The 111,342-nt window shown below is 68.8% G+C and carries 103 protein-coding genes, 12 pseudogenes and 1 riboswitch (1 of these 116 running past the window's edge); of the genes and pseudogenes, 56 read left to right on the forward strand and 59 right to left on the reverse strand.

Annotated elements, in window-relative coordinates:
• Positions 1–316: 316 nt before the first annotated feature.
• Entirely contained in the window at positions 317–544 is a 228-nt protein-coding gene (locus GTY58_RS02655) for a hypothetical protein (RefSeq protein ID WP_010981924.1), read from the forward strand.
• Between the two features lie 907 nt (positions 545–1,451).
• Here the strand turns inward: GTY58_RS02655 and GTY58_RS02660 are convergent.
• A complete protein-coding gene (locus GTY58_RS02660) occupies positions 1,452–2,135 on the reverse strand; it encodes a TetR/AcrR family transcriptional regulator C-terminal domain-containing protein (protein WP_010981926.1) in 684 nt (227 codons plus the stop codon).
• 119 nt (positions 2,136–2,254) lie between these two features.
• Here GTY58_RS02660 and GTY58_RS02665 point away from each other — a divergent pair, with 119 nt between their 5' ends.
• Together GTY58_RS02665 and GTY58_RS40250 are read left to right on the forward strand one after the other, a co-directional pair.
• Positions 2,255–2,974: a DUF4386 domain-containing protein gene (locus GTY58_RS02665; protein ID WP_010981927.1), complete on the forward strand. Its 720-nt coding sequence runs from the start codon at positions 2,255–2,257 to the stop codon at positions 2,972–2,974.
• A 304-nt stretch (positions 2,975–3,278) separates the two neighbouring features.
• Positions 3,279–3,863: pseudogene (locus tag GTY58_RS40250) on the forward strand (transposase); the annotation flags it as partial.
• Positions 3,864–4,004: 141 nt separating this feature from the next.
• Here GTY58_RS40250 and GTY58_RS02675 read toward each other — a convergent pair.
• Entirely contained in the window at positions 4,005–4,391 is a 387-nt protein-coding gene (locus tag GTY58_RS02675) for a helix-turn-helix domain-containing protein (protein ID WP_010981929.1), read from the reverse strand.
• Between the two features lie 27 nt (positions 4,392–4,418).
• On the opposite strand from GTY58_RS02675, the gene GTY58_RS02680 reads away from it, so the two are divergent.
• Positions 4,419–5,330: an enoyl-CoA hydratase/isomerase family protein gene (locus GTY58_RS02680; protein ID WP_237528706.1), complete on the forward strand. Its 912-nt coding sequence runs from the start codon at positions 4,419–4,421 to the stop codon at positions 5,328–5,330.
• A gap of 274 nt (positions 5,331–5,604) precedes the next feature.
• Positions 5,605–5,751, forward strand: a pseudogene (locus GTY58_RS41515) (DUF6221 family protein); the annotation flags it as partial.
• Between the two features lie 375 nt (positions 5,752–6,126).
• Here the strand turns inward: GTY58_RS41515 and GTY58_RS02690 are convergent.
• Both GTY58_RS02690 and GTY58_RS02695 read right to left on the reverse strand, forming a co-directional pair.
• Positions 6,127–6,462 carry a hypothetical protein gene (locus tag GTY58_RS02690; RefSeq protein WP_010981931.1) on the reverse strand — a complete coding sequence of 112 codons (336 nt, stop codon included), beginning with the start codon at positions 6,460–6,462 and terminating at the stop codon, positions 6,127–6,129.
• Between the two features lie 617 nt (positions 6,463–7,079).
• The gene (locus GTY58_RS02695; RefSeq protein ID WP_010981932.1) at positions 7,080–7,895 is read right to left on the reverse strand and encodes a hypothetical protein; all 816 of its coding nucleotides are present in this window, start codon (positions 7,893–7,895) and stop codon (positions 7,080–7,082) included.
• Positions 7,896–8,416: 521 nt separating this feature from the next.
• On the opposite strand from GTY58_RS02695, the gene GTY58_RS02700 reads away from it, so the two are divergent.
• The 3 genes from GTY58_RS02700 (at position 8,417) to GTY58_RS02710 (ending at position 10,166) form a co-directional block, all read left to right on the forward strand.
• A complete protein-coding gene (locus GTY58_RS02700) occupies positions 8,417–8,896 on the forward strand; it encodes a diadenosine tetraphosphate hydrolase (protein ID WP_010981934.1) in 480 nt (159 codons plus the stop codon).
• 566 nt (positions 8,897–9,462) lie between these two features.
• Complete coding sequence (locus tag GTY58_RS41245) at positions 9,463–9,687, forward strand: tyrosine-type recombinase/integrase (RefSeq protein WP_010981935.1); 225 nt, start codon at positions 9,463–9,465, stop codon at positions 9,685–9,687.
• A complete protein-coding gene (locus GTY58_RS02710) occupies positions 9,684–10,166 on the forward strand; it encodes an integrase (protein WP_010981936.1) in 483 nt (160 codons plus the stop codon). The genes GTY58_RS41245 and GTY58_RS02710 overlap by 4 nt, the downstream gene beginning before the upstream one ends.
• Here GTY58_RS02710 and GTY58_RS02715 read toward each other — a convergent pair.
• Positions 10,154–10,801, reverse strand: a complete 648-nt coding sequence (locus tag GTY58_RS02715) for a hypothetical protein (RefSeq protein WP_010981937.1) — start codon at positions 10,799–10,801, stop codon at positions 10,154–10,156. The two genes, GTY58_RS02710 and GTY58_RS02715, sit on opposite strands and share 13 nt — an antisense overlap.
• Positions 10,802–10,812: 11 nt before the next feature.
• On the opposite strand from GTY58_RS02715, the gene GTY58_RS39375 reads away from it, so the two are divergent.
• Positions 10,813–11,076 carry a hypothetical protein gene (locus tag GTY58_RS39375; protein ID WP_010981938.1) on the forward strand — a complete coding sequence of 88 codons (264 nt, stop codon included), beginning with the start codon at positions 10,813–10,815 and terminating at the stop codon, positions 11,074–11,076.
• A gap of 151 nt (positions 11,077–11,227) precedes the next feature.
• Here the strand turns inward: GTY58_RS39375 and GTY58_RS02720 are convergent, their stop codons facing one another.
• Together GTY58_RS02720 and GTY58_RS02725 are read right to left on the reverse strand one after the other, a co-directional pair.
• On the reverse strand, positions 11,228–12,085 hold the full coding sequence (locus GTY58_RS02720; RefSeq protein ID WP_010981939.1) for a hypothetical protein: 858 nt from the start codon (positions 12,083–12,085) through the stop codon (positions 11,228–11,230).
• Positions 12,086–12,295: 210 nt separating this feature from the next.
• Positions 12,296–12,628, reverse strand: coding sequence for a hypothetical protein (locus GTY58_RS02725; RefSeq protein ID WP_037651843.1), 333 nt, complete (start codon positions 12,626–12,628; stop codon positions 12,296–12,298).
• 202 nt (positions 12,629–12,830) lie between these two features.
• On the opposite strand from GTY58_RS02725, the gene GTY58_RS02730 reads away from it, so the two are divergent.
• From GTY58_RS02730 to GTY58_RS40260, 3 genes and pseudogenes are all read left to right on the forward strand, one after another.
• A complete protein-coding gene (locus GTY58_RS02730; RefSeq protein ID WP_037651841.1) occupies positions 12,831–13,208 on the forward strand; it encodes a DUF4440 domain-containing protein in 378 nt (125 codons plus the stop codon).
• Positions 13,209–13,299: 91 nt separating this feature from the next.
• Positions 13,300–13,575, forward strand: coding sequence for a hypothetical protein (locus tag GTY58_RS02735; protein WP_037651839.1), 276 nt, complete (start codon positions 13,300–13,302; stop codon positions 13,573–13,575).
• A gap of 145 nt (positions 13,576–13,720) precedes the next feature.
• A pseudogene (locus tag GTY58_RS40260) lies at positions 13,721–13,874 on the forward strand (IS5/IS1182 family transposase); the annotation flags it as partial.
• A 105-nt stretch (positions 13,875–13,979) separates the two neighbouring features.
• Here GTY58_RS40260 and infA read toward each other — a convergent pair.
• From infA to GTY58_RS02755, 3 genes and pseudogenes are all read right to left on the reverse strand, one after another.
• Positions 13,980–14,204: a translation initiation factor IF-1 gene (gene infA, locus GTY58_RS02740; protein WP_010981942.1), complete on the reverse strand. Its 225-nt coding sequence runs from the start codon at positions 14,202–14,204 to the stop codon at positions 13,980–13,982.
• Positions 14,201–14,993, reverse strand: a pseudogene (locus GTY58_RS02745) (GNAT family N-acetyltransferase). The gene infA and the pseudogene GTY58_RS02745 overlap by 4 nt, the downstream one beginning before the upstream one ends.
• Before the next feature lie 744 nt (positions 14,994–15,737).
• Positions 15,738–16,367, reverse strand: coding sequence for an antibiotic biosynthesis monooxygenase (locus tag GTY58_RS02755; RefSeq protein WP_037651834.1), 630 nt, complete (start codon positions 16,365–16,367; stop codon positions 15,738–15,740).
• 358 nt (positions 16,368–16,725) lie between these two features.
• Between GTY58_RS02755 and GTY58_RS02760 the strand changes: the two are divergent.
• The 3 genes and pseudogenes from GTY58_RS02760 to GTY58_RS02770 all read left to right on the forward strand — a co-directional run.
• Positions 16,726–17,009: pseudogene (locus tag GTY58_RS02760) on the forward strand (transposase); the annotation flags it as partial.
• Positions 17,010–17,148: 139 nt separating this feature from the next.
• Entirely contained in the window at positions 17,149–17,961 is an 813-nt protein-coding gene (locus GTY58_RS02765) for an MFS transporter (protein ID WP_052082435.1), read from the forward strand.
• Positions 17,928–18,569, forward strand: coding sequence for a DUF5017 domain-containing protein (locus GTY58_RS02770; protein ID WP_242432286.1), 642 nt, complete (start codon positions 17,928–17,930; stop codon positions 18,567–18,569). The genes GTY58_RS02765 and GTY58_RS02770 overlap by 34 nt, the downstream gene beginning before the upstream one ends.
• A gap of 404 nt (positions 18,570–18,973) precedes the next feature.
• Here GTY58_RS02770 and GTY58_RS02775 read toward each other — a convergent pair whose 3' ends face one another.
• Both GTY58_RS02775 and GTY58_RS02780 read right to left on the reverse strand, forming a co-directional pair.
• Positions 18,974–19,294 carry a pentapeptide repeat-containing protein gene (locus GTY58_RS02775; RefSeq protein ID WP_052082434.1) on the reverse strand — a complete coding sequence of 107 codons (321 nt, stop codon included), beginning with the start codon at positions 19,292–19,294 and terminating at the stop codon, positions 18,974–18,976.
• 79 nt (positions 19,295–19,373) lie between these two features.
• A complete protein-coding gene (locus GTY58_RS02780) occupies positions 19,374–20,429 on the reverse strand; it encodes an aldehyde reductase (RefSeq protein WP_010981946.1) in 1,056 nt (351 codons plus the stop codon).
• A gap of 392 nt (positions 20,430–20,821) precedes the next feature.
• On the opposite strand from GTY58_RS02780, the gene GTY58_RS02785 reads away from it, so the two are divergent.
• A complete protein-coding gene (locus GTY58_RS02785; protein WP_107083216.1) occupies positions 20,822–21,400 on the forward strand; it encodes a TetR/AcrR family transcriptional regulator in 579 nt (192 codons plus the stop codon).
• A 134-nt stretch (positions 21,401–21,534) separates the two neighbouring features.
• Here GTY58_RS02785 and GTY58_RS02790 read toward each other — a convergent pair.
• The 4 genes and pseudogenes from GTY58_RS02790 to GTY58_RS02805 form a co-directional block, all read right to left on the reverse strand.
• Positions 21,535–21,946: pseudogene (locus GTY58_RS02790) on the reverse strand (transposase); the annotation flags it as partial.
• The gene (locus GTY58_RS02795; protein ID WP_242432287.1) at positions 21,918–22,427 is read right to left on the reverse strand and encodes an MBL fold metallo-hydrolase; all 510 of its coding nucleotides are present in this window, start codon (positions 22,425–22,427) and stop codon (positions 21,918–21,920) included. The pseudogene GTY58_RS02790 and the gene GTY58_RS02795, both read right to left, overlap by 29 nt.
• Positions 22,428–22,632: 205 nt before the next feature.
• Positions 22,633–23,682 (reverse strand): nuclear transport factor 2 family protein, encoded by a 1,050-nt coding sequence (locus GTY58_RS02800; protein ID WP_010981950.1) that lies wholly within the window; start codon positions 23,680–23,682, stop codon positions 22,633–22,635.
• A 153-nt stretch (positions 23,683–23,835) separates the two neighbouring features.
• Complete coding sequence (locus tag GTY58_RS02805) at positions 23,836–24,636, reverse strand: alpha/beta hydrolase (RefSeq protein WP_010981951.1); 801 nt, start codon at positions 24,634–24,636, stop codon at positions 23,836–23,838.
• Between the two features lie 289 nt (positions 24,637–24,925).
• Between GTY58_RS02805 and GTY58_RS02810 the strand changes: the two genes are divergently transcribed.
• On the forward strand, positions 24,926–25,873 hold the full coding sequence (locus GTY58_RS02810; protein ID WP_037651832.1) for a helix-turn-helix domain-containing protein: 948 nt from the start codon (positions 24,926–24,928) through the stop codon (positions 25,871–25,873).
• A 232-nt stretch (positions 25,874–26,105) separates the two neighbouring features.
• Positions 26,106–26,288: a hypothetical protein gene (locus GTY58_RS39380; RefSeq protein WP_052082433.1), complete on the forward strand. Its 183-nt coding sequence runs from the start codon at positions 26,106–26,108 to the stop codon at positions 26,286–26,288.
• Between the two features lie 339 nt (positions 26,289–26,627).
• Here the strand turns inward: GTY58_RS39380 and GTY58_RS02820 are convergent, their stop codons facing one another.
• From GTY58_RS02820 to GTY58_RS02840, 6 genes are all read right to left on the reverse strand, one after another.
• Positions 26,628–27,098, reverse strand: a complete 471-nt coding sequence (locus GTY58_RS02820) for a (2Fe-2S)-binding protein (protein WP_037651831.1) — start codon at positions 27,096–27,098, stop codon at positions 26,628–26,630.
• A gap of 25 nt (positions 27,099–27,123) precedes the next feature.
• Positions 27,124–29,229 carry a molybdopterin cofactor-binding domain-containing protein gene (locus GTY58_RS02825; protein WP_237528708.1) on the reverse strand — a complete coding sequence of 702 codons (2,106 nt, stop codon included), beginning with the start codon at positions 29,227–29,229 and terminating at the stop codon, positions 27,124–27,126.
• 360 nt (positions 29,230–29,589) lie between these two features.
• On the reverse strand, positions 29,590–30,147 hold the full coding sequence (locus GTY58_RS02830) for a resolvase (protein WP_237528709.1): 558 nt from the start codon (positions 30,145–30,147) through the stop codon (positions 29,590–29,592).
• A 5-nt stretch (positions 30,148–30,152) separates the two neighbouring features.
• Positions 30,153–30,446, reverse strand: coding sequence for a recombinase family protein (locus GTY58_RS41520; protein WP_338059016.1), 294 nt, complete (start codon positions 30,444–30,446; stop codon positions 30,153–30,155).
• Complete coding sequence (locus GTY58_RS02835; protein ID WP_078936734.1) at positions 30,370–31,299, reverse strand: alpha/beta hydrolase; 930 nt, start codon at positions 31,297–31,299, stop codon at positions 30,370–30,372. The genes GTY58_RS41520 and GTY58_RS02835 overlap by 77 nt, the downstream gene beginning before the upstream one ends.
• The gene (locus GTY58_RS02840; protein ID WP_010981959.1) at positions 31,300–31,947 is read right to left on the reverse strand and encodes a winged helix-turn-helix transcriptional regulator; all 648 of its coding nucleotides are present in this window, start codon (positions 31,945–31,947) and stop codon (positions 31,300–31,302) included. It lies immediately after the preceding gene.
• Between the two features lie 126 nt (positions 31,948–32,073).
• Between GTY58_RS02840 and GTY58_RS02845 the strand changes: the two genes are divergently transcribed.
• Positions 32,074–32,805: a DUF998 domain-containing protein gene (locus tag GTY58_RS02845; protein WP_010981960.1), complete on the forward strand. Its 732-nt coding sequence runs from the start codon at positions 32,074–32,076 to the stop codon at positions 32,803–32,805.
• Entirely contained in the window at positions 32,802–33,011 is a 210-nt protein-coding gene (locus GTY58_RS02850; protein WP_010981961.1) for a DUF4287 domain-containing protein, read from the forward strand. Before GTY58_RS02845 ends, GTY58_RS02850 begins: the two co-directional genes overlap by 4 nt.
• 99 nt (positions 33,012–33,110) lie before the next feature.
• Here GTY58_RS02850 and GTY58_RS39385 read toward each other — a convergent pair whose 3' ends face one another.
• Both GTY58_RS39385 and GTY58_RS02855 read right to left on the reverse strand, forming a co-directional pair.
• Positions 33,111–33,317, reverse strand: coding sequence for a hypothetical protein (locus tag GTY58_RS39385; protein WP_197586443.1), 207 nt, complete (start codon positions 33,315–33,317; stop codon positions 33,111–33,113).
• A complete protein-coding gene (locus GTY58_RS02855; protein WP_010981962.1) occupies positions 33,268–34,353 on the reverse strand; it encodes a Tn3 family transposase in 1,086 nt (361 codons plus the stop codon). Before GTY58_RS02855 ends, GTY58_RS39385 begins: the two co-directional genes overlap by 50 nt.
• An 862-nt stretch (positions 34,354–35,215) precedes the next feature.
• Here GTY58_RS02855 and GTY58_RS02860 point away from each other — a divergent pair.
• From GTY58_RS02860 to GTY58_RS40275, 3 genes are all read left to right on the forward strand, one after another.
• Positions 35,216–35,953 carry a CDP-diacylglycerol diphosphatase gene (locus tag GTY58_RS02860; protein ID WP_010981963.1) on the forward strand — a complete coding sequence of 246 codons (738 nt, stop codon included), beginning with the start codon at positions 35,216–35,218 and terminating at the stop codon, positions 35,951–35,953.
• Between the two features lie 135 nt (positions 35,954–36,088).
• Positions 36,089–36,169: a hypothetical protein gene (locus tag GTY58_RS40270; protein WP_237529069.1), complete on the forward strand. Its 81-nt coding sequence runs from the start codon at positions 36,089–36,091 to the stop codon at positions 36,167–36,169.
• Between the two features lie 144 nt (positions 36,170–36,313).
• Complete coding sequence (locus GTY58_RS40275) at positions 36,314–36,784, forward strand: winged helix-turn-helix domain-containing protein (protein WP_255253767.1); 471 nt, start codon at positions 36,314–36,316, stop codon at positions 36,782–36,784.
• A 106-nt stretch (positions 36,785–36,890) separates the two neighbouring features.
• On the opposite strand, the pseudogene GTY58_RS39390 reads toward GTY58_RS40275, so the two are convergent.
• The 3 genes and pseudogenes from GTY58_RS39390 to GTY58_RS02875 form a co-directional block, all read right to left on the reverse strand.
• Positions 36,891–37,015, reverse strand: a pseudogene (locus GTY58_RS39390) (IS5/IS1182 family transposase); the annotation flags it as partial.
• Positions 37,016–37,761: 746 nt separating this feature from the next.
• Complete coding sequence (locus tag GTY58_RS02870; RefSeq protein WP_010981965.1) at positions 37,762–38,187, reverse strand: DUF3592 domain-containing protein; 426 nt, start codon at positions 38,185–38,187, stop codon at positions 37,762–37,764.
• A 116-nt stretch (positions 38,188–38,303) separates the two neighbouring features.
• Positions 38,304–39,012 (reverse strand): annotated as a pseudogene (locus tag GTY58_RS02875) (PIG-L family deacetylase).
• 74 nt (positions 39,013–39,086) lie between these two features.
• Between GTY58_RS02875 and GTY58_RS02880 the strand changes: the two are divergent.
• From GTY58_RS02880 to GTY58_RS02910, 7 genes are all read left to right on the forward strand, one after another.
• Positions 39,087–39,647 (forward strand): RNA polymerase sigma factor, encoded by a 561-nt coding sequence (locus tag GTY58_RS02880; protein ID WP_037651829.1) that lies wholly within the window; start codon positions 39,087–39,089, stop codon positions 39,645–39,647.
• Complete coding sequence (locus GTY58_RS02885) at positions 39,644–40,462, forward strand: hypothetical protein (RefSeq protein WP_010981967.1); 819 nt, start codon at positions 39,644–39,646, stop codon at positions 40,460–40,462. The genes GTY58_RS02880 and GTY58_RS02885 overlap by 4 nt, the downstream gene beginning before the upstream one ends.
• Positions 40,459–41,292 carry an ABC transporter ATP-binding protein gene (locus GTY58_RS02890; protein WP_010981968.1) on the forward strand — a complete coding sequence of 278 codons (834 nt, stop codon included), beginning with the start codon at positions 40,459–40,461 and terminating at the stop codon, positions 41,290–41,292. Before GTY58_RS02885 ends, GTY58_RS02890 begins: the two co-directional genes overlap by 4 nt.
• On the forward strand, positions 41,289–42,683 hold the full coding sequence (locus GTY58_RS02895) for a hypothetical protein (protein ID WP_010981969.1): 1,395 nt from the start codon (positions 41,289–41,291) through the stop codon (positions 42,681–42,683). The genes GTY58_RS02890 and GTY58_RS02895 overlap by 4 nt, the downstream gene beginning before the upstream one ends.
• On the forward strand, positions 42,680–43,255 hold the full coding sequence (locus GTY58_RS02900) for a hypothetical protein (RefSeq protein WP_010981970.1): 576 nt from the start codon (positions 42,680–42,682) through the stop codon (positions 43,253–43,255). Before GTY58_RS02895 ends, GTY58_RS02900 begins: the two co-directional genes overlap by 4 nt.
• A 137-nt stretch (positions 43,256–43,392) precedes the next feature.
• Positions 43,393–43,767, forward strand: coding sequence for a hypothetical protein (locus GTY58_RS02905; protein WP_010981971.1), 375 nt, complete (start codon positions 43,393–43,395; stop codon positions 43,765–43,767).
• Positions 43,768–44,314: 547 nt separating this feature from the next.
• Positions 44,315–45,100, forward strand: coding sequence for a GNAT family N-acetyltransferase (locus GTY58_RS02910; RefSeq protein ID WP_010981973.1), 786 nt, complete (start codon positions 44,315–44,317; stop codon positions 45,098–45,100).
• A 139-nt stretch (positions 45,101–45,239) separates the two neighbouring features.
• Here GTY58_RS02910 and GTY58_RS39395 read toward each other — a convergent pair whose 3' ends face one another.
• The gene (locus GTY58_RS39395; RefSeq protein WP_154696713.1) at positions 45,240–45,413 is read right to left on the reverse strand and encodes a hypothetical protein; all 174 of its coding nucleotides are present in this window, start codon (positions 45,411–45,413) and stop codon (positions 45,240–45,242) included.
• A 116-nt stretch (positions 45,414–45,529) separates the two neighbouring features.
• The gene (locus GTY58_RS39400) at positions 45,530–45,820 is read right to left on the reverse strand and encodes a hypothetical protein (RefSeq protein WP_010981975.1); all 291 of its coding nucleotides are present in this window, start codon (positions 45,818–45,820) and stop codon (positions 45,530–45,532) included.
• A 308-nt stretch (positions 45,821–46,128) separates the two neighbouring features.
• Here GTY58_RS39400 and GTY58_RS02920 point away from each other — a divergent pair, with 308 nt between their 5' ends.
• Positions 46,129–47,040 carry an NAD-dependent protein deacetylase gene (locus GTY58_RS02920; RefSeq protein WP_010981976.1) on the forward strand — a complete coding sequence of 304 codons (912 nt, stop codon included), beginning with the start codon at positions 46,129–46,131 and terminating at the stop codon, positions 47,038–47,040.
• A 384-nt stretch (positions 47,041–47,424) separates the two neighbouring features.
• Positions 47,425–47,856: a hypothetical protein gene (locus tag GTY58_RS02925; RefSeq protein WP_010981977.1), complete on the forward strand. Its 432-nt coding sequence runs from the start codon at positions 47,425–47,427 to the stop codon at positions 47,854–47,856.
• Positions 47,857–48,444: 588 nt separating this feature from the next.
• Here GTY58_RS02925 and GTY58_RS02930 read toward each other — a convergent pair.
• Together GTY58_RS02930 and GTY58_RS02935 are read right to left on the reverse strand one after the other, a co-directional pair.
• A complete protein-coding gene (locus GTY58_RS02930) occupies positions 48,445–49,761 on the reverse strand; it encodes a DMT family transporter (protein ID WP_010981978.1) in 1,317 nt (438 codons plus the stop codon).
• Between the two features lie 1,024 nt (positions 49,762–50,785).
• Positions 50,786–51,193, reverse strand: coding sequence for a MerR family transcriptional regulator (locus tag GTY58_RS02935; RefSeq protein ID WP_042492681.1), 408 nt, complete (start codon positions 51,191–51,193; stop codon positions 50,786–50,788).
• A gap of 64 nt (positions 51,194–51,257) precedes the next feature.
• On the opposite strand from GTY58_RS02935, the gene GTY58_RS02940 reads away from it, so the two are divergent.
• Positions 51,258–52,067 carry an alpha/beta fold hydrolase gene (locus GTY58_RS02940; protein ID WP_042492684.1) on the forward strand — a complete coding sequence of 270 codons (810 nt, stop codon included), beginning with the start codon at positions 51,258–51,260 and terminating at the stop codon, positions 52,065–52,067.
• 223 nt (positions 52,068–52,290) lie between these two features.
• Here the strand turns inward: GTY58_RS02940 and GTY58_RS02945 are convergent.
• Positions 52,291–52,754: pseudogene (locus GTY58_RS02945) on the reverse strand (IS5/IS1182 family transposase); the annotation flags it as partial.
• Between the two features lie 244 nt (positions 52,755–52,998).
• Between GTY58_RS02945 and GTY58_RS02950 the strand changes: the two are divergent.
• Complete coding sequence (locus GTY58_RS02950; RefSeq protein WP_037651824.1) at positions 52,999–53,868, forward strand: hypothetical protein; 870 nt, start codon at positions 52,999–53,001, stop codon at positions 53,866–53,868.
• Between the two features lie 481 nt (positions 53,869–54,349).
• Here GTY58_RS02950 and GTY58_RS02955 read toward each other — a convergent pair whose 3' ends face one another.
• Positions 54,350–55,213 (reverse strand): bifunctional 5,10-methylenetetrahydrofolate dehydrogenase/5,10-methenyltetrahydrofolate cyclohydrolase, encoded by an 864-nt coding sequence (locus GTY58_RS02955; protein WP_010981982.1) that lies wholly within the window; start codon positions 55,211–55,213, stop codon positions 54,350–54,352.
• Positions 55,214–55,235: 22 nt separating this feature from the next.
• Positions 55,236–55,321, reverse strand: a riboswitch (ZMP/ZTP riboswitch).
• A gap of 321 nt (positions 55,322–55,642) precedes the next feature.
• The gene (locus GTY58_RS02960) at positions 55,643–56,767 is read right to left on the reverse strand and encodes a S8 family peptidase (RefSeq protein ID WP_242432288.1); all 1,125 of its coding nucleotides are present in this window, start codon (positions 56,765–56,767) and stop codon (positions 55,643–55,645) included.
• A 248-nt stretch (positions 56,768–57,015) separates the two neighbouring features.
• Between GTY58_RS02960 and GTY58_RS39405 the strand changes: the two genes are divergently transcribed.
• Positions 57,016–57,192, forward strand: coding sequence for a hypothetical protein (locus tag GTY58_RS39405; protein WP_154696714.1), 177 nt, complete (start codon positions 57,016–57,018; stop codon positions 57,190–57,192).
• Between the two features lie 18 nt (positions 57,193–57,210).
• Here GTY58_RS39405 and ribA read toward each other — a convergent pair whose 3' ends face one another.
• The 10 genes and pseudogenes from ribA to GTY58_RS03010 all read right to left on the reverse strand — a co-directional run bounded on the left by ribA (position 57,211) and on the right by GTY58_RS03010 (position 67,775).
• Positions 57,211–57,888, reverse strand: a complete 678-nt coding sequence (ribA, locus tag GTY58_RS02965; protein WP_010981984.1) for a GTP cyclohydrolase II — start codon at positions 57,886–57,888, stop codon at positions 57,211–57,213.
• A gap of 94 nt (positions 57,889–57,982) precedes the next feature.
• Positions 57,983–59,029: a zinc-binding dehydrogenase gene (locus tag GTY58_RS02970; RefSeq protein ID WP_010981985.1), complete on the reverse strand. Its 1,047-nt coding sequence runs from the start codon at positions 59,027–59,029 to the stop codon at positions 57,983–57,985.
• 224 nt (positions 59,030–59,253) lie between these two features.
• Positions 59,254–60,342, reverse strand: coding sequence for a hypothetical protein (locus tag GTY58_RS02975; RefSeq protein ID WP_010981986.1), 1,089 nt, complete (start codon positions 60,340–60,342; stop codon positions 59,254–59,256).
• Positions 60,339–61,508, reverse strand: coding sequence for a DUF4331 family protein (locus tag GTY58_RS02980; protein WP_010981987.1), 1,170 nt, complete (start codon positions 61,506–61,508; stop codon positions 60,339–60,341). The genes GTY58_RS02975 and GTY58_RS02980 overlap by 4 nt, the downstream gene beginning before the upstream one ends.
• 36 nt (positions 61,509–61,544) lie before the next feature.
• Positions 61,545–62,873, reverse strand: coding sequence for a peroxidase (locus tag GTY58_RS02985; protein ID WP_010981988.1), 1,329 nt, complete (start codon positions 62,871–62,873; stop codon positions 61,545–61,547).
• A gap of 116 nt (positions 62,874–62,989) precedes the next feature.
• The gene (locus tag GTY58_RS02990) at positions 62,990–63,619 is read right to left on the reverse strand and encodes a hypothetical protein (RefSeq protein ID WP_010981989.1); all 630 of its coding nucleotides are present in this window, start codon (positions 63,617–63,619) and stop codon (positions 62,990–62,992) included.
• A gap of 374 nt (positions 63,620–63,993) precedes the next feature.
• Positions 63,994–64,581, reverse strand: a complete 588-nt coding sequence (locus tag GTY58_RS02995) for a TetR/AcrR family transcriptional regulator (protein ID WP_010981990.1) — start codon at positions 64,579–64,581, stop codon at positions 63,994–63,996.
• Between the two features lie 194 nt (positions 64,582–64,775).
• Positions 64,776–66,287 carry an MFS transporter gene (locus tag GTY58_RS03000; RefSeq protein WP_010981991.1) on the reverse strand — a complete coding sequence of 504 codons (1,512 nt, stop codon included), beginning with the start codon at positions 66,285–66,287 and terminating at the stop codon, positions 64,776–64,778.
• 108 nt (positions 66,288–66,395) lie between these two features.
• Positions 66,396–66,714, reverse strand: a pseudogene (locus GTY58_RS03005) (NAD(P)/FAD-dependent oxidoreductase); the annotation flags it as partial.
• A 431-nt stretch (positions 66,715–67,145) separates the two neighbouring features.
• A complete protein-coding gene (locus tag GTY58_RS03010) occupies positions 67,146–67,775 on the reverse strand; it encodes a hypothetical protein (protein WP_010981989.1) in 630 nt (209 codons plus the stop codon).
• Between the two features lie 536 nt (positions 67,776–68,311).
• On the opposite strand from GTY58_RS03010, the gene GTY58_RS03015 reads away from it, so the two are divergent.
• The 6 genes from GTY58_RS03015 to GTY58_RS03040 all read left to right on the forward strand — a co-directional run bounded on the left by GTY58_RS03015 (position 68,312) and on the right by GTY58_RS03040 (position 77,404).
• Positions 68,312–69,334, forward strand: coding sequence for a LacI family DNA-binding transcriptional regulator (locus GTY58_RS03015; protein WP_010981992.1), 1,023 nt, complete (start codon positions 68,312–68,314; stop codon positions 69,332–69,334).
• Positions 69,335–69,576: 242 nt separating this feature from the next.
• Positions 69,577–70,704 (forward strand): cellulose binding domain-containing protein, encoded by a 1,128-nt coding sequence (locus GTY58_RS03020; protein ID WP_010981993.1) that lies wholly within the window; start codon positions 69,577–69,579, stop codon positions 70,702–70,704.
• 243 nt (positions 70,705–70,947) lie between these two features.
• On the forward strand, positions 70,948–71,427 hold the full coding sequence (locus GTY58_RS03025; protein WP_255253751.1) for a cellulose binding domain-containing protein: 480 nt from the start codon (positions 70,948–70,950) through the stop codon (positions 71,425–71,427).
• Positions 71,428–71,519: 92 nt separating this feature from the next.
• A complete protein-coding gene (locus GTY58_RS03030; protein ID WP_010981995.1) occupies positions 71,520–73,745 on the forward strand; it encodes a glycoside hydrolase family 6 protein in 2,226 nt (741 codons plus the stop codon).
• 1,663 nt (positions 73,746–75,408) lie between these two features.
• Complete coding sequence (locus GTY58_RS03035; RefSeq protein WP_010981997.1) at positions 75,409–75,870, forward strand: hypothetical protein; 462 nt, start codon at positions 75,409–75,411, stop codon at positions 75,868–75,870.
• A gap of 451 nt (positions 75,871–76,321) precedes the next feature.
• Positions 76,322–77,404 carry a HoxN/HupN/NixA family nickel/cobalt transporter gene (locus tag GTY58_RS03040; protein WP_037651263.1) on the forward strand — a complete coding sequence of 361 codons (1,083 nt, stop codon included), beginning with the start codon at positions 76,322–76,324 and terminating at the stop codon, positions 77,402–77,404.
• A 187-nt stretch (positions 77,405–77,591) separates the two neighbouring features.
• Here GTY58_RS03040 and GTY58_RS03045 read toward each other — a convergent pair whose 3' ends face one another.
• The 5 genes from GTY58_RS03045 to GTY58_RS03065 all read right to left on the reverse strand — a co-directional run bounded on the left by GTY58_RS03045 (position 77,592) and on the right by GTY58_RS03065 (position 84,076).
• Positions 77,592–78,209 (reverse strand): malonic semialdehyde reductase, encoded by a 618-nt coding sequence (locus GTY58_RS03045; RefSeq protein ID WP_010981999.1) that lies wholly within the window; start codon positions 78,207–78,209, stop codon positions 77,592–77,594.
• Between the two features lie 147 nt (positions 78,210–78,356).
• On the reverse strand, positions 78,357–80,375 hold the full coding sequence (locus GTY58_RS03050) for an acetoacetate--CoA ligase (RefSeq protein WP_010982000.1): 2,019 nt from the start codon (positions 80,373–80,375) through the stop codon (positions 78,357–78,359).
• Positions 80,376–80,388: 13 nt separating this feature from the next.
• The gene (locus tag GTY58_RS03055) at positions 80,389–81,999 is read right to left on the reverse strand and encodes a bifunctional 3-(3-hydroxy-phenyl)propionate/3-hydroxycinnamic acid hydroxylase (protein ID WP_010982001.1); all 1,611 of its coding nucleotides are present in this window, start codon (positions 81,997–81,999) and stop codon (positions 80,389–80,391) included.
• Positions 81,996–82,934 carry a fumarylacetoacetate hydrolase family protein gene (locus tag GTY58_RS03060; protein ID WP_010982002.1) on the reverse strand — a complete coding sequence of 313 codons (939 nt, stop codon included), beginning with the start codon at positions 82,932–82,934 and terminating at the stop codon, positions 81,996–81,998. The genes GTY58_RS03055 and GTY58_RS03060 overlap by 4 nt, the downstream gene beginning before the upstream one ends.
• Positions 82,931–84,076: a VOC family protein gene (locus tag GTY58_RS03065; protein WP_037651202.1), complete on the reverse strand. Its 1,146-nt coding sequence runs from the start codon at positions 84,074–84,076 to the stop codon at positions 82,931–82,933. The genes GTY58_RS03060 and GTY58_RS03065 overlap by 4 nt, the downstream gene beginning before the upstream one ends.
• Before the next feature lie 137 nt (positions 84,077–84,213).
• Between GTY58_RS03065 and GTY58_RS03070 the strand changes: the two genes are divergently transcribed.
• From GTY58_RS03070 to GTY58_RS03100, 7 genes and pseudogenes are all read left to right on the forward strand, one after another.
• Positions 84,214–84,849, forward strand: coding sequence for a TetR/AcrR family transcriptional regulator (locus GTY58_RS03070; protein ID WP_010982004.1), 636 nt, complete (start codon positions 84,214–84,216; stop codon positions 84,847–84,849).
• A 192-nt stretch (positions 84,850–85,041) separates the two neighbouring features.
• A pseudogene (locus GTY58_RS03075) lies at positions 85,042–87,221 on the forward strand (SpoIIE family protein phosphatase).
• 9 nt (positions 87,222–87,230) lie between these two features.
• Positions 87,231–87,469: pseudogene (locus tag GTY58_RS03080) on the forward strand (acetoacetate--CoA ligase); the annotation flags it as partial.
• 246 nt (positions 87,470–87,715) lie between these two features.
• Positions 87,716–88,438 carry an alpha/beta hydrolase gene (locus GTY58_RS03085; protein ID WP_078936717.1) on the forward strand — a complete coding sequence of 241 codons (723 nt, stop codon included), beginning with the start codon at positions 87,716–87,718 and terminating at the stop codon, positions 88,436–88,438.
• A 304-nt stretch (positions 88,439–88,742) separates the two neighbouring features.
• Positions 88,743–89,165, forward strand: coding sequence for an SsgA family sporulation/cell division regulator (locus tag GTY58_RS03090; RefSeq protein WP_037651198.1), 423 nt, complete (start codon positions 88,743–88,745; stop codon positions 89,163–89,165).
• Positions 89,166–89,269: 104 nt separating this feature from the next.
• On the forward strand, positions 89,270–89,962 hold the full coding sequence (locus tag GTY58_RS03095) for a hypothetical protein (RefSeq protein ID WP_137951508.1): 693 nt from the start codon (positions 89,270–89,272) through the stop codon (positions 89,960–89,962).
• A gap of 239 nt (positions 89,963–90,201) precedes the next feature.
• Positions 90,202–90,735, forward strand: coding sequence for a CbrC family protein (locus GTY58_RS03100; protein WP_037651193.1), 534 nt, complete (start codon positions 90,202–90,204; stop codon positions 90,733–90,735).
• On the opposite strand, the gene GTY58_RS39410 is transcribed toward GTY58_RS03100, so the two are convergent.
• Both GTY58_RS39410 and GTY58_RS39415 read right to left on the reverse strand, forming a co-directional pair.
• Entirely contained in the window at positions 90,717–91,571 is an 855-nt protein-coding gene (locus GTY58_RS39410; RefSeq protein WP_010982010.1) for an acyclic terpene utilization AtuA family protein, read from the reverse strand. The genes GTY58_RS03100 and GTY58_RS39410 overlap by 19 nt on opposite strands.
• Positions 91,568–91,789, reverse strand: a complete 222-nt coding sequence (locus tag GTY58_RS39415; protein ID WP_197586426.1) for a hypothetical protein — start codon at positions 91,787–91,789, stop codon at positions 91,568–91,570. Before GTY58_RS39415 ends, GTY58_RS39410 begins: the two co-directional genes overlap by 4 nt.
• A gap of 58 nt (positions 91,790–91,847) precedes the next feature.
• Here GTY58_RS39415 and GTY58_RS39420 point away from each other — a divergent pair, with 58 nt between their 5' ends.
• Both GTY58_RS39420 and GTY58_RS03115 read left to right on the forward strand, forming a co-directional pair.
• Entirely contained in the window at positions 91,848–92,078 is a 231-nt protein-coding gene (locus GTY58_RS39420; protein ID WP_197586428.1) for a hypothetical protein, read from the forward strand.
• Positions 92,079–92,303: 225 nt separating this feature from the next.
• Complete coding sequence (locus GTY58_RS03115; RefSeq protein WP_037651189.1) at positions 92,304–92,576, forward strand: hypothetical protein; 273 nt, start codon at positions 92,304–92,306, stop codon at positions 92,574–92,576.
• Positions 92,577–92,671: 95 nt separating this feature from the next.
• On the opposite strand, the gene GTY58_RS03120 is transcribed toward GTY58_RS03115, so the two are convergent.
• Both GTY58_RS03120 and GTY58_RS03125 read right to left on the reverse strand, forming a co-directional pair.
• Positions 92,672–93,718, reverse strand: a complete 1,047-nt coding sequence (locus GTY58_RS03120; protein WP_010982012.1) for a zinc-binding dehydrogenase — start codon at positions 93,716–93,718, stop codon at positions 92,672–92,674.
• Positions 93,719–93,849: 131 nt separating this feature from the next.
• On the reverse strand, positions 93,850–97,071 hold the full coding sequence (locus GTY58_RS03125; RefSeq protein ID WP_010982013.1) for a cytochrome P450: 3,222 nt from the start codon (positions 97,069–97,071) through the stop codon (positions 93,850–93,852).
• An 899-nt stretch (positions 97,072–97,970) separates the two neighbouring features.
• Here GTY58_RS03125 and GTY58_RS03130 point away from each other — a divergent pair.
• Positions 97,971–98,627, forward strand: a complete 657-nt coding sequence (locus GTY58_RS03130; RefSeq protein WP_010982014.1) for a TetR/AcrR family transcriptional regulator — start codon at positions 97,971–97,973, stop codon at positions 98,625–98,627.
• 471 nt (positions 98,628–99,098) lie between these two features.
• On the opposite strand, the gene GTY58_RS03135 is transcribed toward GTY58_RS03130, so the two are convergent.
• From GTY58_RS03135 to GTY58_RS03155, 5 genes are all read right to left on the reverse strand, one after another.
• Positions 99,099–99,896, reverse strand: coding sequence for a TetR/AcrR family transcriptional regulator (locus GTY58_RS03135; protein WP_010982015.1), 798 nt, complete (start codon positions 99,894–99,896; stop codon positions 99,099–99,101).
• Between the two features lie 384 nt (positions 99,897–100,280).
• The gene (locus GTY58_RS03140; protein ID WP_010982016.1) at positions 100,281–100,463 is read right to left on the reverse strand and encodes a hypothetical protein; all 183 of its coding nucleotides are present in this window, start codon (positions 100,461–100,463) and stop codon (positions 100,281–100,283) included.
• Between the two features lie 715 nt (positions 100,464–101,178).
• Positions 101,179–101,508, reverse strand: a complete 330-nt coding sequence (locus GTY58_RS03145) for an NIPSNAP family protein (protein WP_010982017.1) — start codon at positions 101,506–101,508, stop codon at positions 101,179–101,181.
• 68 nt (positions 101,509–101,576) lie between these two features.
• Complete coding sequence (locus GTY58_RS03150) at positions 101,577–101,996, reverse strand: SsgA family sporulation/cell division regulator (RefSeq protein WP_010982018.1); 420 nt, start codon at positions 101,994–101,996, stop codon at positions 101,577–101,579.
• Positions 101,997–102,023: 27 nt separating this feature from the next.
• Positions 102,024–102,278 carry a hypothetical protein gene (locus GTY58_RS03155; RefSeq protein ID WP_037651186.1) on the reverse strand — a complete coding sequence of 85 codons (255 nt, stop codon included), beginning with the start codon at positions 102,276–102,278 and terminating at the stop codon, positions 102,024–102,026.
• A 511-nt stretch (positions 102,279–102,789) separates the two neighbouring features.
• Between GTY58_RS03155 and GTY58_RS03160 the strand changes: the two genes are divergently transcribed.
• Genes GTY58_RS03160 through GTY58_RS03170 form a run of 3 tightly spaced genes read left to right on the forward strand, consistent with a single transcriptional unit; the run spans position 102,790 to position 105,585 of the window.
• A complete protein-coding gene (locus GTY58_RS03160) occupies positions 102,790–102,999 on the forward strand; it encodes a ferredoxin (protein ID WP_010982020.1) in 210 nt (69 codons plus the stop codon).
• The gene (locus tag GTY58_RS03165; RefSeq protein WP_010982021.1) at positions 102,989–104,353 is read left to right on the forward strand and encodes an FAD-dependent oxidoreductase; all 1,365 of its coding nucleotides are present in this window, start codon (positions 102,989–102,991) and stop codon (positions 104,351–104,353) included. The genes GTY58_RS03160 and GTY58_RS03165 overlap by 11 nt, the downstream gene beginning before the upstream one ends.
• A 32-nt stretch (positions 104,354–104,385) precedes the next feature.
• Positions 104,386–105,585, forward strand: coding sequence for a cytochrome P450 (locus GTY58_RS03170; RefSeq protein WP_010982022.1), 1,200 nt, complete (start codon positions 104,386–104,388; stop codon positions 105,583–105,585).
• Between the two features lie 89 nt (positions 105,586–105,674).
• Here the strand turns inward: GTY58_RS03170 and GTY58_RS03175 are convergent, their stop codons facing one another.
• A complete protein-coding gene (locus GTY58_RS03175) occupies positions 105,675–106,310 on the reverse strand; it encodes a TetR/AcrR family transcriptional regulator (protein ID WP_010982023.1) in 636 nt (211 codons plus the stop codon).
• 265 nt (positions 106,311–106,575) lie between these two features.
• Between GTY58_RS03175 and GTY58_RS03180 the strand changes: the two genes are divergently transcribed.
• Positions 106,576–109,038: a SpoIIE family protein phosphatase gene (locus GTY58_RS03180; RefSeq protein ID WP_010982024.1), complete on the forward strand. Its 2,463-nt coding sequence runs from the start codon at positions 106,576–106,578 to the stop codon at positions 109,036–109,038.
• 87 nt (positions 109,039–109,125) lie between these two features.
• Positions 109,126–111,342 carry the 5' portion of a SpoIIE family protein phosphatase gene (locus GTY58_RS03185; protein WP_010982025.1) on the forward strand. 213 nt of this gene lie beyond the right edge of the window, so the window shows 2,217 of its 2,430 coding nt (coding positions 1–2,217); it begins with the start codon at positions 109,126–109,128; the stop codon falls past the right edge of the window.

Genomic DNA, 111,342 nt, shown 5'->3' on the forward strand with positions numbered 1-111,342 from the left:
TTCGGGCCGGGGCACGCCCCCATGCCTGCGGGGCGGCCGTCGACAGAGAATCCGGCCGTCCCGCAGCCCCCGCCGACACCATCACTCCCTCGAAGGGAGCCCCTTCATGACGGACAGACCACCCAACTCACGTGCCTGCGAACCAGGGTGCTGGCCACCGCGTACAGCAGCAGCGACTGCTGGACCCAGCGCACGGCTTCCTCACCGACCAGGCCGTGGCAGCGCTCGCCAGCCGTGACCCTGCCGCAGCCGAGCCCTCGCCGCGTCCCTGCTGGTCCCGGAGACGCTCCACAACATCCAGATCCTGGGCGCGGCCGTGGAAGCCGGAATTGACACCAGAACCTGGGAGGAACGCCACGAGGAGATCCGGACCTACGCCCGCGACGCCTATGAACTGCCCCCGCAGTTCGACCCGGCAACCGAGGTCAATCGGATCCGGGCGTACCTCTACGACAACTACCCCCAGATCGCCGCCGCCCTGGCCGTCTTCCTTCATGAGATGCCGCCCACCTGGCGCGAGGACCTGTTTCACCATCTGCCCTGACTCTCCACCGCCCGCCGGACGGCCTCTGAGCTCCCCGGACCGGAGACAGCGCCATACGACCCGCTGGACTGAAAGAACTGCCCGGCCCGGGCCGAAGCACAGGGACCAATGCCGCTACCACCGCGGCGCCTTCGCCAGCACGGAGTACCAGCGCGCCCCGATCCAGACGGCCTTGACCGACCACATGGCCAAAGACCAGCTCCAGCAGCGCCACGCCGAACTCGAGGCGAGCGCTGCCCGGACACCGACTGCTGACGCGAGCGCCTCCTCACCCCGTGTCGCCCGGGGCAGCCGTCGCCCCTGGGTCCGGCCGCCCCTTCGTCCCAACCCAGCCTCAGGAACAGGACACCCCCGCTGCGGCCGCTTTCGCCCATGTCCCTTGGCTGGAGAGTGAAGGAGAAGGGACGGGGCGGGATGGGCGACGCCAGACCATCCGCCGCATGGGCAGCTGCCATAGCCAGGCTGCTCAGCCGGTCACTCGGTGCGGCTCCCCTATCAGGCCGCTGATTACTGACCACGCGAACACGCCGGTCCACGTCCGCACCGTGGTCGCCGGGTGGTTGGGTTCCCACCTCTCCTCGTAGTGAAGCTCGTCGCTGCTGAGAGCCCTCCCCGCCCTGCAGCTCCCGCTCGACCTGGTTGATGCAGGCCGTGACGTCCGCGTGGGCGGCGGGGCCGTGAAGGCCACGCCACCGAGCGCGAGGGGCCGGCCGGCGAGGACACTTGCGATCCGGATGGACGTACGCATGGGACGCACCTGCTCTCCGGGATCGTCGCGCGGGCCGGGAGCTGAGTGTTGCCGGAGCATGGGAACGGCGCCGGGCGCACGCGGGCCCGCGCGCAACCACTGGCCCCGGGTCGGCTGGGTTTCCCTCCCCCTTCGACGCTAGATCAGCCCCCGCACCCGCTACGTCTTCCGCGCGGACGTCCAGCCCTGGCGGCGGAGGCTTTCGAAGCCGTCCAGGAGGAGGTCCAGGGCGAATTCGAACTCGAACTGGTCGTCGCAGCCGCCACCGACCGTGGAGCCCCCGTCGTGTGCGGCCGTCGCGGCCAGTTCCGCGATGTGCGGGTAGCGCGCCGCCAGCCCGGGGTCCGGCGGGCCGGAGGGGCCTGAGGTGTCGAACAGTTCCTGGCTGAAGCCGAGCAGGCGGCTGCCCATCGCGTGCATGACGTGGTGCGTGAGGTCGGCGGAGAGGCCGCCGTCCCGGAAGCTCCCGGCCATCGAGTCCAGGTACGCCAGCACGGCCGGGGTGGGGCCGGTCCGCGACTCGATGACCCGGGCCGCCCAGGGGTGGCGCAGCAAGACCCGCCGGGCCGAGAGGATCCGCCCGCGGACCACGCGCTGCCAGTCGGGGCCCGCGGCTGGCGGGTCGATCTCGCCGACGACGGCGTCGGCCATGCCGTCGAGCAGCTCCTCCTTGTTGGCCACGTGCTTGTAGAGGGCCATCGGTACGACGTCCAGCTCCTGCGCGAGCCTGCGCATGCTGAGCGCGTCGATGCCGGTGGCGTCGGCGAGCGCGACGGCGGCGCGCAGGACGCGGTCCCTGTTCAGGGGGATCCGTTGCGTGTGCGTGGCTTCCTGCCGGGTCATTCCGGTTCGGCCCCTTCCCTCCTCGACAGCGCCCTCTCCTTGACGAGTGTACGCCGTACACCTATGGTCGCTGCCAGGTGTACGGCGTACACCACCACCGAGCGAGGGGTACCGAAAAGATGAGTCCGGACCGGAGAACCGCGGTGGCCGCCGGGTCGCTGTTCCTGCTGACCGAGGCCGCCGCGATAGCCGGGGCGGTTCTGTACCGCCCGCTGCTGGGCGCGGCGGACGGCCGGCTCGCGCAGGGCGCCGACACGCGGGCGCTGCTCGGGGTGCTCTGCGAGGTGGTGCTGGTGGCGGCGGTGGCCGGTACCGGGGCGGCGCTGTTCCCCGTCCTACGACGCCACGGCGAGGGGCTCGCGCTCGGGTACGCCTTCGGGCGGCTGCTGGAGGCGGCCGTCATCGCCCTCGGGATCGTCGCCGTCCTGGCGCTCGTCACCCTGCGGCGGGACGCGGGGGCGGCGGCCGGCGCCGACGTCGCGCTGGCGGCCGTGCACGACTGGACGTTCCTGCTCGGGCCCAACATCGCCCTCGGCCTGAACACCGTCCTGCTTGCGTACCTGGCGTACCGCGCACGGCTCGTGCCGCGCTTCATCGCTGTGCTCGGGCTGGTCGGCGGGCCGCTGATCTGCGCCTCGGCCGTCGCCGTGATGTTCGGGGCTTACGCGCAGCTCTCCGTGGCGGGGTCGGCCGCCGCACTCCCGGTGTTCGCCTGGGAGCTGGGGCTGGCCGGGTGGCTGATCGTCAGGGGGTTCGGGCCCGGCTCAGGCGCCACGTCCCAGGCAGACGGAGAGGTGGCTGATCCGGTATGTGTGTCGGTGAGGCCGACCCGAGCTTGACGGCGGTGCTGTCCGGGGCGACGCGCCAGCGCTGCCCTGCCGGGACCGTGTAGGCGGGGTGTGGCGGCGACGGCGTTGCGGAGCTTCATGCGGGGATGCATCCCTTCCGAAGATGATCAAGAGGTCACTGCGGGGCCGACCCCAGGAGGGCCGCGAGCGGCGAATCGATCCGCCGCGGGCCGTCGGCACAGCGCGTCCTCTCATCACCACTCGTTCGGGTCAGATCCGCCGGAAGCGCCGCCGGGCGGGATCGAGGCCACGATTCCGGTCCCCGCGGACCGTGTCCGCAACCGGCTGGGGCCCGACCGTGCAGGTCTCCGACAGCCACGGCACCGCCCGCGCGATGGCCTGATACCGCATTCATCCTCGCCTGACCACCCGCTCCACATGGACCGACCACACCGGCGAACTCCCCCTCATCAAGGGCACGTTGAAATGCCTGGAGGCCGACTTCCTGCCCGGCGGGCACGATCCGCTCCCAGTCTGACTGTGGTCGTCGGCCACGGGGTCGGGACAGGGCATCGATCTGCGCTGGCAGGCGTTCCTCCGCAGATTCGACCTGGAGCAACCGTTCCGGATAATCAAGCAGATGCTGGGCTGGACCCGCCGGAAGCTCCGCACTCCCGAGGCGACGGACCGGTGGACCTGGCTGGTCAACGTCATCGTGGCTCACGCCCAACTGCGCCTCGCCCGGCCGCTGGTCGCGGACCTTCGCCGCCTCTGGGAGAAGCCGGCCGAGCCTGGCCGACTCACTCCCGCCCGGGTCCGCCGGGGGTTCAGGAACCTCCGCCCCGGCTTGCCCTGTCCGGCCCGTGCACCGAAACCCAACCGGCCCGGCCCCGGCCGACCACCCAGCTCGAAGAACCGCCACCCCGCCACCCGCAAGGAGTGGCTGCGGGCGACTCGTAAGGGCGGCTCTTTCTGGTCGGTGCCGCAAACACGCACACCCGTCGCAGGCCAGCTGGGCCCTCTTCGTCCACGTCTCCGCGCTCCACCTACGCATCGACACCATCGAACAGGCGGTCAGGCGTCAGCCCCTGCTGTCGTACGCCCGCTGGCAGTTCTGGATCTCTTTGCTGTGCTCGACGGTCCAGTCGTAGAGATGCCCGAATGGCTCGCGCAGGGACTCGCCCAGCGGTGTGAGGGAGTACTCCACGCCGACGGGTGAGGTCGGCAGCACTTTGCGCCGAATCATGCCGTTCCGCTCGAGGCGGCGCAGTGTCTGGGTAAGGACGCGCTGTGTCACACCCTCCAGGCCGCGCTTCAGCTCATTGAACCGGGTGGGCCGTTCCAGCAGCGCCATGACCATCATCGACCACTTGTCCGCGATCTGGTCAAGGATCGGACGGCTCGGGCAGTCCGCCCGGAAAACGGTTGGTGTTTCGGCGCCAACTGCGTGCAGGTCGGTGTCCTTCATGTGCCTTGGTGCTCCCAAAGTGCGTTCTTGACGATCCGAGCGGCGCCGCCGACGGTAGGTATGCATCGCAAACTTACATGCCTTTTGACAACCTACGGAGCCTTCATGAGAAACGATGCCTACTCGACCCTGCGCGTGAGCAGCGAACACGGCGTCGCACGGATCATCCTCGACAATCCCCCGGTGAACGTGATCGGCGCGACGATGATGCGCGAGCTCCGCACCGTGCTGACCACGCTCGCGGACGATTCATCGGTCCGAGTGATCGTCTTCTCCAGCGCCGACCCGGAATTCTTCCTCGCTCACGTGGACATGCGGATCGGGGAGAAGATGGACGCCCTCCAGGAACTCGCCGCGTCGGCGCCGGCGGACGTCAATGTGTTCCAGGCTGTCGGCGAGCTCATCCGCCACCAGCCCCAGGTAACCATCGTCAAGCTCGCCGGGAAGGCCCGCGGGGGCGGGGCGGAATTCGTAGCCGCAGCGGACATGGCATTCGCCGCCGCCGAGACCGCCGGGCTCGGTCAGATCGAAGCGCTCATGGGCATCATCCCCGGCGGAGGCGGCACGCAGTACCTCCGGGGACGCGTGGGTCGCAACCGCGCGCTGGAGGTGGTCCTCACCGCCGACCTGTTCGATGCCGAGACCGCAGCGTCCTACGGCTGGATCAACCGGGCCCTGCCCGCCGACGAGCTCGACGAGTACGTCGACCGTGTCGCTCGCAATATCGCCGCGCTGCCCGACGGTGTCATCGAAGCAGCCAAGCGCTCGCTGCCCGCCGATGACCTCAAGGAAGGACTCCTGGGTGAGAACGACGCCTGGGCTGCTACGTTCAGCCTGCCGGCCGCTCAGCAGCTGATCAGCGGGGGCCTGAAGGACGGGGCACAGACACCGGCCGGCGAACGCGACCTCGAGGGACTGATGCGCAGCGTCGCGCGCTGATTGTCGGACGTCCACCTGCACACCGATGGCCCCGGCACGGAAACGCGCCGGGGCATCTGGCAGTTCAGGCGTCACCTTGGCACATCACCGCACCGGTCCCACATCCGTCCTGTTTGCCTGTCACTTCAGAGAGTGAGTGACGTGGATGATCTCGTGCGGTGGCTTCGCGACCAGCTCGAGGACGACACGCGGGTGGCCGAGGCTGCCACGCCTGGCCCCTGGAGCGACTGCGGCGGGTACGTGACCGACGGCCCCGGCGCGCTGCGTTGTGCAGGTGACTGCCTATGGCACTCAGAACGAGGAGGACGCCAGGCTTCGAGGGCAGGCCGACTCTTCTCACATCGCTCGTCATGATCCGGCGCGGGTCCTGCGCGAGATCGAGGCGAAGCGCAAGCTGGTCGACGATTACGCCGAGGTAACCGCGAATGACGTCGACGAGCCCGGCTGGGCGAACGCGTTCGGCCACACGGTACGTCTAGGCTTTTCTGAACATTTGCGAATATGTGGAACACCCTGCCGGCGGCCACTTCGCCGCCTGGGAACAGCCCGAGGCTTACGTCGACGACGTACACCGTGCGGTCAAGCTGGGCGGCTGAAACGGAGCTTGCGGATGCTCCACAACCGCAACGCCGTGCGCCCGGAACGGCCCATGGCGTGGCAGCCGACACCATGAACGTTCGTGGTCACAGCCGGCTCGGCCGGGATCCCCCGGTCACCGGCAGGTCGTACGCGGTGAGTTCTCCGCCGACCGGGACGTAGTTGCCCGCCAGCTGGGGCCGGGCCTGTTGCACGGAGATCATCGGGCACCGGCCTTGGCCTGGACGCGGGAGACATAGCGGACAGTGAAGATCATAGGGACGGCGAAGCCGACGACCTGGATGAGCATGGCGAGGGTCGAGTGGGCGTTCCCGGCGTGCGCCATGAAGGCGAGCACGACAGCGGTCAGGGTGAAGGCCGCGGTCCAGACGGCGGTGATGATGACGTTGGTCTGGATGAACGGCTTGAGTCCCCAGGCCTCGCGCGGGGTGGTGCGCTTGACAATGCCCAACGTGAACGGCTTGCCGATGGCCAGCGAGACCCTGGCGATGACCGCCAGTGTGCCCGCCGACAGCGCCGCCGAGTAGTCGTGCACACCGAGTCCGGGTTGGCCAAGGCGATGACGGCCGGCACGGCGAAGAAGACCGCGGAGCCGAGCTCGATGATCAGCGCGTCGAATCCGGCACCTGCCCGTATCTGCTGGACGATCACGGCCACTGCAACCACCAGGGCCGGGCGTTCGCGAGGGCGGCGGCCAGGTCCGCCGACATTCCTACTCGCAACGCAATCCCTCGGACCGGACAGCAGAGAGCGCCGAGACCGCACAAAGTGACCGTCACACCCGCACACCCTCCGGGGATCCATCCCTCCGTGCCCACAGCATGTCCATTCAGAGCGGATGACCACGGTCAACAGCGGTGCGAGCCGCCTCGCAGGGCTTTCCCGGGAGACGGTATCTATGCAGGTCAGATGCCGCGTCGCCGTACGAGCGCCGTCGCTTCCCAAGCCGAGAGCGCAGTTTTGGGGCCTCTCGTGCCCTGCCAGATTCGGTCAGGCCGACCGTGCCTCAAAACATGCTTGAGCGTCTTGCCGTCCTTCTGGACCATGCCCTTGGGGTGGATCGGCGGGAGCCAGCCGGACATACAGGCGTCCTGCGGATTGGAGCGGGAGTACGGAGCCCCCGGTGGCGGTCGCTGCCCTGGCCGGGTGTCCTCAGCCGTCGTACCTGCGGGCGACGTAGACAGTGTTGGCCGCGGTCCCGCCCTGAAGCGGATTGTCGAAATTGACCACGTGCGCAGCGGTCTCCGTGAAGGCCTCCGCGAGCACCGAGCCGAACTCCTCATCCGGCGGGTCGTTCGACCACAGCGCGAACACGCCCCCGGGATGGAGTAGTTCGGCCACAGCGGTCAGACCGGCCAGGCGGTAGAGCGCGGCATGGCCGGGGTGCAGCACATGGCGCGGTGAGTGGTCGACGTCCAGCAGGATCGCGTGGAAACGGCGGCCGGGAGTCTCGGGGTCCAGACCGCGCGGAGCCGCACTGGCGCCGCGGGCCGTGCCCCCAGCAGGCACCGGACCGCCCACCTTCGCGCCGTCCGCGGGCACCGGTCTGGCCGCCGCCGCGCTCCCCGCAGCCATCGCGAAGAAGTCCCCGCGCACCAGCCGGCACCGGGGGTCCGACGCCAGTCCCGCGCCCAGCGGTACGAGCCCGCGCCGGTGCCAGTCGATCACCTCGGCCAGGGCGTCGACGACGATCAGCGAGCGCACCCGCGGATCGTCCAGCGCCGTTCGGGCCGTGTAACCGAGGCCGAGTCCGCCCACGGCGACATCGAGCGGGCCGTCGGGCAGCTCCGCCAGGCCGAGCCGGGCCAGCTCCACCTCCCCCGCGGTGAAGAGGCTGGACATCAGGTACTCGTCGCCGAGCTTCACCTCGTACACGTCCTCCCCCGACACGGGGTCCCGCCGACGCCGCAGGCTGATCTCACCCATGAAGGTCGCCCGCCAGTCGATCTCCTCGAAACGCGCGCTCATCCGGTGTCCTTCTCCGCGTCCTTGTCCGCTGCCACGGACGGGTTGGGGTGCGCCGCAGGAAGGTACCGTACGGGCCGGGGCGGGGCCCGATGCCCTGCAGGGTCCCACACGGAGCACTTCTGGCGGGGCGATCACACAACCGCACACCGCCGCATCCAGCAGCGCATCTTGACTTCTAAGGCGGTGCTCACTCTGACGAGTTCAGGGCGAAGAAGAGAAGCCGCCCCGCCTTACTGGGAGCCAGGTGTTTGACATCGCCGCCCCGCTGGGAGCCGCCTCCCGACCGTCCGAGCTGACCACCGTCCGGGATCCCGTTGCACGAGATGGCGCGGGGCGGATCGATCACCGCCGAGTACGGGCTCGAAGTGCTCAACACCGTGATCTATCTGCCGCGCGGCGAGATCTTCCCGATCACCTCGAGCGCTACCTTGTGCAACGGCTTCAGCAGACACCGGGACGGGAGCTTGCAACCACCCTCCCACGTCGGAGCTGGCGCGGTCTGGCGTAGCTAAGTTGGGGCCATGACTGGTGACTGGAGGATGGATCGGATCGGGGCTGCTCTGCGAGGTGAGAACCCGACCGTGCTGCGGCGGCTTGAGTCGGGGTTCGCGGTGATCGGCGACGTTCAGTTCTTGCCGGGTTACTCGGTTCTGCTCGTGGACGAACCAGGTGTTCAGCGGCTGTCTGATCTGCCGAAGGCGAGGCGGCTGTCGTTTCTGTCCGACATGGACCGGCTCGGAGAAGCTGTTGAGCACGTCTGCCAACGCTTGGACCCCGACTTCCGCCGGGTCAACCTGGAGATTCTGGGGAACACCGACCCGTTCTTGCATGCCCACGTCTGGCCGCGGTTCGAGTGGGAGCCGACCGAGCTGGTGGGCAAGCCTGTGTGGCTGTATCCGGGTGACCGGTGGAGTGACGAGGGGTTCAGACTGGGGCCGCAGCATGACGTGCTGCGGGACGGGATCGAGAGCGAACTGGATCGGTTGCGTTCGATGGGCTGATGGCGTGAGCCCGCCGACCGTCAGGTCGGCGGGCTCGGTGATCAGTGACAGTCAGTGGACGACGGTCACTGAGTCCTTCGCAGCGGAACGATGTCGGGGCTGGCGGCGGGGAGGGAAGTGCGGGCGGCTTCGGGGATCGCGAGAAGCCCGACGATGGTGACCGGCTGGTGGCAGTGGGCACAGTTGCGGGTCGCGGTCGGTTCCAGCGGGTCACGTTCCGCGGCCGCTTGCTGACGCGAGAGGGGCCGGCAGAGAGTTTGGGACGGTGCAGGCAGCTCAGGCCACGACGGCAGAGAAGTGGTCTCACCGAGACGACGCATACGGTCTTCGTCTCTTGCCTGGTCGCGGCGGCGTTCGGCGTCTTTGCGGCAGGCCGGGGAACAGTAGATCTGGCGGGTGGTTTTCAGGGCCTCGAACGGGCCGTCGCAGACAAGGCAGACGCGCGCTCCCATTGCCGGTCGACGTCGGCGAAGCTCTGGTCGCCGCCCGGCCTCAACTGTCATCCCCTCACCTGTTCCTGACCTGTCGGGCCCCGCGCGGCCCGATCCGCGCGGACCTGGTGGGCGATGTCGTCGAACGGGCCTGCCTGCGTGCCGGCCTGCCCCCGCGTTGGTCCGCACCGGCTGCGGCACGCGCTGGCCGGCGAGATGCTCCGGCAAGGCGCCGGACTGGCCGCGATCGGCCAAGTGCTTCGACATCAGGACTTGGCCACGACCACGCTCTACGCGAAGGTCGACTTCACCGCCCTGCGTGCGGTCGCACAGCCCTGGCCCAGGACGGAGGCGGCATGACCGTCCTGCGGGAGGCACTGGCCGACTACCTGCGGCTTCGTCGCTCGCTTGGGCACCAGATGGCCGAGACCGCCTGGTTGCTGCCGGACTTCGTTGCCTTCATGGAAGACCGCGGGCAGACCACCGTGACCATCGCGGCCGCGCTGGCATGGGCGAAGAGCCGTGAGGGCGAGGTGGTGACGACGGTGAGCCCGCGCCGGGTCACGGCAGTCCGCGGCTTCGCCCGCCAACTGATCGGCACCGACCCAGACACCGAGGTCCCGCCGCTGGGCCTGCTGCCCTACCGGCAGCGCTGGCGTCCGCCGTTTCTCTACTCCGACGCCGACATCGCCGCAGTGATGGCCGCCACCGATACATTCGACCCGCCACTGAGGGCGGCGACCTACCGAACGCTAATCGGACTACTGGCCGCCACCGGGCTGCGAGTCAGCGAGGCGATCAACCTGGACCGCCCCCAGCCGAAAACTCAGCTCGGGTAGCTGCGAGGAGATTCGTTGCGCAACCTCCAGATCTCCTTCCACTTCCGGGCATGGTCGGCCGCCAACCGCGGGTCAGGCGCTTTGGCCCGCTGTACCGCGAGACTGACCCCGCATTCCCTGCACAGCTGATGGATCCGGTAGGCGCCGTCGTACCAGACGCTGGTGTTGTCCCGGTTTCCGCATACACGGCACGTCAGCGCAGGAGCTTCATCCGGCGGCACTGACGAACGGAGCACCCGCTCGACCACCGCTGGCAGCGGCTCGTCGGGATGAATTGTCGGCTCGGGACAGTAGGCAATGTTCCCCCACTCACGCTGCCAGCCTCGCCAGGACTCGTCTCGTTTCACCTGCCGAAAGCCACGCGCTTTGTCAGCTCGGCGCCTGTTGGCATAGGCACGCTCGTCAGCGAGCCAGAGCTGTCGGGCGTGGTGCAACTCCTCGACGGCACGTATGAGCGAGCTCGGATCCTTCTCCAGATCCTTGGGGATCCCCGCGCTGAGGCAGAGATGGTGATACGTGGCCCGGAAGCCGTAGGGCGCGAAGTGGACGAGGCACGACCGCAAATTCGTATGCCGGGCGCGCGTCGGCAGGTCCTCGTCGTAGACCCGTCTCTGGTGCGTGTTGAAGCTGCTCATCCCAAGACGCTATGCCTTACCACACACGGATCGCACTTCACTTCGACTCAAGGTTTCGGCTCGGCCGTGTTCTTAACGAAAGTGCTGCCAGAACCAAATCCGAATATCGCCATCACCTCCACCTGGCTGCCCCGTACGCCGGCTACTGGTGCCAGTACGTCACCGACTGGGTCGCCGACAAGACCCGCTACCGCCTCACCATCGACCCCACCGCACTCGCCCAACGCCTCGCCGAATGCCCCGACCTGCCCATCACCATCACCCTCGCGCGCTGACCACGAACCTGGCCCGTCGCCACGGGGGAAGGCGACGGGCCAGGCCCACACCACCGTGCCATCCCCGCGTATGGTCCGGGCGGCGTTGGCGCGGCCGGTGAGGGTCCATGGGACAGGCGGCTCGGCGCCGTCACCGGCTCGAGCACTGGGCTCAGGAGCTGATCGGTAGGTCCTTGCGCGCCTGCTCCAGGTCGGTTGCCCAGATCCACAGCCGGTGCTGGGGCGGCACTTGGTGGTAGCCGTACAGGCCGACCTCGGTCAGCGTCCGCAGGTCCACGCACACCCGCTGGTAGGCCTGGGCGATCGCCGCGGCCGGATCGGTCAGCTCCTTGGTGCCGAGCTTGATACATGCCCGGTACTCATATCCCAGCAGCAGGTCCTGCCCGAACTGCGCCCAGGCGCCAAGTTGCTGTGTCCAGGCCGCCTCGGCCTCCTCCAGCAGCAGGTTCAAGTCCTTGGTGGGCGGGATGGAGGGGTAGATGACGAACGTGGCCGCCCAGCCGAGCGCCACCATGTCCAGGTTGAACGTGCGCCGACGGGGGTCGTCGCGGGGCGGCAGCGGATCGGAGGCGCTGCCGGTGAACCAGGGCGCGGTGTAGGCCAGCAGGCGTCCGTTGCCCTCGACGAGCTCGCCGGTGGCGATCACCGCCATCTTGCGCTGGGACCCGTCGGGGTGCGCCAAGCGGCTGGCCACCATGGCCGTGTGCGCCTCGGCCGCCGCCTGGCCCGCCGACTGATGCCGCTGCGCGGCATCAGGGGTGATCCGGGAGACGAGATAGTCACGAAGATCCTGCGGCAGCGCGTCGTAGGTGCCATCCAGCAGTCGCGTCTTGGCACGCTCCAGAGCGGCCTGGGCGGTGGCCGGGGCCCCGCCGTAGTGGCTCTCCGGGGTGTCGATGGACACCATGCGGATCGCCATGGCGATGTTGGGGGTGTCGCCGTCAGTGACGCTCAAGAACCGGTAGTCGTTGGCGGGCCGGCTGGGGCCCACGAAGCCGAGATCGACCACAGCTGCTCTCCCGAAGGTTGGCCCGAGGGACGAGATGATTGGGCACCCGGCACAAACATCACGGCTGATCAGGGACTTTGGTGCGGGCCGACTGCCGGTTCCCTAGCAATTCCTGGCTCCGGCCTCCGCCAAACCTGCGAGCTCGTGTCGTCGAGGTTGTGCTCGTTCGTGACGTCGGCCGGTGATCGATGCAGACGCCGCCGACAGAAATTACCAGCGGAGCAGTTCGCCGTCAGTTGCCCTGTGTTCGGTGGCCGCATCCGTGCCCGTCACGACGTACTGGCCCTTATCAGGGATCTTCGTCTTGTGGTCGTCGCCGTTGACGCTCCAGTGCACAATCACACTCCACTTGCATCGGTGCGCGGTGGTGTAGACCTCGAGGGTGACGCGCTCTGGGTCGGTCTGCGTCACCTTGTACACGGGAGGGTTGATCGGATCGCCACGGTCGTCCGTGAATACGATCTTCAGGGGTTTGGCATCAGCGTGCAGATCTGCCGACCTCTCGGGAACCAGGCTCGTATGCACCCACTCCAGGACGTGCACTCCTACGCTGCTGGGGCCGCACTCCACTTTGGGTTCTAAGTGAGTGTTTGAACTGCGGCTGGCTCTGTTCGCGGGTCTGGGCGGCAGCCAGTGATCACTCGGATGCAGGGGGCTCACGACTCCTGACAGCACCTTGCGCCGTGGATCGCGCCAGGTGATCTATTCGCTGTGCACCGGCGAGAAGCGTCCGTAGGGTTCCGCCATGACCGTCGAGAGCGAGCGTGCAGTGCAAGCAGCCATGGATGCCGAAATGCGGCTCCTTGATCCTGAGGTGCGTGCCTCTCCAGCCCGTGTGTTGGAGCTTCTGGATCCGGAGTTCACTGAGTTCGGCGCGTCGGGACGCCGGTGGGACGTGAACTCCATCCTCACGGTCACGAGCGGCGGAACGGTGTCATCGGAGTCTTTGGTGCAGGTCAGCGAGATGTCCGGGATCGTTCTTGCTCCCGGCGTCGTTCATCTGACGTACTTCGCCGACAACCAGGGGCGTCGGGCCTGGCGAAGCTCCTTGTGGCGTCTGACGGACACGGGCTGGCGCATGTACTTCCACCAGGCGACTCCTGTTGCGTCCGAGGCTGAGTAGGCATGCAGGTCACCGGCGGCGACGGTGTGCGGATCGCCTTCGAGACCGACTGGAGCGTCAGGGCCCCCTTCCAGCATGGATGCGTGCAGCGATGCTGACAGCCGACCCGCATGCGCTGGCAGCGCTGACCGTCGCCCTCGCCGGCCGCGACGGCGTCCTGGGCAAGCTCGCTCAGACAGCAGGGCCAGTACTGCTGCTCGCGGGTGACCGTGACCCCCAGCTCAAGGCGATTCAGGACACCGCTGATCAGATCTCGGGCGCCACCTGCGTCGAACTGCCTGACTGCGGGCACTTCGAGACGTTCCTGCGAATCGATCTCACCTTGCCGGTCATCCGTCCATTTCTCGCGAGGTGCGCGGCTGGTTGAGAGTGGTCGGTCCGGGCTTCCTCATCGGGCCGGTCTTCTTCCAGCCGTCGGGGTGGCCCTTGCGTGTCAGCCTCCTGCTCATGAGGGTGATGAGCGACCAGTTCAGGTGAGCTTCGCTGGCCGGTGGGCGCTGATCGCGCCGCTGCTGCCGCCCTGGCCCGAGAAGCTCCCGGCCCGCGGCCGGTGCCGGACCGGCTGTGCCGGCGGGCATCCTTTACGCGCTGCACAACGACATCGCCTGGCAACTGCTGCCACTGGAGCTGGGGTTCGGCTCGGGCCCGACCTGCTGGCGGCGGCTGGAGCGGTGGCCGCCGCGGCCGTGGGAGCCATCATCGGGGCCCCGGGCACGGAAGCGCCGTGACCGGGGCCCCAGGATCAGCTACCGCGGAAGGTGCCGACCGCCGCTAGTTCCTGTACCGGAACACGATCCGGCCGCGCGTCAGGTCGTACGGCGGGAGCTCCACCAGCACCCGGTCTTCCAGCATGATCTTGATGTAGTTCTTGCGGATCTTCCCGCTGATGTGCGCGAGCACCTGGTGGCCGTTCTCGAGCTCCACGGTGAACATGGCGCTGCGCAGGCACTCGACGACCTTGCCCTCGACTTCGATGACGTTCTTGTTCTTCGTCATCGCACCAGCTCCAGGTTGCTGCTCATCGGCCGGGCGCCGATGTCCTCGAACAGTGCAGAGGCTGCTTGGTTGGACTCGTGGACTTCGGTCCAGGCCGCGGCGAACCCGGAGCGGTGCAGCGTCCCCAGTGCCGTGGGCCAGCAGCGCCCGTGCGATGCCTCGGCGCTGCTCGCCGGCCCGGACCGCGACCAGCCCGATGCGCGGCCGGCTCACCGTCACCACCCGGATCAGACCCAGGTAGCGGTCCGGCGCCGCGGCCACCGCGTACTTCGACGGGTCGACGATGGTGTCGCCTTCGGGGCGGGGAATGACCTCCGCGGGCATCGACTGCCACCCGACGGTCGCCTCGACTTCGTCACGGATCGCGCGGTCCACCGCCCGCAGCAGACTCTCGTCCGCCTGACCGGCGGGCACGATCGTCACGCCCGACGGCAGCAGGACTGCTTCGAGCCCTGTGACCCGCGGGTCGGTCGGCACGACGTACTCCCACTCACGGCGCCGGATCGTGAACCCGGCCCGCCGCCAGCCGGCCGTCAGCTCGACGTCGGATTCGTCGACCACCGTGTACAGCGGCGCCGGCAGTTCCGCCAGCATCGCCTCGGCAAGCCGGTCGAAGGCGGCGTCGTGCCAGGCATCGATACTGACGAACAAGCGTCCGTCGGCCCGGTGCTCCGCATGCCCGCGGCCGACCACCAGGTCGTCATCCAGTGCATGCCATTGCCTGTCCGCGACGCGCGTGATCACCACCGCGTTCTCGCTCAGGCCAGATGTGAAAGGCTTCGTGTTCATCGGAGTCTCCCTTCCAGGAGTGCCTAGATCTCAGGCGCTCCTGGCGACACCGAACGTCAGCCGCCGGACCGTGACGGGTTGAGGGAGCACCCATGGGTAACTGTGTTCACGGGGCTCACCTCCATACGACGACTTCACGGTCCACCACGAAAGTAGCAGCAGGGCGCCGCCTCGCTCAATTCCTTTCCTATGCTCGTAACGCGATCATGATCCGGACTTCTTGAGGCGTCTCCAGCAGATGAGGCGGCAAGCCAACGAGAGGAAGAGGTCGTGGAGTTCGAGATGTCGTTGACGTTGGCAGCGGTCGTGATGACGTGCAGCGGGGTGTCTTTGCCGTCGCAGATCCGGTGGTACTTGCTGCCCGTCCGGGCGCCGCCAGCAGGTCTGCCCGACCCGAACCCAGCTCCAGCTCCAGCTCCAGCTCCAGCTCCAGCGGGAGGAGTTGCCAGGCGATGTCCTGGTGCAGGGCGTACAGGAAGCCCTGCAGACAGAGCCGATCATCCACTGGCCTCGGCCCCGACGACCGCTTCGGCCAGGGCGGCAGCAGCGGTTCGATCAGCGCCCACAAGTCATCGTCCACGATCCACGGCGGAGTCGTCACACCCGCCGAACGATCAGATCGTCACAGCGGCCACGCCCGGCCGGGTACCTCAGCAAGATCCTGTTACGAGCTCGTAGTTGCCCCTTGCCTACATGGCGGATCCGACCACCGGGGTGAACGGCTCGGGAGCGTACGACCCGCGATCAGAACTCGACGACAAGCCGGAAGAGCGCGGGGTCGGCGATGGCGAAGTCAGGGGAGGTGGACAGGCTCTGTTGGAAGCGGGGGTCGTTGTCTGCTGTGCGCCATGCGTCGGGGCTGTCCCAGTGCGCGATGCTGACCAGCTGGAAGCGAGTGTCCGGGACCACCGCACGGTGCAGCCGGTTGTCCCGGAAGCCGGGCGCCTTGGTCATGAGCTCTGCGCGGCCGAGCCAATGCGGCAGGAATTCATCGATCCGCTCGGCGGGCACCTCGAAAGCATTGACGATGGTGATTCCCGGCCCTTCGCCCGAACCGTTTCCCACTGCGAGGAATTCGGCTGCCACCTCATACCAGCCGCCGTTCACGGTGGCGTAGCTGGCCGCAGTGGCTGCCGACGCGGTGAATCCGGGATCCGCCAGCGCCTCGTCCCGGGCTTCGATGCTGTCCCAGTGCGCCACATTGACCAGGCCGAGCCGGGACTCCGGGAACAGTCTGCGGTGCAGCCGCGCATCCCGGAAACCGGGGGCGGCATGGATGAGCCCGACGCGCTCCCGCCAGCGTGCGATGGACTCGTCGATGCGGTCCTCGGGCAGTTCCCACGCGTCGATCAGGGTGATTCCGTTATCGGTCACCGCACCATCGTGAAACCTCAACCAGACTTCAGGTCAAGATGATCTGCACATCGGCGCCGTAGTCGGAGGCCTGGCGGTGCGGGTCTGCCCCAGACCCAGGGGCTGGCACGGGAGTTCAGCTTGCTGGTCGCCTGGGTGGTGGCTTGTTCGATGTCGTCGCGGTTGGCAAATGACCGCCCGGCGAGGGCAGCTTTCGCGGAAGATACGCCACCAGCCTTCCTACAGGTTGAGCCAGCACGCGCCGACAGGGATGGAGGCGTGGTGGAAGCGGGACGGTCCTCGCGTCAGGACCGGGGTGGACAGTGCCTTCCGCCTCGTTCGAACCTTCGGGCGCCACAGCCCATCGGCGGTTCACCACGGCAGGCGACGTCGTAGGCCGGGCAAAGCCCCATGCCGACAAGGGGTACGGCTATGACCACCTGCGGCGATGGATACGCAGCCGGGGCATCACACCTCGAATCGCTCGCAAGGGGACAGGCTCCAGCCAACGGCTCGGTCGGCACCGCTGGACCATCGAACACACCATGGCCTGGCTCGCCGGATGCCGAGGCCTCCACCGACGCTACGAACGCAAAGCCAGCCACTTCCTGGCCTTCACCAGTATCGCCTGCACCCTCCTGCTACCGCAGACTCGCCGAATGAGATGACGTGGTAAGGGAGTTGCACGGTTCGTGGCTCTTCCGATGGGTCACCAGTGACAGATTCCAGCGACGCACCGGCTCGCTGAACAGGCATGGAAACGGCGAGCCTACGAGCGGCTCCGCCCCCTAGGTTTCACCCCATGGCCTCATCCGCCGGTCCGGAAGACCGCGATACCGAGGCGCGGTCGCGTCCGGCGACCCGCCCGCTGCTGTTGCGCATTGTTACGGTCGTCGGCTCCTCGGCGAGCTTCTATCTGCTGCTGTCGGTCGTCCCTGCGTACGCGCAGAGCGCACCCGGCGGGGGCAGCGACAAGGCGGGCCTGGTCACCGGTGCGCTGATGCTGGCCACGGTGGCCGGCGAGCTGACAGCCCCATGGCTGGCCGCACGCTGTGGCTTTCGCGTGATGCTGGGGGCGGGGTTGTTGTTGCTGGGTGCTCCGGCACTGGCCCTGACCGTGTCGCAGAGTATGCCGTGCATCGTGGCGGTGTGCCTTGTCCGGGGGCTCGGCTTCGCGTTCACCCTGGTGGCGGGTGGGGCGCTGACGGCGTCGCTGATCCCGCCCGAACTCCGCGGGGAGGGGCTGGCCCTGATCGGCGTGATGGCCGGTGTGCCGTCGCTGGTGGGCCTGCCGCTCGGGGCCTGGCTGGCATTGCACACGGAATACGGGCCCGTCTGCTCGGTGGCGGCACTGATCGCCCTGGTCTCCATCGCCGCCGTCCCGGGCCTGCCCGGCCGGGAAGCGACGTCGGCTGGCAGCAGGTACCTCGTCGCAGGACGAGTGAACTCACTGGCTGGTGTTGATTTTGCTGGCCATACGGAGCAGTCCAACGGGTTGAGGGCTGTGATCTTGGCCAAGGTAAGAGCATGGTCGACAGCAGTGACGCGACGACGACGTCCCGGAGGAGTCGTTTCGACGCCGTGCACAAATGGGCTGCTACAGCCGCCGGTGTAGTCGCCCTAGCCCTTTCACTGTACAACTTCGCTGAACTTCAAAAGACACCCAAAATCGATCTGACACTTCCTCATCTCATGCGCATTGGGCTGGCAGGCAAGGACACCCATTTCTATCTTCAGCCGACAGTGTCCACCAAAGTCAAGACCCAGGATGTCGAGCTCATCCGTGACGCACGTTTCCAACTGACCCCCGTCGGCTCGATTTCCTCTTCGAAAAGGCCGGTTTTCTACTGGAAAGAGGTCGGCACATGGAATTTTAACCTCGCTACCGAATGGCTCTCGTACAAATGGTCTGGTGATCCCGCCCCATTCCTTGTCAGTCAGGACAAACCTCAGCAGCCGATTTTCTTGTTCCAGGCCGACGGCTGGAGCTTCCAGCCCGGCCGGTACGAGGCATCGCTTCAGTTGAGCCGATCAGGGAATCACAGCCCACTGATCAAGAATTTCTGCCTGCTTATTTCGAAGAAAGCCGTTGATGAAATCCGCGGCGGAGCAAGTCGGGAGGACATCTTTTTTTGGCGCAATGACATGCCCAAGGCCATGGCCTCCAACGAATATTCAGGCTGCTACGTAAGGGAAGCGGAGTGGCGGGGCCAGGCCGGCTGATTGGGGATCGCGTCAGTGGGAGACGGAGCCGTCTGACAGACAGAGGCGGCGGGCGGCTGGTAGCTGAAACCGCTGTCGGCGCCGGCCAGCTGGTTCGGTTCCCGGGGCGGCGCTCAAAAGCATGGTCGGCGGCGGGGCCGCCGACGAGCAGCGTGCACGCATCGTCTGTTGGCTCACACGCCACTCACACGCGATCAGCGCGCAACAATGAGAAAGTGCGGGACCCAGTGAGACTGGATCCCACTCTTCGCGTTAGGCATCTATGCTGGTCCACCGCGTGATCATGCTGGTTGAGGCGACGTACCCCCGACGGGATTCGAATCCGCGCACACGACTCCGGAGTGATCGTGCCGATTGAGGCACCCACTACGCCTGACCTGCAGGGGAGTTCGCAGATGCCCTCGTCAGCCGAGCCCTGAATGCCTGTGCGTTTCAGCCTCACCCTGCTTTTCCAGGGCTGTCCTCACCCGTGGATCCTTCGCCCACTCGGCAGGCAGCTTGGTGGTGCGATCCAGCCGCGCACGCAAGAGCATTGGCACGTCAACTCGGGTTGCATGGCCGGGCAAGTTACGGAGGTCCGCGCCGCGGAGGTCTGCGCCGGTCAGGTCCGCCTGGTACAAGGTCGAGCCGCGCAGAATGGCGTCGCGCAACTGCGCCCCACGCAAGGTGGTTTCGATCAGCGACACGCCGTTCAGGTTTGCGTGGTTCAGGTTCGCGCCTTCCATATTGCCCCGACCACAGCGGCCTGTTCGCTCCTTCACGGTTGACGACCGGACTGGTCGTCGGTCACGACGTGAGGCTGCCCTACTCCGGCAGGGTGACCGCGCCCAGCTCGATCAGGGCCTCCGCGGTTGCCACGATGGTGTCCCTGACGTCCAGGGGCTCCCAGCCAAGGATGGAACTGGCCTTCTCGTGGCTGATTTCGGGGATCCTGCCCCCCAGGACGGCGGCGTCCTTCAGCGCGGGCTCGGTCTTCGCGGCCTCGCGTACCTGATCGATGGTCAGTTCCGTCGCGGGCAGCCGGTCGGCCGCGGCGGGGAATTGCTCGCGAAGGATGTTCGCGATCTTGAACAGGCTCGACGATCCGCTGTTGGCGAGGAATCGCTCGCCCGCCGCCGCCGGGTGCAGCATCGCGCGCAGATGCAGGTCCACGACGTCACGCACGTCGACGACGCCAAAGTTCCAGACCGGCACGACGGGCATCTCGCCGGCCATGAGGGCCTTGATCAGTCCGATGGATCCTGAGGGCCGGTCCACGAGTTGGGGGCCGAAGATGCCGGTGGGGTTGACGACCGCCAGCTCGATGCCCCCGTTGGTCTTGACGTAGTCCCACGCCGCCGCCTCGGCCAGCACCTTCGACTTGTGGTAGGCGGGCAGTCCGGGGGTGTTCGGATCGGTCCAGTTCTCCTCCGTGTAGTGGTCGTCGGGCGTCAGGGTGTATCCGACCGCGGCGAAGGAGGACGTCATCACGACCCGGGGGATCCCGGCGCTGCGGGCGGCGGCGATCACCCGCAGCGCGCCGTCGCGGGCGGGGAGGATGACCTCGTCCTCCGTCTCGGGAGGAGTGGGCGGGAAGGGCGACGCGTGGTGCAGGACGTGCGCGATCCCGTCCATGGCCTGCGCCCAGCCGTCGTCGGCGCTGAGGTCCGCGACCGCGAACTCCAGCAGGTCCGCCCGATCGACCCCGGCCTGCCGGAGTGCCGCCAGCACCTGCGCCTCCTGTGCGGGACCCCGGACTGCCACTCGGATGCGATGCCCCTCGCGCAGCAGGCGGACGACCGTGTGGGCGCCGACGAATCCGCTGCCGCCGGTGACCAGGACCTTCTCGTCTTCGGGGAATGAGAGGTCTTCTGTGCTCATTGCGTTCAGTCCTTCACAGTGGAGTGGTGCCCGCGCCGGAGGGCTGTTGGTTCAGCCTGGCCTGTCGGGCGTCAGAGGGTTGTTCTAGGGGTCCGGCTCCGCTTCGGTGGACAGCCGGCGCACCACGGCGAACAGCCATGGGGGCGCCTGCGGGCTATCGACGCGGGGGCGAATCGCTATCCGGAATCCGTTCCGGTAAGAGCAATCTAACCGGAATGCGTTCCGGATGCAAGTAGGGCACCGACGGGCCGCGACGCAAAGCCCGGGTAGGTACGAAACGACCCCGCACCCCTGGGGCCGACCCCCGGCCGTTCGCCCCCGGGCCTGGGCTCAAGGTCCCCACCCCGGGCGTACCATGCAAGTGGAATGGATTCCGCTTTCTAGGGGTGACTGTGACCAGAACCGAGACGACGCAGCGCAGACCGCGCGCGGACGGGCAGCGCAATCGCGCCCGCATCCTCGAGGCGGCACTGCGCCTGTTCGTCGAGCGAGGTCCCGACGCCCCCTTCACCGAGATCGCCAAGCAGGCCGGCGTCGGTGTCGGCACCGTCTACCGCCACTTCCCGGCACGCGAAGACCTCATCGAGGCGGCTTACCGCTCGGAACTGGACGCCGTGTGCGCCGCGGCCGCGGAACTGCTGGAGCAGGCACCGCCCCAGGACGCCCTGCGGATCTGGATGGACCGCTTCGTCGACTACTGGGCCACCAAGATCGGACTGACGGAGGCGATCGGAGCCGTCGTGGCCGCGGGCAGGGACCCGTTCGCGCAGAGCCGCGGGCGGGTCGATGAAGCCGTCGGCACGCTGCTGGCCGCAACCTCGGCGGCGGGGGTCACACGTCCCGAGGTCGAACCTGACGATGTGGTGGTGTCCCTCAGCGGTATCGCCATGGTCGCGCCTGTGCTCCAGGACCGCGATCAGGTGAGCCGGGTGCTCGACCTCCTCTATGAGGGAATCCGCGCCCGGCCCTGAGCGGCATGGATGAAGATCGGTGAGGTTCACGGATCCTCGCTGCCGTCGTCGTCCTCGTCCAGGTCGGGCGTGTCCGGGTCGCATAGGGGCCACAGGGCGCCGGCACCCGGGGTCGAGGCGGCGAAGCAGTACCCCCTTCTCCCCGCGTCGATGCCCTGCCCTGCGGCCGGCACGTTCGCGGAGGTCTTGACACTCTGGGCGTCGAGCACGCAGGCGCTCGGTTCGCCGTTCCGGCCTTCGGCCGGGCGTACCAACTGACGCAGGATGCAGATGAGTTGGTCGAAGATGCCGTTCTTCTGCCACGCGGCGAAGTACCCGTAGACGGTCTCCCACAGCGCGAAGTCGTGCGGCAGGTAGCGCCACGGGATCCCGGTCCGGTCGACATACAGCATGGCGCCCATGATCCGGCGCAGGTCATGCTGGGGCGGGCGCCCGATATCCAGGCCGTTACCCCCTGCGTTCGGCCCGCCAGGCGGTCAGGGCGAGCTCTGTCAACTCCCAGCGGGCATCGGACAGATCACTGGGATACGGACGCTGTCGTGCCATGTTTCGGTACTACCGTCGAGAACCTCGTATCGGCAGGGCGCAAAACGAAGCCCGGCGGTGCGGCCCGGAGTGGGCAAGATGCGGGCCTCGACACCGAAGTCCGACAGGTGGGTCTCGCCACGGATGAGCCCGTCCGGTTCGAGCGGCTCGGCGGTTTCGCGCACCCTCGAGGTGCGAGCGAAGTGCCGCCCGAACAGGCCGATGGGCAGGTACGGCTCACTGCCCCGGCCCGCCTGGTAGATGCCGAGGTCGGCGATATGGCAGGCGATCGGTGCGTCGGTGAGTCGGCCGAGTTCCGCAGCGGAGCCGAGGCGGGGAGGTGTCCATGGGTGACGACGATCAGGCGAACGTCCTTGGGGCCCACGCCGTGGGCGGCGACCTGGTCGTGAATGAGCCGGCCGCTGCTGGGTGTTCCGGCGTCGACGACGATCGGTTGCCTGCCCAGCAGCAGATAGGCATGGACGGCGTGCCGACCGAACACGGGAAACGGCAATGACCTCGGTCGCAGACATTGAGGAACTCCTCAACAGGCATGGGGGCTGGGCCGCCGGGCGATGAGGCGGGGACGCGGTCGGCCCGCAACAGACAGGGCATCCCGCACAGCATCCTGACCATTGATCAGATGCCCGCTGAGCCCTGGGAGGGGCGGGCGGCCTGTGCTTCGGTGCCCAGGCCGCCCGACGCGATCAGCTGAAGAACGGGTCGTCCACGGCGTGAACCCAGCCGCCGTCCGGCTGGCGTCGGAGGATCTCGGTGGTGGTGGAGACCACCGGCTCCGGTCCGATCCCGGTGAGGATGGCGTTGTTCGACACCAGGGCGATGTCGTCGACCTGTCGGATCTCGCGCTGTTCGAGCTTGAGGCGGGCACCGCTGTCGACCATCTGCCGCATGGCCTCGCGGATGGCGTCCGTGCCCACCAGGTGGGTTCCGGGAGTGGGGACGAAGTGGGCGTTCGGCTCGTAGAGCGACACCAAGCCCTCGACGTCACCGGCCTCCAGGTACTCCATGAACAAGGTCCCCACCTGCTGGGGTGTCTCGGCACGGCGCCGGGCGGTGACGCCGACCGGCTTGTCGCCCCAGCCGGCCGCGTCGATCAGGTCGTACCAGTTGGGATAGGCGCCGTAGGGCAGGTGGCGGCGCAGCAGGTCGCCGATGAAGTTCGTCGGGGACGCCTTGTGGGGCTTGGCCACGGCCTGGGTGATGATGAGGTCGCTGAACCCGTGGGCCAGGTCCTGACGCGGCAGCAGGGCGTGCACTTCGTCGGCGAGGCCGGCCGGAAGGCTCTCACGCTGGATTCCGAGGATGTCGGTGGCGATACCCAAGTGGGCCAGCGCCACCTCCGTGCCCTTCCGCGAGGCGATGCCTTCCGAGGTGTGCAGAGCGATGGCGTCCCAGGCGACGGCGATACGCTCTTCCTCGACTCCGCGCTCGCGGAGGAATGCCGCTGCGATGTCGGCGCCGTCGACCTCGAAACGCTGGTCGCCGTTGCTGCCCTCCTCGCTCAGTCCCAAGTCGTGCAGGACACAGCTGACGAACAGCAGTTCGTCGTCGTAGTCGGTACCGGCGCGCAGACCCTGGTTCTGGGCATGGGCGCGGGCGAAGACGTAGCTGCGGACGCAGTGATCGTGAATGAAGGCAGGCGTGGCCTGTGCCGCAAAGGCGAATGTGTCCCGGGTGAGGCTCGTGTCGGGGAGGTCGAGCTGCTCGAAGACGGACAGGTCTGCGGCGGTGGTCATGATGTGTCTCCTTCTCTGGGCCCCGGTCCGGGGCAGATCGGCACGGTGGCCGGGCGGAACGCTCACGCGTGCCGGGTATGGGGGGTGCGGCTGCACGGGACATGGAGTGACAGCCGATCGCCACACGGGGGATGTGCGGCTGGAGTGCTGCGCTTACAGCTGGGCGACGAACGCGCCGATGTGCGCGGCCACCTGGTCAGGCACCTCAAGGGGCGAGAGGTGGCCGGTGTCCTTCAGGACGGTCAGCGTGGCGGTCGGGATCAGCGGCAGCAGGTGGTCGGCGAGCACGGTCGGCGGGTCGACCTTGTCGTGGCTGCCCGCGAGAACCAGCACCGGCACCTCGATGGCTGAGACTCCGGCCGACACGTCCTGGACCAGGCCACGGCGCGGCCACTCGAGACGGGCCTCGTCGCCGCCGCGCAGACTGTCCTCGACCACCTGCCGGCGCAGCTCGGGAGTCAGCCCGCCGCGGGTCAGCATCAGGTCGATGCTCTGAAGAACCGCCTCCTCGTTGTCGTAGGCGTGGGAAACCGTCTCCTGCACCTGCTCGGTCACCCCGATCGGCGCGGGCGGCGCGGGCGCCACGAGGACGACTCCCCTCAGACCGGCGGGCTTGCGTGCGGCCAGGATCTGGGCCACCTTGCCGCCCATGGAGTGTCCGACCAGCACATAGCGGGAGTATCCGAGCGCGTCGACGACGCGCTGCGCGTCGTCCGCGAGCTGCTCCAGGTCATACGGTCCCGGCACGCTCGTGGAGCCACCCCATCCACGCTGGTCGTAGGCCACGAAGCCCTGCCCGGGATCCAGACGCTGCAGCACCGGGATCCAGGTGCGCCGTGAGCCTCCCCAGTAGTGCAGGAAGATCAGCGCCGGGCCGTCACCCTCGCGGACGTGGGCGTACACCTGGCCGCCCTGCACGTCGAAGAAGCGGCCCACCACATGCTGCGAAGTCATTGCCGGCTCCTCGTCCACGGCCGGGGCTCTCGGACCGCTCCACCGGGGTGTGGAGTCGGCTGCCCCGCGCTCGCTCTTCGATCCTGCTCCGGAACCTGCCTTCCGGGCCACGGCTCATCTGCCAGCATGCGCATCTTTTGGGCCAGAACTGGTGCGGGTGAGCCATTGCTTTCCGGTCACACGATCAGCGGCTTGATCAGGAGATTTACCTCGGGAACAGCCCCTGTGGCGGGGCATGGCGGCTCCCTGGACTCCCTGCGACATTGGTGCCGGACGTAATATTGCGGCCATGAACAAGCACCGGGTCATGGTCCTGGCGGTCGACGGCGTGCTGCCCATGGATCTGGGCATCCCCACGCAGATCTTCAACGCCCGTCCGAACACCCCCTACGAGCTCACCGTGTGCGGCGACACCGAGGAGACCGTGACCACGAGCGCCGGTTTCACCCTCGGACTGACCGCTGGTCTGGAGGCGCTCGCCGAAGCGGACACGATCATCGTCCCGGGCTTCGAGGACTTCCGGCGCCCTCCGCGCCCACGGGTGAGGGCCGCTCTCAAGCTCGCCGGCCGCGCCGGGATACGCATCGCTTCCATCTGCACCGGCGCCTTCGCCGTCGCCTCGGCCGGACTGCTCGACGGCCGCACCGTCACCACCCATTGGGCCAGCGCGGATGACCTCGAAGAGCTCTACCCCCGGCTGCGCGTCGACCGCAACGTCCTCTACATCGACAACGACACCATCCTGACCTCCGCGGGATTTACGGCCGGCATCGACCTGTGTCTGCACCTGGTCCGCAAAGATCTCGGCGCAGCCGTCGCGAACGACATCGCCAGGGACATCGTCGCCGCCCCACACCGTGACGGCGGGCAAGCTCAATACATCAACAGGAGCCTCCCCACCCCCCAGGCCACCACGCTCGCCAACACCCGTGAATGGGCCCTGCTCCACCTCGAAGAAGACCTCACCATCCCCCACCTCGCCGGCCATGCCGGCGTCTCCCCACGCACCCTGACCCGCCTATGGCGCCAGGAAACCGGCGTCAGCCCCCGCCAATGGCTCCTGACCGCCCGCAGCAACCGCGCGCGAGAACTCCTGGAGACCACCGACCTCCAGGTGGAACAGATCGCAGTCCGGTGCGGCCTCGGCAGCGGCGCCAACATGCGCGCCCGATTCCGTGACGCCCTCGGCGTCACACCCACGGCCTATCGCCGCACCTTCCAGCACCAGGCTGCCTGACGGCGAAGGCCAAACCGGGCGGCACGGCACCTGGGCCTACGGCTCCGACGCCCACACTCCCGTCGACGCCGCCCGCCTCCTGGCCTGGCCTCGCCTCGCCTCGCAGGATGCCGAACGTCCCGGGGACTGGGCCCGCATCGAGCGCACGTGCCGCGATGGGCACACCGCCACTTGGCGGGCCGCCGAGGCACGGCTGGGCCGGTGGGGCCCGGACGGGAACGTCCGCCTGGCGGTGGCCACCGCCCACCCGGCCACCCTGCCGGCGAAGGCAACCTGGTATCCGGCCACCGACCTGCCCCGCCCGGGCTCCCCACGCGTCACCGAATCGCCCTGCCCGCCCACCACCCTCGCCGAGATCGAGCGGATCTACGGGCTGCGACACTGGGTCGAGCAGAGCTACAAACAGGTCGTCTAGCAGAGCTGCAAACAGGTCATGGACGAACTCGGCCGACCCGACTTCCAGGTCCGTTCCGACATGGCGATCGGGCGCCACCAGACCCTCGTCAACTGCGGGTTCAGGACCGCGCGGACCTGAACACCGCCAAGCAGCTCTACGAGCAGGCCCGCGCCCTATACCGGTAGACCAGCCACTGTCCCGGCGAGTAGCAGGCCCTGCGCTTCATCAACCAGCTCGACGGTCTCGCCCCGCCTGCGGGCCCATGACGGTGCCGGTCTGTCGAACAGGCCTGGGTGCAGGTCTTCTGCGAAGCGCTGGGAAGCGCTGGGAAGCGTCGGACTTCTACTACGGATTCGGTCATGGGCCTGACCGGGGGAACTTCACCGAAGCCTTCTTGATCGCCTCGCGGATGCGGAAGTACGTGCCGCAGCGGCAGACGTTCTCGATGGCGTCGATGTCGGCGTCGGAGGGCCGTGGCGTCCGTTTCAGGAGGGCCACCGCGGCCATGATCTGGCCCGGCTGGCAGAAGCCGCACTGGGCGACGTCGCAGTCGAGCCAGGCCTGCTGCACGGGGTGCAACCGGTTGCCGTCGGCGAGGCCCTCGATGGTGGTGACCTCGCGGTCCGCGCAGTCGGCGACCGGCACGACACAGGGCTGTATCTCGCCGCCGTCGAGGTGGCTGGTGCAGGCCCGGCAGACGCCCACCCCGCAGCCGTACTTGGGCCCGGTGACGTTCAGCAGGTCGCGCAGCACCCACAGCAACGGCATGTCGGCCGGCGCCTCGACGGTGACCCGCTCGCCGTTGAGGACGAAGGAATAGGACGGCATCGGCACCTTCTCAGAAATCGAGGGTTCAGAAGTCGAGGGGGAAACGGCGCGGCCTGGACCCGGTCGCCCGGGCGTAGGCGTTGGCGACGGCGCCGGCCGCGGCCGGGACGCCGAGCTCGCCCGCCCCGCCCGGCGCCCGCCGCGAGGGCATGATGTGGGCCTCGAAGTGGAGCGGGGCGTGCCGCTGGCGGGCGTAGCGGAAGTCGGCGTAGCTGCTCTCGCGGACGGCGCCCCGGTCGATGTGCAGTCCGGCCCGCAGAACGGTGGAGATGCCGTCGACCGCGGTGCCCATGAGCTGTGCCTCGAGCCCGCTGGGGTTCACGGCCGTGCCGACGTCGGCCGCCATCACCACCTTGGTCACCCGGGGGTTCTTCGGGTCGGTGGCGTCGATCTCGGCGAGACAGGCCACGCAGGAGCCGTACTCCTCGTGGACGGCGACGCCCTGGGCCTGCCCGGCGGGCAGGGCCCGGCCCCACTCCCCGGCGGCGGCGACCTTGTCGAGCACGGCGCGAACGGCCTTGCCGCGCAGTGTCGTTCGACGGAAGGCGACCGGGTCCTTTCCGAGCGCCCGGGCCACCTCGTCGACGACGATCTCCTCGGCGGTGCGCGACGTCCCGGAGCTCACGGAGCGCCAGGGCCCGATCGGTACCGCCAGGTCGACCGAGCCCCAGTCCCCGGAGATCGAGCCGAAGTTGTAGAGGCCGGAGTGGCTGGGCAGCGGCCCCGCCGCTCGTGCGAAGGCCGCCGGACGCACACCGGCGCTCAGGCCGTCGTTCGTCTCGCTGACCGTGGCCACGGAGTGGGCGAAGGCGACCACCCGGCCGCCGGCGTGGCTGGCCCGAATCCGGTGGTGGTCTGCCGGGCGCATCCGCCCGTGCCGGATGTCGTCGGCACGGCTCCACATCAGCTTGACCGGCCGGCCCGCCGCCTTCGAGACGAGGGCGGCTTCGAGTGCGGCGTCATGGTTCAGCCGGCGGCCGAACGAGCCGCCGGCCCGGAGGACATGGACCCGTACCTTCGACGCGGGCAGGCCGATGGCGGAGGCGATTGAGTCGCGGGCGTCCATCGGGGACTGGGAGGCGAACCAGAGCTCGGCGCTGTGCGCGCGTACGTCCGCGACGGCAGTCAGCACCTCCATCGGGGCGTGGCTGACGAAGGCGAACTCGAACTTGGCCTCCGTCTGCGCCGAGCCGCGCGGCGGGGTGCCGAACCTGGGAACGGCAGCCTGCAGCCGGGCGCGGATCTCGGCGTCGGAGAGCGCGGCGAGCGGGCCGGGCACCCAGGTGATCTTCAGGGCGTCCCGGGCCTTGAAGGCGTGGTGAAAGGTGTCCGCGACGACGGCCACCCCGCCGGCGACCTTGACGACCGCGCGTACGCCGGGCATCGCGCGGGCCGCCCGGTCGTCGAGCGTCCGGACCCTGCCGCCGAGCGTCGGGGGCCGTGCCACGACGGTCGGTTTCGCCCCGGCCACGGCGAGGTCCCCGGCGTACTGGGCCCGCCCGGTGACGATGTCCCGGGCGTCGATCCGGGGAGTCGGGCGGCCGATCACCCGGTGTTTCGACACCGGTTTCGGCTTGCTGGACACGGCGGGGCGCCCGACCCGGGCGGCGCTCGCGGTCAGCGAACCGAAGGTGGCCGACCGTCCGTCGGGGGCGATCACGCGGGTGCCCTCGGTACGGAGGAACCGTGCGGGAATGTGCCACCGCCGGGCGGCCGCGGTCACCAGCTTGGCCCGCGCCAGGGCGGCCAGTTCCCGGGCCGGACCGTAGAGCGAACTGACCGAACTCGACCCGCCCGTGTACTGGTTGCCCTTCCTGCGTGCCTCGGCGAGCGGGATAGACACGTCGACGAGCCGAGCGTCCAGCTCCTCGGCGATCATCATGGCGACCGCCGTGGTCACGCCCTGTCCGACCTCGAGCCGCGGTAGCCGTACGACGACCTTGTTGGCCTCGGTGACCTCCAGCACCAGCATCTCGTCGTCCGCGCCGGTGACCAGGACGTCCGACCGCGCCCGGACGCTCTCGGCGCCCTCCGCGGCCGGGGTGTCACAGCCGAGCGGGGCCGCGACGGTCAGCGTGGACGCCGCGAGTGTGTAGATCACGAACCTGCGACGGGACAACTCAGGTGCCAACGGACGCTCCTCGACAGGCGTTTCGGCCCTTGCGACATGTTTCGCCGTGTTGCCGTGTCTTGACAGGCTTTACGCGATGTCTCGGCGGAGCGTTTCGCCATGTCTTCCGGGCCGGTTCGACGTGTAAGAAGGCTGGGGGCCGGTGTTGGTTGCCTGGCCGGCGCCAAATGCCGCTGGGGGGGCGGCGTGGGGCCGCGCTTCCAAGCCTCGGCAGTCCCCGTCCCCGCCGCGCCTGGGCCGTCCCGGTACCGGCGCGGTGCTCAGGCATCGGGCCGGGCGCCCAGGCAAGGCTGGACGTGGGCCGGGGTGGCCCCGGTGTCCCAGCTCAGACACCAGGGGATGAGTAACCCGCCAGTAGCTTCAACTTCGCTCGCCGACCGCGATGAGGGCGTTGACGCGATTCTCGTACTCGCGGCGGGCTTTGCGCTGGGCGGGGACGGCCTGGGCGCCGTCGAGGGGTTGGGAGCGAGCGAGGAGCTCGCGGTGTATGGACGGGGCGGCGTTCACACGGAGGGTGTAGCCCTGGCCGCGTCGTACGGTCACCCCGCCGGCGAGGGCCGAGCGCTGGTCGTCGGGCAGGTCGGCTTCGCGGAGGAAGTCGGCGACCTTGCCGGGCATGTCGAGGAGGACGGGCAGCTCCGGTGCCGGGACGTCCTCGGGGCCGGTGGTGTGCTCGGGCATGAGGTCGGCGACGGCGGTGCGGATGGCGCCGCGGCTGACCCCGTGCTCCCGGGCCAGGGCGGCGATGGACTGGCCGTCCAGGTACGCCGTCCGTACGGCGTCCGCCTTCTCGGCGGTGACGGCCGGCGGCGGCCGCCCTTGCTGCCTTTGGCCTCGGCGGCCCTCAGCCCGTCGTAGGTGAGCTCGCGCTGGAGGTCGCACTGCAGCTCGCCTGGCGGCGGCGAGGGTCTGCACCATGAACTTCACGGTGGACAGCAGCTCCCGGTGCGCGGGGGGCGGGCGGTGAGGTCCATGGCGGAGAACGCGCCGTCGTGGATACGTAGCGCGAGGCGGTCGCGGTGGAGGACGTCGAGCGTGTCGAGGATGTGGCCGGTGCCGCGTACGGGGCGGAACATCTCGGAGATGTGCACCGTGTCGCCCGGCCGCGCGTACGTGAGCAGGTCGCCGAATTTCGGGCGCTCAAGCGGGTGGAGGCGGCTGAAGGTGCCGGCCTCCTCCTCGAAGACGACCGGGTCCTCGATCCCGGCCTCGGCCAGGACGCCTCGCGGGCCCGCGAGGCGCGGCGTTCTCTTCGAGGAATTCCTGGATCAGGTGGCGCAGGACGGCGGGGCGCTCCAGGTGCACGTCGTGGCCTGCGCCAGGAACGCTCGCGGCCGTTGCCACCGGTAGCCGTCGGAGCATGGTCTCGGACTCCTGCGGAGAGATGATGCCGGACTGGCCCAGGACGGTCAGGACCGGGCACGTGATCCTTGCCCACTCGTCCCAGAAGGAGCGTTGGGCGATCTCGGCCAGCGAGGCGACCATGATCTCCCGGTCGAAGCAGGGCCACCAGCCGTCGCGCTCCTCCAGCCCGGCAGCCCAGCCCTCGCCGACCAGGCCACCGCCGAGGAACTCGACAGCGGACTCCCGTGACGGGAACGGTGTCGGCCAGGCATCGAGCCATCCGCCGATCTCGGCCTGCACGCGCGGGTTCGGTCCGCCGGGGCCTGCTTCGACGAGGACGAGCGCGTGCGCGAGGTGGGGGTGTGCGGCAGCGGTGAGCATGGCGGTGTGGCCGCCCAGGGACTGTCCCACCAGAACGGGCCGGTGCAGGGCGAGCTGGTCGAGGACGGCGACGACATCGGCGACATACGCGGCACGGCTCACTTCGCGCGGGAAGCGCTCGCTGGCGCCGTGGCCGCGCTGATCGACGGCGATAACCCGGTAGCGGGGGCTGAGGGCCCCGGCGAGGGTGTCCCATTCGCCTGCGTGGCCGGCCAGGCCGTGCAGGAGGACGACGGGCCGCCCGCAGCCGCCCCAGTCCCGGCAAGACAGGCGGACGCCGCCCCTCGTCACGATGCGCTCGAACCAGGTCGCACGAGTCTCCTCGCAGCGTCGTCGGATGGGCATTCAGAAGCGGAACATCGCGGCGAACCGGGCGAGCAGAGCAGGATCGCCGTCCACCCGCAGGCTGCCGTCGGCAAGCGCTTCGTCGGGGGTTTTGGTGCCGCTCATCAGCTCGCGGACCGGGTGGCCGGACAGGCGCTCGATGACGAGGTCGGGTGCAGGATGCTCGCCGATGCCGACGGCGAGCACACCGTCGGTGATCTGCAGGCGGATGGTGAACTCGCCCATGCGGACCTCGAAGCCGACAGTGACGTGCTGGGCCGCTGCGGGCCGGAAGGCGGTACGGAAGGACATGGCCACCGCTTCGGCGGTGATGGCTTCGCCGGGGCGGGGCTCGGTCATTGTCCGGGCGCCCCAGCGGCCCAGCGCAATGAGCGCCGGTTCGAGGTCCCGCCCGAAGTCGGTGAGCTCATAGACGACCGCGCGCTCGGGGTGCGGCAGCGCACGCCGGGTGGCCAGACCCGCCTCTTCGAGTTGCTTCAGACGCGTCGACAGGATGTTCGTGGGGATGGCCGGCAGCCCCTTGCGCAGATCCGTGTAGCGCCGGGGCCCGCTGAGCAGGTCGCGGACGATCAGCATCGACCACCGTTCTCCGACCAGCTCCATCGCGCGGGCCAGGCCACAGAACTGCTTGTACTCCCGAGTCGCCATGATGCAGATCCTAACTCAGGATTCCATTGACAAAGTCAGCTTGCAAAAGACAAGCTCACTTCTCATTCAGGGGGGTGGGCCCATCCGGCCGCCGCCCTTGCCCATGACAGGAAGGATTGGTTCCACATGTCCAAGACGCTCCCTCCAGCCGCTCGCGGCATGACCCCGGCCCGCGCGGCGCCCGGGCTCCTGGCGGCTGCCGGCATCACGGCAGGCCCACTCTTCCTTGCAGCGGGCCTGGCCCAGGGCCTGACGCGCGACGGGTTCGACTTCACCCGCAACGCCCTCAGCCAGCTCAGCCTCGGCGCCTTCGGCTGGATCCAGATCACCGTCTTCTTCCTCACCGGCCTGCTGGTCATCGGCGGCGCGATCGCGATACGCCAGGAGCTACGTGATGGTCCCGGCGGCACCTGGGCGCCCCGCCTGCTCGGCGCGTTCGGTGCCTCCTTCCTGCTCGCCGGGGTCTTCCGCGCCGACCCGGGGGCCGGGTTTCCCGCCGGCGCCCCTGTGGGCCGAGTCACCTCGCTGAGCGCACACGGCACCGTCCATATGCTGGCCGGCGCGGGTGGCTATCTCGCGCTGTGCGCCGCGTTGCTCGTACTCGCCCGGCACTTCACCGCGCGCCGGCAGCCAGGCTGGGCCATGCTCGCCCGCCTCGTGCCGGTCGGGGTCCTCGCCGGATTCGCCGCCTCCGCCACCACCGTCGCGGCCTTCACCGCCGGAGCAGGTCTCGGCCTGCTCGGCTTCAGCGCCGTCACCGCCCGCCTGACTCTCCCCGCAGAGCGGGAGCAGCCCTGCTCAGCCGCCCGGAGCAACCGCACCACGCCCATCACCGCACGACAGGAGACCTCCGCATGACCACACCGGCAAAGGGCCCGGTCAGCTACTTCCCCGCGATCGAAAAGAAGTACGGCCGCCCCATAGCGGAGTGGAAGGACATCATCCGCACCTCGCCGCTGACCAAGCACATGGAACTCGTCGCCTGGCTCAAGGCCGAGCACGGCCTGGGCCACGGGCATGCCAACGCACTGGTCGCACACACATTGGCCGAAGGCAGCAGGTGAGCCTTCGATGTGTCGCGTTGGGGGCGCGTGCGGCGTAGCCGCGCATCAGGTCGAGGGCCCACCAGGCGGCCTCCGGGGCCGGTGAGTCGGCGAAGTCCCTCATCGTGTCTCCGCGCCCGATCGGTCGCCGGCGCCCGCCTGGGTTCGGGGCCGGGGCAACGTGAGCCCCAGGTCGATTCGTTTGTCCATGTCCAGGCGGAAGGTTCCGTACGGGTTGACGTTCGACCAGAACAGTGCAGTCAGGCCGCGCCGGTCCTCATCGGTGAGCTTCTTCGCCCAGGCCGGCTCGGCCAGGACCTGCTGCACCAGCAGGGTGTGACGTGCACGAGTGCGGACCGCACAGCAGGTGCAGGGCGAGCATCGAGGTCTCGGCGTGCTCCTTGTCCGGCCCGGTCAGCGCGCCGTCCTTGCCGTAGTGGAGCACCGTGTTGGCGCTGTTCCAGTTCTCCACGACCTGCAGCCCGCCGTGGATCTCGCGGCGCAGGTCGGGGCTAGCGAGGTAGTCGCAGGCGAAGATCGTGCGCACGGCGCGGCCGAGCTCTTCCAGAGCGGCGTAGGTGGGGTGCTTGGGTCCGCCGCGGGTGAAGCGCCGCAGCACCTGCTCCGCCTCCGCCGTGCCCAGCCGGAGCGCGGTGGCGTACTTGACCATCTGGTCGTACTGCTGGGCGATCGGGTCCCACTTGATGGGGCGGGTGAGAGAGGCGCCGAGGGCCGGCCAGCCGGGCGGGCTGTCGTCCGGGCGGTACAGGCGGATGCTGCCCATGTTCTTCAAACGGGGCAGCAGCCGGAAGTTCAGCAGCTCGGTGAGAGCGAAGCCGACCACGCTGGCGCCGTGGGTGTCGACGTAGTTGGCTTCGATCTCGGCGTCGGTGCAGTGCCGCAGCAGGCCCTCGATCATCGCCGCGACCTCGGACGACGAACAGCTCTTGAGCTTGGAGTAGATGCAGACGTTCTTCTTCTCGACGTGCCAGTAGATCATCACGCCGTTGCCGCCATAGCGGGCGTGGTACTCAGTCATGAAGTTCGAAGACCAGGACCCGAACTTCTTCGAGTCCGACGCGCACGCCGTCCCCTGCCCCCACCAGGCGGCATCACGGGCGGCGAAGGTGGCGTTCACCAACTTCCTCACCGCGGCGCGCAGGTTGTCGACGGTGATGAAGTACCGGCGCACGTGCCGCAGCGCAGCCTTCAGCATCAGACAGAAGCCCAGCCGGGTCGGCCCGGACTTGTTCGCCACCAAGTCCCGGTCGCCTTCCACCAACGTCCAGCACGCCACCACGTCTTCCAGCGACCACTCCTGTCGCACGCCCGCCCCTTCGCCGTCGACCTTCCAGGCGCTCACCCAGACCGCTCAACGAGCTGCCCGGCGCCCGGCAACGGCGAATCCGGGCCTCAGACACCTACCGGCGGGTTACTTGTCCCCTGGTGTCTGAGCTAGGACACCGGGGCCCTGACCCTCGCCTTCCCGGACATCGCCGCGGCGGCGGCTTCCGCTCTGGGCAAGGCCCTCGTCCTGGACGGCGAGCTCGTCGTGCACGGCGGCCGACTGGACTTCCCCCAACTCCAGAACCGCGCGCCGCCGGGGGCCCAGTGCCGCCCAGGCCGCCGCACGCAGTCCGGCCTACCTGATCGTCTTCGACCTCCTTGAGGCCGACGGCAGCTGGCCAGGGCCTTCCACCGTCTTGCCTTCCTGCCTCGTCCGGTCGATTGAGCACGAGCGTGCCCTACCACCACGACCGAAAGACCTCGGAGACCACGACCACCGCGCCGGCCCTTGTCGTGCCCCACACCCAACGGAGCCCAGGCCACCCAGCGGCTGACGATCTACTACATCCCGTAGGCGGCAACTGAAACACCGAGGCTGATTTCCGGCACCCACTGTCGCGGTCTTGTCAAGCCGAAGAGGGCATGCGGTACTCCAAATGGGCGAAGGCGAGATGCCCACATGGATAGCAGATGATTTGCCCGTTGGATGGTGGCAAGGTGGTTGTGAGCCTTCCATGACCCGATTCGCAGCAAAATTGGATCTCGCTCAGGAATGGCCGGGACCGACTGCCGCTCGGGCAGATTCGAGGGGCCTGAGGGTGAAGGGTCATCACGACACCACCCCGCCCTCCCGGCAGACGACCTGACACAGATCGCGATAATCCGGAAGTCCCGAAGGGCGGCTACGGCCGTATGCCCAGACCTTACGGAGGCGACACATGTCCGAGAACCACTGGGAAAACCAGCCCGGCACCCCGCCGGATGTCACCCCCGAATGCGGCCAGGAAAGTGACGGTGAAAGGCTCTACCTCTGGAGGCAGATCGTTCATTGGCGATCGGGGACTGGCGGCAGCCAATGCAATCCCCTTATAGAGTTGGACAAGCAAAATCACTGGTCCGTGATGAACGGCGGGGCGACTGGCGCGAGCGGTTGGCTACTGGTCCCCACAGACCGCAAAAAGGGAATAGAGTGCCGCGACATCTGGACGCACCGTGATCCGAACTACTGGAATGCTGCATGGGGATACGTAAGAAGTCCCTACGGGAGCCCCACCACCACCGGCTTGGGGATCAACTCGAAAGACAAACGCACACAGGATCAGCTGCACATCCACATCGCCACCTTCCAGTCGGACGCAAAGACGTACCTCGATGCAAGATCGCCGAGCGAAATCGCCACCACGCCAGGCGATTGGGCGAAAAAACTCCTGACGGTGCCCAGCGACTCGAAGCCGGGACAAGTCTATCGCGTCCTCCATGTCAAGGACCTCGCCACTGACAACCTCTTCAACCTCCTGCAGAGCAATGTGGTCTCGTCCGATCAAATGGGAAACCAAACAATGATCGTGATTCCGGCGAAGTCGGGTGGATTCTACGTGCTCAATAGTGACATCAGTCTCTCCCAAGGCGCAGCCTTCGGCACAGGCACCTGCAACCACCTCCTCAAATGCAGCTGACTGGCTCTGTTCTATTGATCCGAAGCGCTTTGTTTTCACGCTCGTTGACGGTGTGCGAGTGATCTGGTGGAGGATGCGCGGACCTGGTCACCGGACGCGCAGGAGGCTGTGCGTTTGCTGGCGGTATCCGCACTGATGGAGGGCCGGGGCCGGTCGGAGGTTGCCGCCCTGTACAGAGTGTCGGTCAGGACCGTGGACAAGTGGTGGGCGAGGTGACAGGCGGGTGGCCGGGACGCACTGCTGTCCCGTCCGCGGGGCCGGCGTGCGGGTGATCATCAGGTCCTGTCCGAGGCCGAGCAGGCCGGTGTTCGACAGGCCGTCCTCGACCACGCTCCTTCCGACCTGGGTCTTTCCGGTCAGCTGTGGACGCGGAGGCTGGTGGGCGAGCCGATCTTCAAGCTGTACAGGGTCCGCTTCACCGAGCCGGGGGTGGGCAAGTACCTCATGCGGTGGGGGCTGACGTTCCCGCGGCCGGACAAGCGGGCGATCCAGCAGGATCCGGAGGCGGTCCGGATCTGGCGCGAGGAGACGTGGCGGGCGATCCCGGCCCGGGCGAAGGCTGAGAACGGGGTAGTGCTGTTCGCCGACCAGGTCGGCATCCGGTCGGACCAGGTCGAACTGCACTTCCTGCCCTCGTACTCACCCGACCTGAACCCAGACGAGCTCGTCGACGCCGACCTCAAGCGCAGCCTGCCCCACACTCACCGGGCCAGGAACCAGACCGAACTCGCCTCCGAAACCCGCCGGTTCTTTCACCGCCGACAGCACCAACCTCACATCGTGCGCGGATACTTCTGCGGTCGGCACGTCGGCTACGTCATCGACGAGTGAACCCCAGCAGTTTCTGAGCAACTACGCTCACACCAGCCGCACAACCCGTGTCCAGGATTCGGGGTCAAGGTAGGCGGCGAGTCCTGCGAGGTGCCGGCGACCGTGTGTTCGCCCTATAGTCCCTCGGCTCCGGGATCGTGTGCGTGATACGGCGTCTTCGCGCAGACAGCGCCCGTTGTACGCCTTGTCACCGCTGACGTGACCGGGTCGGGTGCGGGGCTGCTCGGCCTGCGGGCGGACACTGCAGCTCTCGAATACCGACACTCCACCAGTGCACCCAGATCACGTCCGAAGCGGTGATCGGCGGTGTCACCGGGTCCCTGAAGAATCCGCTCACCCTCCTGCTGAGCCGCTATGACGATGCCGGTGTCCTGCGTCTGGTCGCCCCGCACCACTCCGCTGAACACCGCGGTCCGGCGCGACCTGGGCCGGCGGCTGGCGCCCGCCGGACCGGAACGCCCTTGGCATGGGAGGCACTTCAGCGCCGGGTGGGGAACCCGCGGCGAACTGGAGTACGCCCCGTCCGGCCAGACCCGGTCGTCGATTTCGTCGCCGACACCGCCATCGACGCAGGACTCCGCCGTGGCACCCGGGCCGCTTCCTACGTCTGCGCGACGACCTCACGCCGCAGGAGACGCCGCCCTTCACCACCTGACCACCGCTCCCAGGGAACTCGCCGTACGGTGGAACGGCGGCGCTCGATCAGGACGCGTCCCATGAACCCGCAGAGTGCGAGGGCCACTCGCAGAATCTGCGAGTGATCGCAGGAATCTCACGCTCACGTGGGACGCCCCGAACACGGGTCTCCTGCCTGCTGACTTCGCCCGACCACGCCGCTGCTGCACGCCCAGGAACCCGTGCGTACTCCAGTTGGGGGCGTTACGTCCTGCCAGGCCGAGCAGTAGCAGTCACCGAAGGGACCTGGGCGGTGGCGGTCCGGGTCCCTCGTTGCGGACATGCGGCCGCTGCTGCGGCTGTCAGAGAGTAAGGAGCCGGACCAGCAACACCGTCAACGTGGCCGCTGTGAGCAGCGCTCCCAAGATGGTGAACGTCCGGTCGACTATCGCTGAGTCCCAGCCTTGGATTTCGAATCGGCGGGGATTCTCCGGATCGTAGCGGACCACGACGAGGGCGCCCACGCCGAAGCGGCCGCCGATGGAGCCGCGGCCGAACCTGGACGAGTGCTCGCACTCGAGGCCGTCGGGGGTCGTCCAGGCGGCGACCGGATGGTGGTACCTGGCACCGTCATCATCTCGTCTGACGTCGTGGCGGACGATCCGTCCCGGTGCGGTGACACCGGTGCGCCGCAGGGCCTTGGCGCGGCGGAGTCCGTAAACGCCGAAGCTGAGGAAGACCACGCCGATCGTCAGCGGGATGAGCGAGAAAAGCCATTCGCGTTGCATGTGTTGTCCGACGCGTGCGCGGGAGTGTTGGTTGCCCTGGGGCAGTTGTGACCAGCGCTGTTCCCCAGTCCCAGTCGGCCCTGGGCAGGGACCGGTCGATGGACCGGACCGCACAGTCAGGCAGTCAGCTCCGTCTGGACCCCCGCCGCAGCAAAAGGGTCGTGGCGGATGAACCACTCGGTAGCGAACAACCGCTCCCGCACATCCGCCGGAAGACCGGCGACCAGCCCCGGCAGGGCTCCCCGCTCCACCTCGGTGCGATGCGCCAGTACGGCAGCGATCTTCTGCTCCATCCAAGGGCCGACATCAACAGTCGCGGTGACCTGTCCATCCGGAACGCTGTACACCGCCTTACGCGCACCGATCACGTCTCTCAGCGCCGGCACGGCCGAGTGCGGGTGCGTTGCCAGGTAGAGGGCATGCGGCTGCCAGGGGGCACCGTCATCCGGGTACAGCCGCTCAAGTCCGGCTGCTTGGGCGGCGAGTACGGTCACCCGATGGGTGTGCACGTGATCGGGGTGACCGGGCAGCCCGCCGTAGGCGTCATGGGTGACCACGTCGTCCGGGGGGGAATTCCCGGATGTGCGCGACCAACCGACGCACCGCCTCGTCGAGCGGCGCATCGCACAACCGCACCCAGCCCGGTGCCGAGTGCCGTACACGCGCATCGGCGTAGCCGAGCATCCGCGGCTTGCCGGCTCCGAGGATCCGCAGCGCCTCGGCCAACTCCGCTGCCCGCTGGGTGTCCGCGGCCCAGGTCGCCGTGACAACTGCGGTGCGCGCGCCCGCAGCTGCGTGACGGGCGAGCACTCCGCCGGCCGACAACGACTCGTCGTCCGGGTGTGACGGGGATCACGTTGGCGGGAAAACCTGCGGCCCGGCTCGGGCGTCTAGCCGGTGTGAGATCAGTCAGGAAGGCACCGCGCGAGCTGGACGAGGAGCGTCTCGTCCGGTTGGTGGCCAGGGGTGACCGCGCGGCGTTCGAGGAGTTGTACCGGCGTACCGCGCCGTGGATGGCGTTGCGGCTGCGCCGTCGCTGCGCCGACGAGCAGATCGTCGCCGAGGTCATGCAGGAGACGTATCTGGCGGTGTGGCGCGCGGCGGGCGCGTTCGCGGGGTCCTCGGCGGGCGGGACGGCCGCCGGATGGCTGTGGACGATCGCGGCACGCCGCCTCGTGGACGCCTTCCGGCGCAGGGCCCACCACGCCGAGCCGCCGGTCGCCGCCGCTCTCCCCGACGCGGCGCCCGCCGCCGAGGAGGAGGCACTCGCAACGGCCGTCGGCGGTGACGTCGGCGACGCGCTGCGGCGCCTCGCGCCGGAACTCAGACAGGTACTGCAGGCCATGGTGCTCGACGGGCTGTCCGTCCGGGAGACCGCGGTCCTGCTCGGGCTGCCCGAGGGCACGGTCAAGACCCGTGCCCGCCGGGCCCGGATCGCGATGCGGGAGGCGCTGGCATGAGCGTGGAACACGCGTCGATGCGGATCATCGACGGTTACGCACGCGGCGACACGGACATCGCCGCCGACGAGGTGTGGGCCCTGGAGGCCCATCTGGAGGCGTGCGGGGTGTGCCGTGACCGGCTGTCGGCCGCCGTCACAGCCGAGGCGCCCGCCGTGGCGGCGCTGGTCGGCACCGTGTGGTCCGGCCTCGAACCCCAGTTGGCAGCCACCGCCACGATGCCGCGCCAACGGCGCTGGTCGGCGCGGCTGTCGAGGTGGATGACGCCCACGATGATGCCGTGGCTGGCCATGGTCGTGAGCGTGACACTGCTCGCGCTCCTGCTCGACCTGGTCGACACCGGCTTCGGCGAGGTGTCGCTGGTGCTGCTGCTCGCCCCGATCCTGCCCGTCCTCGGCGTCGCCGCGTCGTGGTCGCGCGGCCTGGACCCGGCGTACGAACTGACGGCCTCCGCACCGAGGGCGGGACTGTACCTGGTGCTGCGGCGCACCGCGTCGGTGCTCGCCGTGGTCGTCCCCGTGCTGCTGGTGGCCGGATGGGTGACCGGCGTGACGGCCGCGCAGTGGCTGCTGCCCTGTCTGGCCTTCACTTCGACGACCCTGGCGCTCGGCGGCGTCGTCGGCGTGACCCGCGCCGCTGTCTCACTGGCGGCCGTGTGGGCCGCCGCGGTCGTGGCGCCGACCCTGGCCACCAGCCGTACGACCTTCGCCCTGCAGACGGGCAGCCTGCCCGTGTGGGGACTGGTCCTCGCACTCGGTACCGCTGTCGTGATCGCTCGCAGGGGCGCGTACTCCGTGCTGGGAGCACATCGATGACCATCGGAAAGGAACACCACATGATGTCCGCGGTAAGCGCGGCCGGCATCGCACCAACGGCCTACGCCTGGCAGATCCAGGCCACCGGGCTGAAGGTCAGGGTCGGCAGGAAGCGGATGGCCGTCAACGGGGTCGACCTGTCGCTGGGTACCGGCGTACACGGCCTCCTCGGCCCCAACGGGGCGGGCAAGACCACCCTCATCCGGACGCTGGCCACAGTATTGCGCCCCACCGAGGGCACCCTGGAGATGCTCGGCGAGTCCGCGGGCGGCATGGGCGAGCACCGTGCGCTGCGCCGCCGGATCGGCTACCTGCCGCAGGAGTTCGGCTACTACAAGCGCTTCACGGTGCGTGAGTTCGTCGAGTACATGGCGTGGCTGAAGGAGGTGCCCAAGGCGGACATCCCCGCCGCCGTGCAGCGCGCCGTGGAGAGGGTGGGTCTGGCGGACCGCGCCGACGAGAGGATGAAGGCCTTGTCGGGCGGCATGGTGCGCAGGGTCGGCATCGCCCAGGCCATCGTCAACGACCCGACGATCCTGCTGCTGGACGAGCCGACGGCCGGCCTGGACCCGGCGCAGCGGCTGCGCTTCCGCGAGCTGCTGCAGGAGTTGGGTACGGACACCTGCGTACTCGTGTCGACCCATCTGGTGGAGGACGTCGCCGCCGCCTGCACCAACGTGGTGCTCTTCGCCGAGGGGCGACTGGTCTTCCAGGGACCTCCGGACGAGCTGGCCTCGGTGGGCGGCCCCGAGCACATGGGTGACAGCCCGCTGGAGCGCGGCTACTCGGCGATGTTGCTCAACCCCGAGCAGGGAAGGGGCACCTGGTGAACGTCCGCGTCCTGCGTATCGAGCTGAAGCGCTCCGTCGCCCCGTGGGCCGGCGCCGTGGTCCTGACGACGGCACTGGCGTTTCTGTACCTGATTCCCGGATCGTGGTGGACGGGCACCACGGCGTGGACGGCCCAGTGGACGTCCATGGCCCTGTGGACCCGCTCCGTGCTGTTCTACCTGTGGCCGCTCGCCGTGGGGCTTGGGGCGCTGCAGGGCCTGCGCGACCACCGCTCGAAGATGTCCGAGCTGCTGACGAGTACTCCGCGGCCCGCCCGGCACCGCGCGGCCACGCTGGCGGGCGCGACGGCGCTCACGCTGGCCTCGGCCTTTGCGCTCCTCGTCCTCGTGGGCGCGGTCCAGGTGGTCGCCAACACCGAGTACACGCACCTCGGATGGTTGCCGATCTCGCTGGTAGGGGCACTCTCTCTCGTCGCGGGGGCCGTGCTGGGCATGGGGGCCGGGCGGGCCCTGCCATCCGTGCTCACCCCGCCCGCGCTGGCCATGGGCGCCTTCGTGTTCACGGTCCTCCTGCAGACGTCGTTGGGCCGGACGGAGACGACCACGGCGACGGGGCTCCCGAGCACGGAGCCGAACCGGGTCTCCCTGCTGTCACCGGCGGTGCAGGAGGTGCGCGACGCACTCGTCACGCTCTCCGCCTCCGTGCACGTCGGGCAGACGATCTGGCTGCTCGCCATGGCCGCGACCGGCTTCGCGCTGCTGGTCGCCGCGACCCCGCGCGCCCGGCTGCTGGCCCTGACGCCCGTCCTGGCGGGCGCGGCGCTCGCTCTGCTCGTCCTTCCCTCCGATCCGCGCCGGATGTATGTCGTCGACGAGGCCGCCGCGGAGTTGGTGTGCGACGGCCCGGTGTGCGTGACGAAGACGCAGCAGGCGCGACTCGCCGACCTCGCGGGTCCTGGTAAGGAGGTGCTACGCCTGCTGCATGGCGCCCTGGGCAGCCAGGCGCCGGTCTCGGTCCGGGAGAACACCGCCGTACTGCCAGAAGGCTCCACGCCGCAGTGGTCCCGCACGACCGTGCTCTTCGACTTCGACGACGACCTCATCGCCGCCGCGAAGGGCGAGGAGCTGACCCGGGCCCTGATCGCCAAAGGCCTGGTGCCAGGGTGCACCCCCGTGGGCTGGAGCGGCTTCGGGAGCGATGAGTTCGCGCAGACCGTCGCGGTGGGCTGGGTCCTCGGGGACCTCAGGCCGCTTCCCGGCACACCGGCAAGTCTGCGCCGCGAGGTCAACGCCAAGACCCGCCCGGTGTGGAAGAAACTCAAGGCGCTGCCGCGGGCCGAGCAGCTCTCGCGGATCAACGCGATGCGCACCGCCGCGCTCTCCTGCAAGGGCGATGCGTTCGACGCGCTGAACGGCGGTGCGTCCCGGTGAGATGGCTGACGCTGTACGCGCGCTCGCGTCAGATACCCGCGTCGCTCGCCGCGGTGGTGATCAGCGCGGTGGCGGTGTGGGCACTCGCCCGGAACGGCAGCGGCGGGCCCGGTGATCCGCGGCTGCCCGCGCTCGCCCTCGCTACGGGGACGATGGCAGCCTCGATCGGGCTCAGCGGGCAGGACCTCGCGCTGGACCGGACGGCCGCGATCCGCTGGGTGCCCCGCAGAGCGGCACATGTACTGCTCTGCGGTGCGGTCGTCGGCACGGCGCTGCTGACAGCGCAGGCGATGGGTGAGGACATGGCCACCACCGCGTTCGTCGTCCGGGACAGCGCGGGCCTGATGGGACTGGTCGCCCTGGGCGCGGCGCTCTCGGGCGGCCGGCACGCCTGGACGCTGCCGTTCGCCTGGCTCTCGTTCTCGTTTTTCGCCCCGCCCCCGACGAGTGTGCCGATGCGGGTGGCGAGCTGGATGCTGCTGCCGCCCGGCACGGCAGCGGGCACCTGGACGGCCCTGGTCCTCGCGGTTGTCGGCACCGCGGCCTACGCCGTCGCGGGACCGAGACGGTGACGACCGCAGCGCGGTCGCGTGCGGCATGCGCACACATCGGATCGAGCACCCACCACGCGGCCTCGTTCACTGCGCGGGCACCGCGTGCGCGCGCCTCGGCTCCTGGACGGAGGACACGGTCAAGGACATAGCCGGCGATGGTCGTCGCCACTCCGGCCAAGGGGAAGCGGCTCACCGACGCAGTGGGGGCGCAGAACATCGCCTTCAGCCGTCCGGCCGGTGAGCGGGTCACCGCCTTCGGCTGTCCGGCGACCACTCCCCAGCGGGGCGAGGAACTGCTGTACTGCCCCGGCAACTCCCAGCGCGCCCCCGAGGGCGAGCAGCGCGTCCCGTGCGACCTCGGCGGCGGCGCGAGCGGCGGTCCCTGGCTCGCCGGCTTCAACTCCGCCGCCGGCAAGGGCACCGTGGTGTCGGTCAACAGCGACGGCGAGGGCGACGGCGGCACCCCGATGTACGGGCCGACGCTCGACAAGACCGCGCGGGCCGTCTACGACGCCGCCCAGCGCGGCTGAGCGCCGAGGCTTCGGCCGGCCGGAGCGGCGGGCCCCTGGACCCGGGAGGCGGTCATGACGACTTCGCGGCTCAGCGCGTGCGGGGCGGGGAGGGCTCATACGGGCGCGGAGCAGGGCGGCGCGGGTACGTTCGGCACCCTTCCTGTGTTCCCCGTTGAACAGGGCGGTCAGGTCCTTGGGGGCGTTGTAGTGCTGGTGCAGGTCCACGGTGGCACCGAGGTCGTCCAAGAGCTGGTCGACGACGGCCGCGGCCTCGCCGGCCCGGTCACCCCAGCCGTCGCCCCACCACAGGTGCTCGGTCGGCGTGCACGGCGCGGAATGGACGTGGCCGTCGCTGGTGATGATTTTGTCGGGTCATATGGAAGCCACCACTCCGTTGGGAGCGAGAGCCGGCGTTGGGCTATTCGAGGTGGTGATGTACTCCCTGGCCGTGCGACCCGGGTGATGCCGAAAAGGTGATCCAGCGCAGCCCGCGCTCCCATGTGAGCGGAGCTCCCCCCACACACACTGAAATCGTGATTGGAAGACCCGCTGTACTCTCGGCCGGGTGAAGATTGTGTCGCTTGGGTTCCGCACAGATTTGATGTTGCTAAAGATGGGTGGAGCAGTGGTCACCGACCACGGAACGCACCTGGTGGTACGCACTCCGGCGAATCCCGGTTTTCACTGGGGGAACTTTCTTTTGTTCGAGGTTCCGCCTCAGCCAGGTGACGCGCCCCGATGGTCGACGTTGTTCGAGGCGGAGTTTCCGGAGACGCAGTACCGAGCCTTTGGTGTGGACGGCGTCGCCGGCCTGGTGGGGGACACGGCAGAACACCAAGTGCTTGGAGTGACCGCCGAAGTCAACACGGTACTGACGGCGGACCGGCTCGTGTCACCGGTCGCGGCCCCGCACGCCGACGTCCGTGTACTGACCGGCGACGATGATTGGCGCCAGGCGCTCGAACTGCACTTCGCCTGCTACGGACTGCCGTCGGGCAGCGACGGTCGGCACTTCGCCGAGCGACGGGTCGCGGGCTACCGCAGTCTGTGCGAGGCCGGTCACGGAAGCTGGATCGGCGCCTTCGTCGAGGGCCGCCTGCGTGCCGGAGCCGGCCTGTTCTCCGATGGCTCGGAGCTGGCGCGGTTCCAGAACGTCGAGACCCATCCTGACTTCCGTCGCCGAGGTCTCGCTTCCGCCGTCATCCACCATGCGGCCCAGCGCGCGCTGCTCGCCCCAGGCATCCGCAAGCTCGTCATCGTTGCAGACCCCGACGACCACGCCATCCGCCTCTACCGGGCGCTCGGCTTCGTGGACACGGAGCGACAGGTCCAACTCCACAGGGCAGGCTGACTGGTCACCTCCCCCGACGCCTCCGACGGACAGTACGTCTCTCACTACTAGGTCCGGGCGCACGATGGATACCGACGGGCAGGACCACCTCCCCTGCCCAGGGGCGCAAGCTGCCCGGCGGGGCAGCCGCCCACCACCGTCAGTCGGCCAGGACCTGCTGGACTGCGAGCTGGTCACGGCGCCGCAGCAGGGCGTCGATGTCGCCACCGATCTGCCCGGCCTCCAGCGGTTCGCCCAGCGCCTCGAACGCGACCTCGAGGCCGTCATCGCGGGCCTCGCCCAGCCCTGGATCGCCGGTGTCGTCGAAGGCCATGTCAACCGGGTCAAGATGCTCATGCGCCACATGTTCGGGCTCGCAGGATTCGATCTTTCCCGCGATCGGGTCCTACTGGCGTGATGCCGGCGGCGGTCAGGACCAGAGGCGCATGCTCAGTCACCAACGAACCAGACGTATCGATGGGAGCCTTCCTCCGCAGTCCGGCACAAGGCTCGCACCGCGTCAACCCAGGGACCACCTCGCGCTGCGGGCAGACGGTCCAACTCCTCAACCAGCATGGGGAGCTGCCAGGTGTTGAAGACGGTATCCGCGAACGGGCAGACACCGGCGAGCATGGGGAACTGCGACCGGTCGATCTCTGCGAGCGACTCGTCCCAGGCGACGCCATGCCCGGACCCAGCCAGAACGGTCCCGGACTCGTGACGAACCTGCAGGTTGATCATCGCGCCAAACTATCGCTCGGAGAGCCCACGGCCCATCCGATTTGGCTGAAGCCAGGTTCAGCCGGGGTCTCCTCAGGACGCCAGGCGCGCGTCACGCCTGCGATTGCCGCCTGCACCGCCCGTACCCCCACGGGGTCCGCTGTCGGGCCTGAGGCGCCCCGGCAACACCTTCTGAAGCGACATACGGAGCACTGCACGCCCAGATCAACAAGTCGTCACAGTCAGTGACTAGCCATGCAGGACGTGGGCCAGAGCCCGCCAAAGCTGACACAGCCGAGTGGTGGCAGCCGCTTGCGTACCCTGGCGGCATGCGCATGCGTCCCACTCTGAGCTGGACTCCTCCCGAGGACTTGCCACCGGCTACCACGGATGTGGAGCCGGTCGCCCGTGCGCTGAGTAACGGCGGTGTGCTGGTGCTCAGCGGGGCGGGTATCTCCACGGACTCGGGCATCCCCGACTACCGGGGCGAGGGCGGGAGCCTGAGCCGGCACACCCCAATGACCTATCAGGACTTCACCGCCGGCGTGCAGGCCCGGCGCCGCTACTGGGCGCGCAGCCACCTCGGCTGGCGTACTTTCGGCCGCGCCCGCCCCAACGCCGGACACCGGGCCGTGGCCGCATTCGCGCGCCACGGCCTGCTCTCGGGTGTGATCACCCAGAACGTCGACGGCCTGCACCAGGCCGCCGGCAGCGAGAGCGTCGTGGAACTCCATGGAAGCCTGGAGCGGGTCGTCTGCCTTTCCTGCGGCGCCTTCACCCCACGCCGCGAACTCGCCCTGCGGCTGGCGGAGGCCAACGTGGGATTCGAGCCGGTTGCCGCCGGAATCAACCCGGACGGTGACGCCGACCTCACCGACGAACAGGTCGGGGACTTTCGTGTGGTGCCCTGCACGGCCTGCGGCGGCATCCTCAAACCGGACGTGGTGTTCTTCGGTGAAGCCGTTCCGGCGCGGCGGGTCCAGCACTGTCGCACGCTGGTCGATCAGGCGACCTCGTTGCTGGTCCTGGGCTCCTCACTGACGGTGATGTCCGGGCTTCGGTTCGTCCGCCAGGCAGCTCAGGCCGGAAAGCCGGTACTGATCATCAACCGGGATGCGACGCGGGGCGACCCGCACGCCGTCACTCGAATCGCGCTCCCGCTGGGAACGGCTCTGACCACCGTGGCCGGCCGGCTGGACATTCCCGCCGACGACGAAGCGGCGGCCCAGACAAGGCAGTGACAGCAATGACACAGCCACGACGCCCCTCGTGGATCCGTTTCTGCACGCGAACAGGGCGGCGTACGCCAGGAGAAGAGGGAAGGCCATGTCCGGATACGGCTTCGCCCACGCGTCCGATGAAGTTCTCGCCGTCAGGAACGAGCTGGCCCACCATGTGATCCAACCGCTCCCGTGTGCCGGTCTGACCGCCTTCCGCGATGGGGAGACCGACACGGAGGAGCGTCCGGCGCCGTGGTCTACGTCGATTCCGATGCCGAGACGGCTTCGGCGGCTGTGTCCATGGCATGGCGGGGTGAGCCCGGCGTGGTCCGGGCCGCTCCACCAACACACAGCCAGAGACTCAAGGCATGGTCCTGCTCCGGGATGCGGGTAGCGTCGGTGCGTATGGACTTTGAACTGATAGAAGGAGCGCCCGAGTTCGGGTGTCTGATCGCCGAGGTCGAGGAGACCGGCGAGCGCATCCGGCTCACCGCGGACGGCGAGCCGGCGGGGGTGCTGCTGGCGGCGGCCGAGCTGGCGACACTGGAGTACTGGGCCGCACGTCACAACAAGGGCGCGCGGCCGCAGGACGAGCCGGCAGACGAGTACCCGCCGGGGCCGACGTCGTACGGGCCTTACATCGGCTACAGCCACCCGCACGGCGGGATGACCCTCACGCGGGGCCGGCTGGTCGTGGCAGAGCTGCGTGACGCCGAAACGGTGGCGTGGTTGGAAGAACAGGCGATGTATGGCCGTCAGGGGTACATGGGGCCGAAGCAGTCAGCAGCATTCGCCGAGTTCCTCGCCCGTCAGACGCCGGTCGGCGACGAGCACTGAACGACGTACCGATCGGGTGGCACTCGCCGACGAGGTGCGGCCGGTTGAGCGATCGGCACGGGTCAATCCAGCAGCATGACCGGCGGGACCCACTACTCGACGGCCAGGCCGTCGTCCCTGGCCGGCTCGTCCCGCCACCGGGCGAGCTCATGCCGAACAGCCAAGGTGTGGGGGTGTTTCGGGCCCAGTGTCCGCTCCCCCGCCACCAGGCAAGGCCCCGCCTCACGGCCAGGTATGGGGATGATCGGGGCCTAGCTCGGCGCCCGCACGCACGTGTGCCGTGGTCAGCGACCCGGCCGCATCGAGCTCCAACAACCTTGCAACCAGCGCCGACCGGACACCCTCAACCACGCCGTGGTCTCACCCCACGCGCCCGACTCCCCCACCCCACACCCTCCTCCCGGCGGAACCGACACCAACCCACTGACACCAAACCGGCACATCGCACGCGACCGAGCGGTCAGGATCCCCTTCAACGAGCCGTACGCCCGCGGCTTGCGGATACACGGCTACGAGCTCATCGACGTGTGCCGCTCCTGGGATCGCGTGAACAGCTCTCGCGCCCTGGTGTGTGGTTGGAGGGGCTGGTCAGCGCCGGCTCTTGATCTCGTCCAGCGTCTGTTCGACCGGGCCCGCCAAGACGTCGATCAGACCGTAGCGGTTCCGCACCTCGCGGTTCGTCTGTTCGGAGAATGTGCGACCTTCCTCACCCACCGGCACGATGACCGGCGCCACGTCTACACCATGTAGACCAAAGCGCCAATAGGTAGTGACGCGGCGCGATTCTCTCGTATAATGATCGATCGCATTGTTTTCTTGCATATCGGCCGTTTGGATGATGGTGTCGTTGTCCTCCTGCCCTGCCTTCACCCAATGGGGCAGCTCGACGCCCCGCCAGGAGTAACCAGGCCTTCCGAAATTTCCCATAACGAGCCGGTCTTTACGCGCCAGGCTCAGGGTGGCGTAGAACGTCAGCTTGTCGAAATGCGTGTCGATGGGAAGCTGAACAACGGTTCGCGTGAGCGCCTCATCTTTCGCCTCGACCCAGTGTCCGGCGGGAATCCACTGCTGCGCCGCCACCAGCTTGCCGGGCTGGTAGACCTCCCTGCGGGTGAGCGGGTGCTTCTCCCGGTATCTGGCCCATTGCTCGGCGCCCTCCCGCCACTTCGAGCGGTCCAGGTCCGTCGGGCTCACCGTCACGTCCTCTCCCATGGCGTGGAACTCGGCGCCCAGCACATAGAAACTCACATCACTGTGGTTCACGAGCTTGATGTCGACCGGCACGGAGAACGCCTTGCGGTCCGCACTGAGCACCGCCTTGCCCACGTTCAGCTGCACGAGCGGGGCGACCTCGCGCCGGTGCGGCTGAAAGAGATACTGGTAGCTGAAATTGGCGACCGCCACGATCGTGGAGACAATGAGTGCCGCAGCCACCCGCTTGGGAGTGGGGATCTCATCCAGTCTTCGCCACACCTGGATGACAGCCAATAGCGAACCCACGCTGAGCACAATGGACAGTACCTTGTAGACGACTCTCTCGCCGTCATTCCATGTCTGAAACGCGAGCAAGACGTTCGTCAACAACGCCACGCCGGTACTGATCAGCGCGACCACTCCAAAGTTGGAAATCGGCCCTCGGATCCAACAGTCCACGACCGCGGCAACACCCACGAGCATGATGAGGGCCGCCACCATGAGGGCCGCTCCGGTGACGCAACCCGGGAAAGTCAGAGCATCCTTGAAGTCCTTGAGGCCGCACCAGCCCACCGGCAGCGCCGTCAGGAGCAGGACCAGCGCAACCCATACCATTTCCGCCTGCGCGCATTTGGATTTCGTCAGGCCCCGTCGCACCATCACGTGCGAGCCGGAGCGGGACCCTGAGTCGGGCCCTAAAGAATTCGTCACATGATCTCCTCCTGGCGACACACCGGAATCCGATCACTATGCTCCGATGTGATCCACGCGGTCACTATCCGCATTCCGCCGGTCGGCTCACCAGCCTGCGCGAAAGCAGTATCGAGCGGCCCCGTCTGACGTCCGATGCTTCGGCGAAGGCGGTCGACTGTGACGAGTACGCGATGGCCTCGACACACGGGTCCGGCGGCTACCCCGAAGAGCGTGAACAAGGTGGCGTAGGGCAAGGAGTGCGCCCAGCTGTTCACCGACAAAATGGGTGAAGGTTCGGCGAACTTCGGCCTCCTGGCGGACACCCGCACGACGAACGGGCCGAGCGGCACGGAACGGTGCGGGCGTGCCGCAATCTCGAGCACCGCAGAACCAGAAGGCGTTCAGCGGTTTCCCGGTACCGAGGTGGCGGCTGCTGGACGGCGACGGGTTCTTCGCCGCCCTCCCCGGGGTTGAGCACTGCACATCAACCGCAAGGCTCGCCGCCTGGCTGGACGAGGGACCGGCCGCACATGGCTGGACGGACGACCAGGTGTGGACCGCGTGCAGATGCCTGGCCGGCCCGCCGCTGAGCGGGACGACGACGCGGTCACCGCGTGGCGGGAGGCGACCTGCCAGGAGGTGGAACCCTCCGGGCGGCGACCGGTGCGTTCATCTGCTTCGAGGACGAAGCGGGTGTGACCGGCCGGCCGCCCATGGGCCGCACCTGGGCCGGCGCGGCATCACCCCCACGGTGGGCGTTTCGGGGCGCAGTCGGGGACGGCTGTCGGTGGCCGGGCTCCTGTGCGTCGAGCCGAACCTGCCCACCCGCCTCCGCTACCGGCTGCGCCGGCGTACCGGCCGCAAAGGCGAGCGCCGCTCGCTCGGCGAGAACGACTACATCCGCCTGCTCGACGGCGCCCACCAGCTACTGAAGTCTCCACGGCGACTCAAAGCGCTGCAGTACCAGCACGGCATCCTCGGCGGCTTCCTCGCCGGGACCGGTCTCACTCTCGACAGACCGAACCGACCTAAAACGCCGAAGTCAGTAACTTGCCTCGTCAGCGTCTGGCTGAGGCGATCTCAGTGTCTCAGCGCCCTGTACGGGCGCGGCGGCGATGACGGTGTCGAGCATCGTGCGGGATGCCTGCAACTCCTTGATGGCGCGGGTGATCCGCTCCCTTTCCTGCGCCAGCTGGGCGACCAGGTCCGGGCAGGTGGGCACGAGGCGATCGTCGTCCGTGCGGATGCAGGGCAGAACCTGAGCGATCAGAGAAGTCGGGAGCCCTGCCGCCAGGAGGCAGCGGATACGGCGCACCGTTTCCACGTCCGACTCGCTGTAGATGCGGTAGCCGCTCGGTAGCCGCGCCGGTGCCAGAAGCCCTTGCTGCTCGTAGTAGCGCAGTAGCCGCTCATGGACTCCGGTGTGCCGGACCATCTCCTTCATGCGCACGTGGCTTGCCTCCCAGTGCCGCGACTTGACTCTGACATTGATGTCAGAGTTTAGCGTCGGCGGCATGAACACTGAGCACTCGCTTGCCACGCCTCACCTCGACGTTGTCGTGAAGGGCAGCGGCCCCGCACTGCTGCTTGCCCACGGTGCCGGCGGCGGTATCGATGGCAACTTCGGCCTCGTCCTCGACGATCTTGCCCGTGACCACACGCTCATCGGCCCGCACTACCCGGGGGCGGGCGGCTCTCCTTTGGCAACCGAGCCCTTGGACCTGGACGAACTCGCCGACCAACTGGTCGCCTCCGCCGTCGCGGCAGGGCAGGAGTCGTTCGTCGTGCTCGGCGAGTCGCTGGGCAGCGCCGTGGCCGTCCGGATCGCCTCCCGGCATCCCGAGCGGGTCAGGGCACTCGTCCTCACCGCCGGGTTCCCTGTCGCGGACCCGGTCCTGGCGCTGGCCGCCCAGCTCATCAAGACCTTGGCAGGGGCGGGCCAGTGGCGCGACATGGCCCGGCTCGCCTGCCTTTCGTGCCTGTCGCCGACGGATCTGGCGGACATCGCGCCGGCCGACCTCGATGCACTGGTGACCCAGACCCTGGCCGGGATGCCGCCGGGGACGGTGGACCACTTCGACCTGGTGTCCCGAGTGGATGTCCGAGCAGACCTCGGACACCTGTCCGCCCCCACGCTGGTGGTGGCACCGACCGGCGACAGGCTGGTCCTGCCCCAGAGCTCGTATCGATTGGCGGCCGGCATCACGGGCGCCAAGCTGATCGAACTGCCCGGCGCGGCCCACATCCTGAACGAGGCCGACCGCACGACGTGGCTGCGACACGTCCGCGAGTTTCTCGGCACTCTTCCCGCGAAGTCGGCATGACCGCTGCTGGGGCACCGTTCAACGGTTGAAGCGGTGCCCCAATCCCGCGGAGCCTTCCGCGCCCCCCGGCAACCGGCGAACGACCGCCCGTTCGTCCTCATCTTGGCCGTGCCCGTAAAACCATCGCCCAGCACCCCGCCCCGAGCAACCGCAACTACCCTGCCACCAGGACATATACCCAACCAAAGAGGCCCCCAGCACTAGAGTCCGTCTTCGGTTGTGATCAATTGGTCTGCAGGAGACTGCCGATCCAGATGGTGGCTGCGCGGAGGTGGAATCCGGCGAGGTAGCTCTCGGGCGTCTTGTCATGGCGGGTAGCGATGCCTCGCCAGTCCTTCATCCTGTTGATGGCCCGCTCGACCGTGTTGCGGTCGCGGTAGAAGCATGACTTCCTTGATACGGCGTTTACGCAGGTGGGAGTGGTTGGCGCGAGAAAAATAGGCTTTGTCGCCGGTCACGGCGGCGGGCCGGGTGCGGGGACGGCCGGCGGGCAGACGGGCCCGAACCTTCGCCAGGACCGGGAGGACCGTGAGGAACTGGGGGCTGTCGGCGGCCTGGCCGGCAGTCAGGCCAGCGCCATCGGCCGACAGCGCCGGTCGGCGGCCAGGTAGATCTGGAGGTCAGCCCGCCGCGGGACCGTCCGAGCAGGGCCGCCTTCAGCCGGGCCTGCCGTCTCGGGTTGGTGCGGTACTTCTTCCTCGATGCCGCGGACCGGGCTGAACCGGGACGCCACACGCTCCTGCCCGCCCCGGCTACACCAACACCCCCGGTCACGGACCGTGATCACCCTGTCAGCTCCTCCAGGCTGCCGTCGGGCGCCGGGGAGGGCAGAGTGGGGCCGTGGCGCGACCCGACGAGCGCACAGGCGCTGGCCGTATCCCTGCGGCCATCGGGTCGTTCCCACCGGCCGACGCAGGTCAGGAGACCGCCCATGGCAGCAGGAGCGAGCAACAGCACCGCGAATGCCGACTGGGGCAAAGCCAACTTCAACGACATCTACAACTGCCCCGACCCCCGCCCGTACTTCGCAACCCTGCGATCCCTCGAGTACCAAATACCCCACCATGGGCAGGCCGTCTTCCGGGCACTGACCTATGCTCTGCGCTGGCTGCACCCCGACCGGACGCCACTGAACGTGGTGGACCTGTGCTGCTCCTACGGGATCAACACAGCTCTCCTCAACTGCCGTGTCACTCTGTCGGACCTGTCCACCCGGTACACCTCCCACCACCTCTCCGCCCTGCCAACCCGGCAACTCGCGGCCGAGGACCGGACCTTCTTCGCAGCGCGCCGCCGCCCGGAAGCCGCAACGGCGACAGGCATCGACTCGGCAGCCCTGGCCGTCGGATACGCCCGCGCCGTCGGCCTACTCGACCACGCCTTCGCGGAGAACCTCGAAGTCACCGAACCGAGCCCCGCCCTGCGCCGCACACTGGCGGGCACGGACCTCATCACCGTCACAGGCGGCGTCGGCTACGTCTTCACCCGGACCTTCACGAGGCTTCTCGACTGCATGCCGACCCCACCGTGGGTCGCGGCGTTCGTGCTGCGCACCGTGCCCTACCAGCCGATCGCCGACCTGCTCGCACGCTCGGGCCTGGTGACGGAGAAACTGTCCGCCCGTACCTTCCGGCAGCGCCGCTTTGCCGACAGCGCCGAACGGTACGCGGCGTTCCACGCCCTGGCTGTGAACGGACTGCACACGGCAGACAAGGAAGCGGACGGCTTCTACCACACCGACCTGTATGTCTCCCGGCCCGCTCCCGACATCGCGGCGCTGCCTCTCGCACGCCTGCTGTAACCCGAGGCGCGTCGGCGAACCGTCGGTGCGTGGCTGGAACACCGGCGCCGATGCCGGCCCGCCACCTCCGACCCGCCCCCTGCTGATCAACCAGACCGACAAGCACTCGTCCACGGCCCCGACCCGCTCCACCTCGCCGAGGTGTTCGGACTCGACGAGAAGAAGGCGAAGGTGAAGGTGAACGGCAAGGAGGTCATCTTCCGCGGCGGCGAGGCCACCGGAGTGTTCCGCAAGCGGCTCCACGAGATCCCATAGGCGCAACGTGATCAGCCGTTCCATGCTCCCCCGATCGCCCAACCGGCGTACTGCCCGGCTTCCCCGCCACCAGTTGCCTTGACGTGCACAGCTCTGGGCGACCTAGCTACGTTCGGTTGGGCGCGCGGAGGGAGACTGTGCAACAACTGTAGTCGGGGCACTCCACCGCCTGGCTGTGGCGGGAGGCACCAACACCCAGATCTACGTTCGGGTGATGTTCACGATTTCACTGCTGGACTCCGAGCTGGTTCGCGGCGGCGTCCACGGTCTGTTCGAGCAGGACGGCGATGGTCATCGGTCCTACGCCGCCAGGCACCGGAGTGATCAGACGGGCACGGGTGAGAACGGCGTCGAAGTCCACGTCGCCGACGTTGCCCGGGTTGTATCCGGCGTCGATCACCACCGCGCCGGGCTTGATGTCCTCACCGCGGATGAGCCGGGGCCGTCCCACGGCCGCTACCACGACGTCCGCTTCCCGGACCATCGCCGATAGGTCTGCCGTGCGGGAGTGGCAGTAGGTCACCGTTGCGTCCTTGGCGAGCAGGAGCATCCCCACCGGTTTGCCGAGAATCGCGCTGCGCCCCACCACGACGGCGTGCTTGCCGGCGAGGTCGACGTCGTACGCCTCCAGCAGCCGCATGATTCCGCCCGGGGTGCAGGATACGAAGCCCGGCAGGCCAAAGCTCATTGCGGCGAAGGAATGCATCGTGACCCCGTCGACATCTTTCGCCGGGGCGATGGCCTCGAACGCCGCGCGCTCATCGATGTGCGGGCCGCAAGGATGCTGGAGAAGGATGCCGTGCACCTCCGGATCGCCGGACAGCCCAGAGAGACTGTCGATCAGCTCAGCGGTCGTGGTGGTAGCAGGCAGAGCGATGTGTCGAGACCGGATACCTGCCTTTGCGCACCGTGCCCGCTTCATGCGGACATAAGTGACCGATGCGGGGTCATCTCCCACCAGCACCGTCGCCAGACAGGGGGCAGTACCCGTGCGCTGTGAGATCTCGGCCGCTTTGGCAGCAGCCTCTTCGACGATGCGCCGGGCATGGCCGGTGCCGTCCATGAGCTGGGCCGTCTGAGTCGCGGACATGGTCGTCCTCCAGGCGTTGCTGACCACTCGCCCAGGCGCACGGCAACGACGTCTCGTCAGACCGCTCCCCGGTGGTGCTCCACCTCAGCGCCAGTCACGGCCCACACCGCACTGTAGTAGACGCAGCATGCATACTCCGATCAGTGCCCTTGGCTGGGTGGGCCGGCCCACACCCTCTGCGCTGACGTCAATCTTGTGGGCACTCCTGACGCGCCTCCACGCCAGACGCCTTCTGAACTCACACACAAGATGCTGCTGGAAGCGAACGAAGCCAGTCAGCGGTTGACTTCGAGGTTCGTCAGAACAAGCAGGGCACGCAGGAGGTGGGTGGCGCGGGCGGGGCCGCTGCGGAGTCTGGTGACGGACCGCCAGTTCTTGAGGTGGGCGATGCCGTGTTCGACCGGTGCGCGTCCAGGGTGGGGCGGCAGGTCAGAGGCCGCCGGTGTTGAGCAGCCGGTTGGGAGTGTCGGAGCGGACATCGCGCACGACACCACGGGTGGCCGTGTGGTCGAGCCAGACGTGGACCTCGTGAGCAGTGGCATGGGGGTGCGCCGACAGGTACAGCGCGATCACGCCGGTCGCATGCGGCGCGGCCCAGGACGTCGCGCCGTCGTTCTCCGTGGTCGTACCGCCGCCGGCGAGGGCGGCGGTCACCTTCTGGCCGGGGGCGTACAGGTCCACGCACCGGCCGTAACCCGATCCGTAGGAGCCGCCGTCGCTCCACGCGCGGTCGTTCGAGGTGGAGGCCGCCACGACGATCGTGCCGGGGACGCCGGCCGGGGAGTGCTTGCAGGCGTCGTCATGGAAGTTGCCGGCCGACACCACCGTCGGGATCCCCGCGTCGACCATCTTCTTCACGGCGGACTCCACGGCCGCCGACCGGTGGTCGAAGTTGAGCGACATGTTCACCACCGCCGGCTTCTGCGCGTGCGCGGTGACCCACTTGACCGACTTGACCACGGCCGCCTCGGCCGCCGCCGGGGAACCGCCGCCCTCGCTCTCGCACAGGATGCCCTGGACCCGTACGAGCTCCGCCTTGGGCGCCACCCCGTACCTCGCCCCGCCGATAATGCCCGCGACGAACGTGCCGTGGCCGATGCCCCCCTCGTTGAAGCAGTCACCGGAGTCCTTCGGGCCCACGAAGTCGGCGCCGAGGCGGGCGCGTCCGCCGAACTCCTTGTGAGCGATGTCCATCCCGGTGTCGATCACATAGACGTGAACGCCCTTGCCCGTGGCGGTGGTGGTGAACTTCCCGTTCAGCGGCCGCGACCGCTGATCCAGAATGTCCAGATTCCACGGCACGTGCCGGGTGATGGGCGACGCCGCGGTCTGCGCGATCCCGGACAACTTCCCCACGGTGCCGGGAGACGTCGAGGCCGAGCCGGAGGACGCCCCGTCCCCTGCGGGCGCCACGGGCTCCCCCTTCCCGTGCGCGGGGAGCGTCCCGCCGGTCCCCCCGGCCGCCGCGCCGGCTTCCCCGCCGCAGGCCGAGGCCCCGAGCATCGTCGCCATGGCCACCGCCAGAAGACCGGCCTTCGTTACGTTCCGCGTCACAACGTCCCCCACATCCCTGCTTCGTACACAGTCAGCGCACAAGACGGCCACAGAGGACGGGTGGTTCCGGCGGGGCGTGGGGGTGAGTCGGTTCACACGCTGGGCGGAATCCTGTCCGACCGCGCACCAGAAAAGGGCGCCGCCGGACACGATCCCGGCGGCGCCGTGTCAGCGTTTGCGGGACGGCCCTTGCCAGGGCTTGCAGATCATCAACACGTCGCCTTGATCTTGTTGTGGGACTCTCCGGTTTGGACGAGGACGCGAGCGTGAAGGGCCGCGAGGATGAGGGCTACTTGTTCCTGGCCGAGTACAGCTTCCGGTTTCGCATCGACCGCTGGTGCCGGGGACGCGTCTTCCTGCTCGGCGACGCGGCCCATCTGCCCGGTCACGCGCGGCATCGCGTTGACGACAGGGCTGAGCCATGAGCCGATGGGCATCGGCCGTCAGCCCACCGTCAGTTCCGTCAGCGGCAGTGTGTGCTGAGTGCGGACCACCTTGGTACGGAGGTAGCGGATGTTGTGGGCCGTGGTGAACACGCCCGTGGGAACGTGCTGGGTCACCGTTAGGCCCAGGGTGCGCAGCTGGGCCGCCTTGTCCGGATTGTTGGACAGCAGGTCCAGCTCAAAGATGCCTAGGGCGGCGAGCATCTGCGCGGCGGCGGTGTAGTCGCGGGCGTCCTCGGGGAGGCCGAGGGTCGTGTTGGCCTCGTAGGTGTCGAGGCCCTGGTCCTGGAGGGCGTAGGCGTCGAGCTTGTTGTAGAGGCCGATGCCGCGTCCCTCCTGGCGGAGGTAGAGCAGGACGCCTCCGCGGTCGGCGATGCGCTCGAGCGCCTCGCGCAGCTGGGGGCCGCAGTCGCAGCGGGCCGAGCCGAAGACGTCGCCGGTCAGGCACTCGGAGTGCAGGCGCACCAGCGGGGGCCGGCCAGCGGCGGGTTCGCCGAGGATGACGGCCACGTGTTCCTGCCCGTCGGCGAGGTGGTGGAAGGTGGCGAGGTCGGCGGTCACTGTACAGCCGTCGCCGAAGCGGAGTGGGACCGTCACGCGGGTGCGCACCGTGGTTGCCGACAGGCCTGTCGGATTCCTGCTGTCACTGGATGCGGTGGCGTTGCGTGAGTCGCGCATGTCGGTCTGCTTCTCTGGGGGGGCGGTTGCGGGTGTTGGGCGCGCTATGGGCCGGCTCCGTCGCCGGGGCGGCCCATCTCGCTCGGTCGACTCGTCAGGGAACGAGGATGAGGCGGATCGGATCGCCGATCTTGTTCTCCAGGCGGTGGATCGCCTCGGGGACGTCGGCCAGGGGGATGTGGTCGGTGATGGACGGGGCCAGGTCGAGACGGCCGCTGCCGGCCAACCGGATCAGCTCGTAGACGTGATCGAACGAGGATCCGTAGTGTCCGAACACCTTCTTGTTCTTCAGGTTGAAGGTCATCTTCTCCGAGATCTTCAGCGGCTCGGTGGTGATACCCACCAGGACGAGCGCACCGTGGTTACCGAGGAGAGGCGACGCCTGCTCCCTGACCCGGGGAACGCCCGCGAAGTCGAAGGCGTAGTCCAGGCCCAGGCCGTCGGTGGCCCGCAGCACGGCTTCGACGAAACCGGGGTCGGACGGGTCGAGCGCGACATCGGCGCCGAACGCGAGGGCTCGCGCACGCGCATTGGGCAGCGGGTCGACGGCGATGATCGGCGTGGCACCCATCATGCGGGCCAGCCGGACGGCATGGGCGCCCACCCCGCCCACTCCCCAGATGCCCACGGCCTGGGCGGAACGCACCTGCACGGTGTCGACCAGGGCCGCGTACGAGGTGGAAACGGCGTCGGGGATGATCGCCGCCTGGTCGAAGGGAAGTGTGTCGGGGATGGGGACGACGGTGTCCTCACGGGCGATCGTGTACTGGGACCAGCCACCGTCGTAGTCGACGCCGCGGCCGCGGAACGATACGCACGTGCCGCCGCTGACGCAGCGGGCGCACTCGCCGCAGGGCTGTCCTGCCTGCAGGGCGACCCGTGTGCCGACGGCCAGGTCCCGCTTGAGGCCGGGTCCCAGGGAATGGATGACGCCGGAGAGTTCGTGCCCGAGGGTGAGCACATTGGAGTTCAGGTGCAGCGGCGTGATGCTTCCGTCGATGAGGTGGAGATCGGAGAGGCACACGCCCGCCGCCTTCACTTCGATCAGTACTTCGCCCGGCCCGGGTACGGGGACCGGGATCTCCTCCATGGCGAACTTCTTCGTGTCCAGGTGGACGCGTCCTGCCAGCATGGTGTCCATCGTTTTGGGCCTTCTCGGGTAGTGGTTACTGATTTGGAGTGCTGCGGCGGTCCGTGGGACCACGAGGGGGTGAGGGGGGCTGCGAGGGGTTGAGGGGGGTCTCAGCCGGTAAGAGGCCGAGTCGCGTTTGCCCCTGCGGGCTGGTACGGGGGCGGCCGAACGGCATGCCGATCCGTCCGGCCGACCCCGCCGTGCCCCATATCGCCGGCATCGCCGCTCGGCGGCTATGGGGCAGCCTGTGCAACCCGGTTCTGGGCAACCCGGTTCTGCGCGAGGACAGCGCGCTGGAACAGGGCATGGGCTCGGGCTGTCTGGCGGAATGCGAGGTTCTGCAGCGCCAGTTGGAGCCCCCGCTCGGCATCGGCCCCCACCGTGAGCCAGAAGTCGGCCGCGTGGTCGGCGTAAGCCTCCGGGTGACGCAGCACCAGTTCGCCGTAACGCGCCGCCGCGCGCTCGCGCCACTGGTTCGCCTCCTGAAACCTGTCGCATGCGTGCAACGCGGCCGCGAGGTGGCCGGCGTACTCGGGGTCGTCGCTGGCCCAGGTGAGGGGACGCAGGAGGGCGACGGCGGCCTGAGGGTCGTCGCGCAGCAGCTCGACCTCGGCCAGGTGGCCCAGTGCCGGCGCGTAGTCGGGCACCCGGCGCCGGGCGGCCTCGTAGCACGAGCGGGCCGCATCGAGATCGCCCTCGCGGTGCCACATCACACCGCGTCGGAAGTCCAGCTGGGCGAGCGGAAACGGTGAGGTCCCCTGATAGTGGCGCCGCGCCTCGCCGAACAGCCGCTCCGCCTCGCTGACCTCCCCCCGCTCGGCCTGGAGTACGGCGAGCGCGCCGAGCGTCGTGAAGTCACTCTGCCGCTCCGCCGCTTTGCGGATCAGGGCCATGGCATCCGCGTAGCAGCCGAGGGCCTGCAGAACGACGGCTCGCTCCGCGTCCACCGTGGCCTCCTCCGCGCCGTTCCGGCCCGCCGCGCCGAGGTCGGCAACGGCCTCGGCGAAGCGGTGCAGGGTCGCCCGCGTCCTGGCGCGGGCGAGCAGGGCCGTGCCGTCCTCGGGAGCGACGTGCACGAGCTGCTCAGCGAGTTCCGCGGCCCGCTCGTAGTCGGCGACGCGGCCCAGGATGTGGCCTCGGAGGTTGAGGAGGTCGATCAGGGCCGCCCCTTGCGCCACCGCCAACGGAGCCGCCGACGTCTCCCCGGTATCCGCACGGCTGAGCCGTACGGCCAGGCCGTCGATCTGCCCGTGCAGATTCGTTACGGCGATGGTGCCGCTCGTCGTGACCGGCTCCCTCTCCTGGGGAGGCGCCCCGGTCATGCCGCTTCCTCGCGGGGAGGCATCTGCGCGGCCAGGCGGGCACCCAGGTCCGGCGGGGTCGGGTTGGGAGCGTTCAGGTAGGGGAAGCTGTGGGTCGCCGGCTGAGTCGGCTGGTCGACGCCGTCGCTGATGCGCTCGCCGTCGATGCCACCCACCAGCAGCGTGAAGAGGGTGTCCACGATGTCGTCGTTGAGTGACCGGCCACCGCAGGTCGTGTGCGGGCGGCCGGCGAGCAGGGCGGTCTCGATCTCGAAACAGCCGTCCTCGGAGAAGGGCTTGGACAGGTCGACGACGAGGAAGTCCGCCAGCAGCAGTTCGGTCAGCGGGTGGGCACCCTGCTCGTCCAGCGGCCAAGCGGTCTTGCCGTCCAGGCCGTCGTAGAAGGCCAGGTTGGCATTGAGTCGTGCGCGGTAAGTGCTCGCATAGTCGGGCCGCACGCTGAAGGCGTCCTCCTCGTTGAAGAGGTCGCGGATCTCCAGATCGCTGTTGACGGTGTCGAACTTCTTGGGCGACATGATCACGTTTTTGATCTCCGGCCGGCCCATGCGCTCCAGCCGCACCGGGCGTCCACCGGAAGTCACGGTCTCGCCGACGACCGCCACCAGCGAGTCGGCGGCCGGACCGAGCACCGCGGCGTCGACTTCGAGCACGATGCTCAGCGCGTTCAGGCCCTCCAGAACGTTGCTGGCATCAGACCTGAAGCCCAGCTTCCCCGTCGCCTCGGTGACCATCACTCCCACGAAGTCGATGAAGAACGGGTCGAGCCGCGACCCGGCGAAGATCTTCAGTTCCTCGGCCTCGGTGGGCACCTCGTTGCCGACCTGGAAGGCGATCTTCCGGCCGCTGGGCGCATGGCACGTGCCCATCTGCAGCAGGGTGTCCGTGCCGTCGACCTTCTGGGGGGCGTCGAAGGTGAAGTCGAAGACGTACTCGTCCTCGCCGACATTGAACGCCGCATCGGCACTCTCGCTCCCGGGCGTGACCGGGCGGACGCGGAAACGATAGGTGATCGCATCGGAGAACAGGGCCGTAGGGGCCGAGGCCGGGAACGTGTTGAGGACGAGCACCAGGTTCCCCGGCCGCTCCGGGCTGGGGAAGGCATACACGTCGGCGATGTCGGACGCAGGGTCGGCGATGGCACGCGGCCCGGAGAAGTGGTCAGCCATGAGAAACGCTCCTTGTCGTGTTGATCGTGAGAGATGTCAGGTGTCGAGGTCGGCGATCCAGCGCAGCGCCGACAGACCGGGCATGAAGCAGTACTCGCCACCCCGGTTGACGACGAACGGCGGCAGCCCCTTGAAGCGGCGGCGGATCGGCTGGCGCGGGACGGTGAACCCGCCGTCGTCGTTCACGCCGATCAGCGGGTCCCTTTCCGCGGGCGACCCGATGAACTTGCCGTCGTTCACCCACTGCCGCTGGACGAACTCGAACTGCCGGTCCAGGTGCGCTCCGACAAAGGCGAACATGATGCCGCGGTCGGCGCCGTCGTCCTCCAGCACTCCCTTGGGCAGCGGCGGGCCATAGGTCGTACCGCGCCGGATCATGCGGTGCAGTCGCACCTCACCGGTGACGACCGCGTCCCGCGGGTTCATCCGCCGGGCGTGGGAGCCCACCGGGCACTTGAGGCCCTCCGGGTCGTCGCCGTACATGAACGCGTTGTTCCGCGCGGGGTCGGCACCGAGTTCAGGATCGTCCTTGTCCGGCGTCAGCGCCAAGGGGGCGCCACTGGGCCAGCGGCCGACGAACTTGGCCGCCAGCAGCTCTTCGTCAGCGGGGTCTTTGGCGCGGTCGCGGAGGTACTGACGGAAGTCGGCCACTCGCGTGTGCAGCTTGCGGAAGGCCACGTACGTTCCGTTGCGCCCGAGCACCTCGGGCTGCGGAACGGGTGTGATGCCGTGGGTCTCGTCCTTGTATCCGGTGATGAACTCGCCTGCCCTGAGCGGCTCTTCGTACGGATTGGTACCGGGAATGCCCGTGCCCTCGATCGCCGGCTGACCGATGCTGTCCCGGAAACCGAAGGGTTCCTTCTCGTCCGGTCCGACGTGTACGTCCTGCTGCCAGATGGCAACGACGCCGGGCAGATCGCGCAGGGCGTCGCGGACCAGGAGGAGGACCGTCTCCAGGCGGGCGGCATCCGGGGCGAGTCCGCCGAGGACGAGGTGCACGTCCTTCGAACCGAGCGGGCCCTCCCAGTTCTCCGGCGCGCTCTCCCCGATGTCCCCGATGTACTCCGCCCGCGCGGCCATGCCCTCGCGGAACTCCTCCGGGAAGGTGGCCAGCGACTCCTCAGGCACCCCCAAGGCCTTCAGGCCCTGGAAGCTGAGTGCCACCGCGAGCGAGACCTGACGCTCGGGGTCGAACGCGGCGACCGAGTCGAGGGCGGGGGTGAGCCGCCGCAGCAGCTCGCGCCCCTGCCGCCGGTCGTCGATGCGCAGGGCGAGGTAGGCGCCCGCGTATGGCGTCGGCCGTGGCTCCAGAGCGGCGGCCTGGATGTCGTCGATCTCCAGGGCGTTGCCCTTCTCGATGCTCATGATGCCTTCCAGAACTGTCTTGCGTGGACGGAGTCGTCACGCGGGTCGTGGAGGGGGCGTGGGTGGCGCCCCTTCCCGGAGGGGTGGGTGTGGTGCCCTCCGGGGGTGGGGGTGGGTCAGCTGGCGGCCTGGGCGAGCAGCGGCTTGAGGGCCGGGTGCTGGAGGGCCTCCTCGGCGGCGGGGTCGTCCAGGACCTCCTGGAAGGCGGCGTTGATCCGCTCGGCCTTGGTGATCTCCGACATCGTCAGGGAGCTGACCGGGTTCCAGTAGGCGGTGGCCTTCTGCTGCCCGTCCTGCAGGATCCACCTCATGCCGGCCATGTTCGCGATGATGTGCTCGTCGAAGCCCTCGCGCGTTTTGTCGCCCGTGAGCGACTCGAGGCCGCCGGACTTCTCGATCCACGGGGCGATCTTGGTGTCCCACTCGGTGGTGTGCTGCATCCAGTCCACGAAGTGCTCGAAGCCGACGGTCAGGAACGCGTCGTCGATGTAGGGCTCCCACTCCGTCTCGAAGGTGGTGGCCCACAGCAGCTCCGTGCCGTTGTTGAAGATCACGTGGCGGGTGTCACGCAGACCGGTCTTGATGGTGGCGGCCATGGGGGCCTGCTTCAGGGCCTCGACCATCCGCTGGCAGGCCGCCGCGCACTCCTGCTCGTGCCCCGGCTTGATGTGGAAGTACGTGGCCATCTCGGAAACGACACCGTCGGTGGCGCCCTTGCCCGCCTTCTTCGTGACCGTAGCGTTCATGGATTCCTCCATTAGAGACCTTGTGCGCGAATGCCATGGCATTGACGACATCTATGGACAGTTGCGGGATCCGCCTTTTCGCGAACCCCCTGTGAGACAGGTTGACTCACAGAGAGTCTATGAGTCAACTTGTCTCAAAGAGACCTGCGTCACACCGACTCAGTCCACAGGCGCGCAGTGATCGAATCGGTGGCACCCGCGCCGGACCGCGAGCCGATCGGCTCGCGCCGACAGGTTCTGCCGACTGCCACTGAAGCAGTCGGGGAACCCAGAGATGACAGGACCTCGCAGCCCTTCATCGGCGCGAAGGAATGCCGCCTTGGTCAGCCCCGGCCGAACGGCGGACATCCAGCCACGCCGGGGACTCAACGACGCTAGGACCAGCCCCGCATAGCGGCATCCACGACGGCCTCCACGGTGTCCCGCCCCAGACGGTTCCCAGCGAGAAAGCGCTCGAAGAACAAGGGGCCCGCGGTAGCCATGGCAAAGGTCTCGGGGGTGACGTCGGACCGGAGCCGGCCGCGCTCCACGGCCACGGCAACAGCGGGACGCAGGGCATCGGCGATCTGGTTCAGCAGCGACTCCCGGAGGCGGCGCATGCCTTCGTCATGCCGTGAGCCGCCGAGGATCGCAGCAAGCACGGCACCGGACTGCTCGTCGTCCCATCGCTCGGCAAGCACGCCGAGACGGTGAACGAGCTCCGCTCGCGGATCGTTGCCCGAAGCGGCCCGAAGCTCCTCAGGCATCGGAGGCAGAGGGGGCATGCCGGCTTCCAGCGCGGCCAGGCGTAGGTCGAGAAGGCCGGGCCAGTGCCGATAGACGGTGGCTCTGCCAACGCCGGCGCGGGTGGCGACCGTTTGATGCGTCACGGCCTCCAGCCCCCCTTCCGTGAGCAACGCGGTGGCCGCCGAGACCATGGCGTCACGGCTGCGCAACAAACGCGGATCGGTTCTGTCTTCCACCCCTCTGTTCCCTTCTATGAGACAACGCAGCTTACAGCCTACTATGAGACATTCCGTCTCAGAGATGGGAACTGGGTAGCCGCAGAGAACCTGCGGGACTATCCCGGGGCTGCCCCGTCAAAGGTAACCGTGCCCTTCCCCCCTTCGTTCCTCCCGCACGGCCCGCGCCCCTCTCGGACAGACCCGTTCGTTGATCACATGTGAACGACAGGCGCGGCGTTCTCGTCCTGCTGCGGCACGCCGCGGCGGTAGAGCAGGGCGGTCACGCCCAGGCCGATGACGAAGACGGCCGCCGACCACCAGTAGGCAGTGGAGTAGCCCTCGAGGCCGGCCTGGGCCAGGACGTCGGGGTCCTTGGGGTTGCGGCCGGAGAGGTAGTCGGTGACGGCGTCGGAGGCCATCGTGCTGAGCAGGGCGACGCCGATGGACCCGCCGACCTGCTGGACGGTGTTGACGGCGGCGGACGCCGCCCCGGCGTCGGCCGCCGCCACGCCGGAGGTGGCCAGGCTCATCGCGGGCGCGATGACCGCGCCCAACCCGATGCCGACGAGCACCAGTTGTGGCAGTACCTGCGTCACGTATCCGCTGTTCAGGTCCAACGCGGTCATCCAGACCAGGCCGACGGCCGCAATGGCCATGCCCAGCGGTACCACCGGCTTGGGGCCTATGCGCGGCACCAGGACGTTGGCGGCCACGGCGGAGGCGGACGACGAGGCCACGATCATGGGCAGGAAGGCGAAGCCGGTCTTCAGGGCGCTGTAACCGAGGCTCTGCTGCAGGTAGTAGGTCAGGAACAGGAACACGCCGAACATGCCCGCCCCGCTGACGAAGAGGGCAGCGAAGGAGGCGCCGCGGTTACGGTCCAGCAGGACCCGCAGGGGCAGCAGTGGATATGCCGCCTTGCTCTGCCACCAGCCGAAGAGGCCCACCAGGACGGTACCGGCCGCGAGCATGCCCCACGTCGCCACCGAACCCCAGCCGTGCGTCTCGGCGTTCGAGAAACCGTAGACCAGGCAGAACAGGCCGGCGGAGACCAGCAAGGTGCCGGGGATGTCGAGCTTCGAGGACGTGTCCCGCGAGGTGCGGCGCAGCAGGGCTGCGCCACCGGCGAACGCCACCACCGCGAAGACCACGTTGACGTACATGGTCCAGCGCCAGTCCAGGTACTCGGTCAGCACCCCGCCGAGGATCAGGCCGATGGCGCCACCCGCACCGGCGACCGAGCCTGCGACGGTGAAGGCCTTCGCACGCTCGCGCGGATCGGTGAAGGTGGTCATCAGAAGCGACAGCGCGGACGGGGCCAGCAGGGCGGCGAACCCGCCCTGGACCGCGCGCGCGGCGACGAGCATGCCGAATCCGTTCGCCGCGCCTCCCACCATGGAAGCGGCCGCGAAACCGGCCAGACCCACCAGGAAGGTCACCTTCCGCCCGACAAGGTCTGCGACCCGGCCGCCGAGCAGTAGCAGGCTGCCGAAGGCCAGCGCATAGGCGGTGACCACCCACTGCCGGTCGGCGTCCGAGAAGCCCAGCTCGCGCTGGGCGGACGGCAGAGCGATGTTCACGATGGTGCCGTCGAGGACTCCCATCAGTTGGGCGAGGGAAATGACCACCAGAATCCACCAGCGGCGCTGGTGTGACGGGTCGACAGCCCCATTCTTCGGTGCGGTCTCAACGCCGCGAGCGGCGGCGACGGTGTTCTGCGACATGGGGACAGCCCTCCAGGCAACGGACGAGGGTATGGCGGAATGAGACAGGGACAAAGGCAGGCGGAGAGATCGATTACGGCTGTGGGACGACGTGACCGCCTCGGTGAAGAGGATCGCGACGCCCCCGTGGAGGCCTAAGGCCGGCCACCGCGCCCAGGTTCTTGTGCCGGTACTCCTTCGGCGGACGGTCGCGCGGAGCCGCGATCGCGTTGGGCGAACACCGGGTTCGCGTACGGCGTGCTGCACGTCGGGAGGGCATCACGCGCCCTCTTCGGCGGCCAGGTCGGGAACCTGGGCGTTGTCGCCCGCGACCCGCACGTGGTCGAGGCCCCTGACCTGGAGGGTGCAGGGTGTCGACGTGGCCACGCGGGCCGAGCGGCAGGCCGAAGTGGGCCAAGGCGGGGTTGGAGCCGACGCCGGCTGTCCAGCCGACCCCGACGAGCAGACCCGAGCCCCCGCCCAGGGGAGCCTGCCGGCCGAACGAAGTCGGCGCGGTCGTTTCATACGCCGTACGGTATCTCACTTGTTCCGTACGTCGTATGAAATAGGTGTGGGCAGGAGGGTGCCGTGGAGAGCCCCTCCCGCCTGCCGCCCGGGTGCGGTCAGGAGTCGCCGATCCCCAGATCAGCGGCCGCCCGCCTACCGCCAGCGAGTATCACGGCGACGTGCACGGTCTGAGCCCACCCGTGCCGACGGCCCATGTCTCACCGGTTGTCGCGGCCTCGGTCGTCGTTGAACCGGTTGGAGTCGCGGTCATCCGCTTCGAGTCGTGGTCATACCGAGGTCGTGGAGGGGGCGTGGGTGGCGCCCCTTCCCGGAGGGGGTGGGCGTGGTGCCCCCTCCGGGGGTGGGGGTGGGTCAGCTGGCGGCCTGGGCGAGCAGCGGCTTGAGGGCCGGGTGCTGGAGGGCCTCCTCGGCGGCGGGGTCGTCCAGGACCTCCTGGAAGGCGGCGTTGATCCGCTCGGCCTTGGTGATCTCCGACATCGTCAGGGAGCTGACCGGGTTCCAGTAGGCGGTGGCCTTCTGCTGCCCGTCCTGCAGGATCCACCTCATGCCGGCCATGTTCGCGATGATGTGCTCGTCGAAGCCCTCGCGCGTTTTGTCGCCCGTGAGCGACTCGAGGCCGCCGGACTTCTCGATCCACGGGGCGATCTTGGTGTCCCACTCGGTGGTGTGCTGCATCCAGTCCACGAAGTGCTCGAAGCCGACGGTCAGGAACGCGTCGTCGATGTAGGGCTCCCACTCCGTCTCGAAGGTGGTGGCCCACAGCAGCTCCGTGCCGTTGTTGAAGATCACGTGGCGGGTGTCACGCAGACCGGTCTTGATGGTGGCGGCCATGGGGGCCTGCTTCAGGGCCTCGACCATCCGCTGGCAGGCCGCCGCGCACTCCTGCTCGTGCCCCGGCTTGATGTGGAAGTACGTGGCCATCTCGGAAACGACACCGTCGGTGGCGCCCTTGCCCGCCTTCTTCGTGACCGTAGCGTTCATGGATTCCTCCATTAGAGACCTTGTGCGCGAATGCCATGGCATTGACGACATCTATGGACAGTTGCGGGATCCGCCTTTTCGCGAACCCCCTGTGAGACAGGTTGACTCACAGAGAGTCTATGAGTCAACTTGTCTCAAAGAGTCCTACGTCACACCACTGGCCTTCAGTTCACATACGGCCGCGACTCTGGCGTACGCGAGTCACCCTCGGCACACCGACCGGGGGCGACATTGACAAAGTCACGACGGCCGCACAGCCGCATGGCCGTCGGTCGGACTCTGCACAGGTGCGCGCGTGGTGAAGGCGCCGAATCCCACTTCGGTGTATACATTCGACCACTCCGCTGACCTGGGGAAATGAGGTACCCGCAGCAAATGTGGCTGGACAGGCGGCACATGACGTGGATCCCCGCTCGTGGCATGGCCAGTCAGCTTTCCGGCGCCAGGCCCTTCAGCCGTGCGGCCACACTGCTGGAGAAGCTGGGTGCTCGGTTCCCTCGGGCCGTAAGATCGGTGATCTCGTGGGGGAGGTGGTCATGGGCAGGCGACGCCCTGGCGCGCCGACGCTGGAGGAGGTGGCCGCCCACGCCGGAGTGGGGCGGGGCACGGTCTCCCGCGTCATCAACAACGCGGCCGGCGTGAAGGAGTCGACGCGCCGGGCTGTGCAGCAAGCCATCCAGGAACTGGGCTACGTGCCCAATCTCGCCGCCCGCTCACTGGCCGGGCAACGGGCCGACGCCGTCGCCCTCGTCTTGACGGAGCCGGACTGGAGGCAGTTCGCGGAGCCGTTCTTCTCCGAGATCGTCCGCTCACTCGGGGACGCGCTGGCAGACACCGGGATGCAACTGCTGCTGACCTTGGTCCGCTCGGACGCCGAGCGGCAGCGCTTCCTCGAGTTCGCGCGTGGCGGTCGGGTCGACGGAGCCCTGCTTGTGTCCGTACACGACGGCGATCTACTGCCGGACATGCTCGTCGAGGCCGGGTTGCCGACCGTACTGCTGGGCCGCCGCTCGGGCGACGAGTACGTCAGCTACGTCGACGCGGACAACGTCGGCGGTGCCCGCAGCGCCGTCTCTCACCTGCTGAAACGGGGCCGCAGAGCGATCGCCACCGTCACCGGGCCACTCGATATGCACGTCGCCCAGTGCCGACTGCGCGGGTACCAGGAGGCCCTGGCGATGGCGGGTCTCAGGGGCGAGCCGTCCTGGGTCGCCGAGAGTGACTTCACGGAAGAGAGCGGGCGCCGCGCCATGGCCGAGCTCATCGAACGGCATCCGGAGATCGACGGCGTCATCGCCGCGTCGGACACCACGGCGGCGGGGGCTCTTCAGGCGCTGCACGCGGCGGGACGGCGGGTGCCCGAGGACGTCGCCGTGATCGGTTTCGACGACTTTCCGCTGGCTCAGCAGACCAAGCCGCGACTGACGACGGTTCGTCAGCCGCTGGAGGAGATCGGGCGGGCCATGGTCCGGCTGCTCCTCGAGGAGGTGGAGGAGCCTGCCGTGGCCTGGCACCACGTCATCCTCCGTACGGAGCTGGTGGTGCGCGAGTCGGCCTGACCGCCCTCGGCAAGCACAGCACTTTTGGGAGCGCTCCCAAGAAGGATCTGGTGCTGGCGCACACACTTCTCCTCTGACCTGCGGCTTCGAAAAATGCTTCCACAGGTTCACGCCGACAGTCTTGTCAGGAACATGAACCCCTCCTAGTGTCCCTGCCGAAACCGAGGGAATGGGAGCGCTCCCACCTCGCGTGATGGGAGCGCTCCCGAACCTACTCCCCCACCCCTTCGGAGAGGATCCGCATGCGACCGTCACCGCCCCATGCCCGCAGCGCGCGTGGCCTGTTCGGTGCCCTGCTCACTGCGCTCGTCTCGCTGGCCGCGTTGCTGACCACCGCCTCGGTGGCGCAGGCCGACACCAGCATCTGCGAACCGTTCGGGTCAACGACGATCCAGGGCCGCTACGTCGTCCAGAACAACCGCTGGGGCACCAGCGAGGCCCAGTGCATCACCGCCACCGACTCGGGATTCAGGATCACCCAGGCCGACGGCTCGGTACCCACGAACGGCGCCCCGAAGTCCTACCCGTCCGTCTACAACGGCTGCCACTACACCAATTGCTCGCCCGGCACGAGCCTTCCGGCCCAGCTCAGTACCGTCTCCAGCGCGCCGACCAGCATCTCCTACAGCTATGTCAGCAACGCGATGTACGACGCCGCGTACGACATCTGGCTCGACCCCACGCCCCGCACCGACGGCGTCAACCGGACCGAGATCATGGTCTGGTTCAACAAGGTCGGATCCGTTCAGCCCGTGGGCTCGCAGGTCGGCACGGCCACCGTGGCCGGGCGCCAGTGGCAGGTGTGGTCCGGCAACAACGGCTCGAACGACGTGCTGTCCTTCGTGGCGCCGTCGGCGATCACCAGCTGGAGCTTCGACGTCATGGACTTCGTCCGGCAGGCCGTTTCCCGCGGGCTGGCGCAGAACAGCTGGTACCTGACCAGCGTTCAGGCGGGCTTCGAGCCCTGGCAGAACGGCGCCGGCCTCGCCGTGACCTCGTTCTCCTCCACGGTCAACACCGGCGGCGGCAACCCCGGTGACCCCGGCAGCCCCACAGCCTGCAAGGTGGCCTACGCGACGAACGTCTGGCAGGGCGGCTTCACCGCCGACGTCACCGTCACCAACACCGGTTCCTCCCCCGTCAACGGCTGGAAGCTGGCGTTCACCCTGCCCGCCGGACAGCAGATCACCAGCAGCTGGAGCGCCGGCGTCTCCCCGTCATCGGGAGCGGTCACGGCAAGCAGCCTCGCGTACAACGCGCAGATCGCGACCGGCGGCCGGGTGTCCTTCGGCTTCCAGGGCAGCTACTCCGGCACCTTCGCCGCGCCCGCCGGCTTCAGCCTGAACGGCGCCGCCTGCACCACCGCCTGACACATCCGCCCGCACCGGGGCCCGCCCGCCTTCCCCGCCGTCGAGCGGGCGGGCCCCCGGCCCCGCTCGGCGCCGCCCGCTCCCGGCCCCTCCCGGAATGGCCCACCCGCATGCGCGTCCTGACCACCCGCCGCGGACCGGCGGCGGCCGCCCTGGCCCTGTGCGCCACCGCCCTGCCCCTCCTCGGGCCGACCGCCGCCGTCCCGGAGCCCGCCGCCACCTCGCCCACCGCCGGCCTCCTGGCTGCCCGCACCGGGCGCCGGCGTCTCCGACGTACTGTTCGGCGACTACTCCCCCACCGGCAAGCTGCCGGTGACCTGGATGAAGAGCGCCTCGCAGGAGCCGATCAACGACGGCGACGGCAAGGCTGCGCTCTTCCCGTACGGGTACGGGCTGACGTACGACGCCACGGACCCGACCCCGACGCAGGGCGCGTGCACCGCGCAGTTCCGCACCGTTTCCTCCTGGCAGGGCGGCTACCAGGCGGAGGCCACCGTCAAGAACACCGGCTCCGCCGCGCTGACGGGCTGGACTGTCGACTGGGATCCGGCCGGCTCCACCATCACCAGCCTCTGGAACGGCTCACTGACCACCGCCCAGGACCGAGCCACCGTCCGCAACGCCGCCTTCAACGGCTCCCTGCGCCCCGGCGCCACCACCCCGTTCGGCTTCACCGCGAACGGCCCCACGGACACACCGGCCCCGCACTGCACGAGCAGCTGACCGCACGTCGGCCCCGTGCCCACGGACCACACCTCGCAGCTCCACCCCCACACCACCTCGTACCACCCACAGATCACTCACGAGGAGGGCACATGACACACCGAACCGGCCGAGCACCGGAACACGGGCCGAGACCGGGCCGTCGACGGCGCCGGACGACCTCGGTCGCCGCGGCGCTCGTCACCCTGGCGCTGGGCCTGGCAGGGCAGCTGGCCGGGCATCCGGCGGCCGCCGCCGAAGCCCACGCCGACAACCCGTTCGCCGGAGCGAGCTTCTACGTCAACCCCGACTACACCGACCTCGTCGGCACCTCGGCGGCGCAGACCTCGGACGCCACGCTCAAGGCCAGGATGCAGAAGGTGGGGACCTATCCCACCGCGGTGTGGCTCGACCGCATCGCCGCCATCACGGGCGGTGCCGCCAACGCCGGACGCAAGAGCCTCGCCGACCACCTCGACCTGGCCCTGGCCCAGAAGAAGCCCGGTCAGCCGATCACCGCCACGTTCGTGGTCTACGACCTGCCCGGCCGGGACTGCTCGGCGCTCGCCTCCAACGGCGAACTCCCGCTGACCCAAGCGGGGTTGGACCGCTACAAGAGCGAGTACGTCGACGCCATCGCGAACGTCTTCAAGAACCCGAAGTACCGTGACATCCGCATCACGACGGTCATCGAGCCGGACGGCCTGCCCAACCTCGTGACCAACACCGCCGACCCGGAGTGCGCCCAGGCCAAGAGCAGCGGCATCTACGTCAAGGGCATCCAGTACGCCCTCGACAGACTGCACGCCATCCCCAACGTCTACACGTACCTGGACTTCGCGCACTCCGGCTGGCTCGGCTGGGACAACAACCTTTCCCAGACCGTGCAGCTCTACACCGATGTCGCCAAGGGCACCGCGGCCGGATTCTCCAGTGCCGACGGGCTGATCACCCACGTCTCCAACTACACGCCGCTCGAAGAGCCGTTCCTGACCGATCCCGACAAGACCGTCGGCGGGAACATGGTCAAGTCCAGCAAGTTCTACGAGTGGAACCCCAACTTCGACGAGTCGGACTTCACCGGGAACGTCCACCGGGCGCTCGTCGCGGCCGGCTGGCCCGCTTCGACGGGCATGGTGATCGACACCTCCCGCAACGGGTGGGGCGGCACCGGACGCCCCACCACGGAGAGCAGCAGCACCACCCTCGACACCTACGTCAATGAGTCCCGCGTCGACCGACGGGCACACCGAGGCCTGTGGTGCAACGTCAGCGGCGCCGGACTCGGGCAGCCCCCGCAGGCTGCGCCCTCCGGCTCCCCTGACTCCCACCTCGACGCATTCCTGTGGATCAAGCCGCCGGGTGAGTCGGACGGCGCCAGCTCCGACATTCCCAACGACGAGGGCAAGCGCATGGACCCCATGTGCGACCCGACATACACGGCGCCCAACGCGGGCGGCAACAAGACCGGCGCGCTGCCGAACGCGCCCCTGGCGGGCCACTGGTTCGCCGAGCAGTTCGCGATGCTGGTGAGGAACGCCTACCCGGCCGTGCTCACGGACGGTGGCGGCACCCCGGGCGGTGACACCACCGCGCCGACCGCACCGACCGGCCTGAAGGCCACCGCGAAGACGCCGTCCAGCGTCTCCCTGTCCTGGACGGCGTCCACCGACGACACGGGCGTGAGCGGGTACGACCTCTACCGCGGCGGCACGAAGGTCACGGCCTCGCCGGTGGCCGGCACAGCGTTCACGGACACGGGGCTCAGCGCGGGCACCGCGTACAGCTACACCGTCCGCGCCCGTGACGCCGCCGGGAACGTCTCGGCGCCTTCCGCCTCGCTGAGCGTCACCACCGACACGTCCGGCGGCACACCGGACCCCTCGGGCGGCCTCAAGGTCCTCTACAAGAACAACGACTCCTCGGCCACCGACAACGCCATCCGGCCAGGCCTTCGGATCGTCAACACCGGCAGCGGCTCCCTCGACCTGTCCAAGGTCACGGCCCGCTACTACTTCACCCGGGACAGCGGCTCGCCCACCGTGAACGCCTGGTGCGACTACGCGGCCGTCGGCTGTTCCAACGTCAGCCTGAAGGTCGTACCCCTGACCACGCCCGTGCCGGGAGCCGACGCCTACCTCGAAGTCGGCTTCACCGGCGGCACCCTGGCCGTCGGCCAGAACACCGGCGACCTGCAACTGCGGATGAGCAAGTCCGACTGGTCGAACTTCGACGAGGTCGGCGACTACAGCCGCGGCACCTCCACTACGTACACCGAAGCCGCAGCGATCCCCGCGTATCTCAGTGCCACGCCCGCCTGGGGAGCCCCGCCCGCCTGACCCACCCGCGCCGGGCACCTGCCGGCGCAGCCCGAACGTCCTCGCCCGCCCGGTCGGCGCACGCCCCGGGCGGGCGAGGACCCCACTTCTTCGTCCACAACGCCGTCCCCGCCGACAGCCGCCCCGGCTCCCGAGCTCCCTCAGGGAATTCGGGGCCTTCGTCTGCTTGAGCGCCTTCCCGCGGGCCTCGATCGAGGCTTCGAGCTCGGCCTTCTTCTGCTCCCGGCGCGCCTTGGCGGCCTCGCGTTCCGCCGCCTCGTCCGCCTCGCGGACCGCCTTGACCTCGGCTCGCACCCGCTCGGCCGGCCTGCGCTCAAGCACCGCACCGAACTGCGTGGCGAACAGGTCGATCGCTGCCGTGTCGCGCTCGGCGACCTCTGCAACCAGCACCGTGCTGCCCGCGCTGACCTCGTCGGCCACCAGGGCCACCAGGCCGGAGCTCTCCGTCGCCCGCCGCCAGTCGGCGCCGCCGCCCACCAGGGCGCCGGCGCCCCAGCCCAGCACCACACCAAGCGGTCCACCCAGCAGACCCGCCACCGAACCGACCAGCCCTCCGACCAGCGTGCCCCCTCCCGCCCTGGCGTCGACACCCTCGGGAATGCGCACCGTCCCGTCCGGTCGGCGCTCGACGAGCATCGCGCCCGTGACCTCCACGGTCGGGGCGCCGAGCTGCTTCAGCTCACTGAGCGCCTGGTAGGCGGAGGCCTGTTCGGTAAAGCGGAAGACGACGACGTTCTCGGTCCTGGCCATGGCCACTCCTCAACCACTCATAGGTCCTGTACTCGGCGGGAGAGCCCCCCACCTGTGAGACATCACGTATCGCAGATGTTCTGTGAGTCAAGCCGTCTCATAGACGTCGAGTGATATCGGCGGCGACCCCCGCAGAGGCAAGGAAGCTGTTCGGCGACTCCCTCGACAAGCCCGGTCACCGCCCCGCGTACAACAGCCTCAAGATCCTCAACCGACTCCGGGAGCGTGGATACAAACCCGGCCACCTTGCGGGCGACCGGCCCTGCCGGTCGGTCAGATCCTCGGCGAACTACAAGCCCATGACCAACGGGGCGACATGCCCGGAACCCCGCGCACGCCGAACGACGCGGCAAACGGTGCGCCAGCGAAGACTTCCGCGAGACGGTCCCGCACCCGTATCGGCAGACTGCCGTGCGGGAACGCGGCCCGGGCCACCAGCTCGGTCCGCTCCGGGATCTTCGGCAACCCCTCCGGCTGCCGCGACATCCACACCACCCACACGACCGCACGACAGGTCAACGGCCGCGCAGACGATCACCCCGCACCCACGGCCTGCCCACCCCAGCCCCGCGGAATTGCGCAGCAGAGTCCCGGTCCGCCGCAAGCCACGTCTTGGCCGCTCAGCAGGCCGGCACACCCAGGCCGCGACCAGATCCGGTGAGCCGCACCTCAGCGCCGCGAACCCCCGCGTTCGACATTTTCGGACATTCTCTGATATCACTGTACTTCCATACAGCGTATGGAACGGAGCGGAGTGCCGCCGAAACGGCGTCCTTTCGCTGCGACTGATGGCCGTCGGCAGTGCCCTCACGAGGGGCTCGCCGATGCGGCTTCGACATAGATGGGGCGCACCGCATCACCTGCGTAAGCAATCGCCGGGATCGCGGTCGACGCCAATACGAAGGAGATATCCATGAAGCTCACGAAGCGCATTTCTCTCGCTGCCGCCTCCGCTGCGGTCGCGGGTGGCGCCCTTCTCGGCGCCGGGGGCACCGCCTCGGCGGCGGTTCCCGAGTCTGCGCACATTGAGCGCCCGGCCGTAAGCATCAAGGCCGACGACTACCGCGAGGACCGCGGTGTCAACTACCGACACAACTCCGAGGAGGACTACCGCCGGGACGGGTACCGCGCCCGACAGCACAGCGACCACTTCAGCGACTCGGACCGCTACGACCGCCGCGGTCACTCCTATTACTGGGACGACGAGGACCGTTGCTGGAAGCACGACAGCAACTACCGCTACGACTGGGACCGGTCCGACCGCCGCGACTCCAACCGGGATGACCGCGACTGGAACCGGTATGACCACGACTGGAACCGGTATGACCACGACTCCAACCGATCCAACCACGACCGAGTCCTCGACAACCGGTGAGACAGGCGCCGTTGGCACGGGTGGGCTCAGACCGTGCACGTCGCTGTGACAACCACTGGCGATAGGGAGGCGACCGCTGACCTTGGGATCAGCGACTCCTGACCGCGTACGGGCGGGAGGCAGGAGGGGGCTCAACGGCACCCTCCCGCCTCCCGCCTGTCGACATTCCATACAGCGTGCGGAATAGCTGATGCCGTACAGCGCATGAAACATCCGCACCGACTTCGTCCGGCCGGAAGACCCCTTTGGGCGAATGCTCACGGGCCTGCTCGTCGGAATCGGCAGCCACCGACGAGAGCCGCGGCCGGCGACGAGGTGAGAACGGCTGCTGCGCGGCGAGAACCGCCCACCTTGATCACGTTCGATCAGAAGTGAGGGAAGACCGCACATGACAGCCGCGCCCACGGCCACCGGCGGCCTCCGCTCCCGATGGCGACGCACATCCGGCTCGATGGGCCGCGCCGAGTGGGGCCGCGCAGCCGGGATGGCCGCCTTCATCATCGCGCTCCATGTCATCGGGTGGTTCACGCTGGTGGCGATCGTGGCCCCGGAGCACTACAGCGTGGGCACCAAGGGCTTCGGGATCGGTATCGGGGTGAGCGCTTACACCCTGGGCATGCGGCATGCGTTCGACGCTGACCACATCGCCGCGATCGACAACACCACCCGCAAGCTCATGGACGAAGGGCAACGCCCCGTGTCGGTCGGCTTCTGGTTCTCCCTGGGGCACTCCAGCATCGTGTTCGTGCTGGCCCTCCTGCTCTCCCTGGGCGTCAAATCCCTTGCCGCACCGGTCCGCGAGGACAACTCCGAGCTGCACCACGTCACCGAGCTGATCGGCACGACCGTCTCCGGGACGTTCCTCTACCTCATCGCCATCATCAACATCGTCATCCTTGCCGGCATCTGGAAGGTGTTCCGGCAGATGCGGTCCGGCCACTTCGACGAGGCCGCGCTGGAGCAGCAGCTCAACAACCGCGGCCTCATCAACCGCCTGCTGGGACGCGTGATGAAGTCGATCACCAAGCCGTGGCAGATGTATCCGCTCGGTCTGCTGTTCGGTCTCGGCTTCGACACCGCCACCGAGGTCGCTCTGCTGGTGCTGGCCGGCTCCGGAGCCGCCTCCGGCCTGCCCTGGTACACCATCCTCTGCCTGCCGGTCCTTTTCGCGGCCGGCATGAGCCTGCTGGACACCATCGACGGTTCTTTCATGAACTTCGCCTACGGCTGGGCCTTTTCCAAGCCGGTACGGAAGGTCTACTACAACCTCACCATCACCGGCCTGTCCGTCGCCGTCGCGCTGATCATCGGCACCGCCGAGCTCCTGGGCCTGCTCGCCGACAAGGCCGGCCTGCACGGCGTGTTCTGGGACTGGATCAGCGGCCTGGACCTGAACACCATCGGCTTCGTCATCGTCGGCCTGTTCTTCGCCACGTGGGCTGCCGCCCTGGCCGTGTGGAAGCTCGGCCGTATAGAGGAGAAGTGGACGGCTGGACTGCGGCCCCCCGAGCAACAGGCCGACCGACAGCGGTGATGCGTAAGCTCGGCAGGACGGCGTACTTATTGTCACGGTGCCGATCGGCGCCCTGGTCTCGTTCTCGTGCCCTGACACCGCTGCAGAAACTCCTTCACAGCCACCGCTAAAAAATGGGCGCAGGTACTCAGAAGAGCACCCGCGCCCACGGCATGGCGCCTCTCACCCACCAGACGGCGGCAGTGCCTCAGGCATAGGCGACGGCGTCCTCGACGGGCACGCGGGGCAGCCGCGGGAACCACGGGTCGGCGCCGGGGTGACCGATGTTGACCACCAGATGCGAACGCCAGCTGGTACCGGCGAAGAACTCCTCGTCCACGCCGGCCCTGTCGAAGCCCGCCATGGGACCGGCCGCCAGCCCCGCCGCACGCACCGCGAGCAGGAAGACCCCGGTCTGCAGTGCCGAGTTGTAGGCCGCGAGGCTCTCGCGCTTCTCCGTCTGGTCGGCGAACGCCGCTCGCAGCATCTCGCCGCGAGCCGGGAAGACGGTCGGCATCTGCTCGTGGAAGTCGACGTCGTACGCCAGGATCGCCACGGCCGGCGCACTGAGCGTCTTGGCCCTGTTGCCCTCGTCGAGATGCCGGCCCAGTCGCTCCTTGCCCTCGGGGGTGCGCACAAAGAGCACACGCAGAGGCTGACCGTTGGCGGCGCTCGGCGACCAGCGGGCGAGTTCCCAGATCATGGCGAGCTCGTCGTCGGCAACGGCCACCTCGGCAAAGGTGTTCGCGGTGCGGGCCTCGGTGAACAGCACCTTTCGTCCGGCGTCGTCGAGGACATCGAGGGCCTGCGGTTCGCGGTCGGTCATGCTCATCATTTCTCTCTTACTTCGGTTGTGTGTGGTGCCGGGGCGGGTTGACCGCCCCGGCACCACCCCGTGGGGACGGGGTTTGCGGAGCCGGGCGGGGCACAAGGACCCGGTGCTGTCACGTGGGCCTGTGGTCCCCTGGCCGACTCATGTGTGGTGTGCTGACCGCTTGTTCCGCTCCGCGCCCAGGCGGGCGAAGTAGGCGATCAGGTCGGGGTTGTCGACCGCCGAGGGGTTCAGGACCTGCTCGGCGGGAGCGCCCTGGAGCAGGCGCTTGACGGGAACCTCGAGTTTCTTGCCGGTCTTCGTGTGCGGGAGGGCCGGTACGGCGAGGATCTCGTCGGGGACGTGGCGGGGTGAGGCGCCGGCGCGGATCGCGTCGCGGATCTTCGCGCGCAGGGAGTCGTCCAGGCCGACCCCGTCGGCGAGGACCACGAAGAGCGGCATCCAGTAGCCGCCGTCGGGTTCCTCCGCGCCGATGACGAGGGCCTCGGTGATCTCGGGGAGGCGTTCGACGACGTCGTGGATGTCGGCGCTGCCCAGGCGCACGCCGTTGCGGTTGAGGGTGGCGTCGGAGCGGCCGTGGACGATCACCGAGCCGTGCGAGGTGAGCGTGATCCAGTCACCGTGCCGCCACACACCGGGGTAGGCGCCGAAGTAGGCGTCGCGGTAGCGGCTGCCGTCGGGGTCGTTCCAGAAGTACAGCGGCATGGACGGCATGGGGCGGGTGACGACCAGTTCACCGACCCGGTCCGTGACGGGGAGGCCTTCCTCGTCGTAGGCGGCCAGCGCCACGCCCAGGCCGGGGGCGGACAGCTCCCCCGCCCAGACGGGGGTCGTGGCGGCACTGCCGGCGAAGCCGGAGACGATGTCCGTGCCGCCGCTGGTGGAGGCCAGCTGGACGCCTGCGCCCACGTGGTCGCGGACCCAGGGGTAGGCGGAGGCGGGCAGAGCGGAGCCGGTGCAGCCGACGACGCGGATGGCCGACAGGTCGTACACGGAGGGTGCGATGCCCAGCTTGGACATGGCCAGCAGGTACTGAGGACTGGTGCCGAAGACGGTGACCTTGTGACGGGCCGCCAGCTCCCACAGGACGTCCGGACGCGCCTGCGGTGCCGGGCTGCCGTCGTAGGTGCAGGTGGTGGCACCGGTCAGCAGGGTGGAGACGACCAGGTTCCACATCATCCAGTGGGTGGTGGTGTACCACAGCAGGCGGTCCCCGATGCCCAGATCGGTGTGCAGGCCGAGCATCTTGAGGTGTTCGAGCAGGACCCCGCCGTGGCCGTGGACGATGCCCTTGGGCAGTCCGGTGGTGCCGGAGGAGAAGACGACCCAGAGAGGGTGGTCGAACGGCACCGGGGCGATGGTGAGGTACTCGGCGCGGGTGGCCGCGTCCTCCCAGGGAACTGTCAGCCCCAAGTCCCCGCCCTCGGGCCAGGCAAGGCCCACGTGATCCACGAGCACCGTGGCCTTCAGCGTCGGCAGGGCGACGGCGAGTTCGAGCGAGGCGGCGCGGCGGTCGTGTGTGGTGCCGTTGAAGAGGTAGCCGTCAGCGGTGATGAGCACCGTGGGTTCGAGCTGGGCGAAGCGGTCGGCGGCGGCCTTGGGTACGTAGTCCTGGCCGCACACCGACCACACCGCGCCCAGGCTTGCGGTGGCGAGGAAGGCGATGACGGCGTGGGGGGTGTTGGGCAGATAGCCCACCACCCGGTCGCCCTGTGCGACGCCCAGGTCGCGCAGGCTGGCAGCGACGGAGGCGACCCGGGCGCGCAGCTCCCGGCCCGTGATCTCATAGCCGGCTCCGGTCTCGTCCAGGGCGGTGATCGCGGGAGCGTCCGGCTGCAGGTTGCGTAGCGCGTGATGGACGTAGTTGAGGGTGGCGCCGGGGAACCAGCGGGCGCCGGGCATGGTCTCCTCGGCCAGCACCCCCTCGTACTCAGTCGTCGCGTCGATGTCGAAGTACTCCCACACCGCGGCCCAGAACCCTTCGAGGTCGGTGACGGACCACTGGTACAGGGCTCGGTAGTCCGTGGGGTCCTGGATCCCTTCGGCGCCCTGGTGCCGGGCCGCCCATCGGGCGAAGTCCGCGATACGGCTGTGGGCGGCCGACTTCGGGTCGGGAGTGAAGAAGGGTTCCGGATACGGCGCGGGGTGCGGGGTGGTCATGTGGTGCTCCTCGTCAGGCGGGCCGGGCGTCGGCGGTATGGCGGGCCGTGTGCAGCAGGGGGGCCCAGGCGACGGTGTCCGTGAAGTCGCCGGTGCCGGCCTGGACGGTGTCCATCACGACGCGGTCGGGGCGCAGCAGGACGGCGTCGGCACGGCCGCGTGCCAGCCAGCCGGCCAGGGTGCCGTCGTCGCGCAGGTCCTCGACGTGGACCGTCGGAGCGCCCAGTGCCGTAGCCACGGCCGTCATCTGCGCCGTGGGCGGCACAGCGGTCACGACGGCGAAGGAGTCCCCGAGGACGTCATCGAGGCGCACTCGCCTGCCGTCATGCCGTACCCAGGGCTGCGGGCAGATCGTGCCGGCCAGCACGCGGCCGGTCAGCCTGGGGCGGCGCCGTACGAGTGGACCGGCGGTCAGGGCGGGGCTGAGGTCACGGCTCACCGCCGCGGTCACGCCGGGGATGCGAGAGGCCGTGCCCACGACGGCCCGGCGGAACGCCGCACCGCGGTCCTGTCCGCCGGTCATGGCCCAGCCGACGGCGACCGCGACGCGGATCACATGGCGGGCGTGCGGCTTGCGCTCGCGTTCGTAGGTGTCCAGCAGCCCGTCGTGTGCGCCCTGTTGGAGCACGCGGGCGAGCTTCCAGGTGAGGTTGTAGGCGTCGCGCAGGCCCGCGCACAGACCCTGCCCGACGAAGGGCGGGGTGAGGTGGGCGGCGTCGCCCAGCAGGAAGACACGCCCCCTGCGCCATCGGTCGGCGAGGCGGGCCCGGAAGGTGTACTGCGCCTGCCGCACCACCTCGAAGTCGTCGCCCGCCGAGGCGTCGGGCGGCAGGTCCACCCAGGGGGCGACCAGCTCGCGCAGGCGCTCCCATCCGTCCGGGCCGTCCAGGTTTTCGTCCTCGGGCAGCCGGAACTCCCAGCGGTAGCGGTCCTCGCCGACGCGCATGAAGGTGGCCGGTCGGTTGGGGCAGCAGATCTGCTCGGCGCCTTCCCAGGTGCGCACCTGGCGGGTGGTGCGCACGTCGATGACTCTCCAGCTCTCCTGGAAGTGCAGGTCCTCCCACACGGCGCCGATGGAGTCACGGGTGAGGCTGCCCGCGCCGTCGCAGCCGAGGACGGCATCGGCCCACACGTGCTCCTCCTCGTCGCTGCCGTCGCGGCGGAAGGTGACCCGGGCCGGACCCGTCGGATCGTTCGGTCCGTCGGTGTCCTGGGTGACGGACACGACCTCCACCCCGCCCTGCAGCTCGCACTCCGGGCGGCGCGCCAGGGCGCTGCGCAGCACGCGTTCCAGCTCGGGCTGGTCGAACATGCTGGTCTCCGGGAAGCCGTGGTGTCCGTGCATGGACCGCGGGAACTCGGTGATCACGCGGCGCCGGGCGTCCAGCAGCCGCAGCCCGAGCGCCGGGCGGGCGAGAGCAGCGAAATCCTCGTGGACACCGACGCTTTGCAGGATCCGACGGATCTCGTCGTCCACGACGACGGCGCGCGGCAGAGGGTAGATGTCCCGATGGCGTTCGAGGAGCAAGCTGCGCACTCCGTACCGGGCGAGCAGCAGGCCGGCCATGACCCCGACGGGTCCCCCACCGATGATCACCACCGGCCTCTGGGATGCGGCCTTCACGCTGCGTCCGTAACGGGGGTTCGCTGCTCACCGAGGTCGATCCGCCCGTCCGGGGTGGCGATCGTGGCGGTGATGAGGTCTCCGTTGCGCAGGTACTTGGGGTTCTTGGCCTGGCCCTTGAAGAACGCCTTCCACTTCAGTGCGGGCGGGAGCAGCGCAGCGATCTTCTCGGCCGCCTTGGGCGGAGCCTTCAGGGCCGTGCCGCCGGGAGTGCCGGTCAGCAGCAGGTCACCCGGGTCGAGGGTCTGGAAGCGGGCGAGCAGCGTGAGCGCCTGTGCGGGCCGTACGATCATGTCGGCCAGCGTGCGGTCCTGGCGGGACACGCCGTTGACCGACAGCTGCAACCGCAGGTTCAGCAGATGGGCGAAGTCTTCGGGCTCCAGCAGGGCCAGGTACGGACCCGTCGGCGTGAAGGTCGGATAGGACTTGCTCTCGTAGAACTGGGTCTTGGTCAGCTGGACGTCGCGGGCGCTGACGTCGTTGGTCAGGACAAGGCCGGCGACATAGCGCGGCAGGTCCTGCTCCTCGACGACGGTGCCCACGGGAAGGGTCGCGCCCATGACGAGGCCGAGTTCCACCTCGTAGTCGAGGAACTTCACGTGCGCGGGGCGGATGATCGTGTCATGGGGGCCGCTGACCGAGCCGGACGCCTTACGGAAGAAGGTGGCCGGGATGTCGCCGGTGAAGCCCGAATCCTTGGCGTGGCTGCGGTAGTTGACCATCTGGGCGACCACCCGGCACGGGGTGGTGACCGGAGGCAGCGCCACCAGGTCGGCGACGGGAGTGCCGCTCTCGGCAGAGGCGGCGGCCTCGCGGACCGCGTCCCGGTCGGCGAGCAGCTCGCCGGTGGTGACCGCCTTGGTCTGGACGCGGACGGCGCGCTCGTCCCGGACGACCCACCAGCCGTCGTTGGTGCGCAGAACGTTGGTGCTCATGAGCTCATCGCTTTCATCAGGCCCAGCAGGCGTGCGGGGTCGAGTTCGTTGTCGCCACGCAGGGCCGTCATGACCTCGCGCAGCTTGGCGGGGGACGGGCTGGCGCCCAGGAAGTCGCGGGTGACGGGCGGGCCCCACTGGGCCAGGCCGCTCGCCGACATCGGCGCCCAGCCGGGCTCCAGGTCGCAGGAGAACAGGTCGCCGTCGGCGAAGTGCTCCAGCATGAAGTGATCGGGGTCGCGCCAGTAGTCGAACAGCTGGCTGCCCTGGATGTGCCGCCCGATGCCCCAGCTGCGCTGGTAACCACGCTCGGCCAGGTACTCCCCGCCGGCGCCGATCGCGTCGAGGTCGGTGACCTGGTAGGCGGAGTGGACGTAGCCGGTACCGGGCCCCAGGTGCAGGGCCAGCGTGTGGTGATCGACGGCCACGCTCCCCTGGTCGCACCGGACGAACGCCATCGTCGGCCCGCGCCCGCGCTGCCCGTCCAGGAACAGGAAGTCGGACACGATCATCCCGAGGGTGTCCAGGTACCAGTCCAGAGTGCGGGCGAACACCCGGGTCTCCAGCACCACATGGCCCAGCCGCTGGATACGGGACGGCTCACGGGGCGGACGCTGGGTGGCGTTCGTACGACGGTGATCGGTACCGAAGTTGAGGATCAGCGGCTCCTGCTCGGGCAGCGCGGGCAGCTGCTCGGCGCAGTGCACGACCCGGACCGGCAGGCCCGAGGGATCGAGCAGGGCGACCGACTGCCCACCGCCCGGTACGCCGATGTCCCGGACGGTACTGCCGGTGGTGCCGGCCAGCCGGTCCAGGTCGGCCCGCTCGGCCGCGCGGAACGCCGGCCCGATGAACCGGGACGCACGCCCCCGCCGGATCACCATGCAGGGCGAGCCGGCGAAGGTACCGCGCAGCCACAGCTCCCCCTCGGTGCGGGCGGCGATCGCGAACCCGAAGTCACGGGCGAAGACCTCGGCCTGGTCCAGGTCGGGCTTCTCGAACTCGAGCCAGGCCAGGTCGGCCACCTTGATCACGGGATTCCGGGAACGTCCGGGATGCTCTCCGCGCAGGGCGCCCTGCTCACTGTGGAGGTCTTGGTGGGGCGTCTGGGGAGCGGCCCTGTTAACGGGGGTGTGGGACATGGTGTCCTCCAAGCAACACTGCTGTAATGAGGAAATCATCAACTTTGCCGTTACCCATCGTCAATAGGGTGGACCCAAATAATTGATGATCTCATCACTAATGGCAGACTGATCGCTACGGTTGTTACACTTGCCGTATGCCGACGTCAGCCCCGCCCAAGAACCGCTTCGAGCGGCGCCGCGCCGAGACGCGTCAGGCGCTCGTCCGTGCGGCCCGGCAGATCCTCGCGGAGACCGGGGACACCAGCGCCAGCATCCAGGCCATCGCCGAGCGCGCGGACGTCGGTTTCGGCTCCTTCTACAACCACTTCGAGTCCAAGACGGAGCTGTTCGACGCCGCGGTGACAGACGCCCTGGACGAGTTCGGGCAGGTCATCGACGAGCGCGTAGAAGGAATCGACGACCCGGCCGAGCTCGTCGCCGCGGGCTTCCGGCTCACCGCCCGCATGGCCGACTCCCACCCCGAACTCATGCGGATCCTGCGTGACCGCGGTCTGGCCTACATCCACTCCGCCCGCGGACTCGCCCCGCGAGCCCTGCGCGACCTGGAGAACGGCATCGCCTCGGGCCGCTTCACCTGCCGCAACGCGACCACCGCCCTGTCCGCCTTGGGCGGCACCCTGATGTCCCTCGTGGCGCTGCGGCTGGCCCGCCCCGACCTCGACGGGGACGAGGCCGCCTCGGACCTGGCCGAGATGGTCCTGCGCATGCTGGGCGTCCCGCCGGACGACGCCCACCAGGTGACCCGGCGCCCGCTGCCCGACCTGGATTAACCCGGGCACCGGGCGCGCCAGGCCCCGTGGAGACCGGAAAGCCGTGGGTGTCACTCCGTCCGCCGGTGGCCGCGCGGACCCCTGCCCTCGACCACGACCAGCCCGTGAGACCGGGCTCCTCCCGGACACCGCGCAGCCAGCTGCGGCCGGCCGAGGCTTCGTGGTCCACCCTGACGGCGTAACGTCGTCAGGGTGGACCTCACCGCGGACAGTCTTCTGTCCCGTGCCGCGCATGAACTCAGCCCGCGAGCGGACGAGGTGATCCACGACGTAGAGCAATGCCTGCGGCGCGAGATCCCCGAGCTGTGGGACGAACCCGACATCGCACAGATGACGAGGGAGAACGTCGCCGAGCACGTCGTCGCCCTGCTTTTCGGCATCGAGCACAGCATCGAGCCAAGGCGGATCGATCAGCCGGCCGCCGACGCAGAGCGCGCGCGTCGGCTGGCTCAGCGCGGAAAGCCGGTCACGGCAATGCTGCGCGCCTTCCCCCTCGCGCACGCCCGTGTCCTCGACCGGCTGCTCGAAGAGCTGCCCCGGCTCACCAGCGATGCCGAGTCGATCAACGCGGCGGCACGCAAGCTGATCGCACTGTCGATCGCGTACATGGCCCGCACATCGGAGACGGGCGTTCTGGCCTTCCAGGAGGAGCGGGATCGCCAGCTGCAGTGGCGGCTGTCGGTGGTGAACGAGGCGAGCGTACGCGTCGGAACGACCCTGGACATCGCCCGCACCGCCCAGGAGCTGGTGGACCTGGCCACCGAGCACTTCGCCGACGCCGTCACCGTCGACCTCCTCGACATGCCTTCCGGAGACGAGCCTCCTGCGAAGGGCACACTCGTGGTCCGCCGAATCGCCCAGCAGTCGGTGATGGACGGTTACCCCGAGACGACCTCCCTAGAAGCGATCTACGGGGAATTGCCGGTTTCGCCGCAGCAGGTCCACAGGTATCCGGACGGATCACCACCGGCTCGCGCCCTGGCCACCGGCCGGCCCTCACGGCACCACCTCGGCCCGTCCGCATCAATGCTGCTGGTACCGCTGTGCGCCCGTGGCACCACGCTGGGTGTCGTTCAGTTCTTCCGTCACCACAGGCCCGACGCGTACGGGGACGAGGACCTGCTCCTCGCCCAGGAGGTCGCGGCCAGGGCGGCGGTCGCCATCGACAACGCCCGCCGATACACGCACGCCCGTGCCACCGCCCTCACCCTCCAGCGCAGTCTGCTCCCGCGCAGACACCCGCGCAGTCCGCCGTGGAGGTCGCCTGCCGCTACCTGCCTGCTGCCGCCCAGCTCGGCGTGGGCGGCGACTGGTACGACGTCATCCCGCTGTCCGGTGCCCGGGTCGCACTCGTGGTGGGCGACGTGGTCGGCCACGGCATCCACGCCGCCGCCACCATGGGCCGGCTGCGGACCGCCGTGCGCACCCTCGCCGACATCGACCTGCCGCCCGACGAACTCCTCACCCACCTGGACGACGTCGTCATCCGCCTGTCCGCCGAAGTCTCTTCCGAAGCCTCTGCCCAAACGGACACCGAATCCGCAGGGGACATCGGGGCCACCTGCCTGTACGCCGTATACGATCCCGTCGCCGGCCGCTGCACCCTCGCCCGCGCGGGCCACGTGCTGCCCGTCGTGATGGCCCGGGACGGAATCGCCGACATCCTCGAGCTGCCCGCCGGCCCGCCACTCGGCCTGGGCGGCCTGCCGTTCGAGGCGGCGGAGATCGACCTGCCCGAGGGCAGCCTCATCGCCCTCTACACCGACGGCCTGGTCGAGGCCCTCGACCACGACATCGAGGCGGGCCTCACCCGACTGTGCCACGCCCTCGCGCAGCCCTCCGCCTCCCTGGAGGCGACCTGCGACACCGCCCTCGATGCGCTGCTGCCCGCAGGCCGACCGCACGACGACGTGGCACTCCTCCTGGCCCGCACCCACACCCTCGGGGAACGTCAGGTCGTCACTTGGGACGTGGATGCCGACCCGGCCGAGGTCGCCCGGGCCAGAGCGCATGTCTCCGAGCAGCTGACCACCTGGGGACTGGAGGAACTCGACTTCACCACCGAACTGGTCGTCAGCGAACTGGTCACCAACGCCATCCGCTACGGCCGGCCTCCCATCCAGCTGCGTCTCATCCACGATCGCACCCTCATGTGCGAGGTAGCGGATGCCGGCAGCACGACTCCGCACCTGCGCCGGGCCCGTGTCTTCGACGAGGGCGGGCGAGGTCTGTTCCTTGTCGCCCAACTCGCCGAGCACTGGGGAACGCGCCATGCCCGACGTGGCAAGACGGTCTGGGCGGAGTGCGCCCTGGGCGCGCCGGAGCTCTTCTCGACAGGGCTGGACCTGGAAGGTATTCCCGGGGTCGTATGAACACCATCTCGCCCGGCCCTCGATCAGGTCGGCGAACTGGTCGTCACCCGCCCCATGCCGTCCATGCCGCTGCACTTCTGGAACGACCCCGACGGCAGCCGCTACCACGACGCCTACTTCCGCGCCTACCCCGGTGTGTGGCGGCACGGCGACTGGATCACGCTCACCTCGCACGGCTCGGTGATCGTCCACGGCCGCTCCGACGCCACCTCAACCGCAACGGCGTGCGCCTGGGCAGCGCCGACATCCCCACCACACCCACCGGCCGCAGGCTGTGATGAAGAGCCCGGGGTGCCGGTGATCGTGCCCTTGTTCAGCGGTCTGACGATGCCGCTGGAGCGGCGACACCCCCTGGGCCGTGCGTTCACCTGCGTCCGACAGGGGGACGGGACATACCGACTCCAGGGCCCCAAAATTCGCACTTCTAGACCAAAAGGCCTAATAATGATAAAAACCTCATGTGTGAGGCTTTTACCCTACGAAGGAGCTCGTCCATGCCTGCAGTTCTGATCCACGGCGTCCCCGACACCCACCGTGTGTGGGACGGCGTGCGCCGGCACCTGATCCGGAGCGACGTCGAGGCTTGGGATCTGCCCGGCTTCGGCACGCCCCGGCCGCGCGGCTTCGGCTCCAGCAAAGAGGAGTGCGTCGATTGGCTCGTCGAACGGCTGGAGCGGGTGGGCGAGCCGGTGGACCTGGTCGGTCATGACTGGGGCTGCATCCTCACCGCGCGCGTCGCTTCGATACGGCCGGACCTGGTTCGTACGTGGGCCGGCAGTAGCGCTCCGGTCAGTACTCAGTACGACTGGCATCCGCTGGCCAAGATCTGGCAGGACCCGGTCGAGGGCGACCGGTTCATGGACGAGCTTGACCCGGCGTCCTTCGCCAAGGATCTGATGGAGAACTTCGATCTCCCGGCTGAGGTGGCCGAGGAGATGGTCCGGCGCGTAGACGGGACCATGAGGGACAGCATCCTCAAGCTGTACCGCTCCGCCGAGACGGTGGGCGCGGAGTGGGAACCGGAACTGACGAATGTGTCCGCGCCGTCCCTGGTCCTGTGGGGGACGCTCGACCCCGCCTGTCCGATCGCGTTCGCCGATGAACTCGGTCAAGCTGTGCGAGCGTCCCAGGTCGTCGAACTCGACTGCAGCCACTGGACGTTGATCCAGAAGCCGGCCGAGGTCGCCGCAGCCCTTGAGGCGCACTGGAATGCCTGAGGAGCTGTTGTCTTTCCGGCGAGCGCGTTTTCTCCGAGGGGGCATGGGCTCGGTGATTCCGTGGGAGTGGTGGCCTGTCGTGCCGTCGATCCCCGGGGATGTCGCGGATGTCGTTGGCCGTCGGACTGCCGGATCAGCACGAACTCGCCGCACGCCGTCGAGTCGCGGGCGTGACGGCAGGAGATGTAGCTCCTGCGAGCGTTCTCCTGCCGTCCGACACCGGTCCCTGTAGTACCCACCTCTCTGTTCAGGCCTCCTTGACAGGCCCTTCCGATATGACTCGAGGCAGCAGGAGTAAAGACCAATGAAGTCGTTGAGAACCGAAATTCAGGGGCTGCATGTGCAACTTGTCGTCCCGCATGAGATTTCCGCGCCTGTGAGCATGAGGCTGCGGTACGAGCCTAGTGATCCCTATGTCGTCCGTGCCGCATTCACTGCTGTCGACAGCGACGAGACGGTGGAATGGATCATCGGACGAGATCTTCTGATCGACGGGCTGGAAGGCCCCGTCGGCGAGGGGGACATAAGCATATGGCCCGCCGACGGTCCTGACCGCTCCGACTCGTACATCCTTCTCAACCCGCCAGCTGGTACGGCCTTGCTCAAAGCCCGGACGCACGAAATCAAGACGTTCCTGCAGGGAACCGAGGACCTGGTGCCCAGGGGAGCCGAGCCAGGGCACATCGACTTGGACACTTCGCTGGCGCACTTCCTCGCCGAAGGATGAAGTCGGCCCAGCTGCCACTCATCAAGAGGCCGGGGCGCTCGATGTCCCCGCCTCACCGATTCCTGATAGCGCGCCCACCCTGAGGTGAATTCATGCTTTCCCTTATGGCCGTTGCCGATCAGAATGCGTCCTCATCGATTTCTGGTGCGGGCTTCCTTTCGATCTGCGCATTGCTCTTCACCATCGCATCGTTCTGGTGGCTCAACGCCAGACAAGGACGCCTGGAGTCATGGGAGCCTCATTCCTTTGCAGCGATTGTCCACGGCTCCGTGGTTCGCCTGCGGCTTCCGCTCGTCCTTCACAACACCGGCGCCAAGCCGATAGTCGTGCAGGACCTCAGGCTGACCTTCCCTGATGAGTCCGCCTCTCATCTGCCGCTTCTGTGGGCGTCTTCGCCGTCCCGTCTCCAACCCGGGCCGGACGAGGAACCGGAATTGCCGGCCGGATTCGTTGTGGCCGGCAGACAAGCGCGACGAGTTTTCATCGAGTTCGAGGCACCGTTTTCTGGTTTGGTTCCGGCGGCCCGTGACTACAAGGTCCGAATCCAAGTGAGGGTTGGCCACCGCAAGGGGTGGCGCTCACTTCTGACGTACACCTTGAGGACCACCAACATCATTCATCCCGACCGGTACACCGTCTGCAACAACGCCCCTCTCGAACTGACGCAGGAAGACTGCAAAAAGGCAGACGCTGCGCTCCTGGAGCTGTTGGAGGGGCACGAGAAGGGCGCTTCCGCCAAGAGTGAGACCAAGCGGCGAGACTCTTGGAACGAGGGCAACGCCGACACGGACCTGTAGGTCGTGCGGATGGTGCTGAGCTCGGCCAAAGCGCACCGTGTCGGCGAGTCGGCGCTTCCACATCGCCCGCGAGCACGCGCGCACCTACCCTGCCTTCGACCAGCAGAACTTCGACCTCACCGCTTGATCACGAGCCTGCTTGCGGACAGACTGCGGCCCATGAAGTTCACGGGCGTGCCCGCCTGCGCGCAGGCCACCGGGGTCGAGACGGGCCTCTCTTTGCAGCGGCAGGCTCAGCAGTGAGCGTCAGCCTGCCCCACTTCCGCTATCACCCCGACCCCGTCGCCAGCGGGTCCATCGGCGAGAGCGCCGAGGTCTGCGCCTGCTGCAACCGCAGCACGGGGTGGATCTACACGGCGACCTTCTACACGGCCCACGACGTCAGCGGCAGCTTCTGTCCCTGGTGCATCGCCGACGGCACCGCCGCTGAACGGTTCGAAGGTGAATTCACCGACCCATACGGCCTCGACGGCATCAGTCAGGAGACCCTGGTGCAGGTCACCCGCCGCACCCCCGGCTTGCACGCCTGGCAGGATCCGCACTGGCTTGTCCACTGCAACGACGCCGCCGCCTTCATCGGCGAAGTCGGATACACCGAACTGGCGGCCCACCCCGAGGCACTCGACCAGCTTCGACTCGACCTTCGGATGGGCGGTTGGAACGACGCGACCCAGCTCGAGCACTTCCTGACCCACCTCGGGCAGGGGGCAAGCGCCATGCTCTTCCGCTGCACAGTCTGCGGCACCCATCTCGCCTACGCTGACGCTTCATGACGGCCCAGCTCAGCACACGCGTTCCCTTCCAAGGATCCGCAGCCAACGCCGATCACACGGCGCTCGTCGCCCTGTCGGAAACCCCGGGCGGGCCCATGCGTGCATATGAGCTCAGCGATGAGCTGGGCTGGGCTGGGAGAGAGCCGCCTCCACCACCAGCTCACCCGCCTGTGCAAGCGCGGCCTGGTGGAGCGCCAGAGCGGACCGTCACGCGCCATGTATGCGGCGCTCACGCCAGAAGGACGCACAGCCTTGGAAGAAGCAGCCCCCAAAGCCATGCCCAGGTAGTGCGGCGCCTGTTCGTCGACCCTCTCACAGCAGAGCAGATCGACCATCTCGCCGAGATCTCCAGCGTCTTCCTTGACCATCTGCACTGGCTGGTGCGGCCAGTCCGACAGCGGCTGACCACTCGTCAGGTGCGGCAGGCAATGGCCCGCTTGCCCCAGACCGTCGAGGCTGCCGAAGACGTCGTCGCCTTCGATGTGGGAGACCCGCAGGTCGTGACCGTGGCGTGCGATCAGTTCGCGCGTCGCGGCGGCCAGCCCGGCGGGGTGGAGTCCTCCGGCGTTGACGACGAGCCTGATCCGGTTGGCGACGAGGTGCTCGCGCGCCGCGTCGAGGTGCTGCAGGAAGGTGATCGCAAAGCCCTTCGTGCTGTCCTTGGCGCGCGCCTTGCCGAGGACCAGCATCGTGACCTCGGCGAGGTATTCACCCGTGAGGACGTCGATGCCGCCCGCTCGGGCCATGTCGGCCATGGCCGAGGCGCGGTCGCCGTAGAAGCCGGAGCAGTTCCCGACGCGGAGGGGGCGTCGGCCCCGTTCTGATGCTGACGTCATGCCAAATCTTCCGGTGTAGAGGAGCGAAGACCGCCGGCGTTCTCTCCTTCGGCCCTGCTGACCCGTACCGTCCCTTCGAACCCCACTTCGCCGGAGGGGTGTTCCTCGGCGAGCTCAAGGGTCATGCTGTCGCCCTCGATGTGGGTCACCCGCGCGGCGGAGGCCAGGTTGGCGGGCGCACAGACGGGCTTACGCAGGCGGTAGGCAACCTTCGTCACGTGCCACTTGGGGCCGAGAGCCTCGGTGACACAAGGCAAGCGCCGCTCGCAGGTGGGAGTGCGCCACGAGACCGCCGTGGCCCTCCTCGCGCGCGTAGGGCTCGTCGAAGTGGATGCGGTGGGGGTTCCAGGTGACCGCGCTGTAGCGGAACAGCTGAAAGGTCGTGACCGTGTGCTTGAGCCGTGGGAGTGTGTCCCCGACCTGATAATTGATGGACACTACAACTCCTGCAAACTCAAGAAGGCGGTCGCCGTTCTCGGCGCCCGGTACGGGCTCAACCACGCCTGATCCCCCGCGCGGCCCGGCTGTCGCCCTCCGGTGATGTCCAGTCGGGGCGGCAACCGCCGGCGCCCGACTCAAGGGACTCACCAGCAGGCAAGTGGTGTCGTCGGCACGCATTCCTGTCGGCCGAGCGCGGGCGAGAAGTGTGTCGGCCATGTCGTCCAGCGGGCCGGTGGCCTTGCAGAGCGCTGTCGCGAAGGGATCGTCCTGCTCGGCGACTTCGCCTGGTGCATGGCCCCTGTACTCCGGGCAGGGTTTGGCATAGGCATCGCGGGCACCGAACTGCTGGCCCGGCTGCTCGCCGAACACGACCACCTGCCCGCCGCCCTCGGCGTGCGGGAGCAACGGCTGCGCCCGTTCGTCACCCGCCATCAGGGGGAGGCCCTGCGCATGCGGCACTTCTTCATGCCCGCCCACCGCTTCGGGTACGCCACCCGCCGCACCCTCATCCGCGCGGCCGACACCCCTGTCGGCTCCGCGCTCACCAAGACCCTTGTGAACTGACCGTCCACACAAAACCGTGGGCGCCGGTGCTCCCTCAAGCACCGGCGCCCACTCACCCCTGCCCGAGTGGTCTGGATGAACTTTCTGTTCAGTCGTCAGGGGACGAGGATGAGGCGGATCGGGTCGCCGATCTTGTTCTCCAGCCGGTTGACCGCGTCGGCGGCCTCGGCGAGCGGGAGGTGGTCGGTGATGGAGGGGGCCAGGTCGAGACGGCCGACCTCGGCGAGGCGGACCAGCTCGGTGACGGACTCGGGGCTGCCGCCGTAGTGGCCGCGCACCTGCTTGCCCAGGTAGTTGAAGGTCAGGCCCTCGGTGATGGTGAGGGGCCTGGGGCTGATGCCGACCAGGATGAGGACTCCGCCCAGGCCGAGTGCGGCGGCGGCCTGCTCGCGGACGGCCGGCACGCCGGCGCAGTCGAAGGCGAAGTCGAGGCCTCGTCCGGCGGTGGCCGCGCGGATCTGGTCGGCGAAGTCGTCGGCGGCCGGGTCCAGGGCGAAGTCCGCGCCGAAGGCCAGGGCGCGTTCGCGGGCGCTGGGCAGCGGGTCGACGGCGATGATCGGCGCGGCGCCGGCCAGGCGGGCGAGGCGTACGTTGTGCGCGCCGACTCCGCCCACGCCCCAGACGCCGACGGACTGGGCGGGGCGCACCCCGGCGGTGGTGACGACGGCGGCGTAGGGGGTGGAGACCGCGTCGGGGATGATCGCGGCCTGGTCGAAGGGCAGGTTGTCGGGGATGGGGATGAGGGTGTCCTCGCGGGCGACGGTGTACTGGGCCCAGCCGCCGTCGTAGTCGATGCCGGCGGTGCGCATCTGAGTGCAGGGTCGGCTGCGCACGCAGCCGGCGCACTGGCCGCAGGTCTTGCCGGCCTCCAGGGTGACGCGAGTACCGACGGTCAGGCCGCGCTTGAGGTCGGGGCCGAGGGTGTGGATCACACCGGAGACCTCGTGGCCGACGGTGACCGTGTCGGAGGTGGCGAACAGCGGGACGAGGGAGCCGTCGATGAGGTGGACATCCGAGAGGCAGACGCCTGCGGCCTTGACCTCGATGAGGACCTCGCCGGGGCCGGGCACGGGGACGGGGACCTCCTCCACGGCGAACTTCTTGCTGTCCAGGTGGAAGCGTCCGGCGAGCATGGTGTCCATGGTGCTCTGCTTTCTGTGAGCGGCACTCCGGCGGTTCGGGCCGACGGGTGCCGTGCGGTGTCTCGCGGGTGAGGGGTGGCCGGGAGGGGTGCGGGCGTCAGGAGCACCGCACGCCTCCCGGTGTCTGAGGGTCAGGCGAAGACGTCCTGCTGGTAGCGCTCGTCCGCTTCCAGCTGGGCGAGCCACTGCTGGGCGGCCTCGTCGTCGCTGCCGGTGTGCTTTCGGTAGATGGCGGCGAGCGCCTCGCGCACGGCGGGTGCCATGCGGCGGCCGTCACCGCAGACGTAGACGTACGCGCCGTCCTGGATGGCCTGCCACACGGTGTCGGCGGCACCCACAATGGCGTCCTGGACGAACCGGGCCGGGTGTCCGGTCACCGCGGAGAAGGCGGTGTGCACCTGGGCGATCCCGGCCTGCTCCCAGTCCTGCATCTCCTGCCGGTAGAAGTAGTCGTGCTCCGGGTGGCGGCAGCCGACGAAGACCTGGGACAGGCCCACCTGGGTGCCGTGCGCGTGCTGGTGGGCACGCTCCTCCAGGAAGCCGCGCAGCGGCGCGATGCCGGTGCCGGGGCCGATGAGGAGCAGCGGCGTGGCGGGGTCGGCCGGCGGGGCGAACGTCGGGGAGGGCACGCGCACGTAGCCGTAGAAGACGTCACCGGACTCGAGGCCTGCGATGTAGGAGGAGCAGGTGCCGCGGTACCGGCCGTCGCCGGACAGGGCCGGGCCTTCCAGCAGACCGACGGTCAGCCGGACGTGGCGCGGGTTGGCCAGCGGGGAGGAGGAGATGGAGTAGAACCGCGGGCGGATCGGGCCCATCATCTCCAGGAAGACCGCCAGCGGCAGTTCGACCGCCGGGAAGCGCTCCAGCAGGTTGAGTACGGAGACCCGCTTGCCCAGGATCTCCTTCTGGTAGCGCTCCTCGGCTTCGGCGGTGTCGGCCGTGTAGGCCTGCAGCTGCGGCCGGGTCCACGGGCACTGGGTGTGCTCGGCCAGCTCCTGTATCTGAGATCGGGTGGCCACGTCCTGCAGCTCGACGAACTCGGTGAACAGCAGGCCTGTGGTGACGGGGGTGCCCACCGGGAGGTGGGTCCGGCCACCGCCGGGCTGGTCGAGCCGGAGCACCTGGTCGCGGTCGACGCCGAGCCGCGCGAGGGCGCGGTTGACCAGCACGGGCTCGTTCTTGGCGAAGACGGCCAGGTGGTTGCCGGTGTCATAGGTGACACCGTCGGGGAGTTCGATGGTGATGGACTTCGCGGCCGGGCGCGGCGGCTCGATGCTGAAGTCCCACAGCCCGGTCGCGTCGCTGACCAGCTCCTCGTTGGCGACCACGGTGAGGGGGTAGGCCTGCTCCGAGACGATCGCGGGACGCACCTCCGCCTCGGTCAGCAGCTGCACCTCGAAGCGCGGCCCGGTGGTTTCGGAGGTGTCGGCGGCGTACTCCTCGGCCAGGGTGGTCCACAGGGTGTCCATCCAGCGGGTGGCCATGCCGTCGAAGTCACCGGCGGCGTCCGCGATACCGCGCTCGATGACGCGGGTGGCGCCGGCGGCCAGCAGGCCTGCCTCGATCCGCTTGGGGAAGCCCTGGTAGGTGGCCACCCACTGCGTGTTGCCGGCACCCAGCAGCGCGAACCGCACGTTGGACAGCGAGCCCTCCGGGAGTCCGGCGGCGAGCAGGTCGTCGAAGCGCTGCGCGTTGTCCGGGGCCTTGCCGTTGTAGCTGGAGGCCACGACGACGAGCAGGCCCTCGGTGGGCAGGTTGTCACCCAACTCGTCCAGGCCGACCAGGGTGGTGCCGAATCCGGAGCGCTCACCGCGGTCGGCGATGGTGCGCGCCAGGTCCTCGCACGAGCCCAGGCTGGAGCCGTAGGCGACGGTCAGGTTCACCCCGACACCGCTGACCGCGGCCTGCGCCTGCGTGTCGTCGGTCTGCAGGTCCGCGGCGCCGAACACGGTCCGCTCGTGCTCCTGACGAGCCCGCACGTTCAGTTCGAAGCCGCCGGGCTTGCGCGTCAGCGCCTCCTTGACGTCCATCTTGTAGTCGTCGGTGTCGGCGAACTTGAACTTCTGCAGAACCAGCGCGAGGGCCAGACGCGCCTCGGTGAGTGCGAACTGCCGGCCGATGCAGGCACGCACACCGTTGCCGAACGGCTTGTAGGCGTGCGGGTGGTGGTTGACCCGGTTCTCCGGCAGCCACCGGTTGATGTCGAACTCCTCCGGCCGCTCCCACGCCTTGGGGTGGGTGTGCAGCGGACCCTCGAGGATGTTGACCCGCGCTCCCTTCTTCAGCCCGTAGCAGCCACCGATGACGGTGTCCTCCAGCGGGGACTTGCCGATCATCGGGATGGGAGCCCACAGGCGCAGGGTCTCCTCCAGGATCCGCGGGATCACGTCCATCTGCATGATCGTGTCGTAGTCCGGGACCGTGTCACCCGGCAGCAGTCGGTCCACCTCGGCGTAGGCCTGGGCCAGGATGTGCGGGTTGCGCATCAGCGAGTACGTGGCGAACGACAGCAGACCACTGGTGGTCTCGTGACCGGCGATCAGGAACGTCACCACCTGGTCACGGACGTTGTCGTCGTCCAGCCCCTTGCCGGTCTCCGGGTCCGTGGCCTCCAGCATCAGGCCCAGCAGGTCGTCCTCACCTGTGCCCTTCCCCTCACGGCGCTCCTTGATCACATTCTCGACCAGGTCCCGCATCAGCCGGATGTTCTCGCGGTACTTCTTGTCATCGGCCTTGCGCATCTTGGTCATCACCGGCAGCTCCTGCGAGCGCCGCAGCGACTCAACCAGCGCCTGCAGCAGCGCGTTGAGGAAGGGGTGCAGATCCTCCTTGGCGAAGGAGTCGAACCGGTAACCGAAACCCGACAGGGCGATGGTGTCCAGGGTCAGCCGGGTGTAGTCGTCGGTGATGTTGACGGGCTGGCCCTCCTTACGCTCCCACTTGCCCACCAGGTTCTGGGCGATCTCCAGCATCTGCCCGAAGTAGCCCTTCATCGCCCGCTGGCTGAAGACCGGGAGGAGGACTCGGTGCGCCATGCCCCATTCCTCTTCGTGCTGGTGGGCCGTGAACAGGCCGGCTCCCGCGTAGTCCCGGACATGGGCCAGCGGCGTCTTGTCGATCTGCTTGAAGAACCGCGTCTCGTCGCAGACCTCGGCCACCAGGTCCGGGTCCCAGACGAAGACCTGCTCGATGCCGGCGATCTCCATGCCGTAGAGCCCCTCGGGGAACTGCTTGGACAGCTTGCCGAAGTACTCCACCGGGTTGGTGCTGGGGATCTGCGGCGTGTGGCCGAAGAGCGGGACGCCCCGCGGAGACCGGATGGGCCGCAGGTCGGTCTCGGGCTGTGTGGTCATGGCTGGCTCCTCCAAGGGGAAAGGCGGGCAGGGCGCCATTCGGTGTGACGGGGCGCCGGTACGGCAGCGCCCCGTTTCCATACGCTGTATGCCTTCAGTAGTACCATACGACGTATGGAAACTCAATCGGCAGACCTGGGGTCGAGAAACAGGAACGTTTCGGCCCATCAGGGACGGCGTCGCTCACGCAGCGGGGTCGCATCAGGATCAGGCGCTGCCGAACGCTCTCCCGGCTGGAGGAGGCGAGGGGAGACCGGTCGCCGCCAGCCGGCGGCTCGACCGGGCCACCGGTGGGTGCGCCCCGGGGAGGACACCCACGATCCGCGACGGCGGCCGCGGCTACATCCCGGTGAGCAGCCAATCCCCCTGCCCGCCAGTACGCATCGCGGAGGTCGGGTCTGCACCCATGCGCGTCGGCGACTGACGGCAGCGCCGGAGAAGCAGGCGCGTGTGCCGCCTCGCGGCGGCGCCCGTACGTCTCCATGCCGCGCTCGATCAGGCCGGTATCAGTCCGCGAGAGCGGGCAAGGCGGGTTCGCCAGGGTCTCCTCGGCAGGGCATATCTGCGATCCGCCGCCGCGGGCGAGCACACCGGGAGTGGGAGCGGTCGACACGCCTCGCCCGGTCCTACGCCCGCACACGTCAGGCGGCAGTGCGCTGAAGCCGCCGCTCGAGCGCCTTGCTGCACCCCTCGAGCGCAGCTTCCCGCCTGAGCCTTTTCCTGGCCGAGGCATGCCTTGACGACCTCGTCGGCCATCAAGGCCACCAGTTCGGGACTGCCCGTCGCCAGTTACGCCGCCCACCAGCACACAGCCCGCTTCCGCGAAACCGGAGGAACGAGGGGCTGAAAACGATGCCACCGTCCTCCGCAGTGCCGCGGGCGCTGGTACCGTACAGCGTATGGCGACTGAACGGAAGCCCCCTCGGGGCACAAGAAAGAGAGACGTACCGCTCACCAAGGACGGCATCTGCGCCATGGCGTTGCAGCTCATCGACGCCGACGGGGTCGAGGCGCTCACCATGCGCAAACTCGCGACCGCGCTCGATGCGAACCCGATGTCGCTGTACCACCACGTGCCGAACAAGGACGCCGTGCTGCGCGGCGTGGCCCACCGGGTCGGTTCGCAGTTCAGCGCGGGGCAGCGGGAGGACGTCCCCTGGCAGGACCAGCTGCGTGAACTGGCCCGGGACTTCCGCGAACTGTCGCACCGTCATCCGAAACTGATGGGGTATTCCTTCACGCGCCCCGACTACGTGCAGCCGGAGGACCCCTTCTGGCAGGCACTGATCGACATCCTGGCCGCCGCGAAACTGCCCGACGAGGAGATTCCGCGCGTCGCCGCGACCCTGGTCGGTGTGTTCACGGGTCTGCTGCTCGGCGAACTGAACGGGGCACTGCAGCGGTGGGCCACCCTGCCACCGGCACCGTCGGGCCCCGACGGGGAAGACGCGCCCCCGCCCTCCAAGGACGTGATCGACACCATGTTCAACTCCGCGCTGGACGCTGCGGTCTCCGGAGTGGAGAACCATGTCGCACGAGTCCGCGAGGGGGCGTGACGGAAAGGGAACGGTTCCGTGGAGGGGCGGTGCGCGGTCCGGCGGCGCCCCCGCCGGGCCGACCTGACGCCGCCGCGCGTGCTTGTCTCTCGTCGGCGGCGGCCGGGCTCGCGTCCGGCCGCCGCCCTGTCCTGTGTCACCGATGACACCCACTCAGAGAACCGGCTCCGGCCTGGCCAAGCACCGGATCACCACACATGGCGCCTGAACGGTGCCGCTGACTGCCCCTCGGTGTCAGCGATACCGAGGCCGGCCCCCCCCCGTTGGCGAACCCGAGGGCGGGCACCTTGTTATGCAGTCCAGTGCGCCTCAAGGGCTGCGGCGACCTCGGCCGGCTTCTCGCTCCGGATCAGGTGCCGACGCACGCCGCCCCACACACGGTGGGTGTCGTGGACGCCGTGGATCAGAACTACAGGCACGGCTGAACCCCCTTAGCACTGAACAAAAACAGCACGTCTGGGCTTTTGGCCCTCACTGAACTTCCGGATCGAGACCGGCCGCCATGCCCGAGACAGGATTCCCCGGGGACTCTCCTTCACAGTGTGCGGCCGGTGGTCGGAGTTGACGGGGGATGCGTCCGGAGGCGCACCCGGAGTTCTGCGGGGGCTGGCCCTCGCGCCCACCGGCGTGATCGGCTGTGAGCCGGCTTTCCAGGCCGCTGATGATCGTGTCCAGCACCAGGCGGAACATCCGGTCCTCGCCAAAGCCCTCGTTCGTCGGGCCGTCCTCGCCGGAGGCGGGTGTGGCGGGCTGGAGGTTCGACCACCGGTGCAGCGCGCCGTTGAGCTCGGCGATCATCACGCCGATGACGACGGCGCACACGAGCGCGGCGAGCTGCGGGATCTCCGACTGCGGCACCCCTGCGGCGGCCAGTACGGCGGTCAGCGCGACCCAGAAGGGATCTTCGGGCTGGATGAAGTCCGGCTGACTGAACGAGTAGGCCATGAGGTTGGGGTGGCGGTGTGCCAGCGTCCGGAAATCCGTGGCAAGCAGGCGCACGCGCTCCTGCCAGGGAGCGTCCTCGAGTGTCACGGTGCGGAACCGGGCGCCGACCATTCTCGCCACGCCACCCAGCAATGCTTCCTTGTTCGGCACGTGGTGGTACAGCGACATCGGGTTCGCGTCCAGCGCGGCGGCGAGTTTGCGCATCGTGAGTGCCTCGACCCCGTCCGCGTCGATGAGCCGCAGGGCGGAGGTGCAGATCCCTGCCTCGGTCAGAGGCACATCCCTCTTCCGAGTACCTCTAGGGGTACGCTTCGCTCTTTCCATACGATGTATACTAACAAGCCGTACGGCGTATGGAAATCTGCCCGAGTGAGGCCACGCGTTCCGGCGGCCGGGCGAGGGGGACTCGCCGCCCGTGGCGGCAAATAGAGCGGACCATCGGGTGCGACCGTCGGCGTTGCGGGCGGGAGGGCTGACGCAGACGTTCGTCCACTGATACTTTCCGCCGGACGCGGTTCAGGCGCTGCTGTCCAAGCATCTGGTCGTGGACGAGTACGAGGGCGCTGCCTGAGTGGGGCTCATTCCCTTGGCCATGGCGGACTACGTACGGCATCCGAACGGGCTGGAGCGTGCTGGTCTTCACGTTCCGATCTCGAACGTGTAGTGCGAGGGAACGAACAATTCCGAGAGCGCCGTCGCATGGTCGGGTCACGACAGGGTGGTGATGTCGGCCCAGTGGACGGCGTGGCCTGCCTCCTGCCAGTCGCCGTGTGCGTCGGCGAGGCAATCGATGATCAGCAGCCCGCGGCCGTGTTCGTCGGCGTCGAGGCCGGCCGTCCAGTCGACCTCGGTCGGCGGCAGGGCCTCCGTCGGCCACCTCCACGTGCACATGGCCGTCGGCCGGGTTGCCGTCCAGTCCGAAGCTCAGCGGTGGTTGGGCATGCAGTACGGAGTTGTGAAGCGTTGCGCCCTGAGGCCGGCCTGTGGTCGGGCGGGCGCAGGCTGCCGCGCACGAGGAGGCGCCCATCACATCCCGAAAAGACCTTCTCCACGCGGCCGACGGCGTAACCGTCAGGTCGGCTACAGATCGATCGCCCGGCCCAGCCGCAGCACCGGATCCCGTGCGCGCTCTACGGGCACATCCTGCCCTACGCCACCTCGCGCTCAGTTCTACTGCTGGTTCGCTCGCCTGGATGGTGTGCGTGGTCCGCGGTCTCGTACGGCCCCAGGAATCGCAGCATCCGGCAGTGGCCAGGCCCTGGACGCTGCCGTGCGGCTCGCTCGCACTCCGGACGACGACCCTGCGCATGACTCGGCCGGCCGAGCTGCGGCAACGGCAACGGCAACGGCAACGGCAACGGCAACAACCTGGCGCACGGCGCCGCCGGTACGCGTTCACCCCCGGCCGGCTGTGCCTCCGCGTCACTGGGCGTCGGCCGCCCGTACTGACGGGCGCTCAACCGGGTCTTCGGCAACTGCACCCGTCCCCCCGATCTCGCCGATCTCGTCCATGCCCGTTACCGTCCGGCGGGCACCTCGGCGGAGTTGCGCGGCGTTCTGGCACGAACGAGAAGGTCGACGCAGACTTCGAGGGGCTCGGTACCTGTCACCGCAAGGGTGAGTCGGCGGTGGGCGTCAGCACGGACTCGGCGACGCCGACGATCTGGCTGATGTCGAAGCCCTCCATGTCCGCCCGGAATTCGGGGCTGGACAGGTACGCCTCCAGCCGCTCCTGAACGTCGTCGGCGTCCCGGTAAGAAACGAGGGCGTACAGCTGGGGCTCCTCACTCCCGGGGGCCGCAGGCACCGTCCAAACGCCGTGTGTGGTGATCCTGTGCTTGGCCATACCGGGAATGTGCTGGGACCAGATGTTCTCGTAGGCGACGAGCGCCTCAGGGCTGCGCAGGGTGTAGACACGAAGCTGGTACTGGGACATGAACTCTCTTCCTTCTTTTTCGCGGCCGGGGCAAAGAGCCCCATCCGCACGGCGGTGGGAGGCTTCTCTCAGCCTTTTGCAAACAGGTTCGCCACTTCTCGGTCCCAGTCGATGTGTCCGGACTCGGTACCCCGCGGCACAAGCGCCTCCGCGCTCTCCAGGAAGGTCTTGACGTCCTGCACGGGAACCTCGAGCAAGGCGGTGCCCGCGGGAGCCCCGAGGACGATGTACATCGCTTTGTCACCACGGCCGACGGCCGGCCAGACCCGGATGTCCCCACAGCCTGCGGAACCCCTTAGGCCATCGGCCAGAAGATCACGCCCCAGGACCCACTCGGTCGGCTCGTCGGTGTGGGTGAAAAAGGTGGCACGGACGACATAGGGGTCAGTGGGCTCGTACCGCAGGCTCATACACATGGACAGCGAGTAGGTGCGCGAGACGACAAGCTGCACGGCCACCTCCTGCATGACGGTCTTCAAAGACTCCATCGACTTTCACTCCTGCCTGGGCGGTGGTCAGCAACCGCTGATCTCATCCCGGCCGTCGTGGTGCCAGCCGCGGATCTCGTCCCAGGAGTAGCCCAGTTCGAGCAGATAGCCGACACCGTGGTCCCAGCGGTAGTCGCCGGCGTCGACGCTGACGGCCGGGCGTTGGCCGTGCACGGATGCGGAAGTCGCGGCCGAAGCGGTACCCCCGGCACCGAGCGCGGCGACACCCGCGACCGCCACGCAGAAGGCGGTGACGGCAACGCGCCTCGTGAGCCTCTTCATGGTCTTTCCTTCCTGATGGGTGCGGTCCGCACCATCGGCTGCATGCAGGCGATGTGCGGCATCTGGCGCGGCCTGGGCAAACCCTTCCATACGGCGTATGGAAGTACTCTCCCAGAATTACCATACGACGTATGGAACTGTCGAGGCGGTGAAACCGGCCCGCACAGTCGGCAGCGGCATGAACAGCTCGACGTCCTCACCCAGACAGCGTCGGCCGCCTGGACGAAGTCCGCGTGGCCTTCGAGAAGATGCTCACCCGCATCGACCATCTCGGGCTCTGCACCGAAGAGATCAGCCGCACCGGCCAGCAACTGGGCATGTTGTGCCCGTGCGTTCACCCACCCATCCCTCATCGGCGTGGCCTTCGGGCTCGACAACGCCCTGGGTTGAGCCGTCACCCCAGCCGGACGAGCTGCCCCGGATTTCCGTCTCCGGAGCCGTGGCATGCGGTCACCCGGGTCCGGCCCCATGCTGGAAACGAGGGGGTGAGACAACGGAGGGAGTGGTGGGGATGCAGACCGTTGTGGATCTCACGCGCTGCCAGGGCTATGCGCAGTGCGTCTTCCTCGCGCCGGAGGTGTTCCAGCTGCACGGGGAGGAGGGCTTGCTGTACGCCACAGCCGTCCCCGACGACCAGGTCGAGCGCGTGCGCCAGGCCGCGGCGGCGTGCCCGGTGCAGGCGATCCTCCTCGGTGAGGAGGTGAGCGCCGGTGCCCGGTGACCTCAAGGACGGACGTATCGTCATCGTCGGCGCGTCGCTGGCGGGGCTCAGGGCCGCGGAGGCGCTGCGTGAGGAGGGCTTCACCGGCTCACTGACCGTGGTCGGGGACGAGCCCCACCCGCCCTACGACCGGCCGCCGCTGTCCAAGCAGGTGCTGCTCGGCCAGGCGACGGCGGACAGCACCGGGCTGCCGATGCGCCAGGACCCGAACGCCGATTGGCGGCTGGGCGTGCGCGCCACCGGCGTGGACCTGCTCGCGAAACAGGTGCTGCTGGAGGACGGCGAGTCACTGCCGTACGACCGGCTGCTCATCGCCACCGGGACCCGCGCGCGGCCCTGGCCCAACCCGGCGGAAGCCGCCCTGGACGGGGTGTTCGCCCTGCGCACCCGCGAGGACGCCGGAGGACTGGCGCAGCGGCTGACCGCCGGTCCGGAGCGCGTGCTGGTGATCGGCGGCGGCTTCACGGGCTCGGAGATCGCCTCGGCCTGCCGAGAACGGGGACTGGAGGTCACGGTCGCCGAACGCGGCCCCGCTCCCCTGGTGGGCGCGCTCGGCGGCACCCTGTCGAAGCTCGCGGCCGCCATGCAGCGCAACCACGGCGTGGACCTGCGCACCGGGGTGACGGTCACCGCCCTGAACGGCAACGGAAGCTTCACCGGTGCGGAGCTGTCCGACGGCAGCCGCGTCGACGCCGACGTCTGCGTCGTGGCGCTGGGCGCGGTACGCAACGTCGAATGGCTGGCGGAGTCCGGGCTGGCGGCGGGCCCGCGCGGGATCGCCTGCGACGCCGGATGCCGAGCCTTCAACATGTACGGAATCGTCACCGACGACGTCTTCGTGGCCGGCGACGTCTCCCGCTTCCCCCACCCGCTGTTCGGCTACCAGATGCTCTCCCTGGAACACTGGGGAAACGCGGTCGAGCAGGCCGAGGTGGCGGCACACAACATGGTCAACCCGGGGCCTCTGCAGCGCCCGCACCTGGCCGTCCCGTCGTTCTGGTCGACCCAGTTCGGGCTCAACATCAAATCGGTGGGCGTGCCCACCTACTCCGACCACGTGGTCATCGCCCAGGGCTCCCTGGAGGCGCGCCGGCTGGCCATGGTCTACGGCTACCAGGGACGGGTCACCGCCGCCGTCACCGTCGACATGGCCAAGGCGCTCGACTACTACCGGCACCTGATCGAGACGGCCGCTCCGTTCCCGCCTCCGCCCGGCGCCCAGGACCGTGCGGTCGCGGCCGACCTCGCGATTCCGTCCGACGTGCCGGATCCGAAGGGGCTGTCGCACGGCCCCACCGTGGCGCTCACCGGATACCTGCCGGATCGCCGGCTGACGCTGGTGCAGCCCGGCTGACCCACGTCCCCGCCCGACCACGAGGAGCCACCATGGCCTCCGACACCCTGCTGGCCCGGATCACCGACTACGCCAACCGCCCCGACCCCTACCCGCTGTACGCCGAACTCCGCGAGGCGGGGCCCGTGGTGCGGCAGGCGGACGGCAGCTATCTGATCGGCACCTACCACGAGATCGTCGCGCTGCTGCACGACCCCCGGATGAGCGCCGATCCGCGCTCGCGCACCGCTCCCGCTCCGTACGAGGTGACACGAAAACCGTCGTTCCTTCGGCTCGACGACCCCGAGCACCACCGGCTGCGCAACTCGGCCATGCGGCCGTTCGGCCCGCCGCACAGTCCGGGCCGGGTCGACTCCATGCGCGGCGAGATCGTCCAGCTGACCAAGGAACTGGCGGAAGTGTTCCAGGAGGGCAGGCAGATCGACGTCGTCGACGACTTCGCCTACCCACTGCCCGTGACCGTGATCTGCCGCCTGCTCGGCATCCCGGACAAGGACGAGCAGCTCTTCCAGGACTGGACCGATACCCTCGTCGCGTCCGCCGACATCGGGCCCGAAGGTGACACCGCCGAACGGGACCAGGCGGCCGACCAGGCGCAGCAGGAGATGGGCCAGTACCTGGTCCAACTCGCCGAACAGCGCCGCGGTCGGCCCACCGGCGACATGCTCTCCGACCTCGTCAACGAACCGGACCCGGCCGCACGGCTCAGCGAGGAGGACCTGGCGGCGAACACCATCCTGCTGTTCATCGCCGGACACGAGACCACGGTCAATCTGATCGCCAACGGCGTCCTCACCCTGTTGCGCCGGCCCGACCAACTGGACCGTCTGCGCGAAGACCCCAGCCTGCTGCCGCGAGCGGTGGAGGAACTGCTGCGCTACGAGCCCCCGGTCCACATGCGCGAGCGGGTTCCCCTCGTCGACATCGACGTCGCCGGCACCACGATCCCCGGTGGCACGTCCGTCATCCTGGCGCTGGCCTCGGGCAGCCGCGACCCGATGCGGTTCAGCGAACCCGACCGGTTCGACCCCACCCGCCCGGACAACCAGCACGTCGGCTTCGGCAGCGGTATCCACCTGTGCTTCGGCGCGCCACTCGCCCGTATCGAAGCCGAGGCCGCGCTCGGCGCGCTGCTCCCCCACCTCGGCACGGCACGCCTGGTCCAGGACCCGCCTCCCTACCGGCAGAACGCCATGCTGCGCGGACCCCGCCACCTGCCCATCCAACTCTGAGGCCGAGGGGCGGCGACAACAGGCGAGAGAGGTCAGCCGCCCCGGCCCATTACGCAGGCCGCGGGAGCCGGTGCGCGGCCGGGACCTCTTCACGCTGCGGCGGGAAGGGGCCGCCAGGCGAGGTCCCGGGCCTCATCCGGGGAAAGGCCGAGCATATGCAGGATTGTCTCTGCCATTGCGCCCGCGGCCTGGTCACTGTCGGCCTCGGGCTGGTTGCACCACAGCTCCAGGAGCGCCAGCAGGCCGCCGTTCAGCAGGGTCAGGGCTATCACCGGGTCGGCCACGGTGAACCGGCCTGCGGCCATGCCCTGCTCCACGTCGCGCTTCGCGCGCGGAGCCAGTCCGTCCCCGGCGTATATCCGACCGAGCTGGCTGTGACACAGGATCTGCATGATCTCCGGGTATGACGCGGCCATGCGCGCGCTGAGCCGCACGCCCCCAGCGACGCGCTCGGCTGGATCATCGACGCCGTGCAGGCGTTCGTCGACGGCTTGGGCGTACTCCTCCAGCGCATCGGCCACGGCCGCGTCGAACAGGTCCGGCTTGCCCGCGAAGTGGTTGTAGAAGGAGCCGAGGCCCACGTCCGCGCGTTCCGCGATGGCATGGATGCTGGCGCTGGCGCCACCGGACTCGGCCAGGACCTGCCGCGCGGCGCGGACGAGTGCCTGGCGGGTCTCGGCACGACGGCGTTCGAATCGGTTCCTGCGTGGGGCTGGCATCGGCATGCTCCATGAATAAGAGCAGCAGTTCTGATGTATTCATCATTGCACCATCCGCCTCAACCGTCCACCCTGGCCCACCAATCCCGACTCCGCGGTTGCGTGATGCGACAGCGCACGGTCACATCTGGCAATTTGATCAATTTCGGGGGACTTGACGATAAAGGGATCGTATCTGACTATTTCGTCAGAAGTGGACAAAGCCGTCCATTGGGCCGACGCCGCGCATGCCGAGGCTGTCGCACACCTCAGCACCGATGGGAAGAACCGGATGACGAAGACCGACCACACGCCACTCGCCGAGCCGGTGAGCCCCCGAGAGACACCCGATGCCGCAATAGCGATGCTCGACGCGGAGGGGACCGTGGTGGGGTGGACGCACGCCGCTGAGCAGCTTGTCGGGTACTCGGCCGGGGAAGTGGTGGGCCGGTCCGCCACACACGTGCTGCCGCCCGCCGAGGACGTCCCGAGTGCTTCAGTGTTCGCCGAGCAGGGCCGTGCCCTGGATGGCTGGTCCGGCGCCGTGACGGTCCGCCACCGCGACGGCCACGCCATCAAAATGACGCTGCGGATCTCGCTGCTGTGGGGGCAGGACGCCGGAACCCGGTGGCTGGTGTCCGTGACCGACATAGGCACCCTGTCCTCGGGGACGTCCGACGAAGCCGTGCGGGAGTCGCTCCTGGCCCACGCGCCGGTCGGCATCGCGGTCTATGACCCGCGGCTGCGCTGCACCTGGGTCAACGACGTCATGGAGCGCCACGACGGCACTCCTCGTGAGCGACGGTTCGGGCGCCGCCTGCGGGACTCACTGCCCGCCGTGGAGGCCGAAGCGCTCGAGGTGGTGATGCGGCAGGTGCTGGAGAGCGGCACCACCATGGTCCACGAGTACCGGGCGTGGTCGTCGACGGACCAGCGCCGGGAGCACGCGTTCTCGGCCTCGTTCTTCTGCCTCCAGGACGCGGACGGCACGGCACTGGCCGTGTGCTCGATGAGCGTGGACGTCACGGGCAACCGGCGGGCGCGCGAGCGTCTTGCCATCCTCAGCGAAGCCAGCACGCGCATCGGCAGCACCCTCGAGGTCATGCGGACCGGGCAGGAACTGGCCGACCTCGCCGTGCCCCTGCTGGCCGACCACGCAATCGTCGACCTGATGGAGTCGGTTCCGTTCGGCGTGGATCCCTCGGCGGGGACCGGCACGGCGGCGAACGACCGCCCACCTGTGCTGCGCCGTGCCGGTGTGGCCTCCGTCGACCCGGGCATCCTCAAGTTGCTGATGCGCCAAGAGGTGATCCGCCCCTTCCCGACCTCGCTGTTCGCCACCGTCCTGCGCACGGGCAGGTCTTACCTGGAATCGGTGCTGGACACCTATTCAGGCCCCTGGATTCTTCACGACCCGGCGCGGACGCAGATGGTCCGTGACAGCGGCGTCCACTCTTTGATGGTCGTACCCATCCGTGCGCGGCGCTGTGCGCTGGGACTGGCGGTGTTCTGCCGCTCCGAGGAGCCGACGCCGTTCCAGGAGGACGACCTCCTGCTCGCAGAGGAACTCGTCACCCGGGCCGCGCTCAGCCTGGACAACGCTCTCCAGTACGCTCGCCAACGCACCGCGGCCCTGACGCTCCAACGCGACCTGCTCCCCCACCATGTGGGAGGTGGCGCCGCCCTCGATGTGGCCTCGCGCTACGTGCCGGCTGACATAGACCACGGCGTGGGGGGCGACTGGTTCGACGTGATCAAGCTGTCCGGCGCCAGGGTGGCCCTCGTCGTCGGAGATGTGGTCGGACACGGCATCAACGCCGCGGTGACGATGGGCCGATTGCGCACCGCCGTCCGCACGCTCGCGAACATGGAACTGCCTCCGCACGAACTGCTGGCGCACCTCGATGACACGGTCAAGCGGCTGAGCGAGGAAGACGCCGACGCTCCGGACCAGCTCCCCCCGGCGGTGGGCGCCACGTGTCTGTATGCCGTCTACGACCCGGTCACCCGGCGGTGCACGATGTCGCGGGCCGGGCATCCCCCGCCCGCGATCATCGACCCGCAGGGCCGTGCCACTTTCCCCGACATGCCCGCCGGGGCCCCGCTCGGCCTCGGCCTCGGTCTGGTCCCCTTCGAGTCCGTGGAACTGGAACTGCCCGAGGGCACTCTGCTCGCGCTCTACACCGACGGTCTGGTCGAGTCCCGCGACGACGACATCGACGTGGGCCTCGACCGCTTGGGCGCCGCCCTGGCAGAGTCCGGTTCGGCCCTGGAAGACCTGTGCTCCCAGGTGATCGAGACCTTGCCGACTCAGGCCCCGGCCGACGATGTCACCTTGCTCCTTGCGCGGACTCGCGGACTCGAACCGGCCCAGGTCGCCTCCTGGGAGCTGCCGAACGAGCCGGCCGCCGTCCGCATCGCCCGGCAGGCAGCCGCCCGTCAGCTCAGCGAATGGGGGCTCGATCATCTGGTGACCACCGAGCAGCTGATCGTCAGTGAACTGGTCACCAACGCCATCCGCTACAGCGGCGGGCCGATCCGCCTACGACTCATCCAGCACCAGGTCTTGACCTGCGAAGTCTCCGACAGCAACCCCAGCCACCCACGCCCCCGTCAGCCCCACACCATCGACGAGAACGGCCGCGGCCTTTCCCTCGTCGCCCAGTTGTCCCACCGGTGGGGCTCCCGCTCCGCAACCGACGGCAAGATCGTCTGGGCCGAACAAGACCTGCCCTCCAAAGCCCTCGCGGCGTGACGCGCTGCGGCACGCCGACCGGGCGGCCGACAGCCGCCACAGCATGCCGATCTCTCGAGCCGCACGCTCTCGTACAGGAAGCCACTGATGGATAAAGAGAATGCCAAGAACGCCTACTCGGCAGGCGCCTCCCAAGGATCGACGGGCGTCTCCGGTTCCGGTCCCGGCGGCAGGCGATGCGCCTGTGACGGCCCGGCAGCCGCCGTGCTCGACGATCGAGGCGCGGTGGTGGGGTGGACCGAGACGGCGGAGGACCTGACGGGGTTCCGCGCCGGGGAGGTCTGCGGCCGCCCCGTGCAGGAACTGGTGGCCGACCTCCCGGACCACCTTCGCGGCGCCACGGATATGCCGGAATCCGGGCGGGTACGGCTGCGGCACCAGTGCGGCGACACCATCGACGTCACTTTCCGGACCACAAGGGTGCAGGGCTCGGCGCAGGTCCTCGTCCTGGCGGCACCCACACACCACGTCGCCGACCACAAGCAGGGCACAGCGCTCCTGCGCGCACTGTCCGCACAGAACCGGATCACGATCGCCCTGTACGACACCGACCTGGCCACTGTGCAAACGAACGCCAAGCCGGACACTCCCGACGGCCTTCCAGTACAGCCCGGCACTCGGCTGAGCGACGTGCTGTGCGCCGATGACGCCGAGAACCTGGAGGCAGTACTGCGCCAGGTGCTCGAGACGGGTGTCCCGGTGGTCCGCAGAACCCAGCAAGTGAGCTGGCGGCACAATTCGGCGCGGCGGCACACGCTGTCGCTGTCTGCCTTTCGTCTGGAGGACGTGCGAGCACGCCCCACGGGGGTCGCAGCCCTGTACATCGACAGCGACGACCTGCGTGCCCGCCGTCATCTGGATCTCGCCCGCGAGGTGGCCGAGCGAGTAGGAGGATCCCTGGATGTCGTGCGCACCGCACAGGACCTTGCGGACGTTCTCGCACCTGCGTTCGGGGATCTCGCCGCAGTCGACCTTGCGTACTCCGTTCTCGACGGGGAAGAACCCTCGAAGCAGCTGAACGGTGGAAACATGGGCAACGCGGCCCTTGCGCCGGCCACCGCGGTGTGGCCGGCCGGCATCAAGCGCGGCGAGTCCATCCCGCCCCTTCCCGACCACCCCCTGTGGCGCAGTTTCCGACACGGCGAGCCAGCCGTCTTCAGCCTTGACGACTTCATCGCCATGGTCGGCGACCCGCAGCTGGTCAAGTATCTCGCCCCGAAGGACGCCCATTCGATGATGGTGGCACCGTTGCATGCCCGCGGGCTCACGCTCGGCGCCATATCGGTCTGGCGCTGCGGCCGATCCGACCCCTTCACCGAGGACGAGGCGGATCTCATGAAGCAGATCGCCTCACGGGGTGCGCTCGCCATCGACAACGCCCGCCGTTACACGCGCGAGCACCGGGCGGCCGTAGCGCTGCAGCAGCTCCTCCTTCCCCCGGCCACCACCGACACGCCGGCCGCCGAGACCGCCGGCGTCCACCTGCCCGCAGGCGGGGAAGCGGACATCAGCGGCGACTGGTACGACGCCATCGCTCTGCCCTCTCTCCGGCTGGCACTTGTCGCCGGAGACGTGGTCGGCCACGGCATGTCCGCAAGCGCCGCCATGGGCAGCCTGCGCGCCGCCATCCGGACGCTCGCGGACCTGGAGCTCGAACCGGACGAGCTGCTCACCCGGCTCGCGGACCTGGTCCAGCGCCTCGCGGCCGAAGCCCCGTCCGGCGACTGCGACATCGTCGGCGGAACGTGCCTGTACGCGGTCTACGACCCGGTCACCCGCCGCTGCGCCATGGCCAGCGCCGGGCATCCGCCACCCGTCCTGGTGCGGCCCGACGGGACCGCCGAAGCAGTCGGTATCTCCCCGGGGCCACCACTCGCCCTGAGCGGCATGCCGTACGAGACCACCATCATCGACGTCGAGCCGGGCAGCGTCCTCGCTCTCTACACCGACGGCCTGGTCGAACGGAGCGATCGCGACATCGGCCAAGGCCTGCGGCGCCTGACGGAAGCCCTCGCCGCGTACTGCCGTCCGGATCGCGCCCTGGACGAAACCGGCCGTGCTCTCCTCGCCGATCTGGCAGACCAGGCGCCGCGCGACGACGGGGCCCTACTGCTGGCCCGCACCCGCGCCGTCCCAGCGGCGGACACCGCTCACTGGGAGATCCCGGCCGATCCCGCCGCCGTCGCAAAGGCTCGAGAGTGGACAACCCGTCAACTCACCTTGTGGGGCCTGGACGACCTCCTCTTCGCCACCGAACTCATCGTCAGCGAACTGGTGACCAACGCCATCCGCTACGGTCGTCCG

This window comes from Streptomyces sp. SID5469 (genome assembly GCF_009862865.1).
Taxonomy (GTDB): Bacteria; Actinomycetota; Actinomycetes; order Streptomycetales; family Streptomycetaceae; genus Streptomyces; species Streptomyces avermitilis.

What these genes read in the sequence shown, in the direction of transcription:
- GTY58_RS02660 (WP_010981926.1), bottom strand. Translation starts at nt 2,135, where the DNA reads ATGACCCGGCAGGAAGCCACGCACACGCAACGGATCCCCCTGAACAGG.
- GTY58_RS02665 (WP_010981927.1), top strand. Translation starts at nt 2,255, where the DNA reads ATGAGTCCGGACCGGAGAACCGCGGTGGCCGCCGGGTCGCTGTTCCTG.
- GTY58_RS02675 (WP_010981929.1), bottom strand. Translation starts at nt 4,391, where the DNA reads ATGAAGGACACCGACCTGCACGCAGTTGGCGCCGAAACACCAACCGTT.
- GTY58_RS02695 (WP_010981932.1), bottom strand. Translation starts at nt 7,895, where the DNA reads ATGAGCGCGCGTTTCGAGGAGATCGACTGGCGGGCGACCTTCATGGGT.
- GTY58_RS02700 (WP_010981934.1), top strand. Translation starts at nt 8,417, where the DNA reads ATGACTGGTGACTGGAGGATGGATCGGATCGGGGCTGCTCTGCGAGGT.
- GTY58_RS41245 (WP_010981935.1), top strand. Translation starts at nt 9,463, where the DNA reads ATGTCGTCGAACGGGCCTGCCTGCGTGCCGGCCTGCCCCCGCGTTGGT.
- GTY58_RS02710 (WP_010981936.1), top strand. Translation starts at nt 9,684, where the DNA reads ATGACCGTCCTGCGGGAGGCACTGGCCGACTACCTGCGGCTTCGTCGC.
- GTY58_RS02715 (WP_010981937.1), bottom strand. Translation starts at nt 10,801, where the DNA reads ATGAGCAGCTTCAACACGCACCAGAGACGGGTCTACGACGAGGACCTG.
- GTY58_RS39375 (WP_010981938.1), top strand. Translation starts at nt 10,813, where the DNA reads ATGCCTTACCACACACGGATCGCACTTCACTTCGACTCAAGGTTTCGG.
- GTY58_RS02730 (WP_037651841.1), top strand. Translation starts at nt 12,831, where the DNA reads ATGACCGTCGAGAGCGAGCGTGCAGTGCAAGCAGCCATGGATGCCGAA.
- GTY58_RS02735 (WP_037651839.1), top strand. Translation starts at nt 13,300, where the DNA reads ATGCTGACAGCCGACCCGCATGCGCTGGCAGCGCTGACCGTCGCCCTC.
- infA (WP_010981942.1), bottom strand. Translation starts at nt 14,204, where the DNA reads ATGACGAAGAACAAGAACGTCATCGAAGTCGAGGGCAAGGTCGTCGAG.
- GTY58_RS02765 (WP_052082435.1), top strand. Translation starts at nt 17,149, where the DNA reads ATGGCCTCATCCGCCGGTCCGGAAGACCGCGATACCGAGGCGCGGTCG.
- GTY58_RS02775 (WP_052082434.1), bottom strand. Translation starts at nt 19,294, where the DNA reads ATGGAAGGCGCGAACCTGAACCACGCAAACCTGAACGGCGTGTCGCTG.
- GTY58_RS02780 (WP_010981946.1), bottom strand. Translation starts at nt 20,429, where the DNA reads ATGAGCACAGAAGACCTCTCATTCCCCGAAGACGAGAAGGTCCTGGTC.
- GTY58_RS02800 (WP_010981950.1), bottom strand. Translation starts at nt 23,682, where the DNA reads ATGACCACCGCCGCAGACCTGTCCGTCTTCGAGCAGCTCGACCTCCCC.
- GTY58_RS02805 (WP_010981951.1), bottom strand. Translation starts at nt 24,636, where the DNA reads ATGACTTCGCAGCATGTGGTGGGCCGCTTCTTCGACGTGCAGGGCGGC.
- GTY58_RS02810 (WP_037651832.1), top strand. Translation starts at nt 24,926, where the DNA reads ATGAACAAGCACCGGGTCATGGTCCTGGCGGTCGACGGCGTGCTGCCC.
- GTY58_RS02820 (WP_037651831.1), bottom strand. Translation starts at nt 27,098, where the DNA reads ATGCCGTCCTATTCCTTCGTCCTCAACGGCGAGCGGGTCACCGTCGAG.
- GTY58_RS02830 (WP_237528709.1), bottom strand. Translation starts at nt 30,147, where the DNA reads ATGGTGCAGACCCTCGCCGCCGCCAGGCGAGCTGCAGTGCGACCTCCA.
- GTY58_RS02835 (WP_078936734.1), bottom strand. Translation starts at nt 31,299, where the DNA reads ATGCCCATCCGACGACGCTGCGAGGAGACTCGTGCGACCTGGTTCGAG.
- GTY58_RS02840 (WP_010981959.1), bottom strand. Translation starts at nt 31,947, where the DNA reads ATGGCGACTCGGGAGTACAAGCAGTTCTGTGGCCTGGCCCGCGCGATG.
- GTY58_RS02845 (WP_010981960.1), top strand. Translation starts at nt 32,074, where the DNA reads ATGTCCAAGACGCTCCCTCCAGCCGCTCGCGGCATGACCCCGGCCCGC.
- GTY58_RS02850 (WP_010981961.1), top strand. Translation starts at nt 32,802, where the DNA reads ATGACCACACCGGCAAAGGGCCCGGTCAGCTACTTCCCCGCGATCGAA.
- GTY58_RS02860 (WP_010981963.1), top strand. Translation starts at nt 35,216, where the DNA reads ATGTCCGAGAACCACTGGGAAAACCAGCCCGGCACCCCGCCGGATGTC.
- GTY58_RS40270 (WP_237529069.1), top strand. Translation starts at nt 36,089, where the DNA reads ATGGAGGGCCGGGGCCGGTCGGAGGTTGCCGCCCTGTACAGAGTGTCG.
- GTY58_RS02870 (WP_010981965.1), bottom strand. Translation starts at nt 38,187, where the DNA reads ATGCAACGCGAATGGCTTTTCTCGCTCATCCCGCTGACGATCGGCGTG.
- GTY58_RS02885 (WP_010981967.1), top strand. Translation starts at nt 39,644, where the DNA reads ATGAGCGTGGAACACGCGTCGATGCGGATCATCGACGGTTACGCACGC.
- GTY58_RS02890 (WP_010981968.1), top strand. Translation starts at nt 40,459, where the DNA reads ATGACCATCGGAAAGGAACACCACATGATGTCCGCGGTAAGCGCGGCC.
- GTY58_RS02905 (WP_010981971.1), top strand. Translation starts at nt 43,393, where the DNA reads ATGGTCGTCGCCACTCCGGCCAAGGGGAAGCGGCTCACCGACGCAGTG.
- GTY58_RS39395 (WP_154696713.1), bottom strand. Translation starts at nt 45,413, where the DNA reads ATGGCCTTCGACGACACCGGCGATCCAGGGCTGGGCGAGGCCCGCGAT.
- GTY58_RS39400 (WP_010981975.1), bottom strand. Translation starts at nt 45,820, where the DNA reads ATGATCAACCTGCAGGTTCGTCACGAGTCCGGGACCGTTCTGGCTGGG.
- GTY58_RS02920 (WP_010981976.1), top strand. Translation starts at nt 46,129, where the DNA reads ATGCGCATGCGTCCCACTCTGAGCTGGACTCCTCCCGAGGACTTGCCA.
- GTY58_RS02925 (WP_010981977.1), top strand. Translation starts at nt 47,425, where the DNA reads ATGGACTTTGAACTGATAGAAGGAGCGCCCGAGTTCGGGTGTCTGATC.
- GTY58_RS02940 (WP_042492684.1), top strand. Translation starts at nt 51,258, where the DNA reads ATGAACACTGAGCACTCGCTTGCCACGCCTCACCTCGACGTTGTCGTG.
- GTY58_RS02950 (WP_037651824.1), top strand. Translation starts at nt 52,999, where the DNA reads ATGGCAGCAGGAGCGAGCAACAGCACCGCGAATGCCGACTGGGGCAAA.
- GTY58_RS02955 (WP_010981982.1), bottom strand. Translation starts at nt 55,213, where the DNA reads ATGTCCGCGACTCAGACGGCCCAGCTCATGGACGGCACCGGCCATGCC.
- ribA (WP_010981984.1), bottom strand. Translation starts at nt 57,888, where the DNA reads ATGCGCGACTCACGCAACGCCACCGCATCCAGTGACAGCAGGAATCCG.
- GTY58_RS02970 (WP_010981985.1), bottom strand. Translation starts at nt 59,029, where the DNA reads ATGGACACCATGCTGGCAGGACGCGTCCACCTGGACACGAAGAAGTTC.
- GTY58_RS02975 (WP_010981986.1), bottom strand. Translation starts at nt 60,342, where the DNA reads ATGACCGGGGCGCCTCCCCAGGAGAGGGAGCCGGTCACGACGAGCGGC.
- GTY58_RS02980 (WP_010981987.1), bottom strand. Translation starts at nt 61,508, where the DNA reads ATGGCTGACCACTTCTCCGGGCCGCGTGCCATCGCCGACCCTGCGTCC.
- GTY58_RS02985 (WP_010981988.1), bottom strand. Translation starts at nt 62,873, where the DNA reads ATGAGCATCGAGAAGGGCAACGCCCTGGAGATCGACGACATCCAGGCC.
- GTY58_RS02990 (WP_010981989.1), bottom strand. Translation starts at nt 63,619, where the DNA reads ATGAACGCTACGGTCACGAAGAAGGCGGGCAAGGGCGCCACCGACGGT.
- GTY58_RS03000 (WP_010981991.1), bottom strand. Translation starts at nt 66,287, where the DNA reads ATGTCGCAGAACACCGTCGCCGCCGCTCGCGGCGTTGAGACCGCACCG.
- GTY58_RS03010 (WP_010981989.1), bottom strand. Translation starts at nt 67,775, where the DNA reads ATGAACGCTACGGTCACGAAGAAGGCGGGCAAGGGCGCCACCGACGGT.
- GTY58_RS03015 (WP_010981992.1), top strand. Translation starts at nt 68,312, where the DNA reads ATGGGCAGGCGACGCCCTGGCGCGCCGACGCTGGAGGAGGTGGCCGCC.
- GTY58_RS03020 (WP_010981993.1), top strand. Translation starts at nt 69,577, where the DNA reads ATGCGACCGTCACCGCCCCATGCCCGCAGCGCGCGTGGCCTGTTCGGT.
- GTY58_RS03030 (WP_010981995.1), top strand. Translation starts at nt 71,520, where the DNA reads ATGACACACCGAACCGGCCGAGCACCGGAACACGGGCCGAGACCGGGC.
- GTY58_RS03035 (WP_010981997.1), top strand. Translation starts at nt 75,409, where the DNA reads ATGAAGCTCACGAAGCGCATTTCTCTCGCTGCCGCCTCCGCTGCGGTC.
- GTY58_RS03040 (WP_037651263.1), top strand. Translation starts at nt 76,322, where the DNA reads ATGGGCCGCGCCGAGTGGGGCCGCGCAGCCGGGATGGCCGCCTTCATC.
- GTY58_RS03045 (WP_010981999.1), bottom strand. Translation starts at nt 78,209, where the DNA reads ATGACCGACCGCGAACCGCAGGCCCTCGATGTCCTCGACGACGCCGGA.
- GTY58_RS03050 (WP_010982000.1), bottom strand. Translation starts at nt 80,375, where the DNA reads ATGACCACCCCGCACCCCGCGCCGTATCCGGAACCCTTCTTCACTCCC.
- GTY58_RS03060 (WP_010982002.1), bottom strand. Translation starts at nt 82,934, where the DNA reads ATGAGCACCAACGTTCTGCGCACCAACGACGGCTGGTGGGTCGTCCGG.
- GTY58_RS03065 (WP_037651202.1), bottom strand. Translation starts at nt 84,076, where the DNA reads ATGTCCCACACCCCCGTTAACAGGGCCGCTCCCCAGACGCCCCACCAA.
- GTY58_RS03070 (WP_010982004.1), top strand. Translation starts at nt 84,214, where the DNA reads ATGCCGACGTCAGCCCCGCCCAAGAACCGCTTCGAGCGGCGCCGCGCC.
- GTY58_RS03085 (WP_078936717.1), top strand. Translation starts at nt 87,716, where the DNA reads ATGCCTGCAGTTCTGATCCACGGCGTCCCCGACACCCACCGTGTGTGG.
- GTY58_RS03090 (WP_037651198.1), top strand. Translation starts at nt 88,743, where the DNA reads ATGAAGTCGTTGAGAACCGAAATTCAGGGGCTGCATGTGCAACTTGTC.
- GTY58_RS03095 (WP_137951508.1), top strand. Translation starts at nt 89,270, where the DNA reads ATGGCCGTTGCCGATCAGAATGCGTCCTCATCGATTTCTGGTGCGGGC.
- GTY58_RS39410 (WP_010982010.1), bottom strand. Translation starts at nt 91,571, where the DNA reads ATGACGTCAGCATCAGAACGGGGCCGACGCCCCCTCCGCGTCGGGAAC.
- GTY58_RS03115 (WP_037651189.1), top strand. Translation starts at nt 92,304, where the DNA reads ATGGCCCCTGTACTCCGGGCAGGGTTTGGCATAGGCATCGCGGGCACC.
- GTY58_RS03120 (WP_010982012.1), bottom strand. Translation starts at nt 93,718, where the DNA reads ATGGACACCATGCTCGCCGGACGCTTCCACCTGGACAGCAAGAAGTTC.
- GTY58_RS03125 (WP_010982013.1), bottom strand. Translation starts at nt 97,071, where the DNA reads ATGACCACACAGCCCGAGACCGACCTGCGGCCCATCCGGTCTCCGCGG.
- GTY58_RS03130 (WP_010982014.1), top strand. Translation starts at nt 97,971, where the DNA reads ATGGCGACTGAACGGAAGCCCCCTCGGGGCACAAGAAAGAGAGACGTA.
- GTY58_RS03135 (WP_010982015.1), bottom strand. Translation starts at nt 99,896, where the DNA reads ATGGAAAGAGCGAAGCGTACCCCTAGAGGTACTCGGAAGAGGGATGTG.
- GTY58_RS03140 (WP_010982016.1), bottom strand. Translation starts at nt 100,463, where the DNA reads ATGTGCACGTGGAGGTGGCCGACGGAGGCCCTGCCGCCGACCGAGGTC.
- GTY58_RS03145 (WP_010982017.1), bottom strand. Translation starts at nt 101,508, where the DNA reads ATGTCCCAGTACCAGCTTCGTGTCTACACCCTGCGCAGCCCTGAGGCG.
- GTY58_RS03150 (WP_010982018.1), bottom strand. Translation starts at nt 101,996, where the DNA reads ATGGAGTCTTTGAAGACCGTCATGCAGGAGGTGGCCGTGCAGCTTGTC.
- GTY58_RS03155 (WP_037651186.1), bottom strand. Translation starts at nt 102,278, where the DNA reads ATGAAGAGGCTCACGAGGCGCGTTGCCGTCACCGCCTTCTGCGTGGCG.
- GTY58_RS03160 (WP_010982020.1), top strand. Translation starts at nt 102,790, where the DNA reads ATGCAGACCGTTGTGGATCTCACGCGCTGCCAGGGCTATGCGCAGTGC.
- GTY58_RS03170 (WP_010982022.1), top strand. Translation starts at nt 104,386, where the DNA reads ATGGCCTCCGACACCCTGCTGGCCCGGATCACCGACTACGCCAACCGC.
- GTY58_RS03175 (WP_010982023.1), bottom strand. Translation starts at nt 106,310, where the DNA reads ATGCCGATGCCAGCCCCACGCAGGAACCGATTCGAACGCCGTCGTGCC.
- GTY58_RS03180 (WP_010982024.1), top strand. Translation starts at nt 106,576, where the DNA reads ATGACGAAGACCGACCACACGCCACTCGCCGAGCCGGTGAGCCCCCGA.